The following is a 104363-nucleotide window of genomic DNA, read 5'->3' as shown; positions in this document are numbered from 1 at the left end:
CGACGGCTCAACGCGCGTCACTCGGCGCGCACGTCCTGGGAGAGTCCGGCGGCCGTGAACGCGTCCGTGAGCGCCGTCACGGGGCGGGCGATGTCCAGGCCGCTGGCGAACGTCTCCAGCAGCTCCGCCAGCTCCGCCGGTCGGCCGGGCGCGTCGTCCACCGTGAAGAAGCTGGCCACGGCCACCCGACCGCCCGGCCGCAGCACCCGCGCCGCCTCTGCCGCGAAGGCCCCGAGGTCCGGGAAGTGCTGAGCGGCCTCCACGCTGATGACGGCGTCGAACCTGCCGTCCGCGAGGGTCATGCGTTCGGCAGCCCCCTGGACGAACCGCAGCCGCCCCGGCTCCGACCGCAGCAGATCGGCCTGTGCCCCGCGGGCCCGCCGCAACTGCTCCGGGTGGATGTCCAAGCCGGTGACCGTGGCCGGGCCGTACTCCCGCAGCGCCAGCGCACACCCCATGCCGAGCCCGCAACCAACCTCCAGCAGCTTCCCCTTCTCTTCCAACCCGACGGCATCCAGCACGTGCCGGTAGAGATCCTCCTGACTGCGCACCCGCTCCACCTGGCCGAGTGCGCCGTCCAGGTCAATGGCCTGCCAGTAGCCGAAGTTGATGAACCCACCGGCGAAGATGGGCGCTCCACTCAAATCCGCCGGCCCGTACGTCTCCCGCACCGCCGGGCGCATCGCCGTTTCGTCTGTCACCATGTCGCACCTCCACGGTGACAACGCCAACTTGGCCGTCCGGGTGACGGTTTCAGCGCAGACGGCCGACCACAGTGCTCAAGTCGGGTGCCAGCTGCAGCTCGGTGGCCCGCAGCGCGGGGTGCTCCAACCAGTGCAGGCGGGCGGTGTCCGGCCGGCCCTCGTGCAGCGGGGGCCAGGTGGAGGAGGGCGTGAAGTCGTCGACCACCACCGTGCCGCCTTCCGCAAGCAGACGGGTCGGGTCGGCGGGCGCATCCCCCTTCCCCTGCCCGCCGCCATCCAGCACCAGCAGATCGAACCGGCCCCTTCGGTACAGCTCGGTCCAGTCGCCACACACCACCGTGACCTGTGCCACCCCGGCGAACACCTCGGCCGCAACCGCGGCCCGCTCCTCGTCCCGCTCCACACTGACCAGCCGCACCCCAGCCCTCGCCCCGCTCGCCAACCACGCCAGCCCCACGCCGCACCCGGTCCCCGTCTCGCCGATCAGCCCAGCCGCGCCCTGCGCCAGCGTCTGCAACAGGCGCCCCTGCTCCGGCCGGCACGAGTGCCCGAACCCGGCGCCCTCAGCGGCCCGGAGCGCCCGCGTGACCAGCGGCGGCAGGTCAACGAAGCTGCGGTGGAGGGCGGTTCCTTGCACGGACAACGGGACCTCGCAGTGTGTCGGACTGTCGGACCACCTCCGATCCTCCCAGCGGCCGGCCCCGCGCAACAGGCGGCCGGCTACGACGGTCTGACGGCGCACCTTGTCGGTCCACGAAGTGGGCTGGGCCCTCACACCGCCGGCTCGACCCCGAGTTCGTCGAGCAGCCCGCGCACCAACTGCTCGATCCGGTCGCGGATCGGGCGTACCGCGGCGACGCCCTGGCCCGCCGGGTCTGCCAACTGCCAGTCCAGGTACCGCTTTCCGGGCAGGTACGGGCAGGCATCGCCGCAGCCCATGGTGATCACCACGTCGGACGCCTGGACGGCCCCGGCAGTGAGCACCTTCGGCACCTCGGCGGAGATGTCGATCCCGACCTCCGCCAGGGCCTCGACCACGGCGGGATTGACGGTGGCGGCCGGGGCGGAGCCGGCCGAGCGGACCTCGACCCGGCCGGCGGCGAGGTGGGTGAGGAAGGTGGCCGCCATCTGCGAGCGGCCGGCGTTGTGCACGCAGACGAACAGGACGGATGGGGTGGCGGGAGCGCTCATGAGGGGTCTCTTTCCAGGCAGGGCGTTCAGTGGCCGGCGGCGACGGGAGCGGGGGCGACCTGTGTGACGGCCTCTGCGCCGGGGGCGGGCCGGCCGAACAGCGCACTCACCAGACCGACACCGACCACCAACCCCACCAGCTGCGCGCCGACGAACGGCAGCACCGACCCGGGCGCGATCCCGGCGAACGTGTCCGTCACCGCGCGGCCGACCGTCACCGCTGGATTGGCGAAGGAGGTGCTGGAGGTGAACCAGTACGCCGCGCCGATGTAGCAGGCGACCGCGAGCGGTGCGCCATTTGCGCGACCGACCCTGGGCAGGCCGAGGACCAGCAGGATCAGCCCGGCGGTCGCCACCACCTCACCCAGCCACAGGTGCGGCGCCCAGCGCTCGTGGCTGGACCAGCGCACCAGCGGCTCGGCGAACATCGCGTTCGCCAGCACCGCTCCGCCGACCGCCCCGGCGATCTGGGCGGGTATGTACGCCGCGACCTCGCGTAGCTCCAGCCGCTCGCCCTGGCCGCGGCGCCCGTCCCACCACGCGGCCAGCGTCACCGCCGGGTTGAAGTGCGCTCCGCAGACCGGACCGAGCAGCACGATCAGTACTGCGAGGCCGAACACGGTGGCCAGGGAGTCGGCCAGCAGCTGCACTCCGACGTCCGGGGACAGCTCGGTGGCCTGGATGCCGGAACCGACCACGACGGCGACCAGCACAGCCGTCCCGATGAACTCGCCCGCTGCCCTTCGAGGCAGGCCGGTCACCGTGCGGCCGCCCGTGCCCGCGGCTCACCCGGCGCCTGGAGCAGTGCGGAGAGTGACGCGAGTGCGCCGGGCAGCACCCAGTAGTACACCCAGGTCCCGCGTCGCTCGGAGCCGACCAGCCCGGCTTCGCGCAGCACCTTCAGGTGGTGGGAGATGGTCGGCTGGGACACGTCGAACGGACCGGTCAGGTCGCAGACGCACGCTTCGCCGCCCTCGTACGAGGCGATCAGCGACAGCAGCCGCAGCCGCACCGGGTCCGAGAGCGCCTTGAACATCCGCGCCAGCTCAGCGGCGTCCGTCTCGCCCAGCGGTTCGCGCACCAGCGGCGAGCAGCACACCGCCGCCTCGTCCTGGTCGAGCACCACCAGCTCTGATTTCGACATGCGTCTATGTTGACGTTCATCGATTCAGGGCGCAAGCTCGCTGTATCGATAGTTGTCGAAATATGAGCCGAGCTGATCAGGAGGCTCCTCATGTCCCGCGTCCAACTCGCCCTGCGCGTCGCCGACCTCCAATCCTCGATCGCCTTCTACGCCAAGCTGTTCGGTGCCGAGCCCGCCAAGTGCCGCCCCGGCTACGCGAACTTCGCCATCGCCGAGCCGCCGCTCAGGCTCGTCCTCATCGAGGGCGAGCCCGACCAGGACACCCGCCTGGACCACCTCGGCGTTGAGGTCGAGCGCACCGAGCAGGTCATCGCCGCCACCGAGCGCCTGCGCCGGGCGGGGCTCACCGCCGTCGAGGAGAAGGACGCCCGGTGCTGCTACGCGCTCCAGGACAAGACCTGGGTGACCGGCCCCGGCAAGGAGCCCTGGGAGGTCTATGTCGTCAAGGCCGACGCCGACACCTTCGGCAAGAGCGCCGACGCCGCGCCGCAGGACTGCTGCACCTGACCGACGGGGTCTTCCGCTGTTCGGTTGTCGCTGAAATCATCCCTACCGACAGGTAACTGCCCGTCCCACAGCGACCGATGACCCCGCAGTCGACCCCACCCCTGGAGGACTCGTGTCCCCGCTCTCCCGCCGCGCCCTGCTCGGCTCCGCCGTCGCGTCCGGCGCCGGCGCCGCCCTCGGCCTGGGCGCCCTGCCCGTGACCGTGCAGCAGGCGTTGGCCGCGCCGACCGTGCCCGGCACGTTGGACGACATCGAGCACGTCGTGGTGCTGATGCAGGAGAACCGCTCATTCGACCACTACTTCGGCACCTTGAACGGGGTTCGCGGGTACGGCGACACCTCGCGGGTGCGGTTCCCGAACGGCTCCGACGTGCTGCGGCAGCGGATGCTGGGCACGGTCGGCGGGACCAGCCTGCTGCCCTGGCACCTCGACACCTCGACCAGCGACGCGCAGCGGATCTTCGACCTGGACCATTCCTGGAACGGCACCCACAGTGCCTGGGCCAACGGGCAGTGGAACAACTGGATTCCCACCAAGACCTGGTGGACCATGGGCTACTACCGCCGCCAGGACATCCCGTTCCAGTACGCACTGGCGGACGCCTTCACCCTCTGCGACCAGTACTTCTGCTCCACCATGGCGTCCACCGACCCCAACCGGCTCTACCTCTGGTCGGGCACGGTCGACCCCTCCGGCAAGAACGGCGGTCCGGTCACCGACAACAGCAAGAGCGGCTTCACCTGGACCGCTTACCCTGAGCGCCTGGAGGCGGCGGGCATCTCCTGGAAGGTCTACCAGCAACAGGACAACTTCGACGACAACGCGCTGGCCTGGTTCAAGGCCTTCCGGGAGGCCAAGCCCGGCTCTCCGCTCCACGACAAGGGCATGGCCCGGCGCGGCGCCGACGACTTCGCCAACGATGTGGCCAACGGCACGCTGCCCGCCGTGAGTTGGGTAGTCGCCCCGACCGACCAGTCGGAGCACCCCAACCACCCGCCGGCCCAGGGCGCGGACTTCACCTCCTCGGTCGTACTGCAGGCGTTGGCCGCCCACCCGGAGGTCTGGGCGAAGACCGTGGTCCTCCTCAACTACGACGAGAACGACGGGTTCTTCGACCACGTGGTGCCGCCGGTCGCGCCGGACGGTACGCCGGACGAGTTCATCAACGGTGCGCCGATCGGGCTCGGCCCCCGGGTGCCGATGATCGTCATCTCACCGTGGAGCCGGGGCGGCAAGGTCAACTCCGAGGTGTTCGACCACACGTCGGTGCTGCGGTTCCTGGAGAACTGGACCGGCGTCAAGGAGACCAACATATCCGCCTGGCGCCGCACGGTCTGCGGTGACCTGATGTCCGCCTTCGACTTCAGCACCTGCAACCGCACCTTCCCCGCACTGCCGGACACCAAGAAACTGCTGGCCGATCTCGCCGAGCAGGACGAGAAGTTGCTGCCGCCGATCTTCCCGCCGCTCGTGCAGCAGGAGCCGCAGATCGAACCGGGGGACCGGCCGTCGCTGCCGATCGGCTACCGGTTCGGCTCCTCCTCCCGGACCGACACCGCCACCGGCCAACTCTGGATCACGGTCGACAACCTGGGCACGTTGGGGGCGGGCCTGTCGATGTACACGGTGAACCACCGCCAGTTCGGTGCCTGGCGCTACACCGTACCGGCCGGTGGCAGCGTCTGCGACTTCTTCAGCGCGCTCGGCGTCAGCGGCGGCCCGTACGACATCGACGCACACGGCCCGGACGGCTTCCTGCGCGGCTACAAGGGCGACGTGCGCACCTGGAGCGACGCGTCGAAGGGACATCCGGAGGTGTCCGCAGTGGAGTCGCCGACCGGAGTGCGCATCACCTTGAGCAACCAGGGCGGCCAGCCGGTGGACTTCACCATCGGCGCCAACTCGGCCTCCGGTGCGTCCGGTTCGGCCACGCAGACGGTGAGCGTGGCGCCCGGCGGCAGCACGGAGCGCCTGCTCGCTCCGACTGCCGCCGGCCGCTACGACTACACGGTCACCGCGAACACCGGGGACGGCTTCGAGCGCCGGTTCGCCGGGCGGGTGCAGCCGGAGCGGTAGTCAGTGCTGACGGATCGGCAGATTGGCGTGGCGGCGCGCGGTTTCACCGATCCCCGCCGCCACGTCTCGATCGGCGTCCCCGTGGGCGATGCCCTCCAGCAGGGTGTCACGCAGCAGACTGCCCAGCGGGAGCGGAACGTTGGCCTCGGCAGCCGTCTCCAGTGCCAGGTTGACGTCCTTGAGGCCCAACGTCAGCTTGAACGCCGCCGGTTCGTAGCGGCCGGTCGCGATCATCGAACCGTATCCCGAGTAGACCGGTCCGGGGAAGATGCTGCTGGTGAGCACCTCCAGCAGGTCCGCCGGGGCTAGACCGCTGGCCTCGGCCAGCGCGGCGGCCTCGGCGAACGCCTCCACCGCCGAGAAGAGCATGAAGTTGGCGCTCACCTTGGCGACATTGGCCAGCTGCGGTTGCTCGCCCAGCCGGTGGGTGAGGCGGCCCATCGCCTCGAACAGCGGAGTCGCCCGGTCGAGCAGTGCCTCCGGGCCCGCTGCGAGGATGGTGAGGTTGCCGGCGGCCGCAGCCTCGGGGCGGCCCAGCACCGGCGCGGCGACGTAACCGATGCCGTGCCGGTCGTGGAGCCGGGCCGCCCGCCTGGCCAGCGCGGGGGAGACGGTGGCCATGTTGACGTGCAGCTGGGTGGTGGCCGCGGCAAGCACGTCCTCGTCCAGGAGCAGCGACTCCACTGCCGCGTCATTGGCGAGCATCGAGACGACCACGTCGCAGCGCAGCACCTCGGCGATCCCGTCGGCCGGCAGGGCGCCCTGCTTGGCCAGCTCGGCCACCGGTTCCGGCGAGCGGTTCCAGACGTGCACCTGATGGCCGGCGGCGACCAACTGGGCCGCCATCGCGCTTCCCATCGCGCCCAGTCCGATGAATCCGACGTGCATGGTTGGCTCCCTGCTCGGTGATGGACCTTTGCTTCGGCTGCTGCCGGCCTCGTGCCGACCCGTGCCGGCCCCGTGCCGACCCGTGCCGGCCTGTGTTGCTGACCCAGAGCCGATCGGGGGCCGATCGGGGCCGGTCTGCTCCTACGTCTGCTCGTTGAACTGCTTTCGCTCTGCCGCGTTCAGGTGGGGCTCATCTGCTGCTGATCCTAGGCAGCGCTCGGCGTTGGGCCAGGAAGGCTCACGCTAATTGTGCAAGCCTGATACATGCAAAGGCGTGTTACCTCCTACTGGCGTATTCTGGACATCTGGAGTAGGGAGTCGGGACACCGGGAATATGGACGACTCCCGGCCGGGACGACATGTGAGGAGCCAGTGGGATGACTGCCACCGATCCGGCGCTGACCTCCCTCGCTCAGGGGTGGTTCGCGCTCTCCCGGCTGCACGACCGGATCGAGTCCCGGTTGGAGCAGGCCCTGCAGACCGGACATGACCTCAGCGTGCGGGAGTACTCGCTGCTGGCCGTGCTCAGCCGGCAGCACCGCGGTGTCGGTGGCCACCTGCGGATGGCCCAGGTGGCCGACGCCGTGGTGCTCAGCCAGAGCGCGACCACCCGGCTGGTCTCCCGCCTGGAGGACCGCGCGCTACTCACCCGCTACCTGTGCGACACCGACCGTCGCGGCATCTACACCGATGTGACCCCGGCCGGTCTGGAGCTCCTGGAGACCGCCCGTCCGACCCACGACAGCGCCCTGCGCGATGCCCTCCAGGAAGCCGCCAAGGACCCTGAACTCGCCGACTTGGCCCGGGTGGTGGCGGACCCGCAGGCCGCACCGGCCATCCCGTTGTGAGCTCCGCCGCGGCGGTAACCCGAGTGGTGACCTCCGCCGCGGCGGTAACCCGAGTGGTGAGCTCCGCCGCGGCGGTAACCCGAGTGGTGACCTCCGCCGCGGCGGCCAACTCAGTGGTGACCTCGGTTGCGGCTACTGCGGCCGGCCGGACACCACGACCACCTCCAGGCGGCGCGGCCCGTGCACCCCCTCCACGCGTTCCAGTTCGATGTCACTGGTCGCCGACGGCCCCGAGATCCAGGTCTGCGGACGGGTCGGGTCCAGGCGGGGCAGGGCCTGCGGCAGGGAGGCGGCCACCTGATCGGCGCGGATCACGCAGATGTGGTGGTCCGGAACCAGGGTGAGCATCCGCCGACCCTGCGCCGGCCCGGCGTCCAGCACGATGGTGCCCGTCTCGGCGATCGCCAAGGCGCATCCGGTCAACGCGCTGTCCACACCGTTCAGTTGCTCGGCAGTCAGGTCAGGACTGTCGATCAGCCGCGTCATGTCGTGGGTTGCCGCCAGCCACTCTGGCGGGAGGTCGGCCGGCACGGCGACCGAGCGCGAACCATGCGCACGCAGTATCTCGGCCAGCAGTTCCGGAAGTCGGGCGCTCGTCGTCTGGTGCACCACGGCCCGGTAGTCGGCCAGGTTCTCCGCCAGCAGGGCGAGCAGCGCGGGGCCGGTCGCCTCGGTGTGGGCGGTGCGGTAGGCACGGGTCGCCGGCGGGTCGGCGTCGGGTGGGCCGGGCGGCACGTCGGCCAGCGCGGCGCGGACCTTGGCGAGGATGCGGTCACGGGCACTGGTCATCGGGCCGCGTCGTCCTTTCCGGTGTGGCCGTGGTTCCGGTCGTCTCGTCTGTTCCACCAGTCGCGGAACGGGCGTTCGGGCAGCACGGGCAGGTCGCGGCTGTCGCTCCAGGCCTTGGCCGGGCCAGGCAGTGGCAGCCGGCGCGGCTGCAGGCCGCGGGCCTTGCCGGCGGTGCGCAGGGCGGCGGAGTACACGGCCGGGTGGTCCAGCAGCCAGCCGGCCGACTTCATCGCGGCGCGTTCCAACCGGTGCCCCGGAGCCTGCTCGACCACCCGCTCGCGCAGCTGGACCAGCACCTCCGGAATGTCGATGGCCACCGGGCAGACCTCGTAGCAGGCACCGCACAGCGACGAGGCGTACGGCAGCGAGGCGTCCACCTCGTTCTGCAGGCCGCGCAGTTGCGGGGTGAGGATGGCGCCGATCGGCCCCGGGTAGGGGGAACCGTAAGCGTGGCCGCCGGCCCGCTCGTACACCGGGCAGACGTTCAGGCAGGCCGAGCAGCGGATGCACCGCAGCGCCTGGCGGCCCACCTGGTCGGCCAGGGTGTCGCTGCGCCCGTTGTCGAGCAGCACCAGATGGAAGTTTGACGGACCGTCACTAGGCGTGGTCCCGGTCCACAGCGAGGTGTACGGGTTCATCCGCTCGGCGGTGGAGGAGCGGGGCAGCAGTTGGAGGAACACCTCCAAGTCCTGCCAGCTGGGCACCAGTTTCTCGATGCCGACCACCGAGATCAGGGTCTCCGGCAGGGTCAGGCACATCCGGCCGTTGCCCTCGGACTCGACCACCACCAGGGTGCCGGTCTCCGCCACGATGAAGTTGGCGCCCGACACCGCCACCTTGGCACGCAGGAACTTCTCCCGCAGGTGCAGCCTGGCCGCCTCGGCGAGCTCGGCCGGGTTGTCGGTCAGTCCCTCGGGCGCGGGGCGACCCCAACGTGCCATCGAACCACGGAAGATGTCGCGGATCTCGCCTCGGTTGCGGTGGATCGCCGGGACCAGGATGTGGGACGGCAGGTCGTCGGCGAGCTGCACGATCAGCTCGGCGAGGTCGGTCTCGTAGGCCGTGATTCCCTCGGCCGCCAGAGCCTCGTTGAGCCCGATCTCCTGGGTGGCCATCGACTTGACCTTGACCACCTCGCTCTCGCCGGTGGCCCGGACCAGATCGGCGACGATCCGGTTCGCCTCGGCGGCATCGGCGGCCCAGTGCACCGTGCCGCCCGCCGCGGTGACCGCCTGCTCGGCCTGGAGCAGGTAATGGTCCAGGTGGCGCAGCGTGCGGTCCTTGATCTCCCGGCCGGACTGGCGCAGTTCGGCCCAGTCGTCGAGTTCGGCCACCGCACGGGCCCGCTTGTCGCGGATGGTGTGGGTGGCGCGGGTGAGGTTGGCGCGCAGCCGGGCGTTCCGCGTGGAGACAGCGGCCGCCTTGGGGAACGGCGGCATGCCGAGGAAGGTGCGGCTCATGCGGGCATCACCGTTTCGGTCCGCTCGTGCTCGGTGGCGGCCAGGATCTCGGCGATGTGCAGCGGGCGCACCGGTCGGTCCTGCCGACGCAGCAGTCCGCCCAGGTGCATCAGGCAGGAGTTGTCGGCGCCGCAGAGCACCTCGGCGCCGGTCGACAGGGCGTTGCGGATCTTGTCGAGGCCCATGGCGGTGGAGACGGCCGGGTTCTTCACGGCGAAGGTGCCACCGAAGCCGCAGCACTCCTCGGCGCCCGGCAGTTCGATGAGCGTCAGCCCGCGCACCGCGCGAAGCAGCCGCAGCGGACGGTCCCCGAGCCCGAGCAGCCGCAGCCCGTGGCAGGACGGGTGGTACGTGACGGTGTGCGGGAAGTAGGCGCCGACATCGGTGACGCCGAGCACGTCGACCAGGAACTCGGTGAGTTCGACCGTGCGGGGGGCCAACTCCTCGGCGGCCCGGCCGAGCTCGGTGCCGCTCGCCTCGGCGCGGGCCCTGGCACCGAGCCGCGGGTAGTTGTCGCGCACCATCGCGGCGCACGACCCGGACGGGGTGACCACGTATTCGTAGCCCGCGAAAACCTCGGCCATCCGGCGTGCCAGTGGCTCCGTCTCGCGCCGGTAGCCGGTGTTGTACTGCGGCTGTCCGCAGCAGGTCTGCCCGGCGGGGAAGTCGACGTCCACGCCGAGCCGTTCCAAAAGGGTGACGACGGCGCGGCCGGTGTCCGGATAGAGGGCGTCGTTGACGCAGGTGAGGAAGAGTGCGACACGCATGGAGGTCCTCGTGCGGTCTCGGGTGGTCAGTGACTCGTAAGCACCGGGTCGGCAGCTGGCACCGGGGTGGAACCGGGCCGGCACCGGGGCAGGCGTCGGGTCATCCATTCTTCATCGGGTCATCCGTTCTTTGGTCAGACCATATACCCGAGAATGGGTAGCGCGGCAGGTGCGGGGCACGGGTGGCGCTAGGAGTCGGCGTCCGTCGGTAGCGCCGGCAGTGCGACTTCATGGTGGAACCGGCGGATGTGCGACTCCACCAGGTCGCCGGCCTCCTGCGCGTCACCGTCGGCGATGGCCTGGTAGATCGCGTGGTGCTCGGCACGCAGGTCGGCGGCGACCGCCGACCAGTCGTCGAGGCGGCGGAAGGTCGCGAGCAGCGGATGCCGGACGGCGTTGCGCACCGCCACGGTCAGGTCCGCCATCAGCCGGTTGCCGCCCGCCTCGGCGATGGTGACGTGGAAGGCAGTGTCATGCTCGTTGAACTCCTCGCGGGACAACGCCGGGTCGTCCATCAGCGCGAGCAACTCGCGGAGCCGGCCGAGTTGTTGCTCGCTGGCCTGGCCGGCGGCGGATCGGGCGCTGGCCCGCTCCAGGGCGGCCCGGGTGTCGACCACGTCGGGCAGCGGGAAGTTGGCGAGCGCGATGTGGAACCGCAGCAACTGGGTCAGGCCGGCGCTCGGCAGGGCGGTGATCACGTTGCCGGAGTCGCGCCCGGTGCCGACCTTGGCCCGCACCACGCCCTGCGCCTCCAGCACGCGCAGCGCCTCGCGGATCGCGGCCCGGCTGACCCCGAGCAGCTCCACCAGCTCGCGTTCCGGCGGCAACCGGTCGCCGACCCGCAGCTTCCCGGCCAGGATCTGCTCTTCGATCCGGTCCAGGACCAGCTCGAAGGTGCGCGAGCGGGGTACCGGTTCCCACCCAGTCGGCTCCGCCATGAGGCCCTTCCGCTCCGCTCCATTCACGCCCGGGGAACCGCGGGTGAGCGGCCTGCCCGTGGTCCGATCATAGGTCACACCAATGTGCTCCTGACCGGACCGGGAACCGGTGGGGCGTCCGCCCGCGGGGCCGCCTGGTGTGCGTGGTGGACACGGTTAGGCGGGCGGGCGCGGTCGCGTGTGGGGCGGCCCCGCCGTCGCGGGTGGGCGGGATCGGTCACCGTGGGACGACTCCCTGGCGTGGGACCGGTTGCCGTGCGGCGACTCGGTGGTGGGCGGGCGAGCTCGGTCACCAGGGGGCGACTCGCTCGCGCGTGGGCGAGCTCGGTCACGCCAAGGTGGACGGCTTGCGGGCGAGGAGGAAGGCCTGCGGGACGGATTCCACTCCGTCGGCGACGGCGCCGCGGACCAGGTGGGTGTGGACCGGGAGACCAGCGGCGGCCAGTGCGTCGCTCACGGTTTCCGGGGTGCGGCGGAAGAACTCCAGAGAGACCTGATGCCCGAGCAGTTCTTCGCGGCGATGCGGCTGGTCTCCGACCTGGAACGCCACCAGTGCCGCACCGCCGGGAACCAGGATGCGGTGGAACTCGGCCAGTGCCAGCGGGAGTTGGTCCGGGGGCAAGTGAATGATGGAGTACCAGGAGAGGATGCCGGTGACGCTGTCGTCCGGGAGGTCCAGCGCGGTGATCGAGCCCACCTCGAAGCGGAGACCGGGATGGGTCGTGCGGGCGATCTCGATCATTTGAGGGGAGAGGTCGATCCCGAAGGGCTGCTCCAGGCCCAACTCGAGCAGCATCGCGGTCAATCGGCCGGGACCGCAGCCCAGGTCGGCCACCGGGCCCCGACCGCGTTCGCGGACGAGCTCCGCGAACGCGGCCAGCATCGCGTGGTCCAGGGGCTTGATGTCCGGGCGGCCGCGGAAACGCTCGCTGTAGGTGGCCGCGATGGCGTCGTAGGAAGTGCGGGTGTCACACAAGAAGTCGGGGTCGGTCACGCCGTGGCCTCCGGCGCGGCTGCCGTTGCCCGGGTGGCAGCCGATGCTGCGGGGGCGGGGGCGGGGGCGGGGGCGGTGGCCGGGGTGAGTGCTGAGGTCGGGGTGGGGGCCGGTGCCGGAGCGTTCGCGGGAAGGACGGCGAGCGCGTCGACCTCGACCAGGAACTCCGGCCGGATCAGCCCGGCCACCACCACGGCGCTGCTGGCGGGCGGGTTCACGGTGTCGATCACGGCATCGCGGGCGGCGCGGAGTGCGGGGAGGTAGGCGACATCGGTGGTGAAGAAGGTCAGCTTGATCACGTCGGCGAAGTCGGCGCCGGCGGCGGCGAGGGCCCGGCGGATGTTCTCGAAAACCTGGCGGGCCTGGGCGTCGGGGTCACCCGGGCCGACCAGGGTGCCATGCTCGTCCAACGCGAGCTGGCCGGAGACCGCGACGACGCGGCCGGTGCCCCAGGACACGTGGCTGTAGCCGTTGCCGGGGGCGAGTCCGGCGGGGGCCACCAGGTGCCCGCTCGGCGACGCGGGCGTCTCGGGCGCGGTGGGAGTCTCGAAGCTGTCGGACAAGATGATCCCCTGTTCAGTAATGTCCATGGAGCCAGTCGTTCATGACTGGCGATCAACACAAGATCACACGCTAGGGGAGTGGGGGCGGGCGTGCCCATCCTGAACGTTAATAATGTCCAGCATTAACGCCCGTTGGGGGGTGGCGGGCGATGGTGCTGGGCGCTTTAATGCTGGCCATTATTAACGTCGCTGGCTACGGGTCGGGTGCGCGCTGTCGGCGGCGGCGAGCCCGGTCGCGGTGCTCCGGGGTGGGGTGGCTCAGTGTCCTGGACGGTGATGGCGCGGTCCCGGTCCAAGAAGCTGTGGCGGTCATGACGGCACCGGGTGCCTTCAAGCGACGGCGCTAATAATGCCCATTATTAGCGTCCTCGCCTGAGCGCCGCATCGGCGGTGGCCGGCTCGTTTAGGGCGCCAGCCCGGCATCACCTGTTCACTGAATGGCGTCCGCCCAGAAGCAACAGGGCGCTGAGCCTCCTCGACAGTAATAATGCCCAGCATTACCATCCTCGCCATGGCACGAACCACCGGACGAAGCGATACCCGCGAGAAACTGCTGCACGCAGCCGAGCAACTCTTCGCCACCCAGGGCGTGGACGGCGCCCAAACTCGGGACATCGTCCGATTGGCGGGGCAGGCCAATCCCTCGGCCGTGCAGTACCACTTCGGTTCCCGGGCAGGGCTGCTCGATGAAATCATGAAGGCCCGTCAGGACCGCACGGAAGGCGCGCTGGCACCGCGGTTGCCCGAGCTGCCCGGCCTCGACCTGCCCGAGCTGGTCCGCGCCCTGATCGAAGCCGAGGCGACCGAGCTGCGCACCGCCCACGGTCGCCACGCGCTGCGGATCTCCGCTCAACTCGCGCACCGGGGCGGTGCCTCATCCGAGTTCCCTGACGGGTCCTCGGCTCGCCAGGGCCAGCAGCGCTTCGTCGACCGTCTCACCGAGCGGCTGGCCGTGCCCCCGGGCGTCGCCGGCCTGCCCGAGCCGGTCCGCCGCCAGCGGCTCGACCTGGCGCTCACCCTGATCCGCACCGCCCTAGCGGACCGGGCACGTCAGTACACCGATGGCGAACAGCCGCTCACCGACGAAGCGTTCTTCCTCGCCGACCTGGCAAGCATGGCAGCCGCCCTGCTCCAGGCACCTCTGCCGGCGCCCTGACCGCGCTCCCCGGGCCGGCCCGCCGGCCCACTGCGGTCGCACCCCGGGCGGGCCACGTTCGCGGCCGGCCCTGGTGGCGAGGGCGAGCACGCAGGGTGCCCGCCGGCGCCGCGCGCCGCCGGCGCCCGGCCGAGCCCAGGCGTCCGAGTCCGCTCCGCTGTGTCGGCCTTGTGCGGCCGGGGCGAACCGGCCCCGTTGGGCCCCCGCGTGGGTGGTTGGCCCCGTGTGCAGCGTTGAGCCGGCGCCGCGCGCCGCTGCCCGAGGTGGACGGGTTCCCGCCGGGTGGGCCTTGTGCGCGGCGGCCCCGGATGGACCCCCTTTTGCTGATCAGGCAGATGGACGCGGCTCGATGCCGCCATGAACGCGATCGCGCCGGTACTTCCCGATCTTGTGGCCCGCCTCCGCCCGTCACCTGCCGCCTGCCGGCCGTCTCCTCCCGCCGCTTGCCCCGCTTGCCGCCCGCCGGCCGTCGCCTACCGCCTACCGCCTGCCGGCCGTCGCCTGCCGCCTGTCGGCCGTCTCCATCCGCCGCCTGCTGCCCGTCGCCCGTCGCCCGTCACCTGCCGCCCGCCGCCTGCTGCCCGCCGGCTGTCGCCTGCCTCCTGCCGCCCGCCGCTTGCCGTCCGTTACCCGCCGCCCGCCGCCCGCCGCCTGCCCCGCCGCTTCCCGTCCGCCGTCCGTCGCCCGCAGTGCAGCAGGTCGCCGGGCGCGAGGCGTGCTGCCTTGTCCGGCTGCTTCCTCCGCTCCCCCCAAAGGAGCCGCAACCCGCAACACCCACGCGAGGCGAATAACCCGAGAGTTGTCGGTCCACCGTGCGAGGGTGGGAGAACAGGGCTGTGGAGCCGCCAGAATCCTTGTTCCCAGGAGGGCCGATGTCGAGGTTTGCCCCACCCGCGCCGGATGAGCGCTCCGCGTTGCTCGGGTTTCTCCAACAGCAGCGCGCGGCGCTGCGGTTCGCCGTGTTCGGGCTCACCGATGAGCAGGCCTGGTCGGTGCCGAGCACCAGCGAGCTGTCGCTCGCCGGGCTGCTCAAGCACGCCGCCGTCACCGAGCGGCGCTGGGTGCTCGCCGCCTTGGCCGGGCGGGAGCTGCCCGGCCTGTGGCCGATCACTGACCCGGGTGCCGAGTTCCAGCGGGCTGAGGGGGACACCGTCGACGCCCTGCTGGCGAACTGGGAGAAGGCCGCCGCCGAAACGGAGGAGGTGGTGGCGGCCCTGCCCTCGCTGGATGTGCCGTGTGCCAACGCGCAGGCCGCCCAGTGGTCGGCGCGGTGGGTGTTGCTGCACCTGATCGAGGAGACTGCCCGGCACGCCGGTCATGCCGACGTGATCCGCCAGTCGATCGACGGCGCCCACTCATGGGAGCTGATGGCCAAGGCGGAGGGTGACGGCTAGCAGGGGGTGTGAAAGGGCGCGAAGCTCGAACAATGGTGCGCGGCGATGCAAGTGCGCAGACCAGAATGGTGCAACGATCCCCGCGAGCGTGGGGGCGCAGGGACGCGAGGCCCGAAGAAGCAAGGACCAGAAGGACCAGAAGGCGCGAGGGCAGTACGACCTACTCGTAGCGGTACCGCAGCGCGTCCCGCTCGTCCTGCTGGATCATCTCCATCGTCAGCCCGCCCATCGAGGTGGACAGGTGGGAGAGGGTGACCTCGGCGGTGCTGGGGACGGCGTCCTTGGGGAGCCACTTCTCGGGCTGCCAGAGGGAGCCGCGCAGCACCGACTTGGGGCAGTGCCCGTAGACCTCCTCGACGCGGACCACGATGGCACTGCGCGGTGGCTTGCCGACGGCGGTGAGCTGGGCAAGCAGCTGCGGGTCGGTGGAGATGCACGCCCGCCCGTTGACGCGCAGGATGTTCGTGCGGCCGGGGAACAGGAAGAGCAGTCCGGCCTGGCCGGTGGCCACGATGTTCTGCAGGGTGTCCAGCCGCTTGTTGCCGGTGGCGTCGGGTATCGCGAGGGTGTGTTCGTCGAGGACGGAGACGAATCCGGCCGGCCCGCCGCGCGGTGACACGTCGCAGCTGCCGTCCGCGCCGGTGCTGGCCACCAGGACGAAGGACGAGCTGGCGATCAAGCGCTTGGTCACCTCATGGATGCGGTCCACCTGCTTGTGCTGGGCCGCCTCGCCCGGCATCTCGTAGACCTCGCGCAGGGTGGCGGCGTCGGTGACGGCGCCGGCCCGCAGCGCATCGAACAGGCTGACGGGCTGTGGGCCTTCGGCCGGTGAACTGCCGTACCGCGGAGCGTCGGCCGTTGAGCTGATCATCGAGCTGTTCCTGGTCATGTGGCGCAATCTAGCGGACCGGCTCACACGGCTGGAGATAACGTTGGTCACATGACGCCTGGTGAGCTGCCCGTCGCCGTTTCCGAGCTCAGGGCTGCCCTCGGTCCGACGGGCGTGCTGGCGCCGGGCGATCCGGCGGCCGGCTTCGTCCGGGACGAGCGCGGCCTGCTGCCGGCCCGGCCGGCTGCGGTGCTGCGGCCGCGCAGCACCGCCGAGGTGGCCGCGGCGATCACGATCTGCGCACGGCACCGGGTCCCCGTGGTGCCGTTCGCGGGCGGCACGGGACTGGTCGGCGGCGCGATCCCGCTCGGCGAGGAGAGCCAACTGGTCCTGAGTGTAAGGGGCTTGGACCGGATCCGTAACGTCGACCCGGCCGACTTCGCACTCACCGCCGAAAGTGGCTGCGTGTTGGCGGACGTTCAGCGGGCTGCGGAGGACGTCGGCTTGCTCTTTCCGCTGCGGCTGGCATCCGAGGGCAGTGCCCGGCTCGGCGGTGCGATCGGCACCAACGCAGGCGGCAGCAATGTGCTGCGGTACGGAATGCTCCGCGACCTGGTGCTCGGCCTGGAGGCGGTGCTTCCGGACGGCCGGATCTGGCACGGCCTGCGCAGCCTGCGCAAGGACAACAGCGGGTATGACCTCAAGCAACTGCTGATCGGCTCCGAGGGCACCCTGGGCGTGGTCACCGCCGCCACCGTGCGCTTGGTGCCGCGCCCCCGGCATCAAGCGGTCGCACTGCTCGCCCTTCCCCAATCGACCGTTCTCACAGCGCTGTTCGCACTGGCCCGCGAGTGCTTCGAGGACCGGCTCACCGCCCTGGAGCTGATCGGTCGGACCGGGATGGACCTGCTGATCACCCAACTGCCCGACATGAAGGACCCGTTCGCCCGGCCGCACCCGTGGTACCTGCTCGTCGAGGCCACGACCACCAGGGACGGCGCCGGGCTGGCCGCCCAGTTGGAGTCCTTCCTTGCGGAGGCCATCCGCCTGGAGCTGGCCGCCGATGCCGTGCCGGCGCTGGACCGCCCGCAGGCGAGGGCGTTGTGGGGGTTGCGCGAGGCGCTGCCGGAGGCGGAGAAGAGGGCCGGCGGCGCGGTCAAGCATGACGTCAGCGTGCCGCTCGGTGCGATCGCCGCCTTCATTGCGGACGTCGAACGGGAGTTGGCAGCGGCCTTCCCAGGCGTCCGGGTCAACGCCTTCGGACATGTGGGCGACGGCAACGTCCACGTCAATGTGCTGACCGGGTTCGAACGTGCCCATACCGTATCAGCGTTGGTGTTCCGGGTGGTCGCCGGGTACGGCGGCTCGATCAGCGCGGAGCACGGCATCGGCGTCCTCAAGCGCGACTCCCTGACGGTGACCCGGGAGCCGCTCGAACTGGAACTGCTGCGCACCGTGAAGACCGCCCTTGACCCCCTGGGCATCATGAACCCCGGCAAGCTCCTTGCCGTCAGTGCCAGCAGTGCGGAGTAGCGTCGAGTAGTGCCGAGTAGCGCTGAGTAGCGCCGAGTAGTGCCGAGTGGCGCTGGGCGACGCCCCGGGGCCGCGCCGCCTGCACCGCGCCGGTGGGCGGCCCCGAAGCGATGCGTCAACTGATCGCGAAGTCGTCGCCGTAGACGTCGCCTTGGCTGTACCAGCCGTGCACGTACACGGTTACGACGCCGGAGGCGTCGGTGGTGAACGGGACGGCCAGCTTGGTCCAGCCGCTGCCGGAGGCCCAGTTGGACCCGCTGGCGCCGCCGCTGACCCCGATATAGGCGTAGTTGCCCTGCACCCAACCAGTCAGCGTGTAGGCGTGGTTGGGCTGCAAGGCCAGGGTCTGGTCGCACTCGCCGGTCTGGCTCGCGGTGGGCGTGAGCCGCAGGGCGTGGCTGCCGGAGTGCACCGGGCTGTTGACCACCGCGCCGCCGCCCTGGCAGGTCCACGGACTGAGGCTGCCGGTCTCGAAGCCGCCGTTCACCAGGGCCCCGCCACCGCCACCGCTGCTGGTGACGGTGAGCGTGTACGTGCTGCTGTGGCTGCCGGAGGCGGCGGTGCCGGTGATGCTGAGCGGGTAACTACCGGGCGCCGCACCGGAATCGACGGACAAGCTGAGCGTGGCGGTGCCGCCTGCGGTGACGCTGTTGGGGCTGATCGCGGCGGTGACGCCGGCGGGCGCGCCGGAGACGGAGAGGGCGATGCTCTGCGCCGAGCCGGAGGTGACCGACGTGCTCACCGTGGCCGTGGTGCTGGAGCCCGCCTGGACGGAGCCGGACGCCGGCGAGTCGCTGAGCGCGAAGTCGTTGCCCGTGCTGCCACCGGAGGAGGTGAAGGGCTCCAGGGCGTGGCTGAAGTCCCAGGTGTTCTGGGCTATTCCGGAGCAGGTGTCGGAGCCGGCGGTGCCCACCGCACAGCTGCCGTTGTCACGCTGCAACGCCCAGAAGGCAAGCGTGTTGACGCCCTTCGAGGTGGCCCAGGCCTGCACGTTCCGCGCGTCGGCGACGGTGGTGGTCTCGGCGGCGCCGTAGTCGTCCACGCCCGGCATCAGGGTGATGCCGATCGAATCCCACAGCTGCGCGGCCGACTTGCCCGGATAGAGCTGGGCCAGCTGGTTGTAGAGGCCGCCGGCCGCGTGCTCCGCGTCGGTGGCCATCTGGTGGGTGGCGCCGTCGTAGTAGTCGAAGGTCATGATGTTGACGACGTCGATGCGGGCGTTGTTGCCGACCGCATTCTTCAGCACGCTGAGGCCGCTGTCGGCCAGGCCGCCGGTGGTGGTCGGCAAGGTGTAGGAGAACTGGACGTTGCGTCCGTTCGCCGCCGCCCAGTCCTCGACCAGCTTGACCGCCTTGTTGCGGCGGTCGATCCCGGCGGTGTTGGTCAGCGAGTTGTCCTCGGTGTCCAGGTCGATCCGGCTGACGTTGTAGGTGGTGATCACCGACTCGTAGGCGGCCGCGATCTGGTTGACGTCGGTGCAGCTGTCGGCGATCTCGGTGCCGCCGTTGTCGGCTGCGTAGCCGCCGAAGGACGGGATCACATTGCCGCCGGACGCCTGGAGCCCGGCGATGTCGCTGCCGAACGAGGACGCGGCGATCGGGGTCGAGGTGTCGCCGTCCCAGTAGACGGAGCAGGAGCCCTTGGTGGCGGCCTGGACGAAGGCCATGCTCAGGTACTTGTTGCCGGACTGGCCGGCCTGGCCGGAGAGGCTCCCGGGTGTGTAGGCCTCGTAGTAGGGGGCGAAGACATGCGCGGGCAGCGGGGTGCCGGTGGTGACGGCGGTGGGGGTGCCGGTGGGGCTGGCGGTGGCAATGGGGACGGCGGGAGCGGTGGTTGGGGCGGTGGCGGCCGTGGCGGCCTGGGCGGCGGCGGGGGCGCCGACCAGCAGGCCGGCCGACGCCGCCAGCGCGGCTCCGACGGTCAGCGCCGCCTGGAACGGTCTCTGAAGTGGCATCAGTGCTCCAGCTTGTGGGGGGAGGGAGAAGTGGCGCACGTATTGGGCACCGCGCACGGGGACGACCGGCGCCGAAACGTCGGTCGGGCGGTGCGCGGCAGGGCCGGTCAGGGAGCGGGTCCAATCGTTGGACTAGACCAGTTATCTGTCAAGAGTCCTAACAGTTCCGACCTTGCCGGGCGATCCGACGAACGCGTGCGGAACGCCGGGCGGAGCGGGTTGGCGCTGGCACGGAATTCGGTGGCACTGGCGGGCGGAACGTGCCGGTGCAAGCACGGAGCGCAGGCGGAAGCGTGGCCGGACCGTGCTGGCGCAAGTACGGAACGTAGGCGAATCGCTGCCTGGCTGGTGAGCATGCCCACAGGCGTTCCAGGCCTACGACGACGGGTCGTAGGCAGCTGCGCCACGGCTGAGCGGCCGGATAGGCAGGCCGCAGCGTTCCTCCTACCGGCCGTCGTAAGAGCGCTCCTTGCTGCCCGGCGGCGGGCCACGTTAAACCTGGACGAGTCGCCAAGCGCGCCGCCCGCACCGGGCTGAACGGTTCAGCCCCATCAGGTGCCGAGTTTTCAGAGGTGGAGCGCTCCGTTCGGACACTGACCGACTCCGGGGTGTCCCACGGTCACCGACGCGCCTTCGCAGCATGCGTGCGGCCTCGTGCCGCGATGCTGCCGTGCGCCCGGGACCACGCAACGCCGAAGAGGTACCAGAAGTATGCGCAGCGCCCTTATGACCACCGTGCGGCAGCGATCCTCCGTGGTTCTCGCCTCGGCCGGCCTGACCGCCGCCGTCGCCGCCTCCGCCGTGGCCTTCGCGCTCCCCTCCGACGCCGCCACCCCGGCGCCGTCCGCCACCCCGCACGCCACCGCCGACGTGCAGCACGGTCAGACCCTGGCCTTCTCCACCAAGGACCTGCCCGCCGGTGTGACTCCGGTGGCCGCCGCCGGTGACACCGGCAAGCTGCAGAACGCCCCCTACCTGCAGTCGCACGGTGCCCAGCACCACGACACCCTGACCACTGCGCCCTACCAGGCCCCGGCGAAGGCCCAGCCCGCCGCCCCGGCCGCCGCGCCGCAGCCGGCCCAGGAGCAGGCCCCGGCTCCGCAGCCGGCCGCCCCCGAGCAGCCCGCGCCCCAGCCGGCCCCGCAGCCCGCGCCGCAGCCCGCCCCCCAGCCGGCCCCGCAGCCTGCTCCCCAGCCGGCCCCGAAGCCCGCGCCCCAGCCCGCCCCGGTGGTCGCCACCGACACCAGCCCGAGCGGCCTGCGCGCGCTGGCCCAGACCATGGTCCCGGCCGACCAGTGGGCCTCCTTCAACCAGGTGGTCAGCCACGAGAGCAGCTGGAACTACCTGGCGGTCAACCCGTCCTCCGGCTCGTACGGCCTCGGCCAGGCGCTGCCCGCCACCAAGATGGCGTCCGCCGGTGCCGACTGGCGCACCAACCCGGTGACCCAGATCAAGTGGACCCTGAACTACATGAACGAGCGCTACGGCAGCCCGAACGGCGCCTGGACCTGGTGGCAGGCCCACCACTGGTACTAAGCCGACAGCCGGCAGCACGCACGGCACTGCCCCGGACGGAAGCCGGCGGATTCTCGCCAGCCCCTCCGCCCGGGGCAGTGCCGTGTCCGTGGGCGCCCGCCCAGGAAGCGTCTGCGGGCGTCAGCCCAGCCCGTTGCTCTTCACCCAGTCCTTGGCCACCGCCGACGGGTCGTCCTTGTCCACCGACACCCGCTTCATCAGGGCGGTGAGCCCGGCCGTGTCCAGCTTGGCCGAGACCGCGTTGAGCACCCCGGTCTCGGTGTCGTTCACCTTGCTCTTGTTGACCAGCGGGGTCACGTTCTGGGCGCCGAAGACGTTCTTCGGGTCGTCCAGCGAGACCAGCCCGAGCGAGACGATCCGCGGATCGGTGGTGAAGACGTCGCCGACCTGCAGCGTGCCGTCCTTGATCGCGTTGGCGGTGGTGTCCGCGGTCGGCTTCCACTCCTTGAAGTCCAGCCCGTAGACGTCCTTGAACTGCTGCTCACGCCGGGACTTGAACTCCGGCTGGCCGCCTATGGTGAACTGCCCGGCGAACGGGGCGAGATCGGCGATGCTCTTCAAGTCGTCCTTGTCGGCGATCGCCTTGCTGACCGTCAGCGAGTCCTTGTCCTCGGCGGGAGCGGAGTTGAGGATCTCCAGCGAACCCGGCAGTTCCTTGGCCAGTGCCGCGTTGACGTCGTCGCTGGTCGCGGCGGTCGACTTGGGGTCCAGATAGGCGAGCAGCGCGCCGTTGTACTCGGGCAGTATCGCCAGGCTCCCGTCCTTGATCTGGCCGTAGAGCACCTCGCGGCTGCCGATGTTGAACTTCTCGTCCACCTTGATGCCCTTGGCCTGCAAGGCCTGTGAGTAGATCGAGGCGAGCAGCACGTTCTCCGGGAAGTTGGCGGAGCCGATGGTCACTCTGCCGGAGCCACCGGAACCACCGGAACCTCCGAGCGGGTTGTTCGACGAACTGGAGCAGGCGGTCAGCGCCATGGCGGCGGCAGCGGCAACGGCGGCGACGGTGAGTGCGCGAGACATCGGAGGGAAGGTCCTTTCACCGAGCAACGAACGGGCGAACAAGCGAACGGGTGAACAAGCGAGCAGGCAACGAGCGAGCGAACGAACGAGCAGCAGGCAAGCCACAAGCGAGTAGACGAGTAGACGAGCGGGCGGACAAGCGAGCGGACGAGCGGACAAGCGAGCAGACGAACGGGTGACCTGACGAGCGGACGGGCGAACAGGCGGGCGAACGGGCAGAACGAGCAACGGTCAGTCGCGCGCCCGCCGCAGCCCGGCGGGCAGCGCGTAGCGGATCAGCAGCGCGAACAGCAACTGGGTGGCGACGGCCAGCAGCACCACCAGCAGCGCACCGCCGATGGTCTGCGCGAAGTCGCGGGTGGCCAGCCCGCCGACCACGTAGCTGCCCAGCCCGCCGAGCCCGACGTACGACGCGACGGTGGCGGTGGCGATCACCTGCACGGCGGCGGTGCGCAGGCCGGCCAACAGCGCGGGCAGCGCCCAGGGGATGCAGACCTGCCACAGCACCTGGCGGTGGGTCAGCCCGATGCCTCGCGCCGCGTCCCGCAGGTCGGGGTCGGTGGAGCGGACGCCCTCGCATGCCGCCACCAGCAGCACCGGAGCGGCCAGCGCCACCAGCGGCACCAGCACGGCGGTGTCACCGACCCCGGCGAGCAGCACCGCGAGGGTGACCAGGCCCAGGGTCGGCAGCGCCCGGGCGGCCCCGCTCAGCGCCGTCACCAGCCCGGCGGCCTTGCCGGTGTAGCCGAGCAGCAGGCCCAGCGGCACGGCCAGCAGCAGTGCCCAGCCCAGCGCCTCCCCGGAGAACAGCAGGTGCTCGCCGACCCGGTGGACGATGGAGTCGGGGCCGTGCCGCCGGTCCGGATCGCCGAAGAACTGGGAGAGCCAGGAGTAGAGGTTCACCGTCCCACCACCGATTCCCGCCGCGCCCATGGCGCGAGCAGTCGCCGGGCCAGCAGCAGCACCGCGTCGGTGACCAGTGCCAGCGCCGTGACCAGCACGATCCCGGCCACGATCGGGGTCGGGAAGGTGCGCTGGAAGCCGTCCATGAAGAGGTAGCCGAGCCCGCCGCGCCCGACCAGGGCGCCGACGCTGGCCAGCGAGATGCTGGAGACGGCCGCCACTCGCAGCCCGGCCACCAGGTACGGCACGGCCGTCGGCAGCTCCACCGCGGCCAGCCGCCGCCACGGCCCGTACCCGAGCGCGGTGGCCGCCTGGCGCACCGGCTCGGGTACCGAGCGCAGCCCGTCCACCGTGGTGGGCAGCAGCACCGCGAGCGCGTAGCAGGTCAGCGGGGTCATCACGGTCGCCTGGGTGGCCAGCCCGGTGTAGGGGATCAGCACCACGAAGACGGCCAGTGCGGGCAGTGCGTAGATCACGTTGAAGACCGCGGCCAGTGGTTGGTAGAGCCGTGGGAACCGGACGCAGAGCAGGCCGAGCGGCAGCGCCATCAGCAACCCGAACAGCACCGGGAGCAGCGAGATCACCGCATGGTCGAGCAGCAGGTCGCGCAGGTAGCCGAGGTGGGTGCCGATCCAGTGCCAGCGGACCAGTGGCTCATCGCCCATCGGCCACCCCCGTGGCCGTTATCCCGGCGGCGGTGTCCGGGCCGGCCGCGTCCAGGGCGTCCAGCACGGCGGCGCGCGGCGCCAGCCCGATCACCCGCCCTGCGTGGTCGACGGCGACGGCGACCCGGGCGGGGGAGAGCACGGCGCTGTCCAGCGCGGTGCGCAGGGTGTCCAGGCCGGGCCGGAAGACGGCGACCTGACGGATCGTTTCGGCCGACCGCTGCCAGCCGGTCGGCCGTCCCTCCTGGTCCACCGCCAGGGTCCAGCCGTCCAAGGGCGTGTTCGCCGCCAGCAGGACGATCCCCTCGGCCGGGCGCAGTGCCAGCCCGCGCAGCCCCCGGTCGCGGCCGAGGAAGGCCGCCACCTGCTCGTCGGCGGGTGCGGCGAGCAGCGTGGCCGGGTCGGCCACCTGGGCGATCCGGCCGTGCTCGCGCAGCACCACGATCTGGTCGCCGAGCCGCACCGCCTCCTCGATGTCGTGCGTCACGAAGAGCACCGTCTTGTTCAACTCGGCCTGGAGTCGCAGCAGCTCATCCTGCAGGCCGGAGCGCACCACCGGGTCGACGGCGCTGAACGGCTCGTCCATCAGCAGCAGCGGCGGGTCGGCGGCCAGGGCCCGGGCCACGCCGACCCGCTGCTGCTGGCCGCCGGAGAGTTGGAACGGGTAGCGGCGGGCGGTCTCCGGGGGCAGGCCGACCAGCTCCAGCAGTTCCGACGCCCGGGTCCGGGCCCGCTTGCGGTCCCAGCCCAGCAGGTAGGGAACGGTGGCGACGTTGTCGATCACCCGCCGGTGCGGGAACAGCCCGGCCTGCTGGATCACATAGCCGATGCCGCGGCGCAGCTTGGCCGCGTCCAATTGGGCGACGTCGGTCCCGTCCAGCAGCACCCGGCCCGCGGTCGGCTCCACCATCCGGTTGACCATCCGCAGGATGGTGGTCTTGCCGCAGCCGGACGGGCCCACCAGCACGGTGGTCCGGCCGGCGGGCACGGTGAGGTCGAGCCCCTCGACAGCGAGGGTGCCGTCCGGGTGGCGTTTGGCAGCGCCGTCGAATCTGATCACGTGACAGTTCCTGGCCGGGGTGCCGGGGGCACCGGTGTGCGTACTGCGTGCTGTTGCGCTGTCAGGGCGGACATCAGTGCTGCCTGCCCGTGTCAGCACCAAGGGAAACCCTCGACGGCGATCGGTGACGCATCTGACACGCCGAGGGGCCTGCGGGATCGTCAGATTCCGAGTGATCCGGGCCCGGGTTCGGTGGGTAGACCGGCCGCCGCCCAAGCCTGGAACCCGCCGTCCAGGTCGGTCGCCCGGTGCAGCCCGAGTTCCCGCAGCGTGGCCGCCGCCAGGCTGGACGCCCAGCCCTCGGAGCAGACCAGCACCACCTCGACGTCATAACCGGTGGCCTGCTCGATCCGGTGGCTGCCGGCCGGATCCAGCCGCCACTCCAGCACATTGCGCTCGATCACCAGCGCACCGGGGATCTGGCCCTCCTGGGCCCGCTGCTGCACCGGGCGGATGTCCACCAGCAGCGCGCCGGCCTGCTGCGCCGCGTGCGCCTGACGCGGACCGGGGCGGTGCACGCCCGCGCGGGCCCGGGTCACCAGGTCTTCGACGGTCGTCACCACTGCTCCGGTCCTTCCACGGCGGTCGTGTGCAGGCCGTCGGCCCGCAGCTCGTAGCGGGTCATGCCGGTCAGCGGCGGCGAGTAGGCGTGCAGGGTGACCGCCGGGCCGTTGGCGGTGTTGCGCACGTCGTGCAGGTAGTCGGGGCCGAACGCGCGGACCGCGCCGGCCGGCAGCCGCCGGACGCGCAGGGCGCCGTCCGGGGCGCCGAGCGACAGCTCCTCCAGCTCACCCAGCGCCACGGTGAACGCGCCGCGCGCCCCGCCGTGGTCGTGGAAGCCGGTGGATTGGCCGGGCAGCCAGCTGATCAGCCAGACCTCGTGATCCTGGGTCAGCGCCAGTCGCCGGTACCAGCGTTCGTCGGTGGCGAGCCGGACCAGGTGGATCCACTCCTCCGGGCGGTCGGCGAGGTCGGTGACGAGGGCGCGCAGGGCGGCGGGGGAGAGGGGCGTGGTGAGCTCGGTGGTCATGGGGATCCTCGGCGGGACGGGGCCGGGCGGTGGGTGAGCATGCGGTGGGCACGCGCGAACGGTGCCCGGGACCAGGGGGCGGCATCAGGGGGGGTGGCAGCGCTAGGAGTTCAGTGCTGCGGCGACACCGGGCGGCGGCCGACGGCCGGCGGGCGGTGTGCGGGGAGGCAGACCCAGCTGCTCAGCGGGCACACATGTCGCTCGCCTGGCGTCGCAGATCGACGTGCAGGCGGCAGACGAGGGCGGTGCCGTGCTCCATGCCCGAGATAGTGGTTGATCGTGGACGGGGTCGTCAAGCCGAACATGCCGCTCCGCTGATCGGCATCCCGTCCGACGGCGTGGCGGGCCCGTTCACATCCAGCAGTCCGCGAACCGGCCGCCACCCTCGTCGAGCACGGCGCGCAGGACCCGGAGCCGGCCGCAGGGCTCGGATCCGCGATGGAGCTTCGACGCCCCGACGGGAACCGTGACGCCCGGTCAGTAACACGAAACAGCTCCCTGGGCCGGGGAGGGACCAGGGAGCTGACGTGCCGTCATCTGTCGTAGCTCTGTGCGGCATCCGAATCGGCGGCCGCAGCCGCGCTCTCGGCCGCGTCCACCTTCTGTTGCATACTGCTCAGTTGGGGGTCGCCGGATGGTGAGACGCTCGGCGGTGCGCCGGCGCCGCCGGACGATCCGCCGCAGGCGCTCAGGGTCAGCGCGGCCACCAGGGCGACCGCGGCCGCGGCGAGGGACCGCCTCACTTGGTGTCGCCCAGGCCCTGGCCGCTGCACCAAGTGGCCACCGCCTTCAGGTCGTTCTGGCGGGTGGTCAGCGTCGACAGCAGACCCTTGCGGTACGTCAGACGGTCGTTGAGGTAGGTGTAGACGGCGGTGTGGCCGGCCTTCTGGGCGTCGTCGACCCGCTGCTCCAGGCGCGCGATCGAGCCGTTCTCGGTCGCCGGGCCCTGCAGGCGGTTCAGGGCGCGCTCGATCCGCTGCTCGGTCTGCGGCAGCCGCTTGCAGATGCCCTTGGCGCCGTCGTTTTTCGGGCCGGCGGTGGTGGTCGCGGCCTGGGGCGGGGCGGTGGTGGTGGTCGCGGCCTGGGCCGGGACGGCGGCGGCGAGCAACGTGCCGCCGAGGGTGAGGGCACCGATGGCGGCGCCGGCCTTGCGGTAGGAGAGCATGGCAGAACCTCCGGACTAGGGGTGCTCGGGCGGTGGTCCGCCCGACTGACCCGCACGGTAGGGACCCACTTTGTGGATTCCTTGTGAGCCGCCAGGCCCCCAGTCGCCCCGGCCCGCAGGCACGCCCCACGCCCCGGCTCCCGGCAGTCCCACGCCCAGGCCCCCGGCGGTCCCACGCCCCGGCCGCGGCCCCGCCCCAGTCGCCCCGGCCGCGGCCCCGCCCCGGCCGCGGTCCCGCCCCCGCCTCCGGGGACGCCCGCCGGAACCACCCTTCCCGCGTCACCCGGAGGCGCTGATCCACTCCCGGCGGGCCGGCAGCGGCAGCGTCGGCGCCTCGGGCCGCACCAGCGGCAGCCGCACCTCGAACCGGCAGCCGCGCCCGCCGGGCGGGGTGTCCACCGTGACCGTGCCGCGGTGCAGCGCCACCTGCTGCGCCACCAGGGTCAGGCCGAGCCCCGAACCCGGGCTGTCCGCCCGGCGGTGGAACCGGTCGAAGACGGCGGCCCGCTCGGCCGTCGGCACCCCGGGCCCGTCGTCGTCGACGGTCAGCACCACCTGCTCGCCCTCCCGGCGCAGCCCGACCGCGACCCGGGCGGGCTCGCCGGGCCGCCGGCCGTGCACCACGGCGTTGGCCAGCAGGTTGTCGCAGACGATCCGCAGCCCCGCCTCCCAACCGAAGACCCGGAACTCGCCGTCCAGCAGCGCGCTGACCGCCACCTCAGGGTGCCGCCGCCGCAGCTCGGCCACCGCGGCGGTCAGCGGTTCCGCCAACTCGACGGCGCCGAACGCCTCTTCCTCGACCAGGTCGCCACGGGCCAGGGTGCGCAGGGCGGTCAGCAGGTCGAGCAGTCGCCGGTGGTCATCGCGCAGGTCGGCCAGGATCTCGGCCCGTTCCGCGGCGGGCAGGTCGGGGTGGCCGGTCAGCACGTCCAGGTTGGTCTGCAATCCCATCAGCGGGGTGCGCAGCTCGTGCGAGGCGGCGGCCGAGAAGGACCGGGCGGTCTCCAGGGCCTGGGCGGTGCGCGCGGCCTGCTGGTCGTAGCGGGCCAGCGCGCTCTCCAGGGCGGCGGCCAGCTCGTCCACCTCGCCGATCCCGCTGTGCCGGTGCGTGAAGCCGGCCGCGCCGGCTGCCGGGTCCAGGGCGGCGGCCTGCCGGCCCAGCCGGCTGAGCGGCGCGGTGGCGCGGCGGGCCAGGCCGAAGGCGAGCAGGCCGGAGAGCGGCGCGGCCAGCACCGCGACCAGGATGATCCGCCCGCGCAGCGCGTTCACCTGTCCGTCCGCCGCCGAGGCCGGTGCCGCCACCCAGAGCGTGCCCGAGTTGGCCCCGGCCAGCGGCCGGGCCAACACCCGCCAGCTGCGCCCGTCGGAGCGCACCGTCACGGGCGTGTCGGCGGTGTCGGCGGCGGGCAGTGCGGTCGGCATCGGTCCGCCGCTGGAGACGGCCTCGCCCTCGGCGTTCTCCACCCGGACGCCGACGTCCAGGGCGGCCTCCAGCAGCAGCCGGTGCTGGTTCTGCATCGCCTGGCTGCGGCCCTGGCGGTCGGCGGTGAGCAGCGCCCGGGCGTTCGGCAGCACGGCCTGGGCCCGCTCGCGGAGCTTGGTGTCCTGTTCGGCCCGCAGGTCGTGGGTGACCAGGCCGAGCAGCAGCGCGCCCGCACCGAGCACGAGCACCGGCAGCAGCAGCGCGGACCGCAGCGCGATCCGGGTGGCGAGCCTCATCGGGCACCGCCCGCGGGTATCCGCAGCACGAACCCCACCCCGCGCACCGTGTGGATCAGCCGGTCGCGGCCGCCCTGCTCCAGCTTGCGCCGCAGGTAGCTGACGAAGGTGTCGACCGCGTCGGTGCGCACGTCGAAGTCGTACCCCCAGACCCGGTCGAGGAGTTGGTCGCGGGTGAGCACCAGGCCGGCGTTGCGGGCGAGTTGCTCCAGCAGCTCGAACTCGCGCCGGGTCAGGTGCACTGGGGCACCGTCCAGGCGCACTTCGCGCGTGCCCGGGTCGAGGGTCAGCGGTCCGACCCGCACCGACCCGTCGCCGGTCGGCGGTCGGCGGCGTAGCAGCGCGTGCAGGCGCAGCACCAACTCCTCCAGGGCGAACGGCTTTACCAGGTAGTCGTCGGCGCCGGCCTGCAACCCGGCCACCCGGTCGGCCAGTTCGTCCAGCGCGGAGAGCATCAGCACCGGCAGGTCGCAGTCCTGCTCCCGCAGCAGCCGGCAGACCTCGGTGCCGCTCAGGTCGGGCATCGACACGTCCAGTACCAGCACGTCGGGCGGTGCGGCGGCGATCGACTCCAGCGCGGCCCGACCGCCCGCCGCCGAGCGCACCGCGAAACCGCTGAGCCGCAGCCCGCGTTCCAGCGAGCGGCGGATGGTGGCGTCGTCGTCCACCACCAGCACCGATCCGGCCATGAGTCCCTCCGTTGGTTTGCGGGACCACACGGTGACATGCCCGGATGAGAGTTGTCTCAGCAACGCCGAAGGGGGGCCGCGGCAAGGCGCCGCGGCCCCCTCGAACGCGCTGTGGATCAGGAGGCGTTGAGTGCGGTGTCGTCGATCACGAAGCTGGTCTGCAGCGAGGAGTCCTCGGTGCCGGTGAACTTCAGGGTCACGGTCTGACCGATGAAGGAGGAGAGGTTGAAGGTCTTCTGCACGTAGCCGGAGTTGGCGTTGACGTTGGAGTAGGTGGCCAGGTTGGTGGAGTTGGCCTGGACCGTCAGCTTGTCGTAGGCGGTGCTGCCGCTCTCGGCGGTGTCGATGTGCAGCCAGAAGCTGAAGCTGGCGCTCTTGCAGCTCGCGGGGATGGTGACGGTCTGCGACAGGGTGTCGGTGTGGGTGGTGCCGTAGCCGTCCAGCCAGGCCTTCCAGGAGCCGCTGTGGGCCGGCTCGCCGCTGGAGTTGTCGATCACGCCGGCGGTGGCGGTCCACGGCGACGCGCTACCGGTCTCGAAGCCCGGGTTGCCGATCAGCTGACCGGCGGTGCAGCCGCCGCCCGAGCCGGTGACGGTCCAGGTGAACGAGGCGCTGCCGCTGGCGCCGGTGGCGTCCTTGGCGGTGACCGTGACGTTGTAGGTGCCGGCGGTGGTGGCGGTGCCGCTGATCAGGCCGGAGGAGCTGATGGACAGCCCGGTGGGCAGGCCGCTGGCCGAGTAGGTCAGGGTCTGGCCGGAGGCCGAGTCGGTGGCCTTGACCTGCAGGCTGGCCGCGCCGCCGACGGCGGTGGACTGGCTGCCCGGGTTGGTCACGGTGACGGTGTTGCCGCCGGTGCTGCCGCCGGCGGTGAAGGCCGCGGTGCCGTTCGGGGTGCCGAGGCCGGTCGGGCCGTCGTAGCCGGGACCGGCGGTGCACAGGTAGGAGGGCGAGCAGCTGCCGTTGCTGCCGCTGGTCACGTCGTTGAGCGCGCTGGTGTGCGAGTACGGGTACTTGGCGGGGTAGTCGCCGGTGCCCGGGGTGCCCGCGTCGGCGTAGACCGAGGCGATGATCGGGGAGGAGGCGCTGGTGCCGCCGTAGACGTTCCAGCCGGAGCCGCCGTAGGTCTGGTAGACGGCGACGCCGGTGGCCGGGTCGGCGACCGCGGAGACGTCGGAGATGGTGCGCTTGGCGCAGCCGCTGTCGGTCTGCCAGCTCGGCTTGGGGTCGTAGGCCGAGCAGCCGGAGCCGGTGCCCTCGGAGCTGCTGGTGGACCAGACCGACTCGCTCCAGCCGCGGGCGCTGGAGTCGCGGGTGAGCGCGGTGCCGCCGACCGAGGTGACGTACTGGGAGGCGGCCGGGTACTCCGCGCCGTACGCCGAGTCGCCGGCCGAGACGGTGATCGCCACGCCCGGGTGGTTGAAGTACTGGCTGTCCGAGGCGGTGTCGGTCGAGTCCTCGGAGCCGCCGTAACTGTTGGAGACGAACTTGGCGCCCTGGGCGACGGCCTGGTTGACCGCGGTGCCGAGGTCGCTCATGTCCGCCGAGGTGGCCTCGACCAGCAGGATGTGGGCGCCGGGGGCGACGGCGGAGACCATGTCGAGGTCGAGCGAGATCTCGCCGGCCCAGCCGGAGTCGGCGGTCGGGTAGTTGGTGCCGCCGTTCTGGTCGATCTTCTTGAAGCAGCCGTTGGCGGTGGTGCAGGCGGGCAGGCCGTACTGCGAGCGGTAGGCGGCCAGGTCGGACTCGGCGTTCGGGTCGTCCTGGGCGTCGACGATCGCGACGGTCTGGCCGGCGCCGCCGTTGCTCGGCAGCTTGTAGGCGCTCTGCAGGTCGCTGGGGCCGTAGCCGGACGGGGTGGCGTTGGGCGCCAGGGTGTGCGGCTGGACCAGGTCGGTCCTGGCCAGGGCCAGGCAGGCCATCTGTCCCGGGTGGGTCGGGGCGGCACAGGCCCGCTTGACGGCGACGTGACTGTTCGCCGTGGCGGTGGCGGCCTGGGCGGTGGGGGCGAGCAGGCCGAAGACGCTGAGCGCGGTGGCCGGCAGCAACGCGGTCAGGGCCCGCAGGCCTGCCCGGTTGGGGGCGTGGGTGCGCAAGGTGAACCCTCCGTGGGGGTCGTCGAGCGGTTCGAAGGCCGCGCACGAGGTGCAGAGCGTCGTGCGGGCACGGGGGAGTGCGCGCTGGTCCGTGGGGGCGGGGCCCGGCCGCTTCCCGGTGGGGACGTGTCATGAACGCGACAGGAAGCGACCGACAAAAGGGCCCCGCATCGGCCCGGAGGGGGTGGGCCGGTGCGGCTCGAGGTTAGGGTGCCCGAAGTTGCGGCGGCAAGGCGCGGGTGGGATCCGTTACCTGCCCGAGTCCTCAACTTGGCTGACCAGTGGGCCTTTTCACGGGCCGTCGGTGATCGCCGCAGGGGGTGTGCTGCGTGTGGTTCAGTGCTGCTGGCGGGCCGTCGGGCCCGCCTCGGGCACATTCGTCACTCGATCGGCTCTGGCGTCATCCGCCGGGGTCACTCCCATGGGCGCTGGACAACTCCACGCACTGCGCGTCCCCTTGACGAGGCATCAGGCCATTTCTACCGTTTGCTTCTGCTCGGTTCCGTTTGTTCAGCCCCCTCACTCGCGCACAACCCACCATGGGAGGCCTGCGCCTGATGCGAACCGCTCCCCGCGCCCTGCTCGCCCTGCTGGCGCTCTGCCTGGCGCTGCTCACCGCGCCCACTGCGGCCACGGCCGCGCCCGCCATCCACGGCACCGCCATCACCGTCGACGGCACCTCCCCCGGCCGCACCTTCGACGGAGTCGGCGCGATCAGCGGCGGCGGTGGCAACTCCCGGCTGCTGTTCGACTACCCCGAGCCGCAGCGCAGCCGGATCCTCGACTACCTCTTCAAGCCGGGCTACGGCGCCGCACTGCAGATCCTCAAGGTCGAGGTCGGCGGCGACACCAACTCCACCGACGGCGCCGAGGCCTCCATCGAGCACACCCGGGGCAGCATCGACTGCGGGTCCGGCTACGAGTGGTGGCTGATGGCGCAGGCCAAGGCCCGCAACCCCGGCATCAAGCTCTACGGCCTCTCCTGGGGCGCGCCGGGCTGGATCGGCAACGGCAACTTCTGGTCCCAGGACATGGTCGACTACCTGATGAGCTGGCTGGGCTGCGCCAAGCAGCACGGCCTCACCATCGACTACCTGGGCGGCTGGAACGAGCGCGGCTACAACGCCGCCTGGTACGAGAACCTGCACGCCACCCTGGCCGCCCGCGGCTTCACCCGCACCAAGGTGGTCGGCGCCGACTCGTTCGGCTGGGACGTGGCCACCGCGATGCAGGTCGATCCCGCGCTCAAGTCGGCCATCGACATCGTCGGCTCCCACTACCCGTGCGGCTACCTGTCCGCGATGAGCAACTGCTCCAGCACCCCCGACGCCCTCGCCACCGGCAAACGGTTGTGGGCCAGCGAGAACGGTTCCGAGGACGCCGACACCGGCGCCGGCCCGATCGCCCGCGCCATCAACCGCGGCTACCTGGACGGCAGGATGACCGCCTTCATCAACTGGCCGGTGGTCGCCGCCCTCTACCCCAACCTCGGCTTCAACTCGATGGGCCTGGTGACGGCCAACCAGCCGTGGTCCGGCGCCTACACGGTCGGCCGGTCCACCTGGGCGATCGCCCAGACCACCCAGTTCACCGCCCCCGGCTGGCAGTACCTGGACACCGCCTCCGGCTACCTGGCCGGCGACCGCACCGACGGCAGCTACCTCAGCTACGCGTCCCCCGACCGCTCCGCCTGGAGCACCGTCCTGGAGACCCTGGACGCCGGCGCCGCCCAGACCGTCACCCTGAGGACGGCCGGCGGACTGCCCGGCGGCACCCTGCACGTCTGGTCCACCGACTTCTCCGATCCGGCCGCCGCCACCCACCTGGTCCGCGACCCGGACCTCACCGCGGTCGACGGCAGCTACCGACTCACCCTGCAGCCCGGCCACCTGTACACCGTGACCACCACCACCGGCCAGGGCGCCGGCACCGCGACCGGCCCGCAGCGCACCCCGCTGGCGCTGCCCTACGGCGACAGCCTGGCCGGCACCGGGACCGGCCAGGAGGCCAGGTACTTCAGCGCGATGAACGGCGCCTTCCAGACCGCCCCCTGCGCCGGCGGCCGGTCCGGCCGGTGCCTGCGCCAGCAGGCCCCGACCACCCCGATCCGCTGGACCGACGAGTCGGCCGACCAGCCGTACACCCTCATGGGCGACGTCGGCTGGAGCGACTACACGGTCGGCGTGGACGCGCTGCTCGAACAGTCCGGCAGCGTGGACCTGCTCGGCCGGGTCGGCACCCAGGGCCGCAACAACAACGGCCTCGACGCCTACCACCTGCGGGTCGCCGACGACGGCGCCTGGAGCATCTCGAAGACCGACACCAGCTGGAACTCCGTCACCCTGGCCAGTGGCACCGCCCAGGCGCCCGGCCTGGACACCTGGCACCACCTGGCGCTGGACTTCCAGGGCGACACCATCACCGCCCGCCTGGACGGCACCACCCTGGCCACCGTCAGCGACGGCGACCACGGCGCCGGGCTGATCGGCCTTGGCACCGGCGGCTACTACCCGGCCCAGTTCAGCCACCTCACCATCACGGCGCACCCCACCGCCCCGCTGGACGGCGTCTACCAACTGGTCAACGCCAACAGCGGCCAGCTGCTGGACGCCGCCGACCGGGGCACCGGCGACGGCACCCCGATCATCCAGTGGGCCGACAACGGAGGCGCCAACCAGGAGTGGCGGCTGACCGGCACCGGCGACGGCTACTACACGCTGACCGGCGTGGCCAGCGGCAAGGCGCTGACCGTGCCCGACGGCACCACCATGCCGGCCACCCAACTCCAGCTGTGGACGCCCGACGGCGGGACCGACCAGCAGTGGCAGGTGGTGCCGGGCGACTCGGGCCACTACACCCTGCAGGCACGCTCGGACGGCGACCTGGTGGACGTCGAGGGCGCCTCGCTCACCCTCGGCGCGCACGCCATCCAGTGGCCCGCCGACGGCGGCGCCAACCAGAGCTGGCAGCTGGTGAGGGTGGAGTGACCCGCCGGCCCTGACCGGCTGCCGGCTCCGCGTCGGCCCGCAGCGCGGCCGCGGTACGGGTGTTCCGTACCGCGGCCGCGCCGCGTGCTGCCCGCGGCGCGTTCGACCGTCACCCGTCCGGCGTGAATCGGCGGTCCGGTGGCGGCTCGTCGGGCCGAAGCGGGCCGCGAGGTCCATCGTGGAGGAGTGGGCGTGATCAGCTGCTCACGGGCCGGACCCAGGGCCGGCCGACCGGTCGCCGCACGCCGCGGCACGGACGGCGCGGGCCGTGCCGCCCGTGCGCCGGGCAGGGGCACCTCGCCTGGGACCAGTGCGTTCTTCTAGGCTCGCTTCGGCTTCCCCGGCCACGGTGACAAACCGGCGCCGCCGCCTGGAGGCGCTGCCCACGGGGTCCCGGTCGCGCCGGGACCACCGGATCGAGCGAGGAGGACTCGATGTCGACCAGCCGTTCCACCGCACCACGCACAGTGCTGCCGCGTACCGGTTCGCCGAGTACCCGCGGCTGTCGCGGAGGTGCCCGGTGAGCGCCAACACCGCCAGCCAGCTGCCCGGCCCGCAGGCGCTGACCGGGGACACCCCGGCGACGCCCGCCGCGCCCGCTGAGCCGGGCGGTGACCCACTCCCCAGGGCCGAGGCACTGCCCGGCCTGCCGGGCACCCTCACCGCGAGGGCCCGCACCCTGACCGGCGCGGTCCGCCGCCGCCTCACCACGCTGGCCGAGATCGAGTCACCGAGCGGGGATGCCGAGCGACTCAACCAGCTGGCCGAGGAGCTCGCGACCGGGTACCGGGCGACCGGCGCCACCGTCCGCCGCGAGCCGGGGCCGGCCGGCGACCACCTGCTGCTGGAGTGGCCCGGCCGGCACGAGGACCTGCCGCACCTGCTGTTCGTCGGCCACCACGACACCGTCTGGCCGGTCGGCACCCTGGCCGACTGGCCGGTGCTGGAGCACGACGGGGTGCTGAGCGGCCCCGGCGTGCTCGACATGAAGGCCGGACTGGCCCTGCTGGAAGGGGCCTTCGCCCTGCTCGGTGACCTCGGGATGCGTCCGCACCGCTCGGTGCGGATGGTGATCACCGCGGACGAGGAGGTCGGCAGCCCGGACGGCCGCCGGGTGGTGGAGCGGCAGCTGCGGGGCGCCGCCGCCGTGCTGGGCCTGGAGCCGCCGCACGAGGACGGCAGCCTGAAAACCGCTCGCCGCGGCTCCACCCGGGTGCGGCTGATGGTCACCGGGCACGAGGCGCACGCCGGCAACCACGCCGAGGACGGCACCTCGGCGGTCGACGAGCTGGTCGACCAGCTCGTCGAGATCCGCGACCAGCTGGGCCACCAGCCGGGCACCGAACTCAACACCGGCCGGATCCGTGGGGGGACCCGGGCGAACGTGGTGGCCGGCCAGGCGGAGGCCGAGCTCGGCCTGCGCTTCTCCACGCCGGAGGCGCAGGCCAGCACCCTGGACACGCTGGCCCACCTGACGGCGCACCGCAGTGGCGCCCTGGTGACCACCGAGGTGCTGTCCAGCCGGCCGGCCTGGCCCGAGCGGCACGAGGACAACCAGCTGCTGCAGCACGTGCGGCTGCTGGCCGCGACCTTCGGTCAGCAGCTGGACGGCGCCCCGGCGGGCGGGGCCGGCGACACCAACCTGGCCGGCGCCCGCGGTCTGCCCACCCTGGACGGCCTCGGCGCGGTCGGCGCCGGTGCGCACGCCAGGGACGAGCGGATCAAGCTCGACCAGCTGGCCCCGCGGCTCGCACTGCTGGCGGGCCTGCTCGCGGCGCCGCTGCCCGGCCTGCTGGGCCGGCGCAGATAGCTCATGGGTACCAGCTGAGTAGGTACCAGCCGAAAGAGGGCGGGCGTCGAGCCCGCCCTCTTTGCTCTCCGTTCCACCCTCCCTTTTGGTTGCCGAGTTGTCCTTGTCATCGGTGCGTGGTTCGCTACAGAATGGAACCGACCGAATGGTCAGTCGGGAGGAGTGGTGATGGTACCGGTGCAGACGGAAGCGCCCGCCGAGGCGCCTGAGCTGGCCGAGCGCTTCGAGGCGGTGGTCGCCGCGGAGCAGCGGATCGAGCCGCGCGACTGGATGCCCGAGGCCTACCGGGCCACCCTGGTCCGGCAGATCGCCCAGCACGCGCACTCCGAGATCATCGGCATGCAGCCCGAGGGCAACTGGCTCACCCGGGCCCCCTCGCTGCGCCGAAAGGCGATCCTGCTCGCCAAGGCCCAGGACGAGGCCGGCCACGGGCTCTACCTCTACGCCGCCGCGGAGACGCTGGGCGTGGACCGGGCGGACCTGACCGAGCGCCTGATCAGCGGCCGCCAGAAGTACTCTTCGATCTTCAACTACCCGACGTTGAACTACGCCGACGTCGGCGTGATCGGCTGGCTGGTGGACGGCGCCGCGATCTGCAACCAGGTCCCGCTCTGCCGCTGCAGCTACGGGCCGTACGCCCGGGCCATGGTGCGGATCTGCAAGGAGGAGTCCTTCCACCAGCGCCAGGGCTACGAACTGCTGATGACCCTGATGCGCGGCACCGAGGCCCAGCGCCGGATGGTGCAGGACGCGGTGGACCGCTGGTGGTGGCCGTCGCTGATGATGTTCGGCCCCTCCGACGGCGACTCGCCCAACACCGCCCGGTCGATGGCCTGGCGGATCAAGCGGCACACCAACGACGAGCTGCGCCAGCGGTTCGTCGACATGACCGTGCCGCAGGCCGAGCACCTGGGCGTCACCCTGCCCGACCCCGAGCTGCGCTGGAACGAGGAGCGCGGCAGCTGGGACTTCGGCGAGCCCGACTGGACCGAGCTCCAGCAGGTGATCAAGGGCAACGGGCCCTGCAACACCCAGCGCATCTCGGTCCGCAAGGCCGCCCACGAGAACGGCGCCTGGGTCCGCGAGGCCGCCGCCGAGTACGCGCGCAAGCAGAAGGAACGGGAGCACGATGTCTGACACGTCCTGGCCGCTCTACGAGGTGTTCGTGCGCCCCCGGCGCGGCCTCAACCACGTGCACGTCGGCTCGCTGCACGCGCCCGACGACCGCAAGGCGCTGCTCGCCGCCCGCGACCTCTACACCCGGCGCAACGAGGGCGTCAGCCTCTGGGTGGTGCCCTCCAGCGCCATCACCGCCTCCACCCCGGACGAGCGCGACCCGTTCTTCGAGCCCAGCGGTGACAAGGTCTACCGCCACCCGACCTTCTACGACATCCCCGAGGATGTCCCGCACATCTGACGGGGACTGCCATGACGGACGATCACGTCTACCTGACCCTCGCCCAGGGCGACCACGAAGCCGAGGCCCGCTGGGCGTACGGCACCGGCTTCGCCGACCCGCTGCTCGGCGTCGACACCGCCCTGGCACCGGACGTCGACGGAGCCGACCTCTCGCGCTACTGCCTGATGCTCGGCGACGACGCCCTGGTGCTGGCCCAGCGGCTGATCGAGTGGTGCACCCACGCCCCCGAGCTGGAGGAGGAGGTGGCCCTGGCCAACCTCGGCCTCGACCTGCTCGGCCAGGCCAGGATGCTGCTCACCCGGGCCGGCCAGGCCGACGGCAGCGGTCGCACCGAGGACGACTTCGCCTACTGGCGCGGCGAGCACGAGTTCCACAACGTCCGGCTGGTGGAGGTGGAGAACGGCGACTTCGCCCACTCCATCGCCCGCCTGCTGCTCTTCGCCACCGCCCGGCTGGCCCTCTACACCGAGGTCGCCGAGCGGGCCCCCGACCAGGTGCTGCGCGCCGTCGCCGCCCGCGGCGCCAAGGAGCTGGCCTACCACCAGGAGTACGCCGCCGGCTGGCTGCTGCGGCTCGGCGACGGCACGGCGTACTCGGCGGAGCGGATGCAGGCCGGGCTGGACGCCGTCTGGCCGCTGCTCGACGAGCTGTTCACGGCGCACGAGGCGGAGCTGCGGCTCGGACTCGACCCGGCCGAGCTGCGCGAGCCGGTGCTGACCGAGCTGACCGCGCTGATCGAGCGGGCCACCCTGACCGTGCCGCAGCTGCCGCCGCTGGCCCGGGTCGGCGGGCGGGCCGGCCGCGAGGGCGTGCACACCGAGGCGCTGGGCCGGCTGCTGGCCGAGCTGCAGGCCGTGGCCCGCGAACACCCGGGGGCGACATGGTGAGCACGCTGCCCGTCCGGGACGCCGCCGAGATCGCCGGTGCGGTGCCCGACCCCGAGCTGCCGATGCTCACCCTGGCCGAGCTGGGCGTGCTCGCCGGGGTCGAGCAGCAGGGCGCCGCGGTGACCGTCTGGCTGACCCCGACCTACTCCGGTTGTCCGGCGATCGCCGAGATGGCCGCCGACGTGGCGCACCGGCTGCGCGACGCCGGGTTCACCGGGGCCGACGTCCGGCTGCGCTTGGACCCGCCCTGGAGCACCGGCCTGATCACCGAGGCCGGCCGCGCCAAACTGGCCGCGGCCGGGATCGCGCCGCCCGGCGCGACGGGGTCGGCCGGGCCGCGCGGGCTGCTCCAGCTGGGGCCCACCCGCCGCCTGGTGCACTGCCCGCACTGCGACTCGTCCGACACCGAGGAGCTGTCCCGGTTCGGTTCCACCGCCTGCAAGGCGCTCTGGCGCTGCCGGGCCTGCCGGGAACCGTTCGAACGTATGAAGGAGATCTGATGGCGACCCGCCGCGCGCAGTTCCACCCCCTGCGGATCGCCGCCCTGGAGCGCCTCTGCGACGACGCGGTGGCCGTCACCTTCGAGGTGCCCGAGGAGCTGGCCGAGGACTACGCCTTCCTGGCCGGCCAGTCGCTCACCCTGCGCCGGCTGGTCGACGGGGTGGACGAGCGGCGCTCGTACTCCATCTGCTCGCCGGTCGGCGGACCGCTGCGGATCGGCGTGCGCGAGGTGCCGGGCGGGCTCTTCTCCGGGCAGCTGGTGCGCGAGGCGGCCGTCGGCGACGTGCTCGAAGTGCTGCCCCCCAGCGGGCTGTTCACCGCGGACCTGGCGAAGCCGGCCCACCACGTGCTGATCGCGGCCGGCTCCGGCATCACCCCGATGCTCTCCATCGCCGGTACCGTGCTCGCCGCCGACCCCGAGTCGACCGTCACCCTGCTCTACGGCAACCGGCGCAGCGACACGGTGATGTTCGCCGACGAGCTCGCCGACCTCAAGGACCGCTACCTCGGCCGGTTCGAGGTGCTCCACGTGCTCTCCCGGGAGGCGCGGGACGCCGAACTGCTCAGCGGGCGGCTGGACACCGAGCGGGTGCGGGCGCTGCTCACCGCACTGGTCCCCGTCGAGGCGGTCGGGCACTGGTGGCTCTGCGGCCCCTTCGGCATGGTCACCGAGACCCGCGCGCTGCTCACCGAACTCGGCGTGCCCACCTCGGCGGTGCACCAGGAGCTGTTCCACGCGGAGGACGAGCCGATCGCCGCGCGGCCCCTCGAAGAGGCGGTGGCGGAGGGCGACACCAGTGAGGTCACCGTGGTGCTGGACGGCCGGCGCAGCGTGCTGCGGCTGCCGCGCGACCGCTCCGTGCTGGACGGCGCCCAGCACTCCCGGCCCGACCTGCCGTTCGCCTGCAAGGGCGGGGTCTGCGGCACCTGCCGGGCCCTGGTCACCGGCGGCGAGGTGGAGATGCGGCGCAACTTCGCCCTGGAGGAGAAGGAGCTGGCGGCCGGCTACGTGCTGACCTGCCAGGCGCGCCCGGTCTCGGACCAGGTGACGGTGGACTACGACGCCTGAGCACCACGGGAGCCGGGCCGCTGCGGCTGACCGAGGCGGGGGCGTGCGGTCGGCGACGGTCGACCGCACGCCCCCAACGCCATGGCCCGGGTCAGGTCCGCCGTCAGGGAGGCAGGGCCGACTCGGGGACCCCAGGGCTCAGGAGACCGGACTGACGACCACCGCCGTGCCGTAGGCGCAGATCTCGGTGCCGAGGTCGGCGGCCTCCGTGACGTCGAACCGCATCGCCAGCACGGCGTTCCCGCCGCGCACCCGCGCCTGCTCCACCAGTCGCTCCATGGCCTGGTTGCGGCTGTCCACCAGGGTCTTGGTCAGGCCCTTCAGCTCCCCGCCCAGCATCGACTTGAACGAGGCCCCGATCTGGGTCCCCAGGTGTCGGCTGCGCACGGTGAGCCCGAACACCTCCCCGATCACCCGGTCCACCCGGTAGCCCGGCACGTCGTTCGTGGTCACCACCAGCACGTCCGGGTTGGCCGGAGTGCCGCCGCCGAAGTCCTCGATGTCAGTCATGCCGTCATCCTCGGCCGTGATCCGGTCGAAGCCCGGCAAGCGCGCCGGGAGGCCCCGCCGCCGTCCGGCACCCGGCGCCCGCTCCGGGGAGCGCCACGCCCTGCCGCGGCCGCCGGTCCGGGCCGCCGCGAGGCGCGGCGGTCCAAGTCGCCGACCGCGCTCGACCAGGCGTGCAAATGCCCAGGTAAGACGCTTGATCCCGGACACACCCGGATCCAAGGGGCCAGGTTCGGCTGAGCCGATGGACACGGCTGCCACTTCTTGTCAACCTTGTCGCATGGGCGAGCGTAGTGATCATCCGCAGGGGCCGGGCGCGACGGACAATCCGGGTGCGTTGGAGATCGAGGCGACCGTGGTGCTCGGGATCCGGGTGACCGACTGGCCGGCACTGCGGGCCGCGGCGGTGGCGGCGGTGGAGGAACTGGACTTCACCGGGCTCGATGCCGCGACCCAGCGCATGGAGCTGCTGCGCGAGGTGCAGGAGGATCCGCATGCCGCATTGGGCGCGCTGCTCCACCCGGACCGGTTGATCGGCGCGCTGCCCGGCATCGAGGCGCTCGGCGGCACCCTGGAGTTGAGCACCACCGAGGACTTCGCCCCCGACTTCGCCGAGCTCTTCCCCCTGGAGGGCGAGGACGACGAGGCCGGCGACTGGACCCTGACCCCGCGTACCGCCTGCCTGTTGCACACCCAGCTGCTGGCACTGGGCGATGCCGCCTACGACGACCTCGACGAGCACGGCGACGAGCCGGTGATCGAGGGCGAGGAGCAGGACTGGGCGGTGTTCGCCCGGTTGCCGCAGGCGAGTTGGCGGATGCACCCGTCCTGGCGGCGGGCGATGGCCCGGGCCTTCGACGACCTGGCCGACGACCTCGGGCTCGGCGAGTGGCCGCTGCCCCGCTGCCCCGGTGAGGAGCTGGCGCTGCGGCTCGCCCTGGCCGACGCGCGCGGCCTGCTCTCCTCCCAGCCGCAGGCGGTGGCCGACCTGATGGGCGTGCTGCCCGCCGACCTGTACGACTACGACTGGGAGGGGTGCATCGACGAGCTGCTCGGTGTCTACGACATGGCAGGCCAGGACCCGGACGAGGACAGCGCCGCCCGCCTGGAGCGCCTGCTGGCGGCGACCCATCCGGAGGGCTGGTTCCTCACCTATGACGAGGCCGAGGAGCGCGAACCGGGCCGTGGCTATCGACGGTGAACGCAGACCACCCCGGCGCCGACGGTGAACGGACGGCCGGCTGGTCGGCAGCCGGCCGACGGTAGTCTGTCCGGGTGACCTCCCCCTTCGCCTCCGACCCGAACGACCGCGATGCCAAGCAGCAGTTCGTCCTGCCGCTGGTGGTCCACCTGGAGAAGACGGCACCGCCGGCCCGAACCGACGCGCTGCAGACCTCGGCCCGCGCCGTGCTCACGCTGCTCGCCGACCCGCGGTCCGGCGGCGACGGCGAATGGGCCGAGGCGGTGCACGCCTGGGAGGACGCCCGGATCCGCAAGGTCGTCCGGCGGGCCCGTGGCGGCGAGTGGCGCAGGACGGCCGAGTTGCCGGGCATCACGGTGACGGGTGAGACGGCCGAGGTGCGGGTCTTCCCGCCGGTCCCGCTGGACGGCTGGCCCAAGGAACTGGCCAAGCTCCAGGTGTCGGGCACCGAGCTGAGCGATCCCGAGGCGTTCGTCCCCGCGCCCCCGGCACCGGAGCTGCCGGTGCTCTGGCTCAACCCGGAGCTGGCGATGAGCGCCGGCAAGACCATGGCGCAGACCGGCCACGCCGCCCAGCTCGCCTGGTGGCGGTTGGACGACGGGCAGCGCAAGGAGTGGCAGGAGGCCGGCTTCGCGCTCGCCGTCCGGACCGCCGCCCCCGCCCGCTGGGCCGAGCTGACGGCCAGTGGGCTGCCGGTGGTCCGGGACGCCGGGTTCACGGAGATCGCTCCCGGGCTAACTGTTGCACTCGAAGGCGGCACGCGCTACTGCCCCGTCGGGCGCCTAGGACGCCTGTAACGCACCACGTTGGCCCCAGCATGGCAACGTAGCAGGTGAGTCGCGTCCGTTCGCCGCAGCCGCGCGTCCTCCGGCAGGTCCTCTCTGGAGGGGCCCGAGTGGGCGCCCGAGCGGTATGCCGGCATTCGGCAGCACTTGGAGGGCAGCGCGCCCGCTGCCGCTGCCGACGAGTATGGGCACGAGACCACAGATCGCGGCTCACAGGTGTGGTGTCGTGCGCGCGGACCGACCGGCGCACGCGCACAGCACCTCAGTGGCTGAGAAGAAGATTGGCGAGCCCGCCTCGGCCAGCCCGGAGGATGACCGCCACCAAGATCAAGCGATGGGCTGGCACGGAGCAGTCCACGGCTCCGTAGCAACCTTACGAGTCGGTCCGCGATTGAAGTGGGGGCGTGTTGGCCTGGCGGGTCGGCTGGTGGTTGATCAGCAGGCGGCCTGCCGGGCGAGCACCAGTTCGGTGCTCGGCTTGCGGCGAGTCGCCCGGCGGGCGGAGCGGTCCGAGACCAGCGAGGCGATCGCGCGGTGGGTCTCGGCGTAGTCCTCGCGTCGGCCGGTGTAGCGCTGGAGCGGGCGCCACTGCCGCAATTCGGCGTTGGCGTGCTCGACGCAGATCCGCTCCGAGGACTGCCGTCGGCGCATCTCCCGCCAGGCGTACTGCTCGCCGAGCGGCGCGTCGCCCTTCGGCTCCTTCGGAGGGGCGCTGATCTGGTCAGGGAACTCGTTGGCCAGCCCCCGGTAGCCCTCGTCGACCTCGGCCGTCACCTTCGGGTGGAGCCGGAACTGCTCGGCGGTACCCTCGGTGCGCATCGCGGTCTGGTCGTGCATGCGGCCCGGGCGGTCCGCACCCGACCACAGCAGACGGCCCTGGCCGTCGCTGATGGTGGTGGTCTTGATGGTGTTCTGCTTCTTCTTGCCGGAGACGAAGGCCCGCCGTCCGGGCCTGCCTGCCTTCGGGCGGCGAACCTGGGTCTCGGCGCCGTCGATCCGCAACCGGATCCCCGCGGCCTCGGCGTAGGCGAACACGTCCGCCAGGGTCCGAAGTCGCACGCCGGGGTGGTCGGGGACTGTGAAGCCGCGCATGGCCAGCAACGGGCGGATCTCCCCGATGGCGCGGGAGATCGTGGAGCGGGCGATGCCGTACAACTCGGCAGCGCGGCGTGCGGGAGCCCGGTGCGTAGGTGGACCAGGGTGACGAGCAGGCGGTCGGTGAAGACCAGGTCGTGCTTCGGGCCGGCACGGGCCTCCCGCTGCCGCTCGGCACCACGCCGCTCCCGAAGCTCCGACTCGCACCGGGCGAGCCACAGATCGGCCAACTCTTCGATCAAATCGCCGAGATGTGCACGCGAGACGCCGCAGAAGACAGGATTGGTCAAGGCCGCACGGGCCCACTTCTTGGTCACACTCGAAGAACTCGTGCGGCCACTGCCACGTCACGGCTGCCCGCCGATGATCAATGGGTGTGGCCCTTCTGCGGGCACTGTCCGAGCTGGGAACTTCCCTGCAGAAGAGCAAACGCAGCCGGCGAAGCACCGGCCCGAGCATCAGGGCCTCAGCAGTCCGCCCACCCACCAGTCGTGCGGCTTGCCATCGTTGGCGATGCCACGATTGCGCAGTGTCCCTTCGACGGTGAAGCCGAGTTTCTCGGCGACGGCACGCGAGCCGGTGTTCCCGGCCATGGCCCACCACTCGATGCGGTGGACGTCGAGGGTGGTCCAGCCCCAGTCGCACAGGGCCCGAGCGGCCTCCACCGAGTACCCGCGTCCGCGCTGTTCCTTGACCGCCCAGTAACCGAGCTCCCAGACGCCGCGGCTGATGAGGGTCAGGCAGTACGAGCCGACCAGGGCGCCGGTGTCCTTGCGGAACGCGCCGAGGGTGTAGTCCCTGTCCTCGGCCCACTGAGCGGGCAGCTTCTCGCCGACGAGCTTCTCCGCGTCCGCACGCCGGTACGGCACCGGCACCGGGGTGTAGAACTGGATGTCCTCGTCCTGGCAGGCTTCGTACACCGCATCCACGTCGGCAGGTGTGAAGGCCCGAAGCACCAGCCGGTCGGTCTCAAGCGTCACTGGATCCATCGCGGCAGTATGACCACCATCAACGAGCGACGACCAGCGAATATCCCGACCGAGCACCGCCCATCACAACACCCCGGGCTGGTCAACGGCCGTCGCAACTCAGCTGCCCCCGAGACGGAGCTACACCCACCATCAATCGCGGACCGAGCCGTTAGTCCAGCCGTGATCGGTCCTGGCGCCGTATAGCATCCTTTTCCTCTCAGCTGATGGATCGTTGGAGTTGCGATCACGAACGATCGTGGCTGACGATCCCCTCCAACCCCCGGCTTCACCAAGCTGCCGACGTAGCGGTCAGTGCTCTGACCGTCCAGGCCGCCACAATCGGCGACGGGGTGGGCTGTCCGTCGTGCGGCACAACTCGGCCCGGGTGAAGAGCGGTTACCTGCGGCGGCTTGACGAGAGTGCGGCGAGTGTTCGTCGAGTCGTATTCGAGCCGCAGGTCAGACGGTGCCAGTGCCGCGAACAGGTGTGTCCGCCGTCCACCTTCGTCGAAGAGGCGATGGGGCGAAGTTCTCCGCGCGCATAAACCTCAATCTGAGCGCAGGCAAATCATCTGCATAGTTCCGACGAGCGTCATGATTTAGAAATATCGGACATGTATTACATACTGGACATCATTACTTCTGTGTTTGTGTGGAGAGCGCTATGGGTAGATCGCAGTCTGGTCGACTAGGGGAGGTGAAACAGTTATGACCAGTGCAGTTGCTACCGCTGAGATCGTCGAGCAGGACATCGAGCTGATCGACCTGAGCGGCCTTGTCGAGGAGCTTTACGCCGAGGACCAGGTCGAGCGTCCCGGGATCCTCTGTGAGATCGCCTGACGATCCGCATAGATGAGCTCGGTATTCTCCAGCCCTCAGGCCCGACTGCAGGGCCCGTGGACGGGCCTGAGGGCTGCACCACCTGGCAGAACTGGGATTCGTGAAATGGCGAGGAGTGAAATGGCTTCCGAAGAACCGGTAGTTCTCCCCAGCGGTGATGGCCAGCGAGCCACGCTCTATGATCCGAATCGGATGTCGTTCACCAGTCTGCCGCCCCACATTGCGGAGCGCGCAAGGCGTTTCGCGGAGGCCGGGCACGGTGGTGCAGAGCTGACGGATGAAGAGCGCCGCGAATGGCAAGAGTTGACTCGTGTGATCACCACGCCCTCGTTCCCGGTGCCCGCTGACAACGCAAGTACTCAGATCAGCCAGCTCGTAATAGCCAACACCTACCACTGCAACATGGGCTGCACGTACTGCTACAACGAGCTGGACACCAAGGAAATGAAGGGCTCCGAGGTCCCCGGGGGGATGTCCTGGGAGACCGCGAAGACCAGTATCGATCAGGTCCTCGACCAGGCGGATCCGACGCGGCCAGTGCGGATCTTCTTCGTCGGTGGGGAGCCACTGCTTGAGCGAGAAATCCTGGAACGCAGCGTCGAGTATGCCGAGGCTAACGCGGCTGCCCGCGGCTTGAAAGTGCAATTCAACGTATATACTAACGGCACGCTGCTCACGGCTCGAACGCTGCAGTGGTGCGAGGCGCACGCGATCTCCCTGGTCGTCAGCCTCGACGGCCCACCGGCGCTGAATTCGGATCGAGTGCTCCTTTCCGGGCGTCCTACCAGCAGAATCGTTCTCCGGAACATCCGGCGGATGATTGAAACTCGCACATCTCCAATGAGGCGAGTTCGCGCGGTGAGCCAGCCGGGGACGCCGTTGCTGGCCCTTCACAAGTATCTGGTAGCCCTGGGATTCAATGAAGTCCATGTGCAGCCGATGTACAACAATGAGGGAATCAGCTCAAGCAGTGAATCCGAGATGATAGATCTCCTCGAATGGTGGACTGATAACCTCGAAAACGGCATGGTGCTGGATATCATGCCATTCGGGTCGTTCTTTCAGAAGATCTTGCATCAAGGCCGTGCGGTGAGTTCTTGGTACCCTTGCCAGGCGGCTAGGAATGCGGTTACCGTTGGACCGGATGGCCGAGTTTACTCGTGCCACCATGCCATCGAGGAACCGACATTCGAAATGGGGAACATCACCCGGGGGCTGCCAATTGTCGAGGTGCGCAGTCGGCACTTCAAGCGGGTCGACGAGCGGGAACCGTGCCGAAGCTGCTGGGCGCGGCATATCTGCGGCGGGGAGTGCTACCACCGCTCATTCTCGGCCGGCGCAGGCGAGTTCGGAACCCTGCCAAACACCTGCCGTGAGCGCAAGGCGTTGATCGGGTTCACTCTGGACGCCTTCGCGCGCGTCGCCAAGCGCAATCCCCAGGCGTTGAAGCGCCTGGCCCTTGGGCAGCTGTCCCTGCCCATGCCGCAGGATCTCGCGTATCAGGCGAGCGATCTGCGCGATTTCGTCTGAGGAAACCAAGTTGACCACATCCATGTCTTCACCAGAGGCCCTCGATCGGCTTGTTCCGGCCGCGGAGACCGTGCTGACTGACACGGCACCGCACTGCGATAAGGAGCTCTATGCCGTCAGCGGTCGGCATCTGCCGCTGACGGACACCATCGAGACCGTCTGGGAGCTACGCGCCGCAGCCGGGGTCTCCCGTGTCGCGGACGTCACCGGTCTCGACCGGCTGGGTCTGCCGGTCTTCAACACCTATCGGACCACGGCCGCACCCGGAAACCTCAGCGTCACCTGCGGCAAGGGACGCTCCCGGGAGGCCGCACTGGCGTCGGCGCTGATGGAAGCCTACGAGCGGTACTGCGGTGAGCAGCACGGCCGGCACGGCCCGTTCCTGACGTTGAAGCAGGCCGAGGAGAGTCTTCCGGAGGTCCTGGACCCCCGGGAACTCGTCCTGGACACTCGTACCACTTGGGATCCAGACTCCGCCTTGGAATGGATCCCCACCCGGGATCTAGTGAGCCATGCAGTCGTGTGGATCCCCGCCGATGCGGTGTTCTCACCGTATGCCGCACACGGGGCCCGGCTATTCGCCAGCCACTCGGACGGTCTCGCCTCTGGCAATTGCCTCAGCGAGGCGACCCTTCACGCGCTCTACGAATTGATCGAGCGGGACGGCCGTGCCTTCGGCGAGGTTCTTCGGCTGGGCTCCCAGGTGCGCCTAGAGACGCTGCCGCCCGAGCTTCAGCGGCTCGCGCGGGGGTTCGACGACAACGGGATCTCCATGTCGCTCTTCGCGTTCCGTTCCTCTCTTGAGGTCACCAGCTTTTTTGCGCTCGGGGACGACCGGCTGGCCGAGAACCCGATGCTGGTCAATGCCGGCGCGGGCTGCCATCTGGATCCGGTGATCGGCGTCTCCCGGGCGCTCACTGAACTGGCGCAGTCTCGGCTGAGCGTGATCTCCGGCGCTCGGGAGGACTTCAGCTCGCGCTACGGTGACCGCCGGACTGAAACTTATGACGCGGCCCATGAACGCGCGGCCCGCTGGGCTCTGGGCTGGCAGGCAGTCGACTTCGACCAGATTCCGAACGGCTCGGCAAACGATCTGGAGGCCGATCTCGCGACAGTGTGCCGGTCGTTGGTCGCAGCGGGACTTCGGCGTGTCCTGGTGGCCGATCTGACGCTGCCTGATGCCCGTGATACCGAGCAGGTGCCGCCTCGGGTGGTCAAGGTCGTCGTGCCCGGCCTGGAGTTCGCGGCCAATGAGCCGTCTCGGATCGGCAGCCGCTTCTACAAGCAGGCCAAGGGGGGACGTTGATCACGGCAGGTGCGCCCGCGGTCGATGACCCGTCCGTCTACGAGGCGCTGCGACGGATCGACAAGAGCCAGCTTGTCGTGTTCGCCGGCCCGAGCCTGGTGGACTCCCCGCTGTTCGAGTATGCCGCCCACCTCCTGCTGCCTCCGGTCAAGGACGGTGACCTGATCGCCGCGCTTGACGCCGGGGGGTCGCCGGCCGTGATACTGCTCATAGACGGCTACTTCGGTGCAGGACAAGCGGTCAGTCTCACCGAGATACAGGAAGTCCTGCACAGGGGAGTACGGCTCTACGGCTGCGCCAGCATGGGCGCCCTGCGCGCGGTGGAGGCCCGGCCGTGGGGGATGACAGGCCTGGGCGAGATCTTCACCGCGTACCTGACCGGGTCGCGGACCGCCGATGAGAACGTGGCGCTGTTGCACGACGACACCTACCGGGGCCTGACCGCGCCCACCGTCAACGTGGACCTGCTCTGTGAGTTGCTGGTAGCCGAAGGCCTCCCACAGGAGCAGTGCCATGAGTTCGGGCGCCGTTCCCGCCAACTCTATTTTGGTGACCGCAGCTACTCGGCGCTGCGCCATCTGGCGCGCGAGTGCTTCGATCGCCGAGGGGGCGAGACCAGCGCGCTGGAGATGACACTCGCTTACCTGGCCCCTGCCCAGCACCACCGGTGGGACGCCAAGCGACGCGATGCCGAATCCGCCCTTCGCGATGTGGTGCTGGGTCTGGCCCCCCGCACCAACTCCGGCGAGGTCGTACCCGTGCCCGCGTCCTTGGCCGCATTGTTGCCGAAAGGCTCGGCCCTGTGATCCGAACCTACGGTCCGTCCTTCGAGAAGCTGTACGCCGCGGCCATCGGCACCCGGCTGGGCGATGCCGCCCGCACATCGGCCCTCGCTGTCCTAGCTGCCGAGTTGACCGGCAGCCCCGCTGTCCTCTCGCTGGTCTCCGCCATGTCCTTCGCCCCCTGGCTTCTCTTCGGCATACCAGCTGGGGCCCTGATCGACCGCTGGGACAAACGCCGTGCGTTCCTTACCGCGGACAGCATCCGCTGCGCGCTTGCCGCGCTGATGACCGGTCTCGCCCTAGCCGGGTGGCTGTCGGTCGGCACGCTGATCGTGTTCGCGTTCCTGCTCACGAGCCTGCAAACGGTCTCGGACGGCTGCTTCAACAGTCTGCTGCCGTCGACGGTCGCCAAGGAGGACCTGGGCCAGGCCAACGCTCGGCTCAGTGCCTCCCAATCCACCGCCGGCATCGCCGCAGCACCGCTCGGTAGCTGGCTCGCCTCCCTTTCGTCGGCGCTGCCGTTCCTGTTGAATGTCGTGACCTTCGGCGCAGCTGCCAGCTGGGTCCGAGCGTTGCCCGCGGACGCCGATCGGCGATCTGCGGGCCAGCAGGCCCGCAAGAAGTCTCGCTCCCTGGTCGGCGACATCAGGGAGGGGCTGGCGAGTGTACGCAAGCAGGGACTGCTTCAGCTCCTTCTCGTCTGCGTCAGCGTCAACAACTTCTGCAACGGTCTGAGCAGCGCGGTCCTCCCGATTCTGGCGATCCGTGAACTGGGAATGCGGCCGGCAGCGTTCGGAATCCTGACCGGTGCCACCGCAGCCTGCATGGTGATCGGCAATCTCGTCGCAGGGCGCCTGGCAGCCCGGAAGGTTCCGCACGCACGGGTGTCCGGGGTCGCGATCGGCCTCAAGCTCCCCGGATTCCTGCTCATCTGCACAGCCCAGTCGCCGGCGTTCCTCGTGGCCGGAGCGGCGCTCCTGGGCCTGGCTGCCGGCCTGTGGAACGTGCCCTCGTCGACGCTCCTCATGACTTCCGCACCGCAGGAGGTCATCGGACGCACCATGGCACTCTTCCGGACCCTCTCGGTGGCCGGCATGCCGCTGGGCGCCGTCGCCAGTGGCCTGCTGGCCACCGCAGCCGGGGTCCGCAGCAGCTCTCTTGCAGCCGCAGCGCTGAGCGGCGCGGTACTGGCCGGCTTCCTCTGGCAGGTCCGCAAGCTCGGCAAGGCCGCCGAACCCGCCGACGACTCCACTCCCGACACTGTCCCGGCAAGGACGTGACGCGATGTCTATGCTCTCCCCCGCCGTGCTGGGGCACATCTCGCAGTGCTGGAACGAGCGTCACTGGATCGGGTCAGGTGGCCTGCCACCCGAGCGGCTCGATGCCGAGTGGCTGCTACGGCTGGCCGGCGCCTCCGGCATGCACTGGCCTTACCTCACCCTGGTCAAGTCCAGCCTCCAGCCCGCGGTCAAGGACTTCAGTACCGACATCCCTGGCTACCGGCAGCGTGGAATCGACACCGAGCGTGTTGCGCAGCTGGTAGCTGACGGCTACACGATGAAGTACCAGCGTCTTGAGGACTTCGACGACGCCATCCGGGCCGAAGTCCACGAGCTGCAGGCCCACTTCGGGTTGGTAACGACCGCCTACGGCTTCATCACACCTGCCGAGTCGCGTGGGCTGAGCTTCCACCGGGACGCCTCCCATGTCGTGGTCATCCAGCTCGAAGGGCACAAGGCATGGAATATCGTCCGTCCCTCCGGCGCGGCCGATCCCAACGCAGGTCTCGAATCCGATCCGCAGGGGGAGCACATCGACTTCGTCCTGTCCCCCGGGGATCTGCTCTACCTACCGCACGGGTGGCCGCACTGTGCCCGCACCGCATCGGGCCGTTCCGTCCATCTCACCTTCACCATCGCCAGACCGCATCCGTCCGCCCTCGCCGCCGAACTCCTCGTCGGTGAGCAAACGGACCCGGAGGCCGTGCTGGCCCAAGCCGTCCACCGACTGGGGATCTGACCATGGCGATTGCGACGAACACTTCGTTCGACACCGTCGTCCACCGGCTGCTGAGTGTGCCCCACCCGGAAGGCACGTTCCGCGTCCGCCAGGACGAGCTCGATGTGACGGATGAATTCTCCGAGTTGCGGTTCAAGGACCCTCGCCTCGGCGGCTACCTGGACCGCAGCCGGATCGAGGAATGCCTGTCGCAGATGCCCCTGACCATCTGGCTGCGGGAATCCTGGAACACGGAAGACCTTCTCTCGGACAGTCCTCTCCCCGTGGGAGCCGTGGAGCGCAACCGCTGGACCCTGATCGTCCCGCCCCGCGCATCGTCGCGGCTGGTGAGCCCGCGCAGGTCCTTCGCCATGGTGAAGGCAGTAATCGGCCACTTGGCCGAGGGCGCCCCGTTCCTTTCCAGCGATCGACTCGTGGTCGGACGAACCATCACATTAACCGCAGGCGGCGACGGCCTGATCGCCCGCCTCGACTGGCTGCACGAATCCGCCGAGATCAACCTGGCCCGCGCCACCGGCCGCGACCTCGGCCCAGTAGAGCAGGACTGGCAGTGCGCACCCCTGCCGGAGCTGCTCGACCGCATCAACGGTCAGATCGGCCGCTGAGCACGCAGCAGCGCACCCGAGCCACCCTCGAAGGACACCCCCTGCAACACAGGGGCGCGCCGCACCTCGACGAATCCGAGGGCGGTGTGCAGGTCGAGGGACGCGCGGTTCCGAGCGGATACGAAACACCACACCGATGGATCCCGCGCCCACACCCAGGCCATTCGCCACCGGGTGAGGGCCCGTCCAACCCCTTGCCGCCGCCACCGAGGCGACACCGTCACTCCGGAGAGGTAGTACCCATCCGGCGCCCCGTCACCCGGATGCTCGGGTAGGAAGGTCACGTTGGCGTACCCGGTGATCTCCCCGTCCACCCGTGCGACCACCACAACGCTCCGCTCGGCGCCGACCGCCCGGCCGATCCGCTCGGCCCACTGTGCAACCCCTCCTCCCCGCACCTCCGTCTGAAGGGCAGCCAGCTGATCGATATCACCGGCGGATGCTTCGGACAGCTCCGCCACGACAGGAGGTAAGTGGGAAACCGGCGCAGGCTGGTAGGCCGCGTACGGGACTTCAGCATCTGGCATGTGCAGTCGCACCCACCTCACGTCTTGGCGTATGTCGGAACCCGAAGATACCTCCGGCGAGGACGCCGCCGTCGACTGAGTTATCGCCGCGGAATGGCGGCACTGCCATCGGAGGACACCAAGGTGGTGGCGCGGCCGGTGTGCCGGCGCGAACGGCCGGGTCGCTTTCACCTGTGTCAATGCTCTCGCAGAACTGGTTCTGACTCACTTTCAGTGCCGGAGCCACGGAGCGTGTCCGGAACCGCGATCATGAATGGTTGTGGCTGACGATCTCCTCCAAACCTCTGGCTCCACCATGCCGCCGGCGTCGCGGTCAACGCCCTCACCGTCCACCCGCTCCGCGTGACCGTCCATGCCGCCATCACCAGCGGGTTCATACGGCGTGGAGGACGCGCAGGCGGAGGAGGTCGAAGTCGGCGCGGCCGAACTGCTGGCACGCGCGATTCGGTCCAGGGACAGCTCAGCCCGGGTCGTCCAGGCACCGCGTCCACGGCTTGAAGATGCGCCAGAGGTAGTTGCCAACGGGGCAGACGCTCGTGAGGTCCTTGGTCTCTCGTGCGACCAACTCGGCCTGGAGGATCGCGGCCGGTGCGGCTTGGGTGCAGAACCCGGGCGCACCGAGATCGCTCCCGGCTCGTGCACGGTGGTGGCGGACCACCCGGCGCTGCGCTGACGGCGCGCTCCACGGACAGCAGGGGCTTCGCGGGCGGGACGAGCCTTGCCGGCCGGGCGTCGCTTCGCCGACCGGAACGGCTTCGCCGGCCCGTACGACGGGCTGCGCCGCCGGCCTGGCGTTCCTCGATGGCAGCGGGTCGACAAGGCGTCAGACGTGCGGTCCCACCCGCCGCACGATGCCGCGCCGACCGCGGTGGCTGCCGCCGGCATTTCCAGGTGCGGGGATTCGATCTCCACGCTCCTGCGCGGGGCGGTGGGCGCGGCGCTAGCTGGGGTGGCCGCGGCGGAGTTCGGCGTTGATGCGCAGGGCCTCTTCGAGCTGGTCTTCGAGGATGATGATGCGGCATGCCGCGTCGAGGGGGGTGCCCTGGTCGACGATCTCGCGGGCGCGGGCGGCGATGCGCAGCTGGTAGCGCGAGTAGCGGCGGTGGCCGCCGGCGGAGCGCTGCGGGGTGATGAGCTTCGCCTCGTCGAGGCTGCGGAGGAAGCCCGGCGTCGTGCCCAGGATCTCCGCGGCCCGGCCCATGGTGTAGGCGGGGTAGTCGTCGTCGTCGAACTTGCTCTCTGCGCTCACGGGGTCCGCCTTCTTCGGGTCTGTGGCGTGGGTGGCCTGTTCCACCGGCACCGTCCTTCCTGCGAAACGGGTCGAGGGCCCCGGCGCGATGTGCGCCGGGGCCCAGGGGTGTACGGATTCACTTTCACCATCTACTGCACTACCGCTGTCGACCGTCGGGCCGAGCTGTAGTGTCCGCACCGCCCGGGGGAGGGGCGGGATGCGGGGATCGCGTATGCGTGACCGAGAACCACCTCTTCCATGACGTTCCATGACGATGGGTACTGCGGTGACCGCCTGGCGGTGGATGCGCGCCAGGGCGGGCGATCCGGCTGGGTGAACCCTTCCCTTCTCCTCTGTTGTGCATACTGCCGGTACTGCCGGTACTGCCGGTACTGCTGGTGTTGCGAACTGCTGGCGACACCCGTCCTGCTGGTACTGCGTGGTGCGAACTGCTGGTACTGCTGGGTGTTCGACTTCCCGGGTGCTGCCGGTACTGCGTTCCTGCACGTGCCTGACCGCCACCGCCTCGGACCCCACGCACTGCCGGGCCCGACGCGCCTGGCAGGTCACCGCCCCCGCCGGACCCCTTTTGCACGACCGGGCCCCGCGGACTGACGACCTGCACGCCTCATACGTCACTGCTGTACTGCTCGGGCAGTTCATGTCTGCCCGTCCTGCTGTCCTGCTGTTCCAACATCAGGAACATTACACAGGCTGCCGGGCAATGTCTACTCTCGCCGGAGTAGGTTTTCGCATGGCGGCGCGGCACTGATGTTCCCGGGCGTCCGGACCGGCGGTGTGCGGATGCGGCGACAGGGCGTCACCTGGCGCTGATGCGCTGATGCGCTGATGCGCCCGCGCGGCAAGCAGTGCGCCGAAGAAGCCACCGCTCACGCGTCGAGGACCGTTCCCGCCCCCGTCGCTCCGGTGGGAGGCGGCCATGCCCGCCGCCACATATCTCTCTCGGCCGTCTCACATTTTCCCACTCCCCGGATCACCGCTGAGGAGTCGGCGCGGCCCGCCGGAGTCGGCGGACCACCAGCCGCAGCCGGAGTCGTTCGAGGGCGGTCGTGCGCGCGGGCCACGGCCCGAACTATCCTCTGGGGGCATGTCGAACCCTGATGCGCTGCTCGTCGAGATCGCCGCGATGGTGGAGTCCGAGCACAGCAACCAGATGCCCCTGACCGTGGTCGTTCCGGGCGCGGTCATCACCGGACGCCTGGCGCCGCAGAGCCTGTGGCACGAGCGGGTCGCCGAAGTCCTTTCGGCCTCCGAGCACCTGAAGCCCTTCGCCGCACTGTTCTCGAACCCCGCCGGTCACGGCGCCGGCCAGACCGGCGATGACACCTCGCACCCCGCCCGGCCGACGCACCTGCACCTGCACGTCGCCCGCATCCTGCAAGGCAGCTACGGGCTGCCGCACACCGGAGGCATGTACCGCATCGCCATCGCCGAAGTCAGCAGCTGGACGGTGGGAGACCTCAGCTACACCGACCAGTGACGCATCGCCCGGGGCGGAGCGCGAACCCCGCCCCGGGCAACGGGCGGCACCCGTGGCAGGCCGCTGTGCGAGCGGGCTGGTCCGACCGCTCGCACAGCACCACAGCGGTCGGTCGCGAGCTGCGGCTCCGCGCCCCCACTCCTCAGTGGCGACAGCGGGTGCACCGTCCGCCGAGCGCCGACGGACGCCGGCGTACTCCTCGGCCGCTCACTCGGACGTGGCAGCCGGTTCGGCCTCCACCCGGGCCGTCAGACGTCCGGTCCCACCCGCCGCACGACGGCCGCGCCGACCGCGGTGGCCGCCGCCAGCACTCCCCAGAGCACACCGGGCCCGACGGCGAGCAGTGCGGTGAGCGAGGCGGGTGCGGCGGCCCGCCCCAGGCCGTTGGAGAGCTCCCAGCGGGCCAGCGCCCGCCCCAGCCGCTCCGGCGGCGCGGCGGCCACCACCAGGGCGGTGCCGGCACCGGTGTAGACGATCTCACCGAACGTGTAGACCACCGCCACCAGGCAGATCGCCCCCGCACCCGTCGCCCCGCCGAGCCCGCCGGCCAGCCAGAACCCCAGGTAGGACACGGCGAGCAGGCCCCCGCCCAGGGCCAGCACCGAGCGGCGCGAGCGCTTGGCCAGCCAGAGCACCACCGCCAGCTGGGTGGTGATCACCAGTACCGTGTTGCCCACGAAGATCCCGGACGACCAGGCCGGCGAGACCCGCAGCCGGGTCACCAACAGCGCGGGCAGCGCCACTTCCAGCACGTCGAAGCAGAACGCGAAGGGCACGTTGGCCAGGCTCAGCACGGTGCTCAACCCGCCGACCGGGCCCCGCACCCGCTGCTGCCGCTCCCGCCGCTCCCGCCGCTCCCGCCGCTCCCGCTGCTCCCGCTCCTGCCGCTCCCGCTCGGCGCGCACCGCCGACGGCGCCGTCACCCGCAGCGACCAGACCAGCGCCGCAGCCACCACGCAGGCCGCCGCCGTCACGATCGCCAGCCCGCGCAGGGCACCCGTGCCGCCGCTGGTCGCCACCGTGGCGACCAGTGCCCCGACGCCCAGCCCGGCGTTGCGCAGCGACCTTCCGGCGGCCAGCGCCGCGTCCCGCAGCCGTCCCTCGACCAGGGTGGTGACGGTGGCCGCGTGCACCGTCGGCCAGCACTGCGTACCCACTCCGAGCAGCACCGCGGCCAGCGTGAAGCCGAGCGGGCCACCGGTCAGCAGCAGGACCAGCACACCGACCGCGCGCACCAGCAGGGTGGTCGCCACCGGCAGGCTCCGCGCCCCGCGGTCGACCCACCGCCCGACCAGGGGCAGCACCACCAGGCCGGCCAGCAGGCCGAGCGAGAGGGCCAGCCCGGCCCGGCCGGCGCTCAGCCCCAGCACGCTCACCCCGTAGAGCAGTTGGAACGGGCGGAGCAGCCCGGCTCCGATGGCGTCCACCACCAGTGCGGCCGCGTACCGGCGGCCGCCCGCGACCCGCAGCAACCGGACCGTGCTCCGCGGCCGCTCCGGTCGGCTGACGGTCCCGGCCGGTCGTGCCTTCTCCTGCGTCAATGTCATGCCCCGACGCTGCGCCCCACCGCGCCCGGCGGGCACGTCGATTGACGAGTCCCGTCAATCCGGGCCGGGAGCCCGACGCTGAGCTGGCAGAATCCCGGTCCGTGAGCCTGACCATCGACATCACCGGCCTGCCCGAGGACCGCCTGGCCTTCTCCCCGTCGCCGCTGGCGGAGTTGGTGGCGATGCTGCACCTGCTGGCGGAGCCGGGGCACCACCCGACCCTGCACGGCTGGGTGACCGCGACGTCGGGCATGCTCAAGCCGGAGCTGGCCGACCGGCTGATCGAGGCGGACTTCCTCTGGCGGCACTCGCGCGCCGACTTCCTGCTCCCGGCCCGCCCGGCCGCGACGCTCGCGGAGGAACTGGACGCCGTCGACCGGCTGGACGACGAACGCTACGTGGCCGCGGCCCTGTTGACCAGCTGCGGCTCGGCGCGGTTGAGCTACCGCCCGGCCGCTTCGCCGCTGACCGACCAGGGTGCCCGGGACCGGGCCCGGGAGCTGGCGGCGGCGCGCGGACCGCGGCAGGCGGCGTTCACCGAGCGGCTGCTCACCGATCCGGCGACCGTGCGGGCGCTGGTCCGGCGGCTCCTGGAGGACTGCGACCGGGCCTTCTTCGCGCAGGCCTGGCGGCAGTTGGTGCCGGGGCTGGCCGCCGACGCCCGGCGCAAGGCCGACCTGCCGGCCCGGCTCGGGCCGGGTGAGGCACTGGCGGCGGTCTCCTCGGCGGTCACCCTGGAGGAGGACGGGTCGGGGCAGCGGCGGATCGTGGTGGACAAGCTCCAGGACAACTCGGTGAGCGCCGCCGAGGCGGGCGGGGCCACCTTCATCCCGACCGTGTTCGGGCGGCCCCACCTGGTGGTGGTGCACGCCCGCGGCTGGCAGCCGGTGCTGCAGTACCCGGTGGCGGAGGCGGGGCTCGCCGAGCCGGTCTCGCTGGCACTGGTCCAGCAACGGCTGGAGGCGCTCGCGCACCCCGTGCGGCTGCGGCTGGCCCGGTCCATCGCGCGCGGCCCGCAGACCACCGGGGAGCTGGCGGCGGGCTGGAACCTCACCGCGCCCGAGGTCTCCCGGCACCTGGCGGTGCTGCGCAAGGCGGGCCTGCTGACCGTCCGCCGGCGCGGCCGCTACGTGCTCTACTCGCTCGACCTCGCCGGCAGCGCCCGGCTCGGCGCGGACCTGGTCGAGGCGGTGCTGCGATGACGGCCGGCGGCTCCTACGACGGCCGCGGCGTTCACTGAAAGTCGAGCAGGTGGTGTTGAGCGAACCTGCCGGGTGGGGCAAACCGAACCCCGGAACGCGGGTGCTGGCACCATCGTTCCGCTGACGGTTCGTCGGCAGACTGGATGCATGACGATTCGCAAGGTCCTCCTCGCCGCCGCCCTGTCCGCCGCGCTGGTCGGCACGGTCGCCGCCACGCCCGCCCTCGCCGCCCCGGCCCCCGGGACCACCGGCCCCGCGGCCGCCGCCCGGTCCGGCCCCGCGCGGCTCACCCAGCCGGCTCCGACCGGCCGCTACCAGCTCGGTACGGTCTCGCTGCACCTGACCGACACCTCGCGGGCCGATCCGTGGGTGAGCAGTCCGGCGCACCGGGAGTTGATGATCAGCGTGGTCTATCCGGCGGTGCGCGCCGACCGCTATCCGCTCGCCCCGCAGTTCACGCCGGGCGAGGCCGCCGCCTTCGACCGCTACTACAGCGGTGCGCTGGACGGTGCCCTGCCGGTGGGCGCGGTGGACTGGGCCGGCACCCTGACGCACGCCCACCAGGGCGCGCCGGCCGACACCGGGCACGGCAGGTTCCCGGTGGTGCTCTACTCGCCGGGCGCCGGAGACCCGCGCAACTGGGACAGCACCCTGGTGGACGACCTGGCAAGCCACGGCTACGTGGTGGTGACCATCGACCACACCTACGAGGCGCCGGGTGTGCAGTTCCCCGACGGCTCGGTGCGCACCAGTGCGCTGACGCCCCAGCTGATCCAGCAGGCGGAGCAGGACGGCACCATCCAGGCGCTGATGCAGAAGGTGATGGACACCCGGGTCGCCGACACCCGGTTCGTGATGGACCAGCTGACCACCCCCGGCACCCTGCCGCCCGCGCTGGCGCAGACCGCGGACACGACCACCATCGGGATGTTCGGGCACTCCGCCGGTGGCTACACGGCGGCCGAGACCATGCACGACGACCCGCGGCTGCTGGCCGGCGTCAACATGGACGGCCCGCTGGGCAACAACCAGCTGGAGAGCGGCACCAACCTCGCCCCGGTCGCGGCCGACGGCCTGGACCGACCCCTGCTGCTGATCGGCACCCAGCAGTTCACCCATCACACCGTCGCCGCCTGGGACGCCTTCTGGCAGCACACCCGGGGCTGGAGCCGGGACCTCAACCTGCCCACCGCCAGGCATGCCTCGCTCACCGACGCGGAGGCCTACCTGCCGCAGCTGGCCCGACAGGGAGTGCTGCCCGCCGCCACCGTCACCAACGAGCTGGGCACGGCAGATGTCGAGCGCACCTTGTGCGTGGAGCGGACGTACCTGGCCGACTTCTTCGACCAGTGGCTGAAACACCGTCCGGTCACCGCATTCGACCGGCCCGCACTGCCCCCGGAGTCCTTCATCCAGTGACCGGGGCGTCGGTGAGCGACGACGCGACGTAGAACAACTGATCAGCGGGCCAAGCCGATCGTTCACTGGCATCGGCCGTCCGGGGTTCTCCAGAATCAGAGGTCGGTCCGCTTTCTCCCAAGCGGCCCCACCATTGCGACTTCCGGAGGATCCATGACCGACCCGCGGTTGCCCGCCACGCCCGAAACCATCGCCGTCTACGCCGACCTCAACTGCGCGTTCGCCCATGTGGGGGTGTACCGGCTGCACGAGACCAGGCGGCGGCTCGGCTTGGAGGGGAAGATCTGGTTCGACCTCCGCTGCTTCCCACTGGAGTTGTTCAACAAGCGGGTCAACTACCGCCCCGGAGTGGACTCGGAGAACGCCGTGCTCAGCGGGGTGGAGCCGGACGCCGGCTGGCGGCTGTGGCAGGGGCCGGACTGGACCTACCCGGTCACCATGCTGCCCGCCCTGGAGGCGGTGCAGGCGGCCAAGTCGCAGAGCTGGCACGCCAGTGAGCAGTTGGACCGGGCGCTGCGGCTGGCCTTCTGGGCACAGGGGCGGTGCATATCGCTGCGCCACGTGATCCTGGAAGTCGCGGAGGAAACGGGTGCGGTGGACGTGGACCGGCTGGCGGCCGCCCTGGACACCGGCTTCGCGCGGTCCCTGGTGATGGAGCAGTTCCACAGCGCCGAGAACGGGCGGGTCATCTGCAGCCCGCACCTCTTCCTCGCCGACGGCAGCAACCTGGCCAACCCCGGCATCGCGCTGCACTGGGTCAACGGTGGTTTCGGCACCGGCGCACCGGTGATCGACAAGGACGACCCCACCGTCTACGAGGAGTTCCTCGGTCGGGCCGCCGCGCTGCTGAAGTCCTGATCGCCCGCCGTTCCGGGGACGGCGCACCCGCCGCCCACCTGCACGCCCGCCGTTGCGGGGACGGCGCACCCGCCGCCCGCCTGCACCGCCCTCCGCCAGCCGGCCGGGAATCGATCGCCCCGGAGCCGGGGTTGATCAAGGAAGGCCGGAGCGGCGCAGGAGAGGGGAGCTGGTCGTCATGTCGACAAGGGCGCTGGTGCTGGGTGGTGGCGGGATCGCCGGTATCGCTTGGCTGAACGGGATCGTCACCGGCTTGGCCGACCGGGGGCTGGACGTTCGCCAGGCCGACCAGGTGATCGGCACCTCGGCAGGCTCGACGGTCGGTGCCCAACTGCTGAGCGGGCTCTCCTACGCCGAGCTGTTCCACCGCCAGGTCCGGCCGGACCAGCAGAGCCGGGAGCTCGCCCCGGTCGGCATGACCACCGCCGAGCTGTTCGCGTTCTGGGAGACACTCCTGACCGAGGTGTCCGATCCGGCGGAAATCCGCCGCCGGGCCGGCGAGTTGGCCCGCACCGCCAGGACGGTCGCACCGGCCGAGCGGCTGGCGGTGATCGAGAGCCGGCTGCCGGTGCACGACTGGCCGCAGCAGCCGTTCACCGTGGTGGCGGTGGACGCGGTGACCGGCGACTACCGGCTCCTCGACCGGACCAGCGGAGTGCCGCTGGTGACGGCGGTCGCCGCGAGCTGCGCCGTCCCGGGGATCTGGCCGACCGTGGAGATCGACGGCGTGCCGCACCTGGACGGCGGGGTGCCGTCGATCAGCAACGCGCGCCTGGCCGCCGGGTTCGACCGGGTGCTGGTGCTGGCGCCGATGCTCGACGCCTTCTACGAGCAGGAGGTCGCCCGGCTGACCGGGGCCGGCGCCCGGGTCGAGGTGGTCACGCCCGGTGAGGCCGCCCTCGCCGCCTTCGGTGGGGATCCGCTGGACCCCGCCACCCGGACTCCCGCCGCCGAGGCCGGCCGGGCCGAAGGGCGTGAACTGGCCGACGGGCTGCGCAGTTTCTGGACCTGATCGACAGGCAGTCGGCTACGCCGGGTAGGCGCGGGTCTGGGTGGCCTTGACGGTGGCCCAGACGGTACGACCCAGGGCCAGGTCGAGTTCGTGCACGGCAGCGGGTGTGAGGTCGGCCGCCAGCTCCAGCGGGCCGGACAGCTCGACGCGCACCCGGTCGCCGTGCAGGTCCAGCCCGTGGACGGTCAACTCCCAGCAGTTGCGGGCGCTGCTGTGCGGGCGGCCGGGGTGCAGGGTCACGGCGGCGGGCGGGAAGGCCGCGAACGCGGGGCCGGACAGCTCGTCCGCCGTGACCAGCTCCACGCCGCCCGGCAGCGTCAGCCGGTGCCCGGCGGCCACGCCCTGGTAGAGGTTCAGTCCGACCAGCCGTGCGATGTAGTCGGTGCGCGGCTGCCGGGCCACCTGTTCCGGAGTGCCGGACTGCACCTCGCGTCCGTCCTCGATCACCACCAGCCGGTCCGCCAGCACCATGGCGTCCAGCGGATCGTGCGTCACCAGGACCGCCACCGCCTCGAACGCGGCCAGGTGGCGCCGCAGTTGTGCACGGACCTCCAGCCGGGTGCGTGCGTCCAATGCGGCCAGTGGTTCGTCGAGCAGCAGCAGTCCGGGGCGCACCGCCAGTGCCCGGCCGAGCGCGACCCGCTGCGCCTGGCCGCCGGAGAGGTGCCGGGGCTTGGCACCGGCGTGGTCCGCGAGGCCCAGCCGGTCCAGCCACTCGGCGGCCTCGGCCCGCGCGGCGGCCTTCGGGCGGCCCTGGCAGCGCAGCCCGAAGGCGACGTTGTCCAGGGCGCTGAGGTGCGGAAAGAGCAGGTAGTCCTGGAAGACCACGCCCACCGGCCGTCGTTCGGCGGGCACGTGGAGCTCGGCGGCCGGGTCGGCGAGCACCGTGCCGTCCAGCGCCAGCCGGCCGCCGTCCAGGGGGAGCAGGCCGGCCAGTGCGCGCAGCGCGGTCGACTTGCCGGCGCCGTTCGGTCCGAGCAGCGCGATGACCTCGCCGGGGGCGGCCTGCAGCGTCAAGTCCAGTGCGAAGCCGGGCCGTTCGACGCGCAGACGGGCGTCCAGGGCGATCTCACCGGTCATGCCTGGCCTCCTGGGCTCAGCCAGCGGCCGCGCAGCCCGGCCAGTACCGCGACGGAGACGGCGAGCAGCACGAGACTCAGCGCGATCGCCGCCTGCGGATCGTTCTCCATCGCCAGGTAGACGGCCAGGGGCATGGTCTGGGTGCGGCCGGGGAAGTTGCCGGCGAAGGTGATGGTCGCGCCGAACTCGCCCAGGGCGCGCGCCCAGGCCAGCACCGCACCGGCGGCCACCCCGGGAGCGATCAGCGGCAGGGTCACCCGGCGGAACGCGGTCAGCGGGGAGGCGCCCAGCGTGGCGGCGGCCTCCTCGTAGCGGGGATCGGCCGCCCGCAGCGCCCCCTCGACGCTGATCACCAGGAACGGCATCGCCACGAAGGCCTCCGCCACCACCACGCCCGGCGTGGTGAACGGCAGGGTCAGGCCGAAGGCGCTGTCCAGCCAGCGTCCGACGACGCCGTTGCGGCCCAGGACCAGCAGCAGCGCGACGCCGCCGACCACGGGCGGTAGCACCAGGGGCAGCGTCACCAGTGCCCGGACCAGCCGTCGACCCGGAAACTCGGTGCGCGCCAGCAGCCAGGCCAGCGGCACTCCGAGCACCAGGGCGACGGCGGTGGCGCTGGTGGCACAGCTCAGTGAGAGCCTGAGCGCCTCCCAGACCTCGGCACTGGCCAGCTGCTGGGGCAGCGCCCGCCAGGGTGCGCGGATCAGCAGCCCGACCAGCGGCAGCACCAGGAAGGCCAGCCCGAGCAGTGCCGGCAGCAGCAGCGCGACCGGCACCCGGTTCCGGGAGGCTCGCGGGCTCACGGAGCAGTGGCGCTGGTCGACGGTGCGGTGGACGCGCCGGCCGAGGCACCGGCCGCCGGGGCGGTGGAACCGCCGGTGGCCGCCGGCTGCTGGAATCCGGCGGCGGTCAGCACCTGCTGCCCCTGCGCGGACTCGACGAAGTCCACGAACGCCTTGGCGGCGGCCGGGTTCGGCGCCTTGGCCAGGTCGGCGATCGGGTAGTCGTTCACGGCCTTGGCCGCCTCGGGGAAGTCCACACCGTCGACCTTGCCCGCGTCGGCCTTCACGTCGGTCTGGTATACGACCGACGCGTCCACCTCGCCGAGCTCGACCTTGGTCAGCGCGCTCTTGACGTCCTGTTCCTGGGTGACCGGGGTCAGGCTGACGTCGCCCGCCTTGAGAGCGGTCAGCGCGGCCGCGCCGCACGGCACCTGCGGCGCGCAGAGGGCGACCTTGACTCCGGGAGCGGCCAGGTCCTTCAGTGAGGCGAGGTGCTTGGGGTTACCCTTGGGGACGGCGATCTCCAGGGTGTTGCGGACGAACACCTTGGGCTCGGAGGCGGTGTCCTTGGCGTCGCTGACGGTCTTCATGGTGGCCGGCGAGGCGGCCGCGAAGACGTCCGCCGGGGCCCCGTTGACGATGCTCTGGGCCAGGGTCGAGCTGCCGTTGAAGTTGAACGTCACCTTGGTCCCGGGGTGGGCGGCCTCGAACTTCTTGCCGAGGTCGGTGAAGGTGCCCTGCAGTGAGGCGGCGGCGAACACCGTGACCGTGCCGGACAGGGCGGGCGAGGCGCCGCCAGTCGATGGGGCACTGCCGCCGGCGCTGCTGCCGGAGCCGCTGCTGGAGCAGGCGGCCAGGGTGAGGGCGGCGAGCGCGGCCGCGGCGGCGGCTGCGGAGCGGGTCCGGCTGGTGGTCACGTTGGTTCCCCTCCCACCGGGCCCGGGCAGGGCACGGTTGTCACATCGAATGATTGCAGGTGCGGCCATTAGGGCGATCATAGTGCCGCAGATGCGAGCCTCCTGTCGCCTGTTCCGTCGCACACGCGAGGCCGGCCCGAGCCCGGACCGTCTCTGGCAACCTCCGTCAGGCGCGGGCGGCCGGGGCGGCTCGGCCTGGCAGCGGTCAGCCGGGTCGGCTCGGCCCGATGGTGGTCTGTCGGGTCGGCTCGGCTCGATGGTGTCCGTCGGGGCGGCTCGGCCCGACGGTCGTCGCCGGGCGCCGCCGATGCACCGCGCGCAGCAGGCGCCGCACGGTCGGTTGCCGCACGGCCGGTCGCCGCACGGTCGGTACTCGGCGGCCGCCGAACGCCAGCAGCGGGTGGACCCGCCACTCCTGCTGCCATCCCTGTCAGGCCCGTTCGGCGCGGTTGCCGAGGCACTGCGGCCCGTTGCGTCGAAGGTTCACTGAGCGTCCCGCTGATCGCCGGCACCGGCCACCCCGGCGGGCGACCGGACGGCCCCGGCTCGGCAGGTCCGATCGGCGTCCACCGGGCCGGGTACCGCCGCTGCCGACCTCATGGCGTGTCAGGCCTGCCGCGTGACCCGGGGCCTGTCGGCTCGTTGGTGAGGACGGCGGGCGGTTGCCGGTCGAGCATGAGATAAGGTTAGGCTTACCTAACCTTGGAGGTGCCGTGCCCCTCACTGCCGCGCCCGCAGCCGAGCCCGCTCCGCCGGCGGAGGCGATCCTGCGGCGCCAACGGGTCCGTGAGTCCGCTGCCCGTACCTATGCCCGTTCGTTCCCGATCGTTCCGGTGCGCGCCCACGGGATGACGGTGGAGGGCGCCGACGGCCGGCGGTACCTGGACTGCCTGGCCGGTGCCGGCACCCTGGCGCTCGGGCACAACCACCCCGCCGTGTTGGCCGCGATCCGCCGCACCCTGGACAGCGGCGCCCCGCTGCACCTCCTCGACCTGGCCACGGCGGAGAAGGACGACTTCACCACCGCGCTGCTGGAGAGCCTGCCCGCCGAGTTCGCCACGGGAGCCCGGGTGCACTTCTGCGGTCCGGCCGGCACCGACGCCGTGGAGGCGGCACTCAAGCTGATGCAGACCGCCACCGGTCGGCGCGGCGCCCTGGCCTTCACCGGCGGCTACCACGGCATGACCGCCGGGGCGCTGGCGGTCAGCGGCAACGTGGCCGTCAAGGAACCGCTGCCGAGCGGCGGCGACGTCACCCGCCTGCCGTTCCCGTTCCGCTACCGCTGCCCGTTCGGGCTGGGCGGTGAGGCGGGTGAGCGGGTCTCCGCGCAGTACGTCGAACGGCTGCTTGACGATCCGTCGGGCGGTGTCGTCCGACCCGCCGCGATGATCGTGGAGGTGGTGCAGGGCGAGGGCGGCGCGGTGCCGGCACCGGACCACTGGCTGCGCGAGATGCGCCGGATCACCGCGGAGCGCGGCATCCCACTGATCGTGGACGAGGTGCAGACCGGCGTCGGCCGGACCGGCGCGATGTGGGCGGTCGAGCACAGCGGGATCACGCCGGACGCGATGGTGCTCTCCAAGGCGATCGGCGGCAGCCTGCCGCTCGCGGTGGTCGTCTACCGCGAGGAGTACGACGGCTGGCGGCCCGGTGCGCACACCGGCACCTTCCGCGGCAACACCCTGGCCATGGCCGCGGGTGCCGCGACGCTGCGCCACGTGGCGGCCAACGGCCTGGCCCGGCGGGCGGCGGCGGTCGGCCGGTACCTGATGACCGAACTCGCCGGCCTGCAACGGCAACTGCCGGTGATCGGCGACGTCCGGGGCCGCGGCTTGATGATCGGCGTCGAACTGGTCGACCCCGGTGCGGAGCCGGACGTCTGCGGTGCGTACCCGGCCGACCCGGCGCTCGCCCGGCGGGTGCGCGAGGCCTGCCTGGCCCGCGGCCTGATCGTGGAACTCGGCGGCCGGCACGATGCCGTGCTGCGCCTGCTGCCGCCGCTGACCATCACCGACGAGCAGGCCCACGCCGTGCTCGACCGGCTGTCCGACGCGATCGCCGCGGCGGCCCCCCGATGATGGGCGGTGTTCGGACGACGCCCCCAGGGGCCACCTCGCTTGACGGGCCGTCGGGGCTCGCTGCCCTGGCCGGCGGCATGGCCGGCCCCGCCGCACTGCGCCCACTGCTGGACACCGTACTGACCGCGCTGGCCACCGGTGCGTCCGAGCGTGGCGGACCGCTGCCGGCCGGCCTGCCGGGGGAGTTGGCGGAGCGGGTCACCACGACGCTCAAGTCAGACGCGCCGTCAGCCGATGCGCTGGCCGAGCTCACCCGCCTGCTCGCCCATGGTGCCGCCGACCCGGCCGACCCGGCCTGCGCCGCCCACCTGCACTGTCCGCCCCTCGCGGTGGCGGTGGCGGCCGACTTGGCGGTCAGCGCGCTCAATCCCTCCTTGGACTCCTGGGACCAGGCGCCGGCCGCCACCGTGCTGGAGACCGAACTACTCGCCGAACTGACCGAGTTGGTCGGTTACCAGGCGCAGCAGGCAGCCGGGGTGCTCACCTCGGGCGGTACCGAGTCCAATCTGATGGCGCTGATGCTGGCCCGGGACACCGTGCTGGCCGGTGCGGGGTGCCGGCCGGAGCTCGACGGTGTCGATCCGGCCCGGCAACCGCGGCTGTTCGCCTCGCGGGCCGCCCACTTCTCGGTGCAGCGCGCCGCGGCCGTGCTGGGCCTGGGGGAGCGCGCCGTGGTGGGCGTCCCGGTCGACCGGGCGCAGCGCCTGGACCCCGGAGCGCTGGCCGAGGCCCTCGCCGCGAGCAGACGGGCGGGTGAGACGCCGGTCGCCGTGGTCGCCACGGCCGGCACCACCGACACCGGCGCCATCGACCCGCTGCCCGCCTGCGCGGAGCTGGCCGCCGAGTACGGCGCCTGGCTGCACGTGGACGCGGCCTACGGCGGCGGCGCCCTGCTCTCCGATCGGCTGGCTCCGCTGCTGCACGGCATCGACCGGGCCGACTCCGTCTCGCTGGACTGGCACAAGCTCGGCTGGCAGCCGGTCGCCGCCGGAGTCTTCCTGGTCCGCCGCGCCGAGAACTACGCCTCGCTGGCCCGCCGCGCCGCCTACCTCAACCCGGCGGACGACGAGGCGGCCGGCTATCCGAGCCTGCTCGGCCGTTCGTTGCGCACCACCCGCCGGGCCGACGCGTTCAAGATCGCGGTCACCCTGCGCACCCTGGGTCGGGCCGGGCTCGGCCGCCTGGTGGACCGATGCCACCAGCTGGCCTGGTACGCCGCGGCGCGGATCGGAGCCGCAGCCGAGTTCGAGCTCCACGGGGAGCCGACCCTGACCACGGTGGTCTTCCGGGTCCGGGACGTGGGCCGGCGCCGGGACGGGAGCCAGGACCAGGGACGGGGTGGCGACCGGGAGCGGGCACGGGTTCATGACTGGGAACAGGACTGGGGCAATGCCGAGTTGCGGCGCCGGCTGCTGGCCACCGGCCGCGCCGTGCTGGGCCGGGCCGAACTGCCCGTCCCGGGTGCGGAGTCGACGGCCCCCGCGGTCTGGCTGAAGCTGACCCTGCTCAATCCGCACACCACGGAGGCCGACTTGGACCGGCTGCTGGGCGAAGTGCTGCGCACGGCCCGCGAGTTGGACTGATCACCCTGCTGCGTCGGTTGTTTCAGCCGTTCAGCCGCATGCCTCAGTCGCTCAATCCCAGCAGGATCGCCCGGGTCCGCTCCCAGGTGTGCGGGTCGCAGGCGACGAGTAGGCCGTCGACGCCGCCGGGCGGATCGGCGCGGTAGGGCGAGCCGTCCAGGCGGGCCGAGACACCGCCGGTCTCCCGGATCAGCAGGGAGCCGGGGGCGTGGTCCCAGGGCAGGGTGTGCCAGTACAGCAGGAACTCCAACTCGCCGTCGGCGACCAACGGGTACTCCATGCCGGCCGAGCGGCGGCCGGTGGTGAGCCGACCGAAGGCCGGTATCCGGGTGTCGAGGCCGGGGAAGAGGCCGGGGCGGCGCAGATAGTGCTTGACCGAGCCGCGCCACATCCCCGGGGTGTCCCCGGCGGGCGGCCGGACCAGCCGGTGCCCGTCCCGCCACGCCCCGGCGCCCAGCTCGGCGGCGTAGCAGGTGCGGCTCATCGGCTGCCAGATCCAGGCGGCCACTGCCTCGCCGTCCCGGATCAGCGAGGCCATCACGGCGAAGTCGGGGCGGCCCGCGACGAAGTTGGCGGTGCCGTCGACCGGGTCGACCAGCCAGCAGGCGGGTTCGTTGTGCAGGGCCCGGGCCAGCGCGGGGTCGGCGGCCACCGCCTCCTCGCCGACCACCGGCACCGGCAGCAGCTCGCGCAGCCGGCGTGCGATGATCAGCTCGGCCTCACGGTCGGCGACGGTCACCACGTCGCCCGGTGCCTTCTCCATCACCTCGCCGGCCGCCAGGGCGCGGAACCGCGGCTCGACGGCCTCGGCGGATGCCTCGGTGAGGATCTCCGCCACCTTCTCCATGAGCACGCGCCTATGCTCCCTTCGCTCGCTACCACTCTCCCACGGCCGCCCGATCGCGACCTGCGGCGGCCGCCGGGCGGCGACGTCCGACCGTGGCCCGTGACCGCCTGCCTACTCAGCGCCGCCGTGCGTCGAGGTCCAAGGCCGCACGGGGTCGGTCGGCCCAGCCGCGCGGTCGCCCACCTGTACAGCGCCCCCACCCGCCGTGAGCCGGGCCACCTGGCGCCGCCCCAGCTCGGTGGTCCGGCGCATGTGGCGGATCAGCAGCTCCAGCTCGGCCTCGCTGTCCTGGTCGAAGAGCGCGTCCCAATCGACGGCCAACTCCCGCCACAGTGCCCCGAACCGCGCCATCGCCTCGGGGACGGCCCGGACCAGCACCCGGCGCCGGTCCTCCGGGTCGCGCTCGCGGGCCACGTAGCCGGCCTTGGTCAGCCGGTCCACCAGCCGGGTGGCCGAGCCACTGGTGAGGCCGGTCAGCTCGGCGATGCGGCCGGTGGTGACCGGGCCGCCCTCCAGGGAGAGCAGGTTGAGGCACTGGACATCGGTCGGGTGCAGTCCGAAGTGGTCGGCGACGGCCTGGTTGAACAGCACATAGGAGGCGACATAGCGGCGGGACTCGTCACGCAGCTCCTCCAGCAGTGCTTCACGGTTCATGGGAGGCCTCCAGGGCAGGTAATTAGTTGCGTCGCGCAGATAACTGTCGCTAGCGTTATCTGCATGACGCAGGAATTCTACGACCAGACACTCCCCGTTGCCGTGTCCGGCGCCACCGGCACCCAGGGCGGGGCCGCCGTCCGCGCCCTGCTGCGCGCCGGCCGCCCCGTCCGGGCCGTCACCCGGGACGTCTCCTCCCCGGCCGCCACCGCACTGCGCGAGCTCGGCGCGGAAGTCGTGCGGGCCGACTTCGACGAACCCGACTCGCTGCTCGCCGCCCTGCGCGGCGCCGGTGGGCTGTTCGCGATGTCCACGCCCTTCCGCACCGACCTGGAGACGGAGGTCCGCCAGGGCACCGCCCTGCTGGACGCGGCTCGGACCGCCGGCACCGTAGCGCACATCGTCTTCACGTCGGCCACCAATGCCGATCTGGGCACCGGCATCCCGCACTTCGACAGCAAGTGGCGGATCGAGCAGCACCTCGTGGGCCTCGGCGTGCCGTGGACGGTGCTCGGCCCCGGCGCCTTCATGGAGAACTACGCCAACAGCTGGACCCTGCAGTCGCTGCGGGAGGGCTACTTCTCGATCCCGATGCCGGTGGACCGCCCGCTCCCGGTGGTCGCCGCCGCCGACATCGGCGCCTTCGCCGCCCTCGCCCTGAGCGATCCCGCGCGGTTCGCCGGCCGCCGGATCGACCTGGCCTCCCAGTGGCGCACCCCCAGCCAGATTGCCGCCGCCATCTCCGCGGCCTGCGGCCGCGAGATCACCGCCCGCGAGGTACCGCTGGCCGTCGCCGAGAGCTACTCGACCGACCTGGCGGCGATGTTCCGCTACTTCCAGGAGGTCGGCCTGACGGTGGACATCGACGCGCTGCACCGTGATCACCCGCAGGTCGAGTGGCACACCTTCGAGCGGTGGGCGGCGGGGCGTCCTTGGCGCCTCGACCCGGCCGACGGTCGGCTCTGACGTCTTGACCCGGCCGACGGTCGGCTCTGGAGCCTGGCCCGGCCGATGAGCAGCCTTGGCGCCTTGACCCGTCGATGGTCGGCTCCGGCGCCTTGACCCGGCCGACGTCAGCCCTGGCGCCGCCGCAGCACCTCGTCGTACTCCGCGTGCACCCGGCGGTCCATCGCCAGCCCGAACTGCGCATCGGCGACCGTGCGCGCCAGTGGCCGGATCCGCAGCAGCTGCTCCGTCAGGTGCGCCGCCTCGCCAGGCGGCAGGGGCTCGTCTCCGGTGAGCGCCCCGAGCAGCTGATCGCGGATCAGGCCCACGAAGACCTCCGCCATCGCGTCCGCGTACTCCTGCGCCTTGCGGCTGACGTCCAGCACGGCGGCGAGCGGGATGCCCTCCTGGACCAGGGCCACCGTCGTGTCCATCAGCCGGCGGCTGATGTGGGTGATGCCGTCCTCGGTGACGGTGATGTAGCCCTGCGCCATGGACTCGCTGGTGTTGGCCTCGGTCAGCTGGTCGCCGAAGGCCTCCGCCAGTTCGGCCCAGGTCATCGCCACCGGCGTCTCGTTGGACCAGGGGGAGATGATGGCGTCGGCCAGGCCGATCAGCTCGGCGACGTCCTGCCCGCTCTCGCCGGCGCCGATCAGTTCGGCGATGCCGCCCAGGGTGTGGCCGCGCTCCAGCAGCTCGGTGATCATGCGCAGCCGGGACAGGTGGGCCTCGCCGTACCAGGCGATCCGCCCCTCCTTGCGCGGCGGCGGCAGCAGTTTGCGCTCGCGGTAGAAGCGCAGCGTGCGGGTGGTGATGCCGGCGGCCGCGGCCAGTTCCTCCACCCGGTACTCCCGTGCGGGCTGCTCCGCGGGCTGCTCGTCGATCTCCGCCACACGGCTCAGCATAGGGCGCGGGCCCCGGAATTCGGTCATGCCGGACCCCTTACGAGATTCAGTGTCAACAGCTACCCTCCAATCGTGCCAGTGATTACTGGCACGATCACTGCCGTTCCCGTTCCGCCCGGCCACCGGCCCTGGGGCGGGACGTAAGCTCACCCACGAACTCCGAGGTCCGAGCCCCCACCCCGCGTGTGCACCAGAGAGGACCCGCATGGCCGCCCGAACCCCCGAACCGCGCACCGCCCGACCCACCGACCCGCCGCACGTACGAGTCGTCGTGATCGGCTCCGGCTTCGGCGGCATCGGCGCCGGGGTGCGCCTGCGCCGTGCCGGGATCACCGACTTCGTGATCCTGGAGCGGGCCGACTCGGTCGGCGGCACCTGGCGCGACAACAGCTACCCGGGGTGCGCCTGCGACGTCCCGTCCCACCTCTACTCGTTCTCCTTCGCGCTCAATCCCGAGTGGCCGCGCAGCTTCTCCGGCCAGCCGGACATCCGCGCCTACCTGGAGCAGGTCACCGACACCTACGGGCTCCGGCCTCACCTGCGGTTCAACCACGAGGTCGTCGAGGCCCGTTGGGAGCCAGACCAGGCCCGCTGGCGGGTCACCACCGGTCAGGGGCAGTGGACCGCCGACGCGATCGTCTCCGCCACCGGCCCGCTCTCCAACCCGCAGATCCCGGAACTGCCCGGTCTGGCCGACTTCCCCGGCAAGGTCTTCCACTCCTCGCAGTGGGACCACGACTACGACCTGACCGGCAAGCGGGTCGCGGTGGTCGGCACCGGCGCCTCGGCGATCCAGATCGTCCCGTCGATCCAGCCCAAGGTGGGCAGGCTGACGGTCTTCCAGCGCACCCCTGCCTGGGTGCTGCCGAAGGTGGACCGGGAGATCAGCGCACTGGAGAAGGCCGTCCACCGGGCCGTGCCCGCCACCACCGCGCTGCGCCGGGCGGCGCTCTTCGCGGCCCGCGAGCTCCAGGTGGACGCGTTCGTGCGGCGACCCGCACTGCTCAAGCTGGTCCAGCGGATGGCCGAACGCCAGATCGCCCAGCAGATCAAGGACCCGGTGCTGCGCGCCAAGTTGACGCCCGACTACCGGATCGGCTGCAAGCGGATCCTGCTCAGCCAGAGCTACTACCCGGCGCTGGCCGCCCCCAACGCCGACGTGGTCACCAGCGCGCTCCGCGAAGTGCGCGGCAGCACCCTGGTGGCCGCCGACGGCACCGAGACCGAGGCCGACGTGCTGATCTTCGGCACCGGCTTCCACGTCACCGACATGCCCGTCGCCTCCCGGGTCTTCGGCGACCGCGGTCAGAGCCTGGCCGAGGAGTGGAAGGACAGCGGAATGGAGGCGCTGCGCGGCACCACCGTGCACGGCTTCCCCAACCTGTTCTTCGTGATCGGGCCCAACACCGGCCTCGGCAACAGCTCGATGATCCTGATGATCGAGTCCTCGCTGACCTACACGGTCGAGGCGCTGACCACCCTCCAGTCGCTCGGCGCCACCGCCCTGCACCCCACCGAGCGGGCGCAGCGCGTCTGGAACCAGCGCCTGCAGCACAAGATGGCGCGCACCGTCTGGACCACCGGCGGCTGCCGCAGCTGGTACCTCACCGAGGACGGCAAGAACACCACCCTCTGGCCCGGTTCGACCAGCTCCTTCCGCCGCGCCACCCGGCGCATCGACCTCGCCGAATACGAACTGATCAAGCGTCAGACCCCGTCTCGCACGCAGGTGATGGCATGAGCGGCTACCGGCTGCCCGTGCCGGCCGAGCGCCGCCGGATCCGCTCCGCCGACGGTCACTGGATCAACGTCGAGTCGTTCGGCCCCGCCGACGCCCCGCTGGTGGTGCTGGCGCACGGCTGGGCCTGTGCCATCGCCTTCTGGGCGCCGGTGATCAACCGGTTGGCCGCCGACCACCGGGTGGTCGCCTACGACCAGCGCGGCCACGGCCGCAGCGACATCCCGCCCACCCGGGGCGGCTACTCCACCGACGCGCTGGCCGACGACCTGGAGGCCGTGGTCACCGCCGTGGTCCCGGCCGGAGGGCGCGCGGTGCTCGCCGGACACAGCATGGGCGGGATGACCATCATGGCGGCCGGCGACCGGGCCGCGGTCGCCGAACGCACGGCCGCCGTGCTGCTCTGCAGCACCGGCCCGGCCGACCTGGTCGGCCGGGCCCGGCTGGCACCGCGCCGGTGGCCCGCTTGGCTGCGCCGCCTCTTCCACCGTCAACTGCTCAACTCACGGCTGCCGTTGGGCCCGGTCACCGCGCCCGGCGCGGCGGTGCTGAAGTTCGGCGTCATGGGACCGGACAGCAGCCCGGACGCGGTGCGGGCGTGCGCCGAGGTGGTGCACGCCTGCCCGAGCGCGGTCCGGGCCAACTGGGGGCGCGTGCTCTGCGAGTTGGACGTCCGAGCGGGCCTGGCGCGGCTCGCCGCGCCCACCGCCGTCGTGGTCGGCAGCCGCGACAAGCTCACCCCACCGCCGCACACCGAGGCGATGCTCGCCGCCCTGTCCGAGCCCGACGGCCGACTCCTGCTGCCGGGCGTCGGCCACATGTCCCCGGTCGAGCGCCCCGACGAGGTCGCCGCCGAGCTCCGCCGCCTGGTCACCACCCACCTGCCCACCGAGAGGACCGAAGTCGCATGACCGTTCCGCCACTGCACTCCCAGGTGATCGTGGTCACCGGAGCCGCCCGCGGTCTGGGCGCGCTGATGTCCCGCAAGCTCGCCGACCGCGGAGCCAAGGTCGCGCTGGTCGGCCTGGAGCCCGAGGAGCTCAAGGCCGCGGCCGCGCTCTGCGGGCCGGACGCCGGCTACTGGGAGGCCGACGTGACCGACCTGGAGGGGCTGACCCTGGTCGCCCAGGCGATCAAGGAGAAGTACGGCAGGATCGACACCGTGGTGGCCAACGCGGGCATCGCGATCGGCGGCCCGATGCTGGACAGCGATCCGGCGGCCTACAACCGGGTGATCGAGGTCAACCTGCTCGGCAGCGTCAGCACCGCCCGGGCGTTCCTGCCCGCGCTCGCCGAGTCGCACGGCTACCTGCTGCAGATCGCCTCGCTGGCCGCGCTCACCCCCGCGCCGCTGATGAGCGCCTACTGCGCCAGCAAGGCGGGGGTGGAGGCCTTCGCCCACTCGCTGCGCGCCGAGGTCGCCCATCAGGGGGTCAAGGTCGGTGTCGGCTACCTGAGCTGGACCGACACCGACATGGTGCGCGGCGCCGACCAGGACGAGCTGATGCGCGAGATGCGCGCCAAGCTGCCGTGGCCGGCCAACCGCACCTACCCGATCGGTCCGGCCGTGGACCGCCTGGTGGCGGGCATCGCCCGCCGCTCCCCGCACGTCTACGCGCAGGCCTGGCTGCGCGGCATGCAGCCGATGCGCTGGGTGCTGCCGAGTCTGGTGGCCGTGGTCGGTTCCCGCGAGGTGGCCCGGATGGCACCCCGCCTGGCGCTCACCGCGGTGAACCGGATGCACGCCGTCGGCGCCGGCGGCGCGGCCGACGAGGCGGCGCGGCGGCTCCGGCGGCCCTGATCCCCCCGTCACCCGGGGAGCCGCGCCCTGGTGGTCCGGATAGCCGCGGCCCTGGTGGTCCGGGGGAGCCGCGGCCCGGTGGCCTTGGGCGACCACCCCGATCGGGCGGTAGGATCGCGCCTGCACCCCTGGCCGGTCACCCAAGGTGACCGGCCACCGGCCAGGTCGCACCGCCCGATCGTCTCCGGCCGGGTCGCGCCGCCCCTGATCGAAAGGCCCGTCCCGCCGATGGCCCCCCGCCTCTCCGTCGTCGTCCCGGTCTACAACGTCGAGCGCTACCTCGAAGAGTGCCTCGACTCGATCGCGGCCCAGACCTTCGAGGACTTCGAGTGCGTGATGGTGGACGACGGTTCCACCGACTCCAGCGCCGCCATCGCCGAGGCCTACGCCGCCAAGGACGCGCGCTTCCGGCTGGTCCGCCAGCAGAACAAGGGCCTGGGCGCGGCCCGCAACACCGGCTGGCGCAACCTCGCCGCCGGCACCGAGTACCTGGCCTTCGTGGACAGCGACGACACCCTGCCGCCGCACGCCTACCAGCTGATGATCAGCACGCTGGACGAGACCGGCTCCGACTTCGCGTGCGGCAACGTGCTGCGGTTCCGCTCGGTCGGGTACTACCAGTCCGGCGCCCATGTGAAGCCGTTCCGCCAGACCCGGCTGAAGACCCATGTCACCGAGCTCCCGGCGCTGGTCACCGACCGCACCGCCTGGAACAAGGTCTACCGCCGCAGCTTCTTCGACGGCGCCGGCATCCTCTACCCCGAGGGCATCCTCTACGAGGACGCGCCGGTCAGCGTGCCGCACCACTACCTGGCCGAGAGCGTGGACGTGCTGAGCGACCACATCTACCACTGGCGGGAGCGCGAGGCCGGCGAGGTCTCGATCACCCAGATGCACACCAACCCCAAGGGCCTGGTGGACCGGGTCCGTTCCATGGAGCTGGTCCGCGAGTGGCTGTCGGCCCGCCCCGAGCCGAAGTTCCGCGAGTACCTGGACTCCTACGACCACAACTGCCTGGTCGAGGAGATCCCGATGTTCTTCTGGTGGCTGCCGGAGGGCGACAAGGCCTACCGCAAGCTCTACCAGGAGCACGTCAGCCGGCTGCTCCGGGCGATCGGCGTCGAGCGGGTCGCCGAGTTCCGCAGCGGTCCGGCGAAGCTGAAGTACCAGCTGACCCTGGCGGACCGGATGGACGAGATGATCGCGCTGCAGCGGGTGCACCGGCTCTACCGGCGGGCCCGCAAGGCCGCCGCCCGGCAGTCGGCCCAGCCGCCGGCGCCGACCCCGGAGGCCGTGCGCGGCTAACTGGGTCCTGCCCGGCAAACGATCACCTGGCTGTTGCCGCGGAGTCAGCGGCTCAGGGCTCCAGCAGCCTCGCCCGGGCGCCGTCCGCCCCCAGCGGGCGGACCGCTCGTGAACGGGTTGCCACGGCCCGCCCCGCTCCGGCAGCTCGCGCCGCGGAGCCCCCGAGCTGCCGGAGCTGCTCGCCGAGCAGGCACGCGTCCTGGCACCGGGCGGCCTGTTCCTGGTCTCCTTCTTCGGGACTGACGGACCGGAGCCGGTCCGATTCGACCACAAGGTGACGCCTGCCTACAGCTGGCCGGTGGACCGCCTCGCCGACATGCTGGCCGATGCCGGGCTCGCTCCCTTCGCCCGGCTGCTCCACGACCCGGCCTCCGAACGTGGCTTCCTCGACGCCCACCTGCGGGCCCGCCGTTCGTAGTACGGCGGGGGCGGGTTTCGCCGCTGCGGGGCTCCAGCTCCCGGGCCGGGGCCACACTGCCGTCGTCCGTGCCAGTCAGTCCCATCGCCGTCGTCCACCGCCCGAGTAACGGCGGCGGTTGCGCCGTGCCAAGCGGTCCCATCGCCGTCGTCCACGGCTGCCGTCAGGCCCCGTGCCGTCGTCCACCGCCCGAGTAGCGGCGGAGGTTGCGCCGTGCCAGCGTTGAAAGCGGGAGGCCTCCGACCGAGTCGCTGGACCAGCGACAGTTCGCTCCTAGGGAGACCGAAAATGGGCGGTTATGTCAGTGTGACGGAGAGTGGCGCCGAGACGTACCGGAAGCCATTCGCGACCGGCTGGACGCTGTTCGCCGGGTGCCTGATGATCTTCGGTGGCCTGATGGCGGTGTTCGAGGGTATCGCCGCGATCGTCAACCACAGCCGGTACGTGATCGTCGGCGACTACGTCTACAAGTTCAACGTCAACGGCTGGGGCTGGCTGCACCTGGCCCTGGGCATCGTGATCGTGCTGGCGGGCTTCGCGATCTTCACGGGCGCGATGTGGGCCCGGGTGATCGGTGTGGTCGTCGTCGGGTTCAACATGATCGTCAACTTCCTGTGGCTGCCCTACTACCCGTTCTGGGCCATCGTCCTCATCGCCATCGACGTGTTCATCATCTGGGCACTGACGGCGGGCACGCACCGGGTGCACCCGGCCAGGGAAGTGCCTCCGGCGCCGGCCACGCCGACGACGCCGCCGCCGGCACCGCCCGGCGCCTCGTCGCCCAACCCCCCATCTCCCAACGTGTGAGACACCGTTCACCACCGCGGACCTCTCCACCGAGGCCGGGATCAGCGCGGTCGAGGACCGGCTGCGCGACGGCGAGCGGCCGGTGGGAATCCTGATCAACAACGCCGGCTTCGGCAACCGCGGCACCTTCCTCCAGGTCCCGCTGGCGGCTGAGTTGGACATGCTCAAGGTGCACGTGGAGGCCGTGTTGCGGCTGACCGCTGCCGCGTTGCCGGGAATGCGCGAGCGCGGCTTCGGGGGAGTGGTGAACGTCGCCTCGGTGGCCGCCTTCGTGCCGCGCGGCACCTACGGGGCCACCAAGGCCTGGGTGGTGAGCTTCACCCAGGGCGTGGCCCGCGACGTGGCGGGCAGCGGGGTGCGGCTGATGGCCCTCTGCCCGGGATTCGTGCACACCGAGTTCCACCAGCGGGCCGGGATGGGCACCAAGAACATCCCGGCCTGGGGTTGGCTGTCCGCGGACCGGGTGGTGGACGAGGCGATGCGCGACCTGGCCCACGGCCGGGCCGTCTCGGTGCCCAGCAAGCGCTACAAGCTGGTCGTGGCGCTGGCCAGGGCGCTGCCGATCGGGCGGCTCGGGAAGATGTCCAGCATGGCCGGCCGGAAGTACTGAGCGCAGCCACCGCGCAGGCGCCGGGCAGGCTCCCTGCGCAACGCCGGCGGGGTCAGGCTCCCTGCGGAACGCCGGGCGGGGCGGGCGCCGCGGAGATGCCGGGCGGGGGTGCTGCGGAGGCGCCGGGCGGAACCCCTGCGGAACGCCGTGCGGCGGCGCCCCGGCGCGCCGACGGTGCCATCGCAGAGTGCTGCGCCGGGTCATCCCGGTTGGAGCGGAATATTCGGTGACAGTAGCTCATTATTAGTTACGCTAACAATGAGCTATGCTCGCCAAGATGGCCGCGCCCAGCGCCGGCCGACCCGTCCGCGTCCCGCCTGGAGGTGTCGTGAGGCCCGACCGCATCAACTGGACGCCGCCTGCGCGCGCCGAGGGCGAGCCGCGGCCGCCCGCTCAACTGCGACGGATCCTGCGCCTGTTCAAGCCCTACCGCGCCCGCCTGGCGGTGGTCGGGCTGCTGGTGGCCGCCTCCGCGGTGGTCTCGGTGGTCACCCCGTTCCTGCTGCGCGCCGTGCTGGACACCGCGATCCCGCACGGCCGCACCGGTCTGCTCAGCCTGCTGGTGCTCGGCATGATCGCCGCGGCCGTGGTGAACAGCGTCTTCAACGTGCTGCAGACGCTGCTCTCCACCACCGTCGGCCAGCGGGTGATGCACGACCTGCGCACCGCCGTCTACGCCCATCTGCAGCGGATGTCACTGGCCTTCTTCACCCGCACCCGCACCGGCGAGGTGCAGTCCCGGATCGCCAACGACATCGGCGGCATGCAGTCCACCGTCACCTCCACCGCCACCTCGCTGGTCTCCAACCTGACCAGCGTGGTGGCCACGGTGGTTGCCATGGTCGCACTGGACTGGCGGCTCACCGTGGTGTCGCTGGTGCTGCTGCCGCTCTTCGTCTGGATCAGCCGCCGGGTCGGCCGGGAACGCAAGCGGATCACCTCCGAGCGGCAGAAGCAGCTCGCCGTGCTCTCCTCCGCCGTCCAGGAGTCGCTGTCGGTCAGCGGCATCCTGCTCGGCCGCACCATGGGCCGCTCCGAGTCGCTCTCCCAGGCGTTCGCCGAGCAGTCCGACCAGCTCGCCGACCTTGAGGTGCGCTCCAGCATGGCCGGGCGCTGGCGGATGAACATCATCCAGATCGTGATGGCCGCCATGCCCGCGATGATCTACTGGGCGGCCGGCCTGACCGCCGAGCACGGCGCCCCGCTGATCTCCATCGGTACCCTGGTGGCCTTCGTCTCGCTGCAGCAGGCGCTGTTCCGCCCGGCGGTCTCGCTGCTCTCGACCGGCGTCGACGTGCAGACCTCGCTGGCGCTCTTCCAGCGGATCTTCGAGTACCTGGACCTGCCGGTGGAGATCGCCGAACCCGCCGAGCCGGTGCGGCTGTCCGAGGTGCGCGGTGAAGTGCGGCTGGAACGGGTCGACTTCGGCTACGACTCCGAGCGCCCGGCCGGCACCCTGGCCGGCATCGACCTCACCGTCCCGGCCGGCGGCTCGCTGGCCCTGGTCGGCGAGACCGGCTCCGGCAAGACCTCGCTCAGCTACCTGGTGCCGCGCCTCTACGACGTCACCGGTGGGCGGGTCACCATCGACGGCGTCGACGTGCGCGACCTCGCCTTCGACACGCTGGCGGCCGCCGTCGGCGTGGTCTCCCAGGAGACCTACCTGTTCCACGCCTCGATCGCCGACAACCTGCGGTTCGCCAAGCCCGACGCCACCGACGAGGAGCTGGTGGCCGCCGCCCGGGCCGCGCAGATACACGACCACATCGCGGGCCTGCCGGACGGTTACGACACCGTGGTCGGGGAACGCGGCTACCGGTTCTCCGGTGGCGAGAAGCAGCGGCTGGCGATCGCCCGGACAGTGCTGCGCAATCCGCCGGTGCTGATCCTGGACGAGGCCACCAGCGCGCTGGACAACCGGACCGAACGGGCGGTGCAGCAGGCACTGGACGCGCTGTCGGCCGGCCGCACCACGATCACCATCGCGCACCGGCTGTCCACGATCCGCCAGGCCGACCAGATCGCCGTGCTCGACCAGGGCCGGGTGGTCGAGCTGGGGACCCATCAGGAACTGCTGGAGCTGGGAGGCCGCTATGCCGCGCTGCTGCGCCGGGAGGGCGGCGGGCAAGCTGGGCCGGAGCCGGAGCCGGAGCCGGAGCCGGAGCCGGAGCCGACGGGGCTGCTGGCGGCTCAGGCGGCCTTGGGCACCTCGTTGTAGACCTCGGCCAGCTCCTGGCCGGAGAGCGCCTGGATGGCCGCCATCACCTCGTCGGTGACCTGGCGGCGCACCCGGGCGTTGCGCTCCTGGCCGTGCAGGTGGGAGAAGTCCAGCGGTTCGCCGAACCTGACCGTCACCTTGCGGATCCGGGGGCGGCGGGTGCCGACCGGCTGGATCTCGTCGGTGCCCTCCAGTGCCACCGGGACCACCGGCACCCCCGCCTTCAGGGCCAGCCAGGCCACTCCGGTCTTGCCGCGGTAGAGCCGCTTGTCCAGCGAGCGGGTGCCCTCCGGGTAGATGCCGAACGCCTTGCCGCCCTCCAGCACCGCGAGGGCGGAGTCCAGCGCCGCCTGGGCGAGGTGGATCTCACCGCGCTGCACCGGGACGGCCTCGATGGCGTCGAAGAAGCCCCGCATCACCCGGCCCTTGAAGCCCTTGCCCTGCCAGTACTCTGCCTTGGCGAGGAAGCTGATCGGGCGCGGAGCGGTCAGCGGGATCACCACGCTGTCGATGAACGACAGGTGGTTGCTGGCCAGGATCACCCCGCCCTTGCGCGGCACGTTCTCCAAGCCCTCGATGGTGGGTCGGTAGACCGCCCTGGAGAACGGCTTGAGCAGCACCTTGGTGATGATCTTGATCATGTTTCCCTCCCGGGCACCGGACCTGTCCGGATCGGCGTTACCGGCCGGTTACTTTTCCGAAGGCCCTTTCATATCATCTGTGCCGGGCCCTTGGCTCCCGGTGACCGCGGACCGGCCAACCGCAACGCGTCGGCCGGTCAACTGCGGCGGAGCGCCGGTCATCCACGATGTGTCGGCCGGCCAACCGCGGCGCGCAGCACCGGTCAACCGCGGCGCAGGAGTCGGCCGGCCCGGCGCAGTTCGTCGTACCCGCGCCGGCTGCCCCGCGCCGCGAGCCGGTACTGAACGCCCGTCACCCCGCCGGGGAACCGGTAGCCCTCCGGGCGGTGGGCGGCGAAGTGGGCGCTGATCCGGCCGAAGAACTCACCGCGCAGCTCGGACGGGACCAGGCCGGGGGAGTCGTAGACCGTCAGTGCCTGCTTGACGGTCCGTTCGAACGCCAGGGTGCGCAGGTCGTCGAGCTCCGGGTGGCGGTCGAGGAAGGCGAAGATCGCGTCGTACTGGGCGAAGGCGTCGGCGTGCTTGGGGGAGGAGGTGGCGGTGATCGCCCCCGGCCGACCGCGGCGGTAGTTGTAGCAGGGCAGGTCCAGGTAGCGCAGCCGGGTGGCGGCCATCAGCGCCGGATAGGTGACCGAGATGTCCTCGTAGTAGCCGCGACCGAAGACGACGCCCAGCTCCTCCAGGTACGTCCGCCGGAACACCTTGTTCCACACCGACAGCACCGTGCGCAGCAGTGCCGGATGGGCCCGCAGGGTGCCGCCCTCGGGGCCCTCCAGCGGCGACCCGGCCAGCAGGTGGCGCCACGGGTTGGGCTCGGTGCTGTCGTCCGGGTACACGTGGTTGAAGCCGGTGATCAGCACGTCCAGCGGCACTTCGGCGGCGCGCTCGGCGTGCAGCTCGGCCAGCACCGCGTCCAGCGCTCCGTCCGGCAGCCAGTCGTCGCTGTCCACGAACCACAGGTACTCGCCGGTCACCTCGGGCAGCGCGGCGATCCGGGCGCCGCCCAGGCCCTGGTTCTCGGTGAGGTGCAGCACCCGCAGCCGGGGGTCCCGGGCGGCGTACTCGTCCAGGATCGCGCCGCAGCCGTCCGGGGAGAGGTCGTCGACCGCGATGACCTCGAAGTCCTGGGCCTGCTGCCCGGCCAGGATGGAGTCCAGGCAGCGGGGCAGGAAGCGCTCCACGCCGTGGACCGGGACGACGATGCTGAGGAGGGCTGGCACGCTCTTCCTGTTCTCCGGAACTGGGGCGGTCCGCCCCGGACCGGGGCGCCTGACCTGGTCACTCTACAGACGCAACGGCGACCGCCGGTGCCGCACCAGCGGGAGGCGCACGGCACCGGCAGTCGGTTGTGGCGGCCCGGCCGACCCTCAACGACCGGCCGCCGATCCCCCACCGCCTGAAGCCGGGCCGCCGCAGCGTCGAGACGGCCGGACATTGGTTCCAGGAAGTGGCGGAAGTTGTCACACAATGTGTTCGAATTCGAACGCGCAGTGCAGCTCTCGCGGGCGCGCATCTTGAAACAGATACTCCTTGGAAGAAAGGCCTACGTCAATCCCCCGTTTGCGTTCAGTATCTGAATATTGGGCGTCGGGGTGAGACGGCGAGCCAAGGAGGTCCCAAGGGGGTGCGCAAAGGGGAGCGCAAGGGTGGCACAACGACGGCGCGAGCCCGCACGCGGGGGTGAATGTCGGCTGGTCGCCCAATCGGCCGCCCGTTGGCGGAAGGTTGCACGATTGCTTGCATGACGGATCGTCAGCAAGCCGTGCGGACACATCGATGCGCAGTCGTGACCGAGGCCGGGGTACCGGATGCCACGTGACTCCTCATCACACGATACGGTGGCAAGAACACCAGGACGGTTGCGTGAGGACCGTCGCGCACGGATAGTCTTCGCCTCACGGCCCTGGCGCCTCGTAGGGGTGGGAATTACTGATGGAACACATGCAAGTGCGGACCAGGCCCCGCGTGCCGGCCATTCAGTGCGGCGCGGGTGCGGCAGGTCGGCGGATCGACCGCCACCTGTCGGTGCTCGGCGCGCCCGCGCTCTCCACGGTCGACACCGCGGAAGCACTCGGTTTGATAAGGGAGCTGACGCCCCGTGGCGTGAGCACCCAGGCGGCCCCGCGCCGCAGCACCACCCGCGTTCGGCTCCTCGCGCCGCTGCGGCGGCTCAAGCGCAGCCTGTTCGGCAGCCGGGGCTGACCCTGGCGGGGTGGCCTCCGTGGGGCCCCTGCGCCCCGGCCCGATGGGACCGGACGCGGGGTCGGTCGACCCGATGGGCAATGTCCGCCCATCGGGTCGCAGACATGCCCGGGTATGGCGAGAAGTTGTCCCGGAGCGTCGGCAGAGCGCAGGATGGGCGCCATGGCCGAGAGTTTCCAGTCCAGGATCTTCGAGATCATCACCGGCGATCGTGAGATCGCGCTCGACATCACCGAGCACTGCGCGACGTACCTCGAGGAGGTGGCGGTCGAGCGGGACGGGCTGCTCAACGTCTTCGTGCCGCACGCCACGGCCGGGGTCGCGGTGCTGGAGACCGGTGCGGGCAGTGACGACGACCTGCTGGCCGTGCTGCGCGATCTGCTGCCCCCCGACGACCGCTGGCGCCACCGCCACGGCAGCCCCGGTCACGGCCGCGACCACGTCGTGCCCGGCCTGGTCGCCCCGCACGCCACGCTGCCGGTGATCGGCGGCCGGCTGGCCCTGGGCACCTGGCAGTCGGTGGTGCTGATCGACACCAACGGCGACAACCCGCGGCGCACCGTCCGGCTCTCGTTCCTGGGGTGACCGCGGGGTGCCCGAGGACAGCCGCTACTGCGGGCCGCGGGGCACCGATGACCCGCTCCGCGCCCTGGACCTGGCCCGCCACAGCCCGGCCGCCGGTCAGGGCGAGGACAGGGGTGACGGCCCGGCCGACGGCCGGGGTGATGACCGGGGTGACGGCCCCCGCGCCGCCTGCGCGCTGTGCGGCGAACCCACCGAGTACCCAGCGGACGTGGTGGGCAGCCCACTCTGCCCGCGCTGCGCCTGGCAGCAGGCCCAGCGCGCCGCCTGCTCGGGCTGACGGCGCGCCCGCTGACTCGGGGGCTTCTGCGCCTGCCCGGCACAGGAGAGCGTCCGCAGCCGCCGGCCGGGGGCGTCCGTGGCCGGCAGGGGTTCGGAGGGCGTCCGGCGCGGGGGCGGGCAGCGGGTCCGATCGGAAGGTTCAGGGGGAGTCCGCCGTCGTGGGGCGCAGCGTCGAGCCCCGGCGGGTCTTGTGCACCAGCAGCTGGGACGGGATCCGCTGGCGCAGATCGGCGACATGGCTGACGATGCCCACCGCACGGTCCCGCTCGCGAAGCCCGTCGAGCACGTCCATGACCTCCTCCAGGGCCTGCTCGTCCAGCGTGCCGAAACCCTCGTCGATGAACAGGGTGTCCAGCGGCATGCCGCCCGCCTCGTCGGTCACCACGTCCGCCAGGCCCAGCGCGAGGGCCAGCGAGGCGAAGAAGCTCTCACCGCCGGAGAGCGTCGCGGTGTCCCGCTCGGTGCCCGTCCAGGAGTCGACCACCAGCAGCGAGAGGCCGGACCGCTTGCCGCCCGCACTGCGCTCGTCGCTGTGCACCAGGGTGTAGCGGCCGCCCGACATCCGGACCAGCCGGGCACTCGCCGCCGCGGCCACCTGCTCGAGGCGGGCCGCCAGCACGTAGGACTCCAACCGCATCTTCAGCCGGTTCTCGCCGCTGGTGCCGCCCGCCAGCTGGGCGAGCCGGCTGATCTCGCCGAACTCCGCGAGCCGGGGTGCCGCCTCCCGCGCCAACCCGGCCAGCGCCTGGCCGAGCTCGCGCAGCGCCTCGACCCGCTGGCGGGCCGCGTGCTCCGCCGCCGCGGCGGTACGCAGCGCTGCCGTCGCGGCGGCCAGGGCCGCCTGGGCCACGGCGGGCTCGGCCGGTGGCGCGGTGGCGGCCGCGGCCAACTCGGGGCGGGCCAGCGCCTGGTCGACGCCGCGCCGCTCGGCGGCCCGCTGCTCCAGGCGGTGCCGCAGGGCGGTCAGGTCGGCGGGCGGCAGCGCGGCTCCGGCGGCCTGCCGCGGTGAGGCGAAACCGGCCGCGGCGGCCGTGCGGGACAACTCCTGCTCGGCGTCCCGCAGATGCGCTGCGGCCTGCTCGGTGGCCCGGGCGGCCTGGACGGCGGCGGCCAGGGCCTGTGCCAGGCCGGTCAGCCCGGCGGCCCGGGCGGCGACCGACGGGGCGTCACCCCGGGCCGCGGCGATCCGGGAAGCCAACTCCGCCTGCTCGGCAGCCCGCTGCTCCAGGCCGGTGCTGTGGGCGACCACCCGCTCCCGGGCCTGCCGCAGCTGCTCGGTGTAGTGCTGGTGCTGCTGCTCCAAGCGCTCCCGCTGCTGGAGCAGCACGGTCAGCTCCTCGCCCGCCCGAAGCGCGGCGCGGTGCTGCTCGGTGAGCTCGCTGAGGTGCGCTGCGAGTTCGTCCACCGACTGCTCGCCGGCAGTCGCTGTCGCGGCGGCCTCGCGCAGCCGCAGCTCGGTCAGCGCCTGCTCGGCCGCGGCACGGGCCTCCTCGGCGGCCTGCTGGGCGGCGGCCGCCGCCTCCTCGTCGGCCGCGCTGACCGGCGCGGCGGGCGCGAGCGCGGGTGCCGGGTGCTCGGCGGAGCCGCAGACCGGACAGGCATGGTCCGGCCCCAGGCGGCCGGCCAGCTCGGCGGCCATGCCGTCGAGCCGGCGTTGACGCAGGTCGAGGGCGTGTTCGCGGGCCGCCAGGGCGGCCTGCTGGATCGGCAGCAGAGCGCGCTCGTCGTGGGCGATCCGGGCCCGCCACTCATCTCGCCGGCGGGCGGCCTGAGCCCGCTGCTCGGCCTCGGTCCGCTGCGCGGTGAGCTGCTCGGTGCGCAGGGCGGTCGCGCGGGCGGTCTCTTCCAGCCGCTGACGGGCCTCGGCGGTGTCCTGCTGCTCGGCCAGCCAGCGCTCCGCTTCCTCGGCCAGCTCCTCGGCCCGCCGGCGCTCGGCCGCCTCCCGCTGCTGCTCGCGGGCGAGCACGGCGGCCCGGCGCTCGTCGGCCGCGACGGCGTCGAGCCTGCCCAGCTCGGCCCGGGTGCCGGCCTCCACCTCCGCGAGGCGGTCGGCGGAGGCCTGCGGGAGGGAAGCGGCGAGCCTGGTGGGCGTGTCGCCGTGATCGGTGGAGGCGCGGGTGGCCCCGGGGGGCGCGGGCGCCTGTGCTGCCTCGCTGTGGGCGGGCTGCCCGAGGCGGGCGCTCTCCGGGACCACCGTGCCGCCGGTGCGGCAGTCGGCCGGGACCTCCGACGACGCACGCGAGTGGCACACCGTCGCCTGGCCGGCCGCGTTCCCGGCCGCCGGCCAGGCACGAGGGCCGGGCACCGTTGCCGTACCGACCGGCGACCCGTGGTGGTTCTGCTCCCAGACGCGAGCCAGGCGGGCGCGGGCCTGTGCCTCGGCAGTGCGGGCGCGCTCGTGGGCGGCGGCGGCCTGAGCGTGCTGGCGGAGCGCCGACTCCACGGTCAGCGCCGCCTGAGCCAGCGCCAGCCGCTCGCGCTCGGCAGCCTCCTGGTCGGCCGTGGCGGCCAGCCGCTCGGCGCGCCGGACCGCCTCGGCGTGCTCCGCCTGGCACCGGGCCAGCTCCTGCTGCTCCGCCAGCACACGCTGCGCGAGCTCGTGCCGACGCTCCGCTGCGGCCAGCCCCGTCGTGCGGACCGCCAACGCCTCGGCGGCCGACTCCCGCAGCACGGCGGCCCAACCGAGCGCCTCCTCCGGCGCCGCCTCAGCCGGCCAGGCCTCGCCGGCCGCCTGCTCGGTGCGGCTGATCAGCTCGCGCAACCGGTGCCGGTCGGCCTGCACGGCGGCCTCGTGCTCCCGCCGCCGCTCACCCAGCCAGGCCTCCAACTGCCGGAACCGCTCGGTGTCGAAGAGCCGGCCGAGCAGCTCCGCGCGCTGGCCCGCGTCGGCCCGGAGGAACCGCGCGAAGTCGCCCTGGGGCAGCAGCACCACCTGGCAGAACTGCTCCCGGCTCATCCCGATCAGGCGCAGCAGCTCCTCGCCGGCCTCCTGGTGCGAGCGGCTGGCCGCCCGCCAGCCGGGGGTGCCGTCGCCGGCGTCCGCCACCCACTCGCGCAGTAGGGTCTGCGCCTTCTCGACGGTGAATCCGGTGCCGCGCTTCTTCGGCCGCGGCTGCTCGGGAATCCGGGTGATCTCCAACCGGCGCCCGCCCAGGGTGAGTTCCAGCCGCACCTCGGTGAGCACCGCCGGGTCGGCGTGGTCACTGCGCATCCGGTTGGCGCGCCGGGTGCCCGGCAGCTCGCCGTAGAGCGCGTAGCAGACGGCGTCCAGCAGGCTGCTCTTCCCGGCGCCGGTCGCACCGCGCAGCAGGAAGAGGCCGCCGGCGGTGAGCGCGTCGAAGTCCACCCGCTCGCGGCCGGCGAACGGGCCGAAGGCGGTGACGGTCAGCTGATGGAGCCTCATCGGGCCAGCTCCGCCCGCTGCTGCTGGTCCGTGCGGACCTGCTCCAGACCCTCGCGCAGCCAGCCCCGCTCCCGCCCGGCCAGCTCGACGCCGGGGCGGACGTGCCGCACGAAGCTCTCGGCCACCTCCAGGTCCGTACGCCCGCGCACCCGCGAGGCGTAGGAGACCGCCCCGCCGCCGGGCTCCTCGGCCGGCTCGAAGAGCAGCTGCAGGGTGTGCGGGAAGCGCCGGCGCAACTGCTCCATCGGCTCGGCGGGGCGGCTCGGATCGGTCAGCGTCGCCTGGACCCAGCAGTCCTCGAACTCGCCGTACTCCGGTTCGGCCAGCAGTTCCGCCAGCGTGCCGCGCAGGCAGGCCAGCCGGCGGGGCACCGGGCAGTCGATCCGCTCGGCGGTCACCGAGCCGTCGGCCGCCAAGTCCACCAGCCACATGGTCTTGCGCTGCCGGGCCTCGGAGAAGGAGTACGCCAGCGGTGAGCCGCTGTACCGCAGGTGCGGGGCCAGGGTCTGGGCACCGTGCAGGTGGCCGAGCGCCACGTAGTCGATCCCGTCGAACAGCTCGGCTGGCACGCCGGCCACACCGCCGACGGCGATGTCGCGCTCGCTGTCGCTCGGTGCGCCGCCGGTGACGAAGGCGTGCGCCAGCACCACCGACCGGGTGCCCGCCGGGCGGCCGGCCAGGTCGGCCCGCACCTGCTCCAGCGCGGCGGCGAGCACGGCAGCGTGCCCGCCGCGCTCCAGTCCGTAGCGCTCCCGGACCAGCACCGGCTCCAGGTACGGCAGCCCGTAGATCGCGACCTCGCCGTGCGCGTCCGCCAGCAGGACCGGGCTGGCGACCGCCCCGGGATCGGTCCGCAGGTGGATGCCCGCCCGCCGGATCAGACCGGAACCGACGCCGAGCCTGCGGGCCGAGTCGTGGTTGCCGCTGATGAAGACGGTCGGCACGCCGAGGTCGGCGAGGCGGTGCAGCACCTCGTCGAAGAGCGCGACCGCGTCCAGGCCGGGCAGCGCCCGGTCGTACACGTCGCCCGCGACCAGCACGGCGTCCACGCGCTCGGCCTCGACCACTCGCACCAGGTGGTCGAGGAAGGCGTGTTGGGCCTCGTGGAGGCTCTCCCGGTGGAAGGAGCGCCCCAGGTGCCAGTCGGAGGTATGCAGCAGTCGCATGCGTCGACCCTAGCGGGCACCTCCGACAGAACACCGGCCTCGACCGCCTCAGCCGCCCCTGGCGACGGGTCCGCGGGGTGACGGAGGGTCGATTGTCAGTGGCAGTGAGTAGGTTCGATGGCGAAGTGACGACGACTCGACCAGTTCTCGGAGAGGACGTGGTGATCATGGAGCGGACGGTGTCCCTGGCGGTTCCGGCGCCGCTGCCGGTGGCCGGCGGCGCGGCGGTGGCGGTCGCCCTGGTGGCGGACGCGACGGACTACGGCCGGCTGCGTGCGGTCGGCCTGCCCGGCCCGGCCGACTTCGGGCGGTACCTGCGCGAGGCGGAGCGCCAGCTGCGCGGGATCGACGGTCACGGGGTGGCGGTCCATCTGCGGGTGCTGGAGCCGGTGGACTACCTGGACTACTGCAGGGTCCGCGGGCTGCGACCCGGCGCGCCGGCCGCGCGGGTGGCGTACGCGGCCGACCCGCAGCTGGCCGGCGAGCCGTTCGTCTACGCCGGTCAGCGAATGGCGCAGCTGCTGCCCGCGCTGGTCGACGACCACCTGGCCCGGGCGCGACTGACCGTGGCGCTGGCGGAGCTGGCCGAGCTGCCCGGTGCGAGGGCGGCGGTCGGGGCGGCGGAGCGCCTGGATGACGAGCTGCTGGACGGGCTCGGTGAGGGGTGCCACCGGCTGCTGCTGCGCTGGGTGCGGGCCGAGCGGCGGCAGGCCGCCGAGCAGGAGGTCCGGGTGGCCGGTGGCCGGCGGGCCGGGGGAGGGCGGCAGGCCGAGGCGTTCCGCGCGCTGCTGGCCGCGGGGCTGGCGAGCGGTGCGCGCGGCGAGCTGCTGACCGTCAGTACCGGGCCGGCCCGGAGCCGGGCGGCGCCGCGCCACACGGTGCGGGGGTGGCGGCTGGCGTGCGGTGGCCTGGCGCCGCTGGCGGCCGAGGAGCTGCGGGTGCTGCTGGCGCGGTTGCCGGACCAGCGGGCGGGGCTGGTGCGCGCGGGGTGCGGGCCGGTGCGGGTCCGCGCGGGATTCCCGTTGCGGCGGGGATCGGAGGTGCCCCACGGGACGGGAGAGTGAGGTGACGGTCCGGAGGAGGAGATGAGTACCGGTTGCGTTCGACACGTGCTGCAGTCGTGCCGCGGTTGTGCCCCATGCGGGCGCGAGGGCTGTTCATCGTCCGCCTGTTCGGGGAAGATCAACAGGTCGGAACCCGCGCAGCCCCGATCCGCCGTGCGGCCGATGACCGAACCAGCACAGCCGGATCGACCGGCCCGAGACCGGAGGGGGCCTCATGCAGCGGATCGAGTACAGCGCGGAGGTCGCTGAGCTGCTCGGCCGGGTCCGGCGGCGCCCGGCGGCCGGCTGGCCGTGGCGGCCGACGGAACCGGTGCCGCCCTGGCTCCCCGTGAAGCAGTCCTGGGGCTGGCTCTTCGCGCCGGACGGGCGGGTGCTCACGCTGATCAACCCCAGGGACGGGGTGGTCAGTCTCCCCGGGGGCTCGCTGGAGGCGGAGGACACCGGGGACCCGGGAGCGGCGCTGGCGCGGGAGGCCGGCGAGGAGGCGCAGGCGGTGATCGGTCCGGCGCACTACCTGGGCTACCTCTACGACCGGGTCGGCTCCGCCAACAACGGGCACGAGTGCGCGCGGGTGCGGATGGCCGCCGAGCTGCGTGCGGTCGGCCCGAGCAGGCCCGACCCCGCCTCCGGGCGGCACTACCGGCGGCTGCTGGTTGCGCCGGGCCTGGCGGTCGAGCTGCTGGGCTGGGGTGCGTCGGGCCTGCGCCAGGCGCGGGCCGCGGTGCGGGTCGCAGTGGCGGAGTTCGGGGTGCCGGCGGCGGCGAACGAGGAGATCGAGGAGCTGCCGGTGGCGGGGTGCGAGCTCTTCCCCGCGGAATGAGGGGGAACCGGCCCGAGGCGCGCCGCAGGGCGAACGGGCGCGTGCGGCGTACGTCCGCGCCCGGGTGCGCGGGTCGCCGCGGTCGGCCGGGATCATGTTCGGTTCTACGGGTCGACGCCGCCGGGGTCGGCTAGGGTCGGGTGCGACCGGCGGGGGCGAGCGAGCTGACGACCGAGGGGAGCCAGATGTCCGGGCCGCGCAGGGGTTTCATCCACCACGTCGAGCTCTGGGTGGACGACCTGGTGCTGGCCGAGGAGCAGTGGGCTCCCGTGCTGCTCGCCCTGGGATGCCTGCCGTTCCAGAGCTGGGACGCGGGGCGCAGCTGGCGCCTCGGCGACAGCTACCTGGTGCTGGAGCAGTCGCCGGCGTTGCGCCCCGGTGGTCATGACCGGTTGCGGGCCGGGCTCAACCACCTTGCGGTGCACGGCTCACGGGCCGCGGTGAGCGCCGCCCTGGCGGCGCGTTGGACGCTGCGGGTGGACACCGGTGGCGCAGTGCACCTCGTGGACGGCCAGGGCTTCGAGCTCGAGATCGTTTGTGACGATTAGTCACCGTTGCCACCATTCCAAGCGGCCGGCCCGCTACATCGCGGCCAACTCCACGCTCTGACAGGAGAATTCGCACCAATACCTTTGGCATGAGCACTTCCCGGGGGCGGGCGTCACTGGTACCACTGAGTAACCCCCATCACTCTCCCGTGGAGGCTCAATGCGTCTCGCTCGTGTTGTTGCTGGTGCGATCGCGGCCGCTGCCCTCGTCGCCGCCACCGTCTCCCTCGCCGCCCCCGCCAACGCGGCCACCGTCAACTACGTTGCGCTGGGCGACTCCTACTCGGCCGGCGTCGGTGCCGGCAACTACGACAGCAGCAGCGGCAGCTGCTCGCGGAGCTACAGCTCCTTCCCCTACCTCTGGGCCGCCCAGATCGGGGCCAACTTCACGGACGTGGCGTGCTCCGGCGCCAAGACCGGCGACGTCCTGAGCAGCCAGCTCTCGGCGCTCAGCTCCTCGACCACCGAGGTCAGCATCACCATCGGCGGCAACGACGCCGGCTTCGCCAACACCATGGAGACCTGTGTGCTGGCCGGCACCAGCTCGTGTCTGAGCGCGGTGTCGAGCGCCGAGTCGTACGCCCAGAACACCCTCCCCGGCCTGCTGGCCAACACCTACGCGCAGATCCACTCCCACGCCCCCAACGCCCACGTGGTGGTCCTCAGCTACCCGCACCTCTACCAGGTCCCGGGTAGCTGCCTGTTCGGCATCAGCGACACCTCCCGGACCGCGATCAACGGCGCCGCCGACATCCTGGACGGTGTGATCAACAAAGCCGCCGCCAACGCCGGATTCACCTTCGCCGACGTGAGAAGCAGCTTCGACCAGGGGCACGAGATCTGCGGCAACTCGGACCAGTGGCTGAACAGCACCACCTGGCCGATCAGCGACAGCTACCACCCGACCGCGGACGGCCAGCAGTACGGCTACCTGCCGGAGTTCTCGGCCCACGCCTGATCGCCGCCGGCCGACTGATCGGCTGACTCATCAGTCGGACGCGGCGCCGCCGGTCCCACCCGAGCACGGCCATGCGCAACGGCCATGCGGGCCACCTGTCCCGCATGGCCGTTGTGCTGCCGTGCTGTCGCCGCCACCGGTGCCGCGATGACGGCCGCCGATGGGACGTCTGCTCCATTCGGGTCAACACAGAGGGCCGCTGAGGCAATTCGTAGCGCCACATTCGGTTCGGGTGCTTCCAGGTGACGCGTCTCACTGGTACTACTCAGTAACTCTCGTAGCACCCCATGGAGGACCAATGCGTGCTGTCCGTGCTGCCACCGGTGCGCTGATGGCGAGCTCGCTTGCCGCCGGCACCCTGTTCCTCGCCGTCCCGGCCGATGCGGTCACGGTCGACTACGTTGCCCTGGGCGACTCCTACTCGGCCGGGTTGGGGGCCGGCAACTACGTCGGCAGCAGCGGCAGTTGCGATCGCAGTTACAACTCCTACCCCTACCTCTGGGCCGCTCGGCACGCATCCGGGTTCACGGACGTGGCCTGTTCCGGCGCCACCATCAGCGACGTCCTGAGCAGCCAGGTCTCGGCGCTCAGCCCCTCGACCACCGAGGTCAGCATCACCATCGGCGGCAACGACGCCGGGTTCACCGACACCCTGGAGACCTGCGTGCTGAAGGGCACCGACGAGTGCCTGAGCGCGGTGTCCGGTGCGGAGTCGTTCGCCAAGAACACGCTGCCCGGCCGACTGGCGCAGACGTACGCGGCGATCCACGCCAAGGCGCCGAACGCCCATGTGGTGGTGCTCGACTACCCGCACCTCTACCAAGTCCCGGGCGACTGCCTGTTCGGCATCAGCAACGCCTCCCGGTCCGCGATCGACGGTGCCGCGGACACCCTGGACGGTGTGATCGGCAACGCCGCCGCCAGGGCCGGCTTCAGGTTCGCCGATGTGAGAGCCGCCTTCGATGCCGGCCATGAGATCTGCGGCAGCTCCACGCCGTGGTTGCACAGCACCACACTGCCGGTCAACGAGAGTTACCACCCGACCGCGGCGGGCCAGGAGTACGGCTACCTGCCGGAGTTCGCCGCGAGCGCCTGACCCGTCGGCCACCTCGGGTGGTCACGGCCGACGACCGTGCGGGCTTCGGGGCCCGCCCGGCCGTCGTGCTGCCGGTGCGACGGACGCCCGGGTCGTGGAGCAGGGTGCGGAGCAGGCGTCGTCGGTCGATCGTTTGTGACGATTGCTTGATGAACGTCACTCAGGCGGGCCGGTCCGCCACGTCCCGTACCCAACTCCCGGGGATGCCAAGAGAATTCAACAGGGCGAATTTGGCATGAGCACTTCCAGGTGGGGCGTCCCGCTGGTACTACTCAGTTCTGCTGGGTACTACCCGGTAACTCCCGTCACTCTCCCCTCCATGGAGGACCCATGCGCTCCGCGCGTGTTCTCACCGGTGCGGTCATGGCGAGCGCCCTCGCCGCCGGCACCCTGCTCCTCGCTTCCCCCGCCAACGCTGCCCCGGTCAACTACGTGGCGCTGGGCGACTCCTACTCGGCCGGGGTGGGAGCCGGCAACTACGTCGGCAGCAGCGGCAGCTGCGAGCGCAGCTACAACTCGTATCCCTACCTCTGGGCTTCGCAGAACGCGTCCGGCTTCACGGACGTGGCCTGTTCCGGCGCCACCACCAGCGACGTCCTGAACAGCCAGATCTCGGCGCTCGACGCCTCGACCACCGAGGTCAGCATCACCATCGGCGGCAATGACGCCGGCTTCGCCGACACCATGACGACCTGTGTGCTGAGCGGCACCAGCGCCTGCCTGAGCGCGGTCGACACCGCCGAGTCGTTCGCCCGGAGCACCCTGCCGGGGCTGCTGGCGAACACCTTCTCGGCGATCGGCAACGCCGCGCCGAACGCCCATGTGGTGGTCCTCGACTACCCGCACCTCTACCAGGTCCCGGGCACCTGCCTGTTCGGCATCAGCAACACCTCGCGCAGCGCGATCGACGGCGCCGCCGACGTCATCGACGCAGTGATCAGCAGTGCCGCCGCCGACGCCGGCTTCACCTTCGCCGACGTGAGGGGCGACTTCGACGCCGGCCACGAGATCTGCGGCTCCTCCGACCAGTGGCTGCACAGCACCACGATCCCGACCAGCGAGAGCTACCATCCGACCGCGGCCGGTCAGGCCGACGCCTACCTGCCGGAGTTCTCGGCCAACGCCTGATGTCTGGCTGACCCCTCATCAGCCAGCCAGCGCCGCCGACACCGGTGGCACAGGCCGCACCACGGCCGTGCGGGCCCCCAACCCGCCCGGCCGTCGTGCAGCACCTCGGCAGCGCCGCTCAGCACGGGCCGTCGTCGGTCCAGGGCCCGTACGGCCCGCTGGAACTCGGCACTTCGTTCTGCGTCCACCACTTGGCGGTGTAGTCGTGGCCGTTGTACGACACCTTGGCGCCCGCGGTGTAGACGGCGGTGGGATTCCACGGCGGTGCGGTGCACCCGCCCGGGCCGGCAGTCGTCGGCGGCGCGGTCGTCGGCGGCGTGGTGACCGGGGTGGCACCGGCGAACTTCACCGTGTACCTGGTGAAGTCCCAGTCGTTCTGCGTCACGCCGGAACAGGAGCCCGACAGGCCCGGGTCGACCACCGGCGTGCACTGGCGGTCCCGGTTGACCGACCAGAAGGTGTAACGCGCCATCCCGTGCGAGGTGGCGTAGTCCAGCACAGTCTGGAAGTCCGCCTGGCTGAAGTACTCCGCGGCGTCGGTGCGCCCGTTCATCATGGAGACGCCCTCGTGGGCGTAGGCGGTGGCCGCGTTCCAGCCGAAGGTGGTCTGCAGGATCGAATTGAACCGGGTGAGCGCGGCGGTCTGCGCCGCGGCGCCGTTGAACCCGCCGTCGAACGGCATGATCGAGTAGTTGTCGGGCGTGAAGCCCTGGGACTTGGCCTCGTTGAGCATCTGCTGCCCGAACCAGCCGGTGCCCGCGGTGGTGCCCGCCGTGGTGATCGAGACGTACAGGCCGGGGTTGTTCGCCTGCAGGATCCTGGCGGCGCCGATCTCGTTGCGGATGGCCGTGCCGTTCTCGTACTCCGGCTCCTCCAGGTCGAAGTCGACCGCGTGCAGGCCGTACTTGGTGATCACCTTCTGGTAGCCGGCGGCGGTGGCCTCCGGGGTGCCGCAGGTCTGGCCGAGCTTGGTGCCGCCGTAACCGCCGAACGAGACCGAGACGTCCCCGCCCTTGGCACGGATCTGCGCGATGACGGCTGGCATGGTGGTGTCGGTGTCGATCGAGGAGGTGCCGCCCCAGGCCGGCGAGCAGCCGCCGCCGTCCAGGACGAACGCCAGCTGGAAGGCCTTCTGACCGGTGGCGTCCATCACCGCGCCGACGTCCGGCGGCGAGTTGTCCTCCGGCATCAGGTACGGCGCGGAGGCGTACCAGTTGCTGCTCAGCGCGGCGCCGGCCGCGGCGTTGACGGCCGCCTGGGCGGACTGTCCGCCGCCGAAGGCGGCGAGGGTGCCGGCGGCCAGACCGAGGGCGGCCGCCGCGGTCAGCGCGGTGGTGCGCCGCCGCCGGTGCCGGCCCGGCGGTGGGTGCTCTGCGGTGGGGGACTTCTGGGCGCGTTCCATGACGGGACCTCTCCGGTGGGGGAAGGCGTGCGGGCCGTTCCGCGACGGCGAAAGCAGGGGTGTGCGGAACGGATGACATGCGGGCTGCCCGGGACCGCGGGCCCGAGCGGTCGACCTCGATGGACCCGCGTGCTGAATAAAATGGACTAGACCACCCGTCAGGTCAAGGGGGTGCGCCGGGAGTTGAGGCCGCCTCGGGAACAGTGCGGGCAGGCCCGGCTCACGGCGTGTAGAGCGCCTCGATGTCGGCCGCGAAGCGCTCCTCGATGACCTTGCGGCGCAGCTTCAGCGAGGGGGTGAGCAGCCCCAGCTCCACCGTGAAGTCGCCCGGCAGCAGCCGGAACGCCCGGATCGACTCCGCTCGGGAGACCGAGGTGTTGGCGGCGGCCACCGCTCGCTGGATCTCCAGGTGCAGCTCGTCGTCGGTGAGCAACGCCCACTCGTCCATCGCCGCCCGGCGGTGCATCTGCTGCCAGTGCGACAGCGCCCGCGGGTCGAGTGTGATCAGCGCCGCGATGTAGGGCCGGTTGTCGCCGACCACCAGGCAGTGGGAGACCAGCGGATGGGCCCGCACCCGCTCCTCCAGCGCGGCCGGTGCCATGTTCTTGCCGCTGCTGGTGACGATCACCTCCTTCTTGCGCCCGACGATGGTCAGGTAGCCGTCCTCGTCCAGCCGGCCGAGGTCACCGGTGGCCAGCCAGCCGTCGTGCAGCGCCTCCGCCGTGCAGCGCGGGTGGTTGAGGTAGCCGGCGAAGACACCGCCGCCGCGCACCCAGACCTCGCCGTCGTCCGCGATCACCAGCCCGGCCCCTGGGATGGGGCGGCCGACGGTGCCGAACTTGGGGCTGTCGCCGGGGTTGGCGACGATGGCCGCGGTGGTCTCGGTCAGGCCGTAGCCCTCGTAGACGGTCATCCCGGCACCGGCGAAGAACAGGCCGAGTTCGCGGCTGAGCGTCGAACCCCCGCACATCACGTGCCGCACCCGGCCGCCGAACGCCGCCCGGATCCGCTGGTAGACCAGCCGGTCGTAGGCCAGGTGACGCATCCGCAGCGTCGCACCGGGCCCGGAGCCGCGGCCCAGGGCACGGCGCTCGTTGCCGGTGGCCCAGTCGACCGCGACCGCCATGGCCTGCTCGAACAGCTCGCCGCGACCGGCCCGTTCGGCGGCGATCCGGGCGGCGCCGTACAGGCGCTCGAAGACGTACGGGACGGCGAACAGCACGGTGGGCCGGTAGGAGGCGAGCGCGGGGAGCAGCGCTTCGGCGCGCAGCTCGGCCAGATGGGCGAGCCGGACCCCGCCGCGGAGCGCGGCCACCTGCACCATCCGTGCGTACACGTGGGCCAGCGGCAGGAAGAGCAGGGTGGCGGGCTGGCCCTCGGCCTCGAACAGCACGTTCTTCCAGCCGGCCAGCACGTTGTCGGCCTGGGCGGCGAAGTTGCCGTGGCTGAGCAGGCAGCCCTTGGGATGCCCGGTGGTGCCGGAGGTGTAGATGACGGTGGCAACGGTCTCGGGGGTGACGGCGAAGCGCTGACGGTGCACCAGGCTCTCCGGGATCCCGGCGCCCTCCGCGGTCAGCGTCCGCACGCAGTCGTGGTCCAGCTGCCAGATCCCGGTCAGTTCGGGCAGCGCGTCGCAGACCGCGCCGACCGTCATCGCGTGGTCCTCCTCCTCCACCACGCACGCCACCGCCCCGGTCTCGGCGAGGATCCACCGCACCTGCTCGGCGGCCGCGGTGGGGTAGATCGGCACCGGGATGGCGCCGATCGACCAGAGTGCGTAGTCGAACAGGGTCCACTCGTACCTGGTCCTGGACATCAGTGCGACCCGGTCGCCGAACCGCACGCCGCGGGCCAGCAGGCCCTTGGCCAGACCCAGCACCTCGTCCCGGAACCGTGCCGCGGTGACCGGCCGCCAGCGCTCGCCCTCGTTCGAGCCGCGGGCTAAGCGGACCAGCCCGGGGGTGAGTTCGGCGGTGTCGTAGACCGTGTCGGCGAGCCCGCCCGACGGGGGCTCGGCCAACGGCGGGGTGTTCTGCTCGCGCACGGTGTCCGGCCTCCCGCCCGGCGGGCCGTACACGATCCGTGGTTCGTCCGCCGATCCACCGTGACCCCGTCGCGGCCCCGGAAGCGACGGTAGCGGATCGCCGTGGCGCTGCCCAGAGAAGTGTGAATTCCCCATGGAACGGACACGATTGACGTCTAAGTATGCCAACGGTCATGCGCATGCCCACAACTGTTCAAGAATGATCCCCCAGTAGCGTCGAACGTCACACAATCCAGTAGTAAGCTCGCGCAGATCCATCGACCCGGCGTCCCGGCCCGGTCGGTTGCGGGCACACCTGACCGAGGACTCCATGCGTCTGCGCAGCAGCTCGATCCGCGCGAAGATCATCGCGCTGCTCCTGGTGCCCATCGTGGCCCTGGTCGCCCTGTGGGCCTACGCCACTCTGGTCACCACCAGTGACTTCCGGCAGCAGTTGAACGCGGCCGCCGGCTACCGCGCCTTCGGCACCCCGGTCGACGCGGTGGCCCGGGACCTGCAGGTGGAACGCCGGGCGGCGGTGATCCGGCTGGCCCGGCCCGGCGCCTCGGACGTGCAGGACGACTTCCTGAAGGCCCAGCAGACCACCGACCAGGACGTGGCCTCACTGCAGCGGGCCTTCAACGGATCGTCCGGCAACCAGCTCGGCAGGACCGAGCGAGGCCGGCTGCAGGACTTCCTCAAGTCCCTCGGCGACCTGCCCGGCCTGCGCGGCCAGATCAGTCAGGACGGCTTCTCCTGGGAGTACGCGATCGGCCGCTACTCCGACCTGGTCAAGCCCGCCTTCGAGTTCCGCACCGCGTTCCTCAGCCGGCAGTCCGGCCAACTGCCCCGCCAGGGCATGGTGCTGGTGGAGCTGAGCCGGGCCCGCGAGATGCTCGCCCAGGAGGACGCGGCGATGGAGGGCCTGCTCAGCACCGACACGCCCGGTGCGCTGGACTACCAGGCCGTCATCGACCCGATGCACGACCAGCAGGCGCTCTTCGAGATCTACATCGACGAGCTGGACCAGCCCGACCTGGGCTCCTACCAGAGCCTGCGCAGCGGCGACAACTGGCTGGCCCTCGACCTCTACGAGCGCGAGTTCCAGAGTGCCTCCCCGAGTGCGGCCGCGCACTTCATCACCGAGGCCCGCTGGAGCGCGGCCGTGACCCCGCTGCTCTCCGACCTCTCCACCGAGAACACCAAGCTGGCCACCGGCCTCGGCGAGCAGGCCCGTGCGTACGCCATGGGCCTGCTCTGGCGGGGCGTCATCGCCGGCATCGCCGGCCTGCTGGCCATCGTGGTCACGCTGCTGATCTCGCTGCGGATCGGTCGCGGGCTGGTCCGCGAGCTGATCGGCCTGCGCAACTCCGCGGACGAGCTGGCCGACGTGCGACTGCCCGCGGTGATGCGGCGGCTGCGGGACGGCGAGGTGGTGGACATCGCCGCCGAAGTGCCCGAGCTGGTGTTCGGGCCTGCCGAGATCGGGCAAGTCGGCCGGGCCATCAACGCGGTGCGGCGGGCCGCCGTCCAGGCCGCCGTCGAACAGGCCGAGCTGCGCCGCGGCGTCTCCGCCGTCTTCGTCAACCTGGCCCGGCGCAGCCAGGTGCTGCTGCACCGCCAGCTGACCCTGCTGGACACCATGGAGCGGCGCACCGAGGACCCGGGCGACCTCGAGGACCTGTTCAAGATCGACCACCTGACCACCCGCATGCGCCGGCACGCCGAGGGCCTGATCATCCTCTCCGGCGGCTCGCCCGGCCGGGCCTGGCGCAAGCCGGTCCGGATGGTCGACGTGGTGCGCGCCGCCGTCGGCGAGGTCGAGGACTACGCCCGGGTGATCGTCCGACCGTTCCCCGGTACCGGGCTGGTCGGCAGCGCGGTCGCCGACGTCACCCACCTGGTCGCCGAACTGGTGGAGAACGCCGCGGTGTTCTCGCCGCCGCAGACCCAGGTCACGGTGCAGGGCGAGGTGGTCGCACACGGCTTCGCGCTGGAGATCGACGACCGCGGCCTGGGTCTGAGTGAGCAGGCGCTCGCCGAGATCAACCAGCGGCTGGAGGTCGAGCAGCCGTTCAACCTGGCCGACACCGACCGGCTGGGTCTGTTCGTGGTCAGTCGGCTGGCCCGGCGGCACGGCATCCGGGTCAGCCTGCGGGCCTCGCCCTACGGCGGCACCACCGCCGTGGTGCTGATCCCGCGTGAACTGCTGGCCGACGTGCCCGGTCAGGGGCCGACCCCGCCGCCCGCCGCCCCCGGTGCCGAACCGCACAAGGACCGCGAGCTGGTGGCGGTGGCCGGCGGGGCGAGCGGCCCCGCGCGCCGGGTCCGGTCGCGCGGCCACGGCCGGCAGGTCACCGGACCGCAGCCGGCCGGGAGCGAGCCGGCCCGCACGCCGGGCGGACTGCCGCGGCGCCGGGCAGCCGGCGGTCCGGCGCTGGTGCCCGCACCGGGCGGCACCGGGCGGCACCGCCGCGCCGACACCTCGCCCGACACCTCGACCGAGACGGCGCCCGAGGCAGCTCCCGAGACGGCGCCCGAGAGTGCCTCCCAGGCAGCTCGGCCAGTCCGGGCGGCCCCCGAGGCCCCGGGAGCCGGTGAGCGCCCTGCCGGCGGTCTGCTGCCCCGCCGGGTCAAGCAGGCCAACCTGGCGCCGCAGTTGAAGGGCGAACGGGACCTCGGGCCGCAGTCCGCCCCGGCCCCCGCCCGCTCGCCCGAGGAGGCCCGAGCCGCCTTCAGCTCCTTCCAGCGCGGCTTCAGCCGGGGCCGCGCCGAACCCCAACGCCCGGCCCCGCGGCCGCCGACCCCGGTCGTCCGGACCGTGCCGGCGCCCGCACCGGAACCGCGACGAGCCCTGGCCTCGTCACCGATCCCGCCGGCGCTGCCGGCCACCCCTCAACCAGTACCACCCGCACCAGCGGAAGGACCTGATCGATGACCGCAATGATCCAGCCGGCCGGCGAGCTCAACTGGCTCCTGGACGACCTGGTGGGGCGGGTCGCGTCGCTGCGGCACGCGGTGATCCTCTCCAGCGACGGTCTGGCCACCGGCGCCTCGCAGGGCCTCGGCCGGGAGGACGCCGAACACCTGGCGGCCGTGGCCGCCGGCTTCCACAGCCTGGCCAAGGGTGCGGGTCGGCACTTCGACGCGGGCGGGGTGCGCCAGACCATGGTCGAGCTCGACGAGGCATTCCTGTTCATCACCGCGGCCGGCGACGGCAGTTGCCTGGCGGTGCTGGCCGATGCCGACTCCGACATCGGGCAGATCGCCTATGAGATGGCGCTGCTGGTCAAGCGGGTCGGGGAGCACCTGGCCGCCGAGCCGCGGCATCCCGCCTGATGAGCAGAACCCCGCAGGAGCCGGGCCCGCCCGCGGAACCGGACCACTGGTTCGACGACGAGGCGGGCCCGGTGGTCCGGTTGTTCTCGATGACCCGGGGGCGCACCAGACCAGCCGGCGACGAGTTCTTCGACCTGATCTCGATGATCTCGGCCCGGCCCGTCGCCGACCGGGAGGTTACCGAGCCGGCCCCGGAATTCGACCCGGAGCACCAAGCGCTGCTCCAACTGAGTGCCGACGGGCCGATATCGGTCGCCGAGCTGGGCTCCTACACCGATCTGCCGGTCAGCGTGGTGCGGGTGCTGCTCGGCGACCTGCACGCCGCGGGTCTGATCGACGTCACCCGTCCCGTTCCGCTCGCCGAACTGCCGGACGAGCGCCTGCTCCGAGATGTGATCAATGGTCTACGCGCACTCTGACCGGTCGTCGGTCGCGCCCCGCGGTCTGGCCGGGGCGCCGGCGACGGCCCTGAAGATCCTGGTCGCCGGCGGCCTCGGGGTCGGCAAGACCACGCTGGTCGGCGCGGTCAGCGAGATCCGGCCGCTGCGCACCGAGGAACGGTTGAGCGAGCTCGGCCGGCCGCTGGACGACACCTCCCAGGTCGGGGGCAAACGGACCACCACGGTGGCGATGGACTTCGGACGGATCGACATCCGCCCGGGCGTGGCGCTCTACCTCTTCGGCACCCCCGGTCAGGACCGGTTCTGGTTCGTCTGGGACGAGTTGGCGCAGGGCGCGCTGGGCGCGGTGGTGCTCGCCGACACCAGGCGGTTGGCCGACTGCTTTCCGTCGGTGGACTTCTTCGAGCAGCGTGGCATCCCCTTCCTGGTCGCGGTCAACTGCTTCGACGGTGCAGAGGTGTTCGCAGCCGAGGACGTCCGGGCCGCGCTCGACCTGCCGGCCGGTGTGCCGGTGCTGCTCTGCGACGCACGGCGCCGCGAGGACGGCAAGGAGCTGCTGGCCCGGCTGGTGGAGCACGCGATCGAGCGGCGTTGAGGCACCGTCAACCCGGTGGTCGGCGGGCTGTTCACCCGTCGGCATGGATCGCGCTGCGCTGATCTGCTTCAATGGGGTCATGCACACCACCGTGGACAGCAGCCGAGGCCGTCAGGACCTCGAGCCGTTCTGGCCGTCCCGGCAGCCGCATCTCTTCGACCAGACCTGTCCGGGTTCGCCTCGCGCGTCCCGGCTCGCCCACCGCTGATCCTCAAGTCCCGGAATCCCGACGTCCTGGGACGGTCACTCGGTGCGGACCACTGAGTCCCCGACGCGCAGACGACGACCACCCCTCGTTCTCGCGCGAAAGAGCTGTCATGCCTTCTTCTACGGCCACCCTGACCCCGCCCGCCACCCCGCAGCTGCGGGCGTTGCGAGCGGTCACCAACCAGCCCACCGCCACCCCCCGCCGGCAGTCGTCGGCAGCGGAACTGCCGCCTCCGGCACCGGAGTTGATCGGCGCCCTGCCGGTCGGCGCCACCGTGGTCGCGACGGTTCCGCAGTCCGCCCTACCGCCCGGCCTGCTCGCCCAGTACGGAGCCCAGGCGGACCAGCCGGGCGGGGTTCGCCCGCTGGTCGGCTACCTGGTGCTGGTGCCCGCCGAATCGGCGCCGGGCGCCGTCTCCGCTCCGGCCGCCGTTCCAGCGCCGGGCGCCGTCTCCGCTCCGGTGCCGGCCGCCGTCTCCGCGATGGCACCGGTTGCCGCGGTGCCGGCCCCGCGCCCTGCCGTCCCGTCCGCCCGCGGCATCAGCGTCGACCCCGACCGGCGGACCGCCTACGTCGACGGCCAGTCCCTCGAACTCACCTATCTGGAATTCGAGTTGCTCGCCCATCTGACCCGCCATCCGCACCGCGTGCACACCCGGGACCACCTGGTCACCGCCGTCTGGGGCTACGGTCACGTCGGCGACGGCCGCACCGTTGACGTCCATGTCGCCCGGCTGCGCCGCAAGTTGGGCGCCGCCTACCGTGGCAGTATCGTCACGGTGCGCAGGGTCGGTTACAAGTATGCCCCGAACGTGCGCAGCTGAGATATCGTCAGTCCCCCGGTGTCCGGCCCCTGAGCAGCAGGGGCCGGACACCGGGCCTCCCCGCCGCGCCCGTTGGCAGGCCGGCGCGGCGTCAGGCGCTCAGCCGGTCGATCTCGGCCAGCTCCTGGTCGGTCAGCGGCCCGGCCGCCAGCGCGTTGAGGTTCTGGTCGAGCTGGGCCACACTGCTGGCCCCGATGATCACCGACACCACCCGGGGGTCCCGCAGCACCCACGCCAGCGCCAACTGGGCGAGGGTCTGCCCGCGTTGCCCGGCCACCTCGTTCAACGCCCGCAGCTGCTCCAACTTGGCCGGGGTGAGCGCCTCCCGCCGCAGGAAGTGCCCCACCGACATCCGGGAGCCGGCCGGCACCTCGCCCGTGAGGTAGCGATCCGTCAGCAGGCCCTGTGCGAGCGGGGAGTAGGCGATCAGGCTGGTCTGGGTGTCACCCACCGCCGCCAGCACGCCCTCCCGTTCGGGGCGCCGGTCCAGGATCGAGTAGGCGCTCTGGTTGAGCAGTACCGGCGCGCCCAGCTCGCGCAGGATCGCCACCGCCTCCCGGTGCTGCTCCGCCGGGTAGTTGGAGATCGCCGCGTACAGTGCCTTGCCCTGCTGTACCGCACTGGCCAGCGCGCCCATGGTCTCCTCCAGAGGCGTGTCCGGGTCGTGGCGGTGCGAGTAGAAGACGTCGACGTAGTCCAAGCCCATCCGGACCAGCGACTGGTCCAGGCTGGCCAACAGGTACTTGCGGCTGCCGCCGACGCCGTACGGGCCCGGCCACATGTCGTAGCCGGCCTTGCTGGCGATGAACAGCTCGTCGCGGTACGGGCGGAAGTCCTGGGCGAACAGGTAGCCGAAGTTGCGCTCCGCGGAGCCGTACGGCGGGCCGTAGTTGTTGGCCAGGTCGAAGTGGGTGACGCCGCGGTCGAAGGCCCGGCGCAGCACCGCGCGCTGGACCTCCAGGGGCTGCGCGTCGCCGAAGTTGTGCCACAGGCCGAGCGACACGGCGGGCAGCTGGACGCCGCTGCGCCCGGCGCGGCGGTAGGTCATCGAGGCGTAGCGGGAGTCGGCCGCGAGATAGGTCATGGCGGTCATCCTGCCAGCTCGGCACCGCCGTGACGGGCGGCCAGCAGCTCCGGGAGCCCCCGCATGTCGTCGAAGAGCACCGTGCCGGGGCCGGCCAGCCGCTCGGCCGGCATCACCCCGCCGGTGTAGCCGAACGAAGGCATCCCGGCCGCCCGGGCCGCCGCCAGGCCGTGCGGGCTGTCCTCCACCACCACGCAGGCGGCCGGATCGGCGCCCAGGGTGCGGGCCGCGTGCAGGAAGAGGTCGGGGGCGGGCTTGCCGCGCGCCACGTCCTCGGCGCCGCTGAAGATCCGCCCCGCGAACCGCTCGTAGAGCCCGGTCAGGCCCAGTCCGGTGCGCAGCCAGTGGTGGCTGCTGTTGGAGGCCACGCAGCTGGGCAGGTCGATGGCGGCGAGCGCCTCGGTGACGCCGGCCACCGGGGCCAGCCGCTCCTCGGCCAGCTTGCGGTGCAGCGGTCGGTACGGCTCCCACCAGTCGGCGGGCAGCGAGCGGCCGAGCAGCCCCTCCAGCACCGCCGTCTTCGTGCCGTGCGAATGCCCGACGAAGCTGTCGATGATCTCCTGTTCCGTCATCGGCAGCCCGAGGTCGGCCAGTGCCACCTTGTCGACGGCGACGCCCAGCGGCTCGCTGTCGATCAGCACACCATCGCAGTCGAAGATCACCAGTTCGATCATCCCTGCACC

The 104363-nt window shown here is 72.0% G+C and carries 94 protein-coding genes and 3 pseudogenes; 53 read left to right on the top strand and 44 right to left on the bottom strand.

The features are described 5' to 3' along the window. Positions 1-17: 17 nt before the first annotated feature. The 5 genes from LN042_RS22400 to LN042_RS22380 form a co-directional block, all read right to left on the bottom strand. The gene (locus LN042_RS22400; protein WP_230053090.1) at positions 18-704 is read right to left on the bottom strand and encodes a class I SAM-dependent methyltransferase; all 687 of its coding nucleotides are present in this window, start codon (positions 702-704) and stop codon (positions 18-20) included. 49 nt (positions 705-753) lie between these two features. Then, on the bottom strand, positions 754-1347 hold the full coding sequence (locus LN042_RS22395) for an O-methyltransferase (protein WP_230053089.1): 594 nt from the start codon (positions 1345-1347) through the stop codon (positions 754-756). Between the two features lie 128 nt (positions 1348-1475). Then, positions 1476-1895, bottom strand: coding sequence for an arsenate reductase ArsC (locus LN042_RS22390; protein ID WP_230053088.1), 420 nt, complete (start codon positions 1893-1895; stop codon positions 1476-1478). A gap of 26 nt (positions 1896-1921) precedes the next feature. Further along, the gene (locus tag LN042_RS22385) at positions 1922-2656 is read right to left on the bottom strand and encodes an aquaporin (RefSeq protein WP_230053087.1); all 735 of its coding nucleotides are present in this window, start codon (positions 2654-2656) and stop codon (positions 1922-1924) included. Further along, complete coding sequence (locus LN042_RS22380; protein WP_230053086.1) at positions 2653-3039, bottom strand: ArsR/SmtB family transcription factor; 387 nt, start codon at positions 3037-3039, stop codon at positions 2653-2655. Before LN042_RS22380 ends, LN042_RS22385 begins: the two co-directional genes overlap by 4 nt. Positions 3040-3129: 90 nt before the next feature. Between LN042_RS22380 and LN042_RS22375 the strand changes: the two genes are divergently transcribed. Beyond that, the gene (locus LN042_RS22375) at positions 3130-3546 is read left to right on the top strand and encodes an ArsI/CadI family heavy metal resistance metalloenzyme (RefSeq protein ID WP_230053085.1); all 417 of its coding nucleotides are present in this window, start codon (positions 3130-3132) and stop codon (positions 3544-3546) included. 112 nt (positions 3547-3658) lie between these two features. Next, a complete protein-coding gene (locus LN042_RS22370; protein WP_230053084.1) occupies positions 3659-5623 on the top strand; it encodes a phosphocholine-specific phospholipase C in 1965 nt (654 codons plus the stop codon). Here the strand turns inward: LN042_RS22370 and LN042_RS22365 are convergent, their stop codons facing one another. Beyond that, on the bottom strand, positions 5624-6511 hold the full coding sequence (locus LN042_RS22365) for an NAD(P)-dependent oxidoreductase (protein WP_230053083.1): 888 nt from the start codon (positions 6509-6511) through the stop codon (positions 5624-5626). A gap of 377 nt (positions 6512-6888) precedes the next feature. Here LN042_RS22365 and LN042_RS22360 point away from each other — a divergent pair, with 377 nt between their 5' ends. Then, entirely contained in the window at positions 6889-7359 is a 471-nt protein-coding gene (locus LN042_RS22360) for a MarR family winged helix-turn-helix transcriptional regulator (RefSeq protein ID WP_230053082.1), read from the top strand. A 132-nt stretch (positions 7360-7491) separates the two neighbouring features. Here LN042_RS22360 and LN042_RS22355 read toward each other — a convergent pair whose 3' ends face one another. The 6 genes and pseudogenes from LN042_RS22355 to LN042_RS22330 all read right to left on the bottom strand — a co-directional run. Then, entirely contained in the window at positions 7492-8148 is a 657-nt protein-coding gene (locus LN042_RS22355) for a LutC/YkgG family protein (protein ID WP_230053081.1), read from the bottom strand. Then, a complete protein-coding gene (locus LN042_RS22350) occupies positions 8145-9608 on the bottom strand; it encodes a lactate utilization protein B (RefSeq protein WP_230053080.1) in 1464 nt (487 codons plus the stop codon). Before LN042_RS22350 ends, LN042_RS22355 begins: the two co-directional genes overlap by 4 nt. Then, the gene (locus LN042_RS22345) at positions 9605-10375 is read right to left on the bottom strand and encodes a (Fe-S)-binding protein (protein WP_230053079.1); all 771 of its coding nucleotides are present in this window, start codon (positions 10373-10375) and stop codon (positions 9605-9607) included. The genes LN042_RS22350 and LN042_RS22345 overlap by 4 nt, the downstream gene beginning before the upstream one ends. A 188-nt stretch (positions 10376-10563) precedes the next feature. Next, complete coding sequence (locus LN042_RS22340) at positions 10564-11313, bottom strand: FadR/GntR family transcriptional regulator (protein WP_230053078.1); 750 nt, start codon at positions 11311-11313, stop codon at positions 10564-10566. Between the two features lie 328 nt (positions 11314-11641). Beyond that, complete coding sequence (locus LN042_RS22335; RefSeq protein ID WP_230053077.1) at positions 11642-12307, bottom strand: class I SAM-dependent methyltransferase; 666 nt, start codon at positions 12305-12307, stop codon at positions 11642-11644. A gap of 128 nt (positions 12308-12435) precedes the next feature. After that, a pseudogene (locus tag LN042_RS22330) lies at positions 12436-12810 on the bottom strand (RidA family protein); the annotation flags it as partial. A gap of 571 nt (positions 12811-13381) precedes the next feature. Here LN042_RS22330 and LN042_RS22325 point away from each other — a divergent pair. Continuing rightward, on the top strand, positions 13382-14026 hold the full coding sequence (locus LN042_RS22325; protein ID WP_230053076.1) for a TetR/AcrR family transcriptional regulator: 645 nt from the start codon (positions 13382-13384) through the stop codon (positions 14024-14026). A gap of 872 nt (positions 14027-14898) precedes the next feature. After that, complete coding sequence (locus LN042_RS22320) at positions 14899-15420, top strand: DinB family protein (protein WP_230053075.1); 522 nt, start codon at positions 14899-14901, stop codon at positions 15418-15420. 160 nt (positions 15421-15580) lie between these two features. Here the strand turns inward: LN042_RS22320 and LN042_RS22315 are convergent, their stop codons facing one another. Next, positions 15581-16309: an MSMEG_1061 family FMN-dependent PPOX-type flavoprotein gene (locus tag LN042_RS22315; protein WP_230053074.1), complete on the bottom strand. Its 729-nt coding sequence runs from the start codon at positions 16307-16309 to the stop codon at positions 15581-15583. Positions 16310-16360: 51 nt separating this feature from the next. Here LN042_RS22315 and LN042_RS22310 point away from each other — a divergent pair, with 51 nt between their 5' ends. After that, the gene (locus tag LN042_RS22310; protein ID WP_230053073.1) at positions 16361-17782 is read left to right on the top strand and encodes an FAD-binding oxidoreductase; all 1422 of its coding nucleotides are present in this window, start codon (positions 16361-16363) and stop codon (positions 17780-17782) included. Between the two features lie 115 nt (positions 17783-17897). Here LN042_RS22310 and LN042_RS22305 read toward each other — a convergent pair whose 3' ends face one another. Beyond that, entirely contained in the window at positions 17898-19736 is a 1839-nt protein-coding gene (locus tag LN042_RS22305) for a carbohydrate binding domain-containing protein (protein WP_230053072.1), read from the bottom strand. Positions 19737-20447: 711 nt separating this feature from the next. Between LN042_RS22305 and LN042_RS22300 the strand changes: the two genes are divergently transcribed. Next, positions 20448-21272: an aggregation-promoting factor C-terminal-like domain-containing protein gene (locus LN042_RS22300; RefSeq protein WP_230053071.1), complete on the top strand. Its 825-nt coding sequence runs from the start codon at positions 20448-20450 to the stop codon at positions 21270-21272. Between the two features lie 120 nt (positions 21273-21392). Here LN042_RS22300 and LN042_RS22295 read toward each other — a convergent pair whose 3' ends face one another. The 10 genes from LN042_RS22295 to LN042_RS22250 form a co-directional block, all read right to left on the bottom strand. Continuing rightward, entirely contained in the window at positions 21393-22292 is a 900-nt protein-coding gene (locus tag LN042_RS22295) for an ABC transporter substrate-binding protein (RefSeq protein WP_230053070.1), read from the bottom strand. A gap of 231 nt (positions 22293-22523) precedes the next feature. Further along, a complete protein-coding gene (locus LN042_RS22290) occupies positions 22524-23195 on the bottom strand; it encodes an ABC transporter permease (RefSeq protein ID WP_230053069.1) in 672 nt (223 codons plus the stop codon). Continuing rightward, entirely contained in the window at positions 23192-23860 is a 669-nt protein-coding gene (locus LN042_RS22285) for an ABC transporter permease (protein WP_230053068.1), read from the bottom strand. The genes LN042_RS22290 and LN042_RS22285 overlap by 4 nt, the downstream gene beginning before the upstream one ends. Further along, positions 23850-24920, bottom strand: a complete 1071-nt coding sequence (locus LN042_RS22280; protein WP_230053067.1) for an ABC transporter ATP-binding protein — start codon at positions 24918-24920, stop codon at positions 23850-23852. The genes LN042_RS22285 and LN042_RS22280 overlap by 11 nt, the downstream gene beginning before the upstream one ends. A 161-nt stretch (positions 24921-25081) precedes the next feature. Next, positions 25082-25483 (bottom strand): rhodanese-like domain-containing protein, encoded by a 402-nt coding sequence (locus LN042_RS22275; protein ID WP_230053066.1) that lies wholly within the window; start codon positions 25481-25483, stop codon positions 25082-25084. After that, complete coding sequence (locus LN042_RS22270; RefSeq protein WP_230053065.1) at positions 25477-25950, bottom strand: cysteine dioxygenase; 474 nt, start codon at positions 25948-25950, stop codon at positions 25477-25479. Before LN042_RS22270 ends, LN042_RS22275 begins: the two co-directional genes overlap by 7 nt. Positions 25951-26689: 739 nt before the next feature. Then, positions 26690-27115 (bottom strand): hypothetical protein, encoded by a 426-nt coding sequence (locus LN042_RS22265; protein WP_230053064.1) that lies wholly within the window; start codon positions 27113-27115, stop codon positions 26690-26692. A gap of 279 nt (positions 27116-27394) precedes the next feature. Continuing rightward, entirely contained in the window at positions 27395-28834 is a 1440-nt protein-coding gene (locus tag LN042_RS22260) for a sensor histidine kinase (protein WP_230053063.1), read from the bottom strand. Beyond that, positions 28831-29523 (bottom strand): response regulator transcription factor, encoded by a 693-nt coding sequence (locus tag LN042_RS22255; RefSeq protein WP_230053062.1) that lies wholly within the window; start codon positions 29521-29523, stop codon positions 28831-28833. The genes LN042_RS22260 and LN042_RS22255 overlap by 4 nt, the downstream gene beginning before the upstream one ends. Positions 29524-29639: 116 nt before the next feature. After that, positions 29640-31586 carry a putative Ig domain-containing protein gene (locus LN042_RS22250; RefSeq protein ID WP_443667716.1) on the bottom strand — a complete coding sequence of 649 codons (1947 nt, stop codon included), beginning with the start codon at positions 31584-31586 and terminating at the stop codon, positions 29640-29642. 587 nt (positions 31587-32173) lie between these two features. Here LN042_RS22250 and LN042_RS22245 point away from each other — a divergent pair. The 7 genes from LN042_RS22245 to paaE all read left to right on the top strand — a co-directional run bounded on the left by LN042_RS22245 (position 32174) and on the right by paaE (position 40290). Beyond that, a complete protein-coding gene (locus LN042_RS22245) occupies positions 32174-34603 on the top strand; it encodes an RICIN domain-containing protein (RefSeq protein WP_230053060.1) in 2430 nt (809 codons plus the stop codon). 520 nt (positions 34604-35123) lie between these two features. Beyond that, positions 35124-36413: a M20/M25/M40 family metallo-hydrolase gene (locus LN042_RS22240; RefSeq protein ID WP_230053059.1), complete on the top strand. Its 1290-nt coding sequence runs from the start codon at positions 35124-35126 to the stop codon at positions 36411-36413. 168 nt (positions 36414-36581) lie between these two features. Beyond that, positions 36582-37550, top strand: coding sequence for a 1,2-phenylacetyl-CoA epoxidase subunit PaaA (paaA, locus tag LN042_RS22235; protein ID WP_230053058.1), 969 nt, complete (start codon positions 36582-36584; stop codon positions 37548-37550). Beyond that, positions 37543-37830 (top strand): 1,2-phenylacetyl-CoA epoxidase subunit PaaB, encoded by a 288-nt coding sequence (gene paaB / locus LN042_RS22230; RefSeq protein WP_230053057.1) that lies wholly within the window; start codon positions 37543-37545, stop codon positions 37828-37830. Before paaA ends, paaB begins: the two co-directional genes overlap by 8 nt. 11 nt (positions 37831-37841) lie before the next feature. After that, on the top strand, positions 37842-38720 hold the full coding sequence (paaC, locus tag LN042_RS22225) for a 1,2-phenylacetyl-CoA epoxidase subunit PaaC (protein WP_230053056.1): 879 nt from the start codon (positions 37842-37844) through the stop codon (positions 38718-38720). After that, complete coding sequence (paaD, locus tag LN042_RS22220) at positions 38714-39220, top strand: 1,2-phenylacetyl-CoA epoxidase subunit PaaD (protein WP_230053055.1); 507 nt, start codon at positions 38714-38716, stop codon at positions 39218-39220. Before paaC ends, paaD begins: the two co-directional genes overlap by 7 nt. After that, positions 39220-40290 carry a 1,2-phenylacetyl-CoA epoxidase subunit PaaE gene (gene paaE, locus LN042_RS22215; RefSeq protein ID WP_230053054.1) on the top strand — a complete coding sequence of 357 codons (1071 nt, stop codon included), beginning with the start codon at positions 39220-39222 and terminating at the stop codon, positions 40288-40290. Before paaD ends, paaE begins: the two co-directional genes overlap by 1 nt. Positions 40291-40428: 138 nt before the next feature. On the opposite strand, the gene LN042_RS22210 is transcribed toward paaE, so the two are convergent. After that, positions 40429-40800 (bottom strand): YbjQ family protein, encoded by a 372-nt coding sequence (locus tag LN042_RS22210; RefSeq protein WP_230053053.1) that lies wholly within the window; start codon positions 40798-40800, stop codon positions 40429-40431. A 277-nt stretch (positions 40801-41077) separates the two neighbouring features. Between LN042_RS22210 and LN042_RS22205 the strand changes: the two genes are divergently transcribed. Both LN042_RS22205 and LN042_RS22200 read left to right on the top strand, forming a co-directional pair. Beyond that, on the top strand, positions 41078-41998 hold the full coding sequence (locus tag LN042_RS22205) for a hypothetical protein (RefSeq protein WP_230053052.1): 921 nt from the start codon (positions 41078-41080) through the stop codon (positions 41996-41998). A gap of 74 nt (positions 41999-42072) precedes the next feature. Beyond that, the gene (locus LN042_RS22200; protein ID WP_230053051.1) at positions 42073-42795 is read left to right on the top strand and encodes a peptidyl-tRNA hydrolase; all 723 of its coding nucleotides are present in this window, start codon (positions 42073-42075) and stop codon (positions 42793-42795) included. A gap of 423 nt (positions 42796-43218) precedes the next feature. On the opposite strand, the gene LN042_RS22195 is transcribed toward LN042_RS22200, so the two are convergent. Together LN042_RS22195 and LN042_RS22190 are read right to left on the bottom strand one after the other, a co-directional pair. Beyond that, positions 43219-43938, bottom strand: a complete 720-nt coding sequence (locus tag LN042_RS22195) for a transposase family protein (RefSeq protein ID WP_308191850.1) — start codon at positions 43936-43938, stop codon at positions 43219-43221. A gap of 398 nt (positions 43939-44336) precedes the next feature. After that, positions 44337-44867 carry a GNAT family N-acetyltransferase gene (locus tag LN042_RS22190; RefSeq protein WP_230053050.1) on the bottom strand — a complete coding sequence of 177 codons (531 nt, stop codon included), beginning with the start codon at positions 44865-44867 and terminating at the stop codon, positions 44337-44339. Between the two features lie 689 nt (positions 44868-45556). Between LN042_RS22190 and LN042_RS37350 the strand changes: the two genes are divergently transcribed. The 7 genes from LN042_RS37350 to LN042_RS22160 all read left to right on the top strand — a co-directional run bounded on the left by LN042_RS37350 (position 45557) and on the right by LN042_RS22160 (position 51930). Next, entirely contained in the window at positions 45557-45688 is a 132-nt protein-coding gene (locus tag LN042_RS37350) for a hypothetical protein (protein WP_283843883.1), read from the top strand. A gap of 120 nt (positions 45689-45808) precedes the next feature. Then, positions 45809-47218, top strand: a complete 1410-nt coding sequence (locus LN042_RS22185) for a radical SAM/SPASM domain-containing protein (protein WP_230053049.1) — start codon at positions 45809-45811, stop codon at positions 47216-47218. A 10-nt stretch (positions 47219-47228) separates the two neighbouring features. Next, entirely contained in the window at positions 47229-48524 is a 1296-nt protein-coding gene (locus tag LN042_RS22180; RefSeq protein ID WP_230053048.1) for a YcaO-like family protein, read from the top strand. Next, the gene (locus tag LN042_RS22175; RefSeq protein WP_230053047.1) at positions 48521-49330 is read left to right on the top strand and encodes a TfuA-like protein; all 810 of its coding nucleotides are present in this window, start codon (positions 48521-48523) and stop codon (positions 49328-49330) included. The genes LN042_RS22180 and LN042_RS22175 overlap by 4 nt, the downstream gene beginning before the upstream one ends. Then, positions 49327-50586: an MFS transporter gene (locus LN042_RS22170; RefSeq protein ID WP_230053046.1), complete on the top strand. Its 1260-nt coding sequence runs from the start codon at positions 49327-49329 to the stop codon at positions 50584-50586. The genes LN042_RS22175 and LN042_RS22170 overlap by 4 nt, the downstream gene beginning before the upstream one ends. 25 nt (positions 50587-50611) lie before the next feature. Continuing rightward, on the top strand, positions 50612-51325 hold the full coding sequence (locus LN042_RS22165) for a JmjC domain-containing protein (RefSeq protein WP_230053045.1): 714 nt from the start codon (positions 50612-50614) through the stop codon (positions 51323-51325). A 2-nt stretch (positions 51326-51327) separates the two neighbouring features. Then, positions 51328-51930, top strand: coding sequence for a hypothetical protein (locus LN042_RS22160; protein ID WP_230053044.1), 603 nt, complete (start codon positions 51328-51330; stop codon positions 51928-51930). Here the strand turns inward: LN042_RS22160 and LN042_RS22155 are convergent. Further along, positions 51915-52391, bottom strand: a complete 477-nt coding sequence (locus tag LN042_RS22155) for a GNAT family N-acetyltransferase (protein WP_230053043.1) — start codon at positions 52389-52391, stop codon at positions 51915-51917. The two genes, LN042_RS22160 and LN042_RS22155, sit on opposite strands and share 16 nt — an antisense overlap. 1006 nt (positions 52392-53397) lie before the next feature. Next, the gene (locus tag LN042_RS22150; RefSeq protein WP_372495796.1) at positions 53398-53757 is read right to left on the bottom strand and encodes a MerR family transcriptional regulator; all 360 of its coding nucleotides are present in this window, start codon (positions 53755-53757) and stop codon (positions 53398-53400) included. A gap of 1039 nt (positions 53758-54796) precedes the next feature. On the opposite strand from LN042_RS22150, the gene LN042_RS22145 reads away from it, so the two are divergent. Then, positions 54797-55189 (top strand): GvpU-like protein, encoded by a 393-nt coding sequence (locus LN042_RS22145; protein ID WP_230053042.1) that lies wholly within the window; start codon positions 54797-54799, stop codon positions 55187-55189. A gap of 248 nt (positions 55190-55437) precedes the next feature. Here LN042_RS22145 and LN042_RS22140 read toward each other — a convergent pair whose 3' ends face one another. Then, complete coding sequence (locus tag LN042_RS22140) at positions 55438-56736, bottom strand: MFS transporter (protein ID WP_230053041.1); 1299 nt, start codon at positions 56734-56736, stop codon at positions 55438-55440. 101 nt (positions 56737-56837) lie between these two features. Between LN042_RS22140 and LN042_RS22135 the strand changes: the two genes are divergently transcribed. From LN042_RS22135 to LN042_RS22120, 4 genes are all read left to right on the top strand, one after another. Beyond that, positions 56838-57938 carry a DUF5937 family protein gene (locus LN042_RS22135; RefSeq protein ID WP_230053040.1) on the top strand — a complete coding sequence of 367 codons (1101 nt, stop codon included), beginning with the start codon at positions 56838-56840 and terminating at the stop codon, positions 57936-57938. A 147-nt stretch (positions 57939-58085) separates the two neighbouring features. Continuing rightward, positions 58086-59357 carry an alpha/beta hydrolase gene (locus LN042_RS22130; protein ID WP_230053039.1) on the top strand — a complete coding sequence of 424 codons (1272 nt, stop codon included), beginning with the start codon at positions 58086-58088 and terminating at the stop codon, positions 59355-59357. Positions 59358-59510: 153 nt separating this feature from the next. Further along, positions 59511-60215, top strand: coding sequence for a DsbA family oxidoreductase (locus tag LN042_RS22125; RefSeq protein ID WP_230053038.1), 705 nt, complete (start codon positions 59511-59513; stop codon positions 60213-60215). Between the two features lie 178 nt (positions 60216-60393). Then, entirely contained in the window at positions 60394-61227 is an 834-nt protein-coding gene (locus tag LN042_RS22120; protein WP_230053037.1) for a patatin-like phospholipase family protein, read from the top strand. Between the two features lie 15 nt (positions 61228-61242). Here the strand turns inward: LN042_RS22120 and LN042_RS22115 are convergent, their stop codons facing one another. From LN042_RS22115 to modA, 3 genes are read right to left on the bottom strand one after another with little or no spacing between them, the layout of a single operon-like run. Further along, on the bottom strand, positions 61243-62307 hold the full coding sequence (locus tag LN042_RS22115; RefSeq protein WP_230053036.1) for an ABC transporter ATP-binding protein: 1065 nt from the start codon (positions 62305-62307) through the stop codon (positions 61243-61245). Next, positions 62304-63110, bottom strand: a complete 807-nt coding sequence (gene modB, locus LN042_RS22110; RefSeq protein WP_230053035.1) for a molybdate ABC transporter permease subunit — start codon at positions 63108-63110, stop codon at positions 62304-62306. Before modB ends, LN042_RS22115 begins: the two co-directional genes overlap by 4 nt. Beyond that, a complete protein-coding gene (gene modA / locus LN042_RS22105) occupies positions 63107-64006 on the bottom strand; it encodes a molybdate ABC transporter substrate-binding protein (RefSeq protein WP_230053034.1) in 900 nt (299 codons plus the stop codon). The genes modB and modA overlap by 4 nt, the downstream gene beginning before the upstream one ends. A gap of 713 nt (positions 64007-64719) precedes the next feature. Here modA and LN042_RS22100 point away from each other — a divergent pair. Both LN042_RS22100 and LN042_RS22095 read left to right on the top strand, forming a co-directional pair. Then, on the top strand, positions 64720-66084 hold the full coding sequence (locus LN042_RS22100; protein ID WP_230053033.1) for a diaminobutyrate--2-oxoglutarate transaminase family protein: 1365 nt from the start codon (positions 64720-64722) through the stop codon (positions 66082-66084). Positions 66085-66161: 77 nt separating this feature from the next. Beyond that, positions 66162-67667: a pyridoxal phosphate-dependent decarboxylase family protein gene (locus tag LN042_RS22095; protein ID WP_230053032.1), complete on the top strand. Its 1506-nt coding sequence runs from the start codon at positions 66162-66164 to the stop codon at positions 67665-67667. Between the two features lie 43 nt (positions 67668-67710). On the opposite strand, the gene LN042_RS22090 is transcribed toward LN042_RS22095, so the two are convergent. Together LN042_RS22090 and LN042_RS22085 are read right to left on the bottom strand one after the other, a co-directional pair. Beyond that, positions 67711-68514 carry an inositol monophosphatase family protein gene (locus tag LN042_RS22090; RefSeq protein WP_230053093.1) on the bottom strand — a complete coding sequence of 268 codons (804 nt, stop codon included), beginning with the start codon at positions 68512-68514 and terminating at the stop codon, positions 67711-67713. A gap of 111 nt (positions 68515-68625) precedes the next feature. Continuing rightward, positions 68626-69168 (bottom strand): MarR family winged helix-turn-helix transcriptional regulator, encoded by a 543-nt coding sequence (locus LN042_RS22085; RefSeq protein WP_230053031.1) that lies wholly within the window; start codon positions 69166-69168, stop codon positions 68626-68628. Between the two features lie 63 nt (positions 69169-69231). Between LN042_RS22085 and LN042_RS22080 the strand changes: the two genes are divergently transcribed. Next, entirely contained in the window at positions 69232-70134 is a 903-nt protein-coding gene (locus LN042_RS22080; RefSeq protein WP_230053030.1) for an NmrA/HSCARG family protein, read from the top strand. Between the two features lie 107 nt (positions 70135-70241). Here LN042_RS22080 and LN042_RS22075 read toward each other — a convergent pair whose 3' ends face one another. Next, entirely contained in the window at positions 70242-71006 is a 765-nt protein-coding gene (locus tag LN042_RS22075) for a MerR family transcriptional regulator (RefSeq protein WP_308191849.1), read from the bottom strand. Positions 71007-71223: 217 nt separating this feature from the next. On the opposite strand from LN042_RS22075, the gene LN042_RS22070 reads away from it, so the two are divergent. The 8 genes and pseudogenes from LN042_RS22070 (at position 71224) to LN042_RS22035 (ending at position 79915) form a co-directional block, all read left to right on the top strand. Next, positions 71224-72759 carry a flavin-containing monooxygenase gene (locus LN042_RS22070; protein ID WP_230053029.1) on the top strand — a complete coding sequence of 512 codons (1536 nt, stop codon included), beginning with the start codon at positions 71224-71226 and terminating at the stop codon, positions 72757-72759. Further along, on the top strand, positions 72756-73667 hold the full coding sequence (locus LN042_RS22065; protein WP_230053028.1) for an alpha/beta fold hydrolase: 912 nt from the start codon (positions 72756-72758) through the stop codon (positions 73665-73667). The genes LN042_RS22070 and LN042_RS22065 overlap by 4 nt, the downstream gene beginning before the upstream one ends. Then, positions 73664-74557 (top strand): SDR family oxidoreductase, encoded by an 894-nt coding sequence (locus LN042_RS22060; protein WP_230053027.1) that lies wholly within the window; start codon positions 73664-73666, stop codon positions 74555-74557. The genes LN042_RS22065 and LN042_RS22060 overlap by 4 nt, the downstream gene beginning before the upstream one ends. Before the next feature lie 228 nt (positions 74558-74785). Next, entirely contained in the window at positions 74786-75862 is a 1077-nt protein-coding gene (locus LN042_RS22055) for a glycosyltransferase family 2 protein (RefSeq protein WP_230053026.1), read from the top strand. Positions 75863-76025: 163 nt separating this feature from the next. Beyond that, positions 76026-76280, top strand: a pseudogene (locus LN042_RS22050) (SAM-dependent methyltransferase); the annotation flags it as partial. A gap of 288 nt (positions 76281-76568) precedes the next feature. Further along, positions 76569-77087: a DUF7144 family membrane protein gene (locus tag LN042_RS22045; RefSeq protein WP_308191848.1), complete on the top strand. Its 519-nt coding sequence runs from the start codon at positions 76569-76571 to the stop codon at positions 77085-77087. Beyond that, positions 77086-77697 (top strand): annotated as a pseudogene (locus LN042_RS22040) (SDR family NAD(P)-dependent oxidoreductase); the annotation flags it as partial. The gene LN042_RS22045 and the pseudogene LN042_RS22040, both read left to right, overlap by 2 nt. A gap of 328 nt (positions 77698-78025) precedes the next feature. Further along, complete coding sequence (locus LN042_RS22035) at positions 78026-79915, top strand: ABC transporter ATP-binding protein (RefSeq protein ID WP_230053025.1); 1890 nt, start codon at positions 78026-78028, stop codon at positions 79913-79915. Here the strand turns inward: LN042_RS22035 and LN042_RS22030 are convergent. Both LN042_RS22030 and LN042_RS22025 read right to left on the bottom strand, forming a co-directional pair. After that, positions 79888-80556 carry a lysophospholipid acyltransferase family protein gene (locus LN042_RS22030; protein WP_230053024.1) on the bottom strand — a complete coding sequence of 223 codons (669 nt, stop codon included), beginning with the start codon at positions 80554-80556 and terminating at the stop codon, positions 79888-79890. The two genes, LN042_RS22035 and LN042_RS22030, sit on opposite strands and share 28 nt — an antisense overlap. 203 nt (positions 80557-80759) lie before the next feature. Next, complete coding sequence (locus tag LN042_RS22025; RefSeq protein WP_230053023.1) at positions 80760-81776, bottom strand: glycosyltransferase family 2 protein; 1017 nt, start codon at positions 81774-81776, stop codon at positions 80760-80762. Between the two features lie 712 nt (positions 81777-82488). Between LN042_RS22025 and LN042_RS22020 the strand changes: the two genes are divergently transcribed. The 3 genes from LN042_RS22020 (at position 82489) to LN042_RS22010 (ending at position 83620) form a co-directional block, all read left to right on the top strand. Beyond that, on the top strand, positions 82489-82758 hold the full coding sequence (locus LN042_RS22020; RefSeq protein WP_230053022.1) for a hypothetical protein: 270 nt from the start codon (positions 82489-82491) through the stop codon (positions 82756-82758). A gap of 162 nt (positions 82759-82920) precedes the next feature. Further along, positions 82921-83343 carry a secondary thiamine-phosphate synthase enzyme YjbQ gene (locus tag LN042_RS22015; RefSeq protein WP_230053021.1) on the top strand — a complete coding sequence of 141 codons (423 nt, stop codon included), beginning with the start codon at positions 82921-82923 and terminating at the stop codon, positions 83341-83343. Between the two features lie 7 nt (positions 83344-83350). Continuing rightward, on the top strand, positions 83351-83620 hold the full coding sequence (locus LN042_RS22010; protein WP_230053095.1) for a hypothetical protein: 270 nt from the start codon (positions 83351-83353) through the stop codon (positions 83618-83620). 141 nt (positions 83621-83761) lie between these two features. On the opposite strand, the gene LN042_RS22005 is transcribed toward LN042_RS22010, so the two are convergent. Both LN042_RS22005 and LN042_RS22000 read right to left on the bottom strand, forming a co-directional pair. Beyond that, the gene (locus tag LN042_RS22005) at positions 83762-87025 is read right to left on the bottom strand and encodes an AAA family ATPase (protein WP_230053020.1); all 3264 of its coding nucleotides are present in this window, start codon (positions 87023-87025) and stop codon (positions 83762-83764) included. Beyond that, entirely contained in the window at positions 87022-88191 is a 1170-nt protein-coding gene (locus LN042_RS22000; protein ID WP_230053019.1) for an exonuclease SbcCD subunit D, read from the bottom strand. Before LN042_RS22000 ends, LN042_RS22005 begins: the two co-directional genes overlap by 4 nt. Positions 88192-88358: 167 nt before the next feature. Between LN042_RS22000 and LN042_RS21995 the strand changes: the two genes are divergently transcribed. The 6 genes from LN042_RS21995 (at position 88359) to LN042_RS21970 (ending at position 93805) form a co-directional block, all read left to right on the top strand. Then, the gene (locus tag LN042_RS21995; RefSeq protein WP_230053018.1) at positions 88359-89255 is read left to right on the top strand and encodes a DUF8829 domain-containing protein; all 897 of its coding nucleotides are present in this window, start codon (positions 88359-88361) and stop codon (positions 89253-89255) included. A gap of 214 nt (positions 89256-89469) precedes the next feature. Next, on the top strand, positions 89470-90075 hold the full coding sequence (locus LN042_RS21990) for an NUDIX hydrolase (RefSeq protein WP_230053017.1): 606 nt from the start codon (positions 89470-89472) through the stop codon (positions 90073-90075). A gap of 185 nt (positions 90076-90260) precedes the next feature. Then, on the top strand, positions 90261-90623 hold the full coding sequence (locus LN042_RS21985) for a VOC family protein (RefSeq protein ID WP_230053016.1): 363 nt from the start codon (positions 90261-90263) through the stop codon (positions 90621-90623). Positions 90624-90783: 160 nt separating this feature from the next. Continuing rightward, the gene (locus LN042_RS21980) at positions 90784-91581 is read left to right on the top strand and encodes an SGNH/GDSL hydrolase family protein (protein ID WP_230053015.1); all 798 of its coding nucleotides are present in this window, start codon (positions 90784-90786) and stop codon (positions 91579-91581) included. Positions 91582-91879: 298 nt separating this feature from the next. Next, positions 91880-92677, top strand: a complete 798-nt coding sequence (locus tag LN042_RS21975) for an SGNH/GDSL hydrolase family protein (RefSeq protein WP_230053014.1) — start codon at positions 91880-91882, stop codon at positions 92675-92677. Positions 92678-93007: 330 nt separating this feature from the next. After that, positions 93008-93805: an SGNH/GDSL hydrolase family protein gene (locus LN042_RS21970; RefSeq protein ID WP_230053013.1), complete on the top strand. Its 798-nt coding sequence runs from the start codon at positions 93008-93010 to the stop codon at positions 93803-93805. Positions 93806-93923: 118 nt separating this feature from the next. On the opposite strand, the gene LN042_RS21965 is transcribed toward LN042_RS21970, so the two are convergent. Continuing rightward, a complete protein-coding gene (locus tag LN042_RS21965) occupies positions 93924-95207 on the bottom strand; it encodes a carbohydrate-binding protein (RefSeq protein WP_230053012.1) in 1284 nt (427 codons plus the stop codon). A gap of 220 nt (positions 95208-95427) precedes the next feature. Then, positions 95428-97251 carry an AMP-dependent synthetase/ligase gene (locus LN042_RS21960; protein WP_230053011.1) on the bottom strand — a complete coding sequence of 608 codons (1824 nt, stop codon included), beginning with the start codon at positions 97249-97251 and terminating at the stop codon, positions 95428-95430. A 310-nt stretch (positions 97252-97561) separates the two neighbouring features. On the opposite strand from LN042_RS21960, the gene LN042_RS21955 reads away from it, so the two are divergent. The 5 genes from LN042_RS21955 to LN042_RS21935 all read left to right on the top strand — a co-directional run bounded on the left by LN042_RS21955 (position 97562) and on the right by LN042_RS21935 (position 102596). Beyond that, positions 97562-100168, top strand: a complete 2607-nt coding sequence (locus LN042_RS21955; RefSeq protein ID WP_283843882.1) for a sensor histidine kinase — start codon at positions 97562-97564, stop codon at positions 100166-100168. Next, on the top strand, positions 100165-100569 hold the full coding sequence (locus tag LN042_RS21950; RefSeq protein ID WP_230053010.1) for a roadblock/LC7 domain-containing protein: 405 nt from the start codon (positions 100165-100167) through the stop codon (positions 100567-100569). Before LN042_RS21955 ends, LN042_RS21950 begins: the two co-directional genes overlap by 4 nt. Then, positions 100569-100988, top strand: a complete 420-nt coding sequence (locus LN042_RS21945; RefSeq protein WP_230053009.1) for a DUF742 domain-containing protein — start codon at positions 100569-100571, stop codon at positions 100986-100988. Before LN042_RS21950 ends, LN042_RS21945 begins: the two co-directional genes overlap by 1 nt. Continuing rightward, positions 100969-101565, top strand: a complete 597-nt coding sequence (locus tag LN042_RS21940) for a GTP-binding protein (RefSeq protein ID WP_230053008.1) — start codon at positions 100969-100971, stop codon at positions 101563-101565. Before LN042_RS21945 ends, LN042_RS21940 begins: the two co-directional genes overlap by 20 nt. Before the next feature lie 317 nt (positions 101566-101882). Next, a complete protein-coding gene (locus LN042_RS21935; protein ID WP_230053007.1) occupies positions 101883-102596 on the top strand; it encodes a winged helix-turn-helix domain-containing protein in 714 nt (237 codons plus the stop codon). 91 nt (positions 102597-102687) lie between these two features. On the opposite strand, the gene LN042_RS21930 is transcribed toward LN042_RS21935, so the two are convergent. Both LN042_RS21930 and LN042_RS21925 read right to left on the bottom strand, forming a co-directional pair. Further along, positions 102688-103680 (bottom strand): aldo/keto reductase, encoded by a 993-nt coding sequence (locus LN042_RS21930; protein ID WP_230053006.1) that lies wholly within the window; start codon positions 103678-103680, stop codon positions 102688-102690. Positions 103681-103685: 5 nt separating this feature from the next. Then, positions 103686-104354 (bottom strand): HAD family hydrolase, encoded by a 669-nt coding sequence (locus LN042_RS21925; protein ID WP_230053091.1) that lies wholly within the window; start codon positions 104352-104354, stop codon positions 103686-103688. Between the last annotated feature and the right edge of the window lie 9 nt (positions 104355-104363).

Source organism: Kitasatospora humi (assembly GCF_020907985.1).
Classification (GTDB): Bacteria; Actinomycetota; Actinomycetes; order Streptomycetales; family Streptomycetaceae; genus Kitasatospora; species Kitasatospora humi.
This window is presented reverse-complemented; position numbering and strand designations above follow the sequence as displayed.

Bases quoted from the DNA above. Each gene is read 5' to 3' on its own strand.
- LN042_RS22015 (WP_230053021.1), top strand. From the start codon at position 82,921: ATGGCCGAGAGTTTCCAGTCCAGGATCTTCGAGATCATCACCGGCGAT.
- LN042_RS22070 (WP_230053029.1), top strand. From the start codon at position 71,224: ATGGCCGCCCGAACCCCCGAACCGCGCACCGCCCGACCCACCGACCCG.
- LN042_RS22145 (WP_230053042.1), top strand. From the start codon at position 54,797: ATGTCGAACCCTGATGCGCTGCTCGTCGAGATCGCCGCGATGGTGGAG.
- paaA (WP_230053058.1), top strand. From the start codon at position 36,582: ATGGTACCGGTGCAGACGGAAGCGCCCGCCGAGGCGCCTGAGCTGGCC.
- LN042_RS22120 (WP_230053037.1), top strand. From the start codon at position 60,394: ATGTCGACAAGGGCGCTGGTGCTGGGTGGTGGCGGGATCGCCGGTATC.
- LN042_RS21985 (WP_230053016.1), top strand. From the start codon at position 90,261: ATGTCCGGGCCGCGCAGGGGTTTCATCCACCACGTCGAGCTCTGGGTG.
- LN042_RS22085 (WP_230053031.1), bottom strand. From the start codon at position 69,168: ATGAACCGTGAAGCACTGCTGGAGGAGCTGCGTGACGAGTCCCGCCGC.
- LN042_RS22060 (WP_230053027.1), top strand. From the start codon at position 73,664: ATGACCGTTCCGCCACTGCACTCCCAGGTGATCGTGGTCACCGGAGCC.
- LN042_RS22375 (WP_230053085.1), top strand. From the start codon at position 3,130: ATGTCCCGCGTCCAACTCGCCCTGCGCGTCGCCGACCTCCAATCCTCG.
- LN042_RS21995 (WP_230053018.1), top strand. From the start codon at position 88,359: ATGGAGCGGACGGTGTCCCTGGCGGTTCCGGCGCCGCTGCCGGTGGCC.
- LN042_RS22295 (WP_230053070.1), bottom strand. From the start codon at position 22,292: ATGTCTCGCGCACTCACCGTCGCCGCCGTTGCCGCTGCCGCCGCCATG.
- LN042_RS21990 (WP_230053017.1), top strand. From the start codon at position 89,470: ATGCAGCGGATCGAGTACAGCGCGGAGGTCGCTGAGCTGCTCGGCCGG.
- LN042_RS22270 (WP_230053065.1), bottom strand. From the start codon at position 25,950: ATGACCACCGAGCTCACCACGCCCCTCTCCCCCGCCGCCCTGCGCGCC.
- LN042_RS22210 (WP_230053053.1), bottom strand. From the start codon at position 40,800: ATGACTGACATCGAGGACTTCGGCGGCGGCACTCCGGCCAACCCGGAC.
- LN042_RS22115 (WP_230053036.1), bottom strand. From the start codon at position 62,307: ATGACCGGTGAGATCGCCCTGGACGCCCGTCTGCGCGTCGAACGGCCC.
- LN042_RS21970 (WP_230053013.1), top strand. From the start codon at position 93,008: ATGCGCTCCGCGCGTGTTCTCACCGGTGCGGTCATGGCGAGCGCCCTC.
- paaD (WP_230053055.1), top strand. From the start codon at position 38,714: ATGGTGAGCACGCTGCCCGTCCGGGACGCCGCCGAGATCGCCGGTGCG.
- LN042_RS21950 (WP_230053010.1), top strand. From the start codon at position 100,165: ATGACCGCAATGATCCAGCCGGCCGGCGAGCTCAACTGGCTCCTGGAC.
- LN042_RS21955 (WP_283843882.1), top strand. From the start codon at position 97,562: ATGCGTCTGCGCAGCAGCTCGATCCGCGCGAAGATCATCGCGCTGCTC.
- LN042_RS21980 (WP_230053015.1), top strand. From the start codon at position 90,784: ATGCGTCTCGCTCGTGTTGTTGCTGGTGCGATCGCGGCCGCTGCCCTC.
- LN042_RS21925 (WP_230053091.1), bottom strand. From the start codon at position 104,354: ATGATCGAACTGGTGATCTTCGACTGCGATGGTGTGCTGATCGACAGC.
- LN042_RS22080 (WP_230053030.1), top strand. From the start codon at position 69,232: ATGACGCAGGAATTCTACGACCAGACACTCCCCGTTGCCGTGTCCGGC.
- LN042_RS22380 (WP_230053086.1), bottom strand. From the start codon at position 3,039: ATGTCGAAATCAGAGCTGGTGGTGCTCGACCAGGACGAGGCGGCGGTG.
- LN042_RS22390 (WP_230053088.1), bottom strand. From the start codon at position 1,895: ATGAGCGCTCCCGCCACCCCATCCGTCCTGTTCGTCTGCGTGCACAAC.
- LN042_RS22340 (WP_230053078.1), bottom strand. From the start codon at position 11,313: ATGGCGGAGCCGACTGGGTGGGAACCGGTACCCCGCTCGCGCACCTTC.
- LN042_RS22020 (WP_230053022.1), top strand. From the start codon at position 82,489: ATGGAACACATGCAAGTGCGGACCAGGCCCCGCGTGCCGGCCATTCAG.
- LN042_RS22355 (WP_230053081.1), bottom strand. From the start codon at position 8,148: ATGACCAGTGCCCGTGACCGCATCCTCGCCAAGGTCCGCGCCGCGCTG.
- LN042_RS22190 (WP_230053050.1), bottom strand. From the start codon at position 44,867: ATGGATCCAGTGACGCTTGAGACCGACCGGCTGGTGCTTCGGGCCTTC.
- LN042_RS22055 (WP_230053026.1), top strand. From the start codon at position 74,786: ATGGCCCCCCGCCTCTCCGTCGTCGTCCCGGTCTACAACGTCGAGCGC.
- LN042_RS21935 (WP_230053007.1), top strand. From the start codon at position 101,883: ATGCCTTCTTCTACGGCCACCCTGACCCCGCCCGCCACCCCGCAGCTG.
- LN042_RS22310 (WP_230053073.1), top strand. From the start codon at position 16,361: ATGACGCCTGGTGAGCTGCCCGTCGCCGTTTCCGAGCTCAGGGCTGCC.
- LN042_RS22315 (WP_230053074.1), bottom strand. From the start codon at position 16,309: ATGACCAGGAACAGCTCGATGATCAGCTCAACGGCCGACGCTCCGCGG.
- LN042_RS22125 (WP_230053038.1), top strand. From the start codon at position 59,511: ATGACCGACCCGCGGTTGCCCGCCACGCCCGAAACCATCGCCGTCTAC.
- LN042_RS22345 (WP_230053079.1), bottom strand. From the start codon at position 10,375: ATGCGTGTCGCACTCTTCCTCACCTGCGTCAACGACGCCCTCTATCCG.
- LN042_RS21930 (WP_230053006.1), bottom strand. From the start codon at position 103,680: ATGACCTATCTCGCGGCCGACTCCCGCTACGCCTCGATGACCTACCGC.
- LN042_RS22360 (WP_230053082.1), top strand. From the start codon at position 6,889: ATGACTGCCACCGATCCGGCGCTGACCTCCCTCGCTCAGGGGTGGTTC.
- LN042_RS22325 (WP_230053076.1), top strand. From the start codon at position 13,382: ATGGCACGAACCACCGGACGAAGCGATACCCGCGAGAAACTGCTGCAC.
- LN042_RS22265 (WP_230053064.1), bottom strand. From the start codon at position 27,115: ATGCTCTCCTACCGCAAGGCCGGCGCCGCCATCGGTGCCCTCACCCTC.
- LN042_RS22305 (WP_230053072.1), bottom strand. From the start codon at position 19,736: ATGCCACTTCAGAGACCGTTCCAGGCGGCGCTGACCGTCGGAGCCGCG.
- LN042_RS22260 (WP_230053063.1), bottom strand. From the start codon at position 28,834: ATGAGGCTCGCCACCCGGATCGCGCTGCGGTCCGCGCTGCTGCTGCCG.
- LN042_RS22000 (WP_230053019.1), bottom strand. From the start codon at position 88,191: ATGCGACTGCTGCATACCTCCGACTGGCACCTGGGGCGCTCCTTCCAC.
- LN042_RS22185 (WP_230053049.1), top strand. From the start codon at position 45,809: ATGGCTTCCGAAGAACCGGTAGTTCTCCCCAGCGGTGATGGCCAGCGA.
- LN042_RS22090 (WP_230053093.1), bottom strand. From the start codon at position 68,514: ATGGAGAAGGTGGCGGAGATCCTCACCGAGGCATCCGCCGAGGCCGTC.
- LN042_RS22365 (WP_230053083.1), bottom strand. From the start codon at position 6,511: ATGCACGTCGGATTCATCGGACTGGGCGCGATGGGAAGCGCGATGGCG.
- LN042_RS22285 (WP_230053068.1), bottom strand. From the start codon at position 23,860: ATGGGCGATGAGCCACTGGTCCGCTGGCACTGGATCGGCACCCACCTC.
- LN042_RS21940 (WP_230053008.1), top strand. From the start codon at position 100,969: ATGGTCTACGCGCACTCTGACCGGTCGTCGGTCGCGCCCCGCGGTCTG.
- LN042_RS22045 (WP_308191848.1), top strand. From the start codon at position 76,569: ATGGGCGGTTATGTCAGTGTGACGGAGAGTGGCGCCGAGACGTACCGG.
- LN042_RS21965 (WP_230053012.1), bottom strand. From the start codon at position 95,207: ATGGAACGCGCCCAGAAGTCCCCCACCGCAGAGCACCCACCGCCGGGC.
- LN042_RS22160 (WP_230053044.1), top strand. From the start codon at position 51,328: ATGGCGATTGCGACGAACACTTCGTTCGACACCGTCGTCCACCGGCTG.
- LN042_RS22320 (WP_230053075.1), top strand. From the start codon at position 14,899: ATGTCGAGGTTTGCCCCACCCGCGCCGGATGAGCGCTCCGCGTTGCTC.
- LN042_RS22130 (WP_230053039.1), top strand. From the start codon at position 58,086: ATGACGATTCGCAAGGTCCTCCTCGCCGCCGCCCTGTCCGCCGCGCTG.
- paaB (WP_230053057.1), top strand. From the start codon at position 37,543: ATGTCTGACACGTCCTGGCCGCTCTACGAGGTGTTCGTGCGCCCCCGG.
- LN042_RS22400 (WP_230053090.1), bottom strand. From the start codon at position 704: ATGGTGACAGACGAAACGGCGATGCGCCCGGCGGTGCGGGAGACGTAC.
- LN042_RS22245 (WP_230053060.1), top strand. From the start codon at position 32,174: ATGCGAACCGCTCCCCGCGCCCTGCTCGCCCTGCTGGCGCTCTGCCTG.
- LN042_RS22255 (WP_230053062.1), bottom strand. From the start codon at position 29,523: ATGGCCGGATCGGTGCTGGTGGTGGACGACGACGCCACCATCCGCCGC.
- LN042_RS22140 (WP_230053041.1), bottom strand. From the start codon at position 56,736: ATGACATTGACGCAGGAGAAGGCACGACCGGCCGGGACCGTCAGCCGA.
- LN042_RS37350 (WP_283843883.1), top strand. From the start codon at position 45,557: ATGACCAGTGCAGTTGCTACCGCTGAGATCGTCGAGCAGGACATCGAG.
- LN042_RS22205 (WP_230053052.1), top strand. From the start codon at position 41,078: ATGGGCGAGCGTAGTGATCATCCGCAGGGGCCGGGCGCGACGGACAAT.
- LN042_RS21975 (WP_230053014.1), top strand. From the start codon at position 91,880: ATGCGTGCTGTCCGTGCTGCCACCGGTGCGCTGATGGCGAGCTCGCTT.
- LN042_RS22030 (WP_230053024.1), bottom strand. From the start codon at position 80,556: ATGATCAAGATCATCACCAAGGTGCTGCTCAAGCCGTTCTCCAGGGCG.
- LN042_RS22350 (WP_230053080.1), bottom strand. From the start codon at position 9,608: ATGAGCCGCACCTTCCTCGGCATGCCGCCGTTCCCCAAGGCGGCCGCT.
- paaE (WP_230053054.1), top strand. From the start codon at position 39,220: ATGGCGACCCGCCGCGCGCAGTTCCACCCCCTGCGGATCGCCGCCCTG.
- paaC (WP_230053056.1), top strand. From the start codon at position 37,842: ATGACGGACGATCACGTCTACCTGACCCTCGCCCAGGGCGACCACGAA.
- LN042_RS22095 (WP_230053032.1), top strand. From the start codon at position 66,162: ATGGCCGGCCCCGCCGCACTGCGCCCACTGCTGGACACCGTACTGACC.
- LN042_RS22065 (WP_230053028.1), top strand. From the start codon at position 72,756: ATGAGCGGCTACCGGCTGCCCGTGCCGGCCGAGCGCCGCCGGATCCGC.
- LN042_RS21945 (WP_230053009.1), top strand. From the start codon at position 100,569: ATGAGCAGAACCCCGCAGGAGCCGGGCCCGCCCGCGGAACCGGACCAC.
- LN042_RS22005 (WP_230053020.1), bottom strand. From the start codon at position 87,025: ATGAGGCTCCATCAGCTGACCGTCACCGCCTTCGGCCCGTTCGCCGGC.
- LN042_RS22300 (WP_230053071.1), top strand. From the start codon at position 20,448: ATGCGCAGCGCCCTTATGACCACCGTGCGGCAGCGATCCTCCGTGGTT.